This is a genomic window from Pseudobutyrivibrio sp., assembly GCF_015057185.1.
GTDB lineage: Bacteria > Bacillota > Clostridia > Lachnospirales > Lachnospiraceae > Pseudobutyrivibrio.
Genome location: NZ_SVEV01000012.1, coordinates 1 through 88656 on the forward strand (window position 1 = coordinate 1; position 88656 = coordinate 88656).

General features: G+C 38.2%; 71 protein-coding genes and 1 other RNA gene. 10 read left to right on the forward strand and 62 right to left on the reverse strand.

Features of this window, described 5'->3' with window-relative positions; genetic code table 11:
* Positions 1-113: 113 nt before the first annotated feature.
* The 15 genes from ftsZ to E7276_RS06295 form a co-directional block, all read right to left on the reverse strand.
* Positions 114-1334: a cell division protein FtsZ gene (gene ftsZ / locus E7276_RS06225; protein ID WP_294215103.1), complete on the reverse strand. Its 1221-nt coding sequence runs from the start codon at positions 1332-1334 to the stop codon at positions 114-116.
* Positions 1335-1492: 158 nt separating this feature from the next.
* Entirely contained in the window at positions 1493-2260 is a 768-nt protein-coding gene (locus tag E7276_RS06230; protein WP_294215106.1) for a cell division protein FtsQ/DivIB, read from the reverse strand.
* Positions 2247-3404: an FtsW/RodA/SpoVE family cell cycle protein gene (locus E7276_RS06235; protein ID WP_294215108.1), complete on the reverse strand. Its 1158-nt coding sequence runs from the start codon at positions 3402-3404 to the stop codon at positions 2247-2249. Before E7276_RS06235 ends, E7276_RS06230 begins: the two co-directional genes overlap by 14 nt.
* 18 nt (positions 3405-3422) lie before the next feature.
* Positions 3423-4370, reverse strand: a complete 948-nt coding sequence (mraY, locus tag E7276_RS06240; protein WP_294215110.1) for a phospho-N-acetylmuramoyl-pentapeptide-transferase — start codon at positions 4368-4370, stop codon at positions 3423-3425.
* Between the two features lie 28 nt (positions 4371-4398).
* Positions 4399-6444 (reverse strand): peptidoglycan D,D-transpeptidase FtsI family protein, encoded by a 2046-nt coding sequence (locus E7276_RS06245; RefSeq protein WP_294215112.1) that lies wholly within the window; start codon positions 6442-6444, stop codon positions 4399-4401.
* 14 nt (positions 6445-6458) lie between these two features.
* Entirely contained in the window at positions 6459-6947 is a 489-nt protein-coding gene (locus E7276_RS06250) for a hypothetical protein (RefSeq protein ID WP_294215114.1), read from the reverse strand.
* 65 nt (positions 6948-7012) lie between these two features.
* Positions 7013-7948, reverse strand: a complete 936-nt coding sequence (gene rsmH, locus E7276_RS06255) for a 16S rRNA (cytosine(1402)-N(4))-methyltransferase RsmH (protein WP_294215116.1) — start codon at positions 7946-7948, stop codon at positions 7013-7015.
* Positions 7948-8379, reverse strand: a complete 432-nt coding sequence (gene mraZ, locus E7276_RS06260) for a division/cell wall cluster transcriptional repressor MraZ (RefSeq protein WP_294215118.1) — start codon at positions 8377-8379, stop codon at positions 7948-7950. Before mraZ ends, rsmH begins: the two co-directional genes overlap by 1 nt.
* 392 nt (positions 8380-8771) lie before the next feature.
* Entirely contained in the window at positions 8772-9620 is an 849-nt protein-coding gene (lgt, locus tag E7276_RS06265; protein WP_294215121.1) for a prolipoprotein diacylglyceryl transferase, read from the reverse strand.
* Positions 9621-9646: 26 nt separating this feature from the next.
* The gene (locus E7276_RS06270) at positions 9647-9994 is read right to left on the reverse strand and encodes a PilZ domain-containing protein (RefSeq protein WP_294215124.1); all 348 of its coding nucleotides are present in this window, start codon (positions 9992-9994) and stop codon (positions 9647-9649) included.
* Between the two features lie 30 nt (positions 9995-10024).
* The gene (pheT, locus tag E7276_RS06275) at positions 10025-12385 is read right to left on the reverse strand and encodes a phenylalanine--tRNA ligase subunit beta (RefSeq protein WP_294215127.1); all 2361 of its coding nucleotides are present in this window, start codon (positions 12383-12385) and stop codon (positions 10025-10027) included.
* A 15-nt stretch (positions 12386-12400) separates the two neighbouring features.
* Positions 12401-13456 (reverse strand): phenylalanine--tRNA ligase subunit alpha, encoded by a 1056-nt coding sequence (gene pheS / locus E7276_RS06280; protein ID WP_294215129.1) that lies wholly within the window; start codon positions 13454-13456, stop codon positions 12401-12403.
* A gap of 49 nt (positions 13457-13505) precedes the next feature.
* The gene (queA, locus tag E7276_RS06285; RefSeq protein WP_294215131.1) at positions 13506-14540 is read right to left on the reverse strand and encodes a tRNA preQ1(34) S-adenosylmethionine ribosyltransferase-isomerase QueA; all 1035 of its coding nucleotides are present in this window, start codon (positions 14538-14540) and stop codon (positions 13506-13508) included.
* Positions 14541-14599: 59 nt separating this feature from the next.
* Positions 14600-15466, reverse strand: coding sequence for a YihY/virulence factor BrkB family protein (locus E7276_RS06290; RefSeq protein WP_294215134.1), 867 nt, complete (start codon positions 15464-15466; stop codon positions 14600-14602).
* A gap of 46 nt (positions 15467-15512) precedes the next feature.
* Positions 15513-16823 carry a saccharopine dehydrogenase NADP-binding domain-containing protein gene (locus E7276_RS06295; RefSeq protein WP_294215139.1) on the reverse strand — a complete coding sequence of 437 codons (1311 nt, stop codon included), beginning with the start codon at positions 16821-16823 and terminating at the stop codon, positions 15513-15515.
* Positions 16824-17005: 182 nt separating this feature from the next.
* On the opposite strand from E7276_RS06295, the gene E7276_RS06300 reads away from it, so the two are divergent.
* Positions 17006-17833 (forward strand): Hint domain-containing protein, encoded by an 828-nt coding sequence (locus tag E7276_RS06300; RefSeq protein WP_294215142.1) that lies wholly within the window; start codon positions 17006-17008, stop codon positions 17831-17833.
* A gap of 46 nt (positions 17834-17879) precedes the next feature.
* Here the strand turns inward: E7276_RS06300 and E7276_RS06305 are convergent, their stop codons facing one another.
* From E7276_RS06305 to E7276_RS06340, 8 genes are all read right to left on the reverse strand, one after another.
* Positions 17880-20462, reverse strand: coding sequence for an NHLP bacteriocin export ABC transporter permease/ATPase subunit (locus E7276_RS06305; protein ID WP_294215145.1), 2583 nt, complete (start codon positions 20460-20462; stop codon positions 17880-17882).
* Positions 20463-20472: 10 nt separating this feature from the next.
* Positions 20473-22626 carry an NHLP family bacteriocin export ABC transporter peptidase/permease/ATPase subunit gene (locus E7276_RS06310; protein ID WP_294215148.1) on the reverse strand — a complete coding sequence of 718 codons (2154 nt, stop codon included), beginning with the start codon at positions 22624-22626 and terminating at the stop codon, positions 20473-20475.
* 5 nt (positions 22627-22631) lie between these two features.
* Complete coding sequence (locus E7276_RS06315) at positions 22632-23450, reverse strand: HlyD family efflux transporter periplasmic adaptor subunit (protein ID WP_294215150.1); 819 nt, start codon at positions 23448-23450, stop codon at positions 22632-22634.
* Between the two features lie 255 nt (positions 23451-23705).
* Positions 23706-23888: non-coding RNA, 6S RNA (gene ssrS / locus E7276_RS06320), on the reverse strand.
* 181 nt (positions 23889-24069) lie between these two features.
* Entirely contained in the window at positions 24070-25683 is a 1614-nt protein-coding gene (gene pckA, locus E7276_RS06325; protein ID WP_294215154.1) for a phosphoenolpyruvate carboxykinase (ATP), read from the reverse strand.
* A gap of 215 nt (positions 25684-25898) precedes the next feature.
* Positions 25899-26735, reverse strand: a complete 837-nt coding sequence (locus E7276_RS06330) for a MetQ/NlpA family ABC transporter substrate-binding protein (RefSeq protein WP_294215157.1) — start codon at positions 26733-26735, stop codon at positions 25899-25901.
* Positions 26732-27397, reverse strand: a complete 666-nt coding sequence (locus tag E7276_RS06335; protein WP_294215160.1) for a methionine ABC transporter permease — start codon at positions 27395-27397, stop codon at positions 26732-26734. Before E7276_RS06335 ends, E7276_RS06330 begins: the two co-directional genes overlap by 4 nt.
* Positions 27398-28411: a methionine ABC transporter ATP-binding protein gene (locus E7276_RS06340; RefSeq protein ID WP_294215161.1), complete on the reverse strand. Its 1014-nt coding sequence runs from the start codon at positions 28409-28411 to the stop codon at positions 27398-27400.
* Between the two features lie 236 nt (positions 28412-28647).
* Between E7276_RS06340 and E7276_RS06345 the strand changes: the two genes are divergently transcribed.
* Positions 28648-30021 (forward strand): citrate/2-methylcitrate synthase, encoded by a 1374-nt coding sequence (locus E7276_RS06345; protein ID WP_294215163.1) that lies wholly within the window; start codon positions 28648-28650, stop codon positions 30019-30021.
* Between the two features lie 46 nt (positions 30022-30067).
* On the opposite strand, the gene E7276_RS06350 is transcribed toward E7276_RS06345, so the two are convergent.
* The 14 genes from E7276_RS06350 to E7276_RS06415 form a co-directional block, all read right to left on the reverse strand.
* Positions 30068-31279: a DUF4179 domain-containing protein gene (locus E7276_RS06350; protein ID WP_294215166.1), complete on the reverse strand. Its 1212-nt coding sequence runs from the start codon at positions 31277-31279 to the stop codon at positions 30068-30070.
* Between the two features lie 16 nt (positions 31280-31295).
* Entirely contained in the window at positions 31296-31805 is a 510-nt protein-coding gene (locus E7276_RS06355) for an RNA polymerase sigma factor (protein ID WP_294215168.1), read from the reverse strand.
* 175 nt (positions 31806-31980) lie between these two features.
* Positions 31981-32430, reverse strand: a complete 450-nt coding sequence (gene dtd / locus E7276_RS06360) for a D-aminoacyl-tRNA deacylase (RefSeq protein ID WP_294215171.1) — start codon at positions 32428-32430, stop codon at positions 31981-31983.
* Positions 32431-32439: 9 nt separating this feature from the next.
* Positions 32440-33498 (reverse strand): SGNH/GDSL hydrolase family protein, encoded by a 1059-nt coding sequence (locus E7276_RS06365; protein WP_294215174.1) that lies wholly within the window; start codon positions 33496-33498, stop codon positions 32440-32442.
* Between the two features lie 9 nt (positions 33499-33507).
* Positions 33508-35100, reverse strand: a complete 1593-nt coding sequence (locus tag E7276_RS06370; RefSeq protein ID WP_294215176.1) for an MBOAT family O-acyltransferase — start codon at positions 35098-35100, stop codon at positions 33508-33510.
* Positions 35101-35103: 3 nt separating this feature from the next.
* Positions 35104-35337 (reverse strand): acyl carrier protein, encoded by a 234-nt coding sequence (locus E7276_RS06375; protein ID WP_294215179.1) that lies wholly within the window; start codon positions 35335-35337, stop codon positions 35104-35106.
* A gap of 206 nt (positions 35338-35543) precedes the next feature.
* Positions 35544-37064, reverse strand: a complete 1521-nt coding sequence (locus E7276_RS06380) for an amino acid adenylation domain-containing protein (RefSeq protein WP_294215182.1) — start codon at positions 37062-37064, stop codon at positions 35544-35546.
* Positions 37065-37074: 10 nt separating this feature from the next.
* Entirely contained in the window at positions 37075-37794 is a 720-nt protein-coding gene (locus E7276_RS06385) for an aspartate/glutamate racemase family protein (RefSeq protein ID WP_294215185.1), read from the reverse strand.
* Entirely contained in the window at positions 37787-39034 is a 1248-nt protein-coding gene (locus E7276_RS06390) for a transglutaminase domain-containing protein (RefSeq protein WP_294215187.1), read from the reverse strand. The genes E7276_RS06385 and E7276_RS06390 overlap by 8 nt, the downstream gene beginning before the upstream one ends.
* 74 nt (positions 39035-39108) lie before the next feature.
* Positions 39109-40641 (reverse strand): helicase HerA-like domain-containing protein, encoded by a 1533-nt coding sequence (locus E7276_RS06395; protein WP_294215189.1) that lies wholly within the window; start codon positions 40639-40641, stop codon positions 39109-39111.
* A 39-nt stretch (positions 40642-40680) separates the two neighbouring features.
* Positions 40681-41553 (reverse strand): L-serine ammonia-lyase, iron-sulfur-dependent, subunit alpha, encoded by an 873-nt coding sequence (gene sdaAA / locus E7276_RS06400; protein ID WP_294215190.1) that lies wholly within the window; start codon positions 41551-41553, stop codon positions 40681-40683.
* 13 nt (positions 41554-41566) lie between these two features.
* Positions 41567-42223, reverse strand: coding sequence for an L-serine ammonia-lyase, iron-sulfur-dependent subunit beta (gene sdaAB, locus E7276_RS06405; protein ID WP_294215192.1), 657 nt, complete (start codon positions 42221-42223; stop codon positions 41567-41569).
* Between the two features lie 66 nt (positions 42224-42289).
* Positions 42290-43840, reverse strand: a complete 1551-nt coding sequence (locus E7276_RS06410; RefSeq protein WP_294215194.1) for a sialate O-acetylesterase — start codon at positions 43838-43840, stop codon at positions 42290-42292.
* Positions 43837-44718, reverse strand: a complete 882-nt coding sequence (locus E7276_RS06415) for an AraC family transcriptional regulator (protein WP_294215199.1) — start codon at positions 44716-44718, stop codon at positions 43837-43839. The genes E7276_RS06410 and E7276_RS06415 overlap by 4 nt, the downstream gene beginning before the upstream one ends.
* Positions 44719-45084: 366 nt before the next feature.
* Between E7276_RS06415 and E7276_RS06420 the strand changes: the two genes are divergently transcribed.
* From E7276_RS06420 to E7276_RS06435, 4 genes are all read left to right on the forward strand, one after another.
* On the forward strand, positions 45085-46386 hold the full coding sequence (locus tag E7276_RS06420) for an ABC transporter substrate-binding protein (RefSeq protein ID WP_294215202.1): 1302 nt from the start codon (positions 45085-45087) through the stop codon (positions 46384-46386).
* Positions 46387-46482: 96 nt separating this feature from the next.
* Positions 46483-47388 (forward strand): carbohydrate ABC transporter permease, encoded by a 906-nt coding sequence (locus E7276_RS06425; RefSeq protein ID WP_294215204.1) that lies wholly within the window; start codon positions 46483-46485, stop codon positions 47386-47388.
* 16 nt (positions 47389-47404) lie between these two features.
* Entirely contained in the window at positions 47405-48232 is an 828-nt protein-coding gene (locus E7276_RS06430) for a carbohydrate ABC transporter permease (RefSeq protein WP_294215207.1), read from the forward strand.
* Positions 48233-48243: 11 nt separating this feature from the next.
* Positions 48244-49218, forward strand: coding sequence for a glycoside hydrolase family 43 protein (locus E7276_RS06435; protein WP_294215208.1), 975 nt, complete (start codon positions 48244-48246; stop codon positions 49216-49218).
* A gap of 101 nt (positions 49219-49319) precedes the next feature.
* Here E7276_RS06435 and E7276_RS06440 read toward each other — a convergent pair whose 3' ends face one another.
* Positions 49320-50660, reverse strand: a complete 1341-nt coding sequence (locus E7276_RS06440) for a butyryl-CoA:acetate CoA-transferase (protein WP_294215210.1) — start codon at positions 50658-50660, stop codon at positions 49320-49322.
* An 85-nt stretch (positions 50661-50745) separates the two neighbouring features.
* Positions 50746-52068 carry a zinc ribbon domain-containing protein gene (locus tag E7276_RS06445; protein WP_294215213.1) on the reverse strand — a complete coding sequence of 441 codons (1323 nt, stop codon included), beginning with the start codon at positions 52066-52068 and terminating at the stop codon, positions 50746-50748.
* 1171 nt (positions 52069-53239) lie between these two features.
* Between E7276_RS06445 and E7276_RS06450 the strand changes: the two genes are divergently transcribed.
* The gene (locus E7276_RS06450; protein WP_294215216.1) at positions 53240-53695 is read left to right on the forward strand and encodes an acyl-CoA thioesterase; all 456 of its coding nucleotides are present in this window, start codon (positions 53240-53242) and stop codon (positions 53693-53695) included.
* A 62-nt stretch (positions 53696-53757) separates the two neighbouring features.
* Here E7276_RS06450 and E7276_RS06455 read toward each other — a convergent pair whose 3' ends face one another.
* Entirely contained in the window at positions 53758-54000 is a 243-nt protein-coding gene (locus tag E7276_RS06455) for a hypothetical protein (RefSeq protein ID WP_294215219.1), read from the reverse strand.
* 27 nt (positions 54001-54027) lie between these two features.
* Positions 54028-56367: a hybrid sensor histidine kinase/response regulator gene (locus E7276_RS06460; RefSeq protein ID WP_294215221.1), complete on the reverse strand. Its 2340-nt coding sequence runs from the start codon at positions 56365-56367 to the stop codon at positions 54028-54030.
* 167 nt (positions 56368-56534) lie between these two features.
* On the opposite strand from E7276_RS06460, the gene E7276_RS06465 reads away from it, so the two are divergent.
* On the forward strand, positions 56535-57482 hold the full coding sequence (locus E7276_RS06465; RefSeq protein WP_294215224.1) for a tetratricopeptide repeat protein: 948 nt from the start codon (positions 56535-56537) through the stop codon (positions 57480-57482).
* Between the two features lie 9 nt (positions 57483-57491).
* Positions 57492-58676, forward strand: a complete 1185-nt coding sequence (locus E7276_RS06470) for a hypothetical protein (protein ID WP_294215226.1) — start codon at positions 57492-57494, stop codon at positions 58674-58676.
* Here the strand turns inward: E7276_RS06470 and E7276_RS06475 are convergent.
* From E7276_RS06475 to E7276_RS06495, 5 genes are all read right to left on the reverse strand, one after another.
* Positions 58673-59116, reverse strand: a complete 444-nt coding sequence (locus E7276_RS06475) for a MarR family winged helix-turn-helix transcriptional regulator (RefSeq protein ID WP_294215229.1) — start codon at positions 59114-59116, stop codon at positions 58673-58675. The two genes, E7276_RS06470 and E7276_RS06475, sit on opposite strands and share 4 nt — an antisense overlap.
* Before the next feature lie 23 nt (positions 59117-59139).
* Complete coding sequence (gene trxA / locus E7276_RS06480) at positions 59140-59451, reverse strand: thioredoxin (RefSeq protein ID WP_294215232.1); 312 nt, start codon at positions 59449-59451, stop codon at positions 59140-59142.
* A gap of 54 nt (positions 59452-59505) precedes the next feature.
* On the reverse strand, positions 59506-60372 hold the full coding sequence (locus E7276_RS06485; protein ID WP_294215238.1) for an NAD(P)/FAD-dependent oxidoreductase: 867 nt from the start codon (positions 60370-60372) through the stop codon (positions 59506-59508).
* 105 nt (positions 60373-60477) lie between these two features.
* Complete coding sequence (locus tag E7276_RS06490; RefSeq protein WP_294215240.1) at positions 60478-62193, reverse strand: methyl-accepting chemotaxis protein; 1716 nt, start codon at positions 62191-62193, stop codon at positions 60478-60480.
* A gap of 161 nt (positions 62194-62354) precedes the next feature.
* On the reverse strand, positions 62355-63167 hold the full coding sequence (locus tag E7276_RS06495; protein ID WP_294215243.1) for a flagellin: 813 nt from the start codon (positions 63165-63167) through the stop codon (positions 62355-62357).
* 195 nt (positions 63168-63362) lie between these two features.
* Between E7276_RS06495 and E7276_RS06500 the strand changes: the two genes are divergently transcribed.
* Positions 63363-64445 carry a PTS transporter subunit IIC gene (locus E7276_RS06500; RefSeq protein ID WP_294215245.1) on the forward strand — a complete coding sequence of 361 codons (1083 nt, stop codon included), beginning with the start codon at positions 63363-63365 and terminating at the stop codon, positions 64443-64445.
* A gap of 60 nt (positions 64446-64505) precedes the next feature.
* On the opposite strand, the gene E7276_RS06505 is transcribed toward E7276_RS06500, so the two are convergent.
* The 16 genes from E7276_RS06505 to E7276_RS06580 form a co-directional block, all read right to left on the reverse strand.
* The gene (locus E7276_RS06505) at positions 64506-65453 is read right to left on the reverse strand and encodes an L-lactate dehydrogenase (protein WP_294215248.1); all 948 of its coding nucleotides are present in this window, start codon (positions 65451-65453) and stop codon (positions 64506-64508) included.
* 113 nt (positions 65454-65566) lie between these two features.
* Entirely contained in the window at positions 65567-66778 is a 1212-nt protein-coding gene (locus E7276_RS06510) for a class I SAM-dependent rRNA methyltransferase (protein WP_294215251.1), read from the reverse strand.
* A 90-nt stretch (positions 66779-66868) separates the two neighbouring features.
* A complete protein-coding gene (locus E7276_RS06515) occupies positions 66869-67699 on the reverse strand; it encodes a Cof-type HAD-IIB family hydrolase (protein WP_294215253.1) in 831 nt (276 codons plus the stop codon).
* On the reverse strand, positions 67699-69135 hold the full coding sequence (locus E7276_RS06520) for a glycoside hydrolase family 1 protein (protein ID WP_294215255.1): 1437 nt from the start codon (positions 69133-69135) through the stop codon (positions 67699-67701). Before E7276_RS06520 ends, E7276_RS06515 begins: the two co-directional genes overlap by 1 nt.
* A 38-nt stretch (positions 69136-69173) precedes the next feature.
* Positions 69174-71048, reverse strand: coding sequence for a beta-glucoside-specific PTS transporter subunit IIABC (locus E7276_RS06525; protein WP_294215257.1), 1875 nt, complete (start codon positions 71046-71048; stop codon positions 69174-69176).
* 151 nt (positions 71049-71199) lie between these two features.
* On the reverse strand, positions 71200-72042 hold the full coding sequence (licT, locus tag E7276_RS06530; RefSeq protein WP_294215262.1) for a BglG family transcription antiterminator LicT: 843 nt from the start codon (positions 72040-72042) through the stop codon (positions 71200-71202).
* A 301-nt stretch (positions 72043-72343) separates the two neighbouring features.
* On the reverse strand, positions 72344-74392 hold the full coding sequence (locus E7276_RS06535) for a methyl-accepting chemotaxis protein (protein ID WP_294215265.1): 2049 nt from the start codon (positions 74390-74392) through the stop codon (positions 72344-72346).
* Positions 74393-74603: 211 nt separating this feature from the next.
* Positions 74604-75830, reverse strand: coding sequence for an L-lactate MFS transporter (locus tag E7276_RS06540; RefSeq protein WP_294215267.1), 1227 nt, complete (start codon positions 75828-75830; stop codon positions 74604-74606).
* Positions 75831-76298: 468 nt separating this feature from the next.
* Entirely contained in the window at positions 76299-78242 is a 1944-nt protein-coding gene (locus tag E7276_RS06545) for an oxidoreductase (RefSeq protein ID WP_294215269.1), read from the reverse strand.
* A gap of 147 nt (positions 78243-78389) precedes the next feature.
* Positions 78390-79256 (reverse strand): LysR family transcriptional regulator, encoded by an 867-nt coding sequence (locus E7276_RS06550; protein ID WP_294215272.1) that lies wholly within the window; start codon positions 79254-79256, stop codon positions 78390-78392.
* Positions 79257-79263: 7 nt separating this feature from the next.
* Positions 79264-80145: a Uma2 family endonuclease gene (locus E7276_RS06555; RefSeq protein ID WP_294215277.1), complete on the reverse strand. Its 882-nt coding sequence runs from the start codon at positions 80143-80145 to the stop codon at positions 79264-79266.
* 86 nt (positions 80146-80231) lie between these two features.
* On the reverse strand, positions 80232-82673 hold the full coding sequence (locus E7276_RS06560; protein ID WP_294215279.1) for an adenosine deaminase: 2442 nt from the start codon (positions 82671-82673) through the stop codon (positions 80232-80234).
* 18 nt (positions 82674-82691) lie between these two features.
* Positions 82692-83504: a TrmH family RNA methyltransferase gene (locus E7276_RS06565; protein WP_294215282.1), complete on the reverse strand. Its 813-nt coding sequence runs from the start codon at positions 83502-83504 to the stop codon at positions 82692-82694.
* 172 nt (positions 83505-83676) lie between these two features.
* Complete coding sequence (locus E7276_RS06570) at positions 83677-85044, reverse strand: sodium-dependent transporter (protein ID WP_294215312.1); 1368 nt, start codon at positions 85042-85044, stop codon at positions 83677-83679.
* Positions 85045-85183: 139 nt separating this feature from the next.
* Positions 85184-86482 carry an ATP-binding protein gene (locus E7276_RS06575; RefSeq protein ID WP_294215314.1) on the reverse strand — a complete coding sequence of 433 codons (1299 nt, stop codon included), beginning with the start codon at positions 86480-86482 and terminating at the stop codon, positions 85184-85186.
* A gap of 25 nt (positions 86483-86507) precedes the next feature.
* A complete protein-coding gene (locus E7276_RS06580) occupies positions 86508-88523 on the reverse strand; it encodes a diguanylate cyclase (RefSeq protein ID WP_294215316.1) in 2016 nt (671 codons plus the stop codon).
* Positions 88524-88656 lie beyond the last annotated feature (133 nt).

Sequence of the window (88656 nt, forward strand, 5' to 3'; positions counted from 1 at the left end):
TTTTCAAAGTATCTATTTTATCTAAAATATAAAAACTAAGACTTTGAAAAATAGGGCCTTGCCCTAACAATAAAAAAGGGCACCGAAAAATCGGTGCCCTAGTAAATACAAAATTATTTCTTCATTGAGCTCATGAAATCTGGCATTTTGATATTAAGCTCGCGAACTGTGCTCTCTGTAGGAGCAGAAACTGAATCAGGTCTGTGTACTGGATTTGGAGTAACAGGTCTGTTAACAACAGGTGTTGGATTAGTAACGCCTGCCTGGCTTGCTGGAGCAGATGTGCCACGCATACCTGCAAGTAAGTCAGCACCTGACTGTCTAGGCTGTGAGTTGTATACCATTCCAGTTGTGCTGCGGAATGCGCCTGCTGGTGTAGCAGCTGGCTCCCCAAGACCTGTTGCAATAACTGTAACAGATACTTCGTCGTCCATATTCTCATCAACTGTAATACCAAGAATGATATTAGCATCAGCGCCAGTCATATCCTGAACGTATGATGTAGCCTCATTAGCATCGTTAAGTCCAACATCACCACAGATGTTAACGATAACATCAGTAGCACCCTGGATGCTTGTCTCAAGAAGTGGAGAAGCAACAGCAGCCTTAACAGCCTCAAGAGCCTTCTCATCACCCTTAGCAGATCCGATACCTACATGAGCTAATCCCTTGTCCTTCATAACAGTAGTAACATCTGCGAAGTCAAGGTTAATAAGTGAATTCTTTGTAATAAGATCAGTGATTCCCTGAACTGCCTGGTGAAGAACACCATCAGCCATACGGAAGCTCTCTCCGATTCCCATAGACTTGTTGCAGATTTCAACAAGCTTTTGATTAGGGATAACAATAAGAGTATCAACGCTCTCCTTGAGACGTTCGATACCACTTAACGCATTGTTCATACGTGGCTTTCCTTCGAATTGGAAAGGCTTTGTAACAATACCTACAGTAAGAATACCTTGTTCCTTTGCAATACGAGCTACAACTGGAGCAGCACCAGTACCAGTACCACCACCCATTCCACATGTGATGAATACCATATCTGCGCCCTTAATAGCTGCAGAAATGTCCTCTGCGCTCTCCTCGGCTGATTTCATACCAACCTCAGGGTTCGCACCTGCGCCCTTTCCACCTGTAGTTTTCTCACCTATAGCTAAAAGAGTAGGCGCCTTGCATAAATCAAGTGCCTGCTTATCAGTGTTGATTCCAATAAACTCAACTCCCCCAATACCCTCTTCAACCATACGCTTTACTGCATTGTTGCCTGCTCCGCCGACGCCTACAACAATGATTCTGACAGGAGCCCCTGCCTCCTCAGTCGTAATGTTAATCAAAACTATATCCTCCTTTTTATTAAACCTCTAAGGGAGGTCGAAAAATCTCTAATACCAAATGTAATATACAAAAACCCAATTCAAGTCTTCATAAATACTACTATAATATTATAGTTTTTCCACCTATTTATCAACCGTTTTTTATCAAAAAAAGTATTTTATTCTTCTTGTTCAGCATCTTTCTCAAATACAATATCTGTATTTTGGTTTGAGTAATTTTCAAGATGTAGTGTACCCCACATTCCGTCAATATCGGGAAGTATCAGTACTATCCTATCTATTTTCTCCTCTAAATATGCTCTATTACCTAGAGATATTTTATAAGTATCGTAAGCAAGTGTAATGTGTCCATTTTCATCATATGATATAACATTTGGCATAAGAGAATTTTTGTTTAATAGCTTGATCAATGATGTAAGATAATTAATTTGGTCGCTGCCAATGGACAACACATCTCCTACTTTAGGGTCTTCACACGTAACCCCTTCAACCTTCATATAGCCTCTATCAACATATGTTTGACTGATTTCAACTATTTTTCCATCGTAATTAAAATAAATATAGTCGTCTTCCTCTGCTATGTAACCTAATATTTTCTTTTCTTTACAAACAATATTTACAGAATGCATTCCTGTAATTTGCACTGTAAAATGATCTATAAACTCAGCATCTCCCTTTGGAAACAGTTTATTTTTGACGAATACATAAATTGTGTTGGTTGAGTATTCATCATCAAGGATATAGTTTTGTATTTCCTCAGATGTGTATAAATCTGTACCTTCAACTGTTACAGTTTGCAGTGGACATAAGAAGTAGGCTCCAGCACCTAGAATGAGTACCAAAATGACGATAGCAAGCAAGAGTTCTATTATAACGAGGACAAAGCCACGTTTTTTTTGACCTTTATTCTTTTTAGACTTCCTCATTATCAAACTCCATATTTTTAGATACGCTCAACGCTAAACCAAGTTCTGTAAGCAAAATCAATACCGAGGTACCACCATAACTAATAAGTGGAAGTGTAACACCTGTATTAGGAATAGAATTAGTAACAACGGCAATATTGAGAATTACCTGCAATGCAATGTGGGCCATTATTCCGATGCAAATATATGAACCGAACATATCCTTCGCATGGTTAGCAATGTATAAGAGTCTGTATAGTAAAAGAATATAAAGCAAAATAATACACACAACTCCAAATACTCCAAGCTCCTCGCAAATGATTGAGAAAATCATATCGTTTTGAGCTTCAGGAACTATGTATTTTTGCATACTATCTCCCAAGCCTTTGCCAAATAAGCCACCACTACCTATGGCATATAGCCCCTGCAACACTTGGAAACCATTGCCATCCACATAATCTTCAGGATGAAGCCATGCATTAATTCTTCCCGCACGGTAGCTAGCAAGTGCAATATAAAGCACTACCAAGCACAAACCAGCCAGCCCCAAGCCAATGAATTTGGTCCATTGTGGAGAGGCAATAAACAGCATAATAACTGCAATTCCTAAAATAATAATAGCTGTCGATAAGTTACTGATAGCAACTATTGCAAATGCAGGCAAAACTAAGGCAAGTGTCATACATGTTCCAGAAAAGAAAAATCTCTGTGCCTTTGGCGCCCTATCAATAATACTTGCCAAAAGTAAAATAACTGCAATTTTAATCAGCTCAGAAGGCTGGAACTGTATTGGTCCTATGGTAAGCCATCTGGTAGACTCATTAATTGTTGTTCCAACGAAAATAACCGCGATACATAATATCATAGCTCCTAAATACATTGGAAAAACCATAGCAGACCAACGTCTATAATCAACCTTTGTTGTAAAAGCCATACCAATAAATCCAAGCCCTGCTGCGGTAGCTTGTTTTTTCAAGTAAAAAGTAGAATTCCCCATTTTAAGTGATGCTGCATAAGCTGATGTACTATACAGCATAACAAGTCCAAAAGCTAAGATGAATACAACTATGAGCAATAAAGTATAATCAAAATTCAAAAGCCTCTTTATTTTTTTTCGCTGTTTGGCCTCTCGCCGTGAAACAGCAAGCTCTTTATCCTTTGCCATTAACTCATCCCCGCTCTTTTAGACTAAATAATACGCAAAAACGCATAAGAAAATAGTAACAGTTGTAAACACAGCAACAACTTTTACCTCTGACCATCCACCAAGCTCATAATGATGGTGGATAGGTGCCATTCTAAAAATTCTTTTTCCCCCAGTAAGTTTAAAATATCCAACCTGTAGGATAACTGATAGTACCTCTACAAGGTAAATTAAAGCAACAATAATAATAAAGATTGGCATCTGAAGCATATATGCTGTACTAACTACAAAAGCACCTAATGCCAAAGAGCCTGTATCACCCATAAAAATCTTTGCTGGGTGCACATTAAACATTAAAAATCCAAACAACGCGCCTATCATTCCTGCGATTGCAGGTACAATATCTGAGCCAAGGGCTATAGCAACTACACCCCAAAATCCTGCGATTGCAAGTGTAACTGATGTAGCAAGTCCATCTAATCCATCAGTAAAATTAGCTCCATTAACTGTTCCAAGAACAGCCAAGAATAATACAACTACAGAAAACCAATTCATATCAACAAGAGCTCTTGTGTAAGGAATTCTAAGCTCAAGCGAAACGTCAGAAAAAGTTGTCATATAAACAGCAAAGCCAATTGTAAGGGCAATCTGTCCAAGCATTTTCTGCCATGCTTTAAGACCATCTGAACTTTTTTTGATAGCCTTAAGAAAATCATCAACAAATCCAAGTACACCAAATCCAAGTGTCATGTAAAGGATAGGGTAAATATGTGGACATGAGCGTCCAAAATAAAATCCAACTACAGCAAATGCAATAAGAATCATAATACCACCCATAGAAGGTGTTCCATTCTTTAATTTATGTTCTTTGATGTATTCTCTTTCTGTATTTCCCATTTTTAATCTTCTAAGAACAGGAATACAAATTGGTCCCAAAACTAAAACGATAAAAAATGCTACTAGCATTGGAAAAAATACTTCTAACATACAAATAACTCCATTCTCAACTAATTCTCTATTGATTCTCTTCCTCTTCGACCTCTGGTGTCTCAGTAGGATCTGCTGATGACTCCTCTCCTTCTGGAGTATCAGTTGTACCCTCTTCTACATTTGTGCCCTGTGCCTGTTCTGTTAGCTCAGCGGCAGCCGCAGCTTCTTCTTCCTCAGAAAGTGATGATTCTATTCCTAAATAAGGAAGCGTCTGTGCAAAAATATTATGAGCAATTTCCTGAGCGAAGCTACTGTGAGCCTGATTGTTTCCAACAGCACCTACGCCAGGCTCATCAACTACTACGTATACAACGACCTGTGGATCATCAACTGGAGCGAAGCCAATAAATGAAACTAAATACTTGTGGTTTCCACGAGGAAGCTTCTCGGCAGTACCTGTTTTACCACCTATCTCATATCCATCCACTCCAGCAGTCTTTCCTGTACCATCAGAAACAACATAATGTAAATATTCCTTCATCATATCACTAACTTCTGATGATATTGTAGTTTTTAATAAAGTAGGTTCAATTTCCTCTACTGTGTTGCCATTGCTATCTGTAATCTTTGTAACCAAATGAGGCTCATATAAATATCCGCCATTCACAATAGAACTAAAACCAGTACCTAATTGAATCATAGTTGTATTAAAGTTCTGTCCGAATGAGTTAGTAGCAAGATTGACTGTATGCTCTAAATCTTCTTCTGTGTAAATAAGCGATGCTGTACTAGCCTCACCTGTTAAATCTATTCCTGTTTTTTGACCAAAGCCAAATACAGATTGGTAATTTGCAAAGGTCTCTGCCCCGATTACATAGGACATCTGCATCAAAGCATCGTTGCATGAATTTGACAACGCTTCAGCGATTGTTTCTTGACCATGACCATTTCTATTAACACAGTGAATAACCTGTGGGTATCCAGGAACAAGCTCGCCTCCATCACAGAAATATGTCTCATCTCCTGACAACACACCTGTCTCTAGTCCCATTGCAACAGTAAATGGCTTGAAAGTTGAACCAGGCTCGTATGTATATGTAATACAAAAATTTTGCCAAATCTGATTTAACTTATCCATTTTTTCTTCGGATGTCATTGCATCTAAATCTTCTTGGGTATAGAAAGCGGATAAATCTCGTGGATTATTTAGATCAAATCCTGGGTACTGGGCCATTGCAAGAATCTCACCAGTGTTAGGATTCATAACCAATGCTGCTGTATGAAGGGACCCAAAGTCCTCTGGCTCATCAGGATGTTCAGCATTCCAGGTTTCCTTTGTTTGATTATTCCAATCAAGTATAGCGTTTTCTACTATGGTTTGAATATTTACATCCAAAGATAAAACTATGTTATTTCCGTTTGTAGCATCGATAGTAGTCTGCTCCAAGTTGCTATCAGAATTCAAATATCCATAAGTACGGCCATTAACGCCATTTAATACGCTGGAGTATTTATTCTCCAAACCAATAACTCCCACGTTACCACTGCTGGCGTAGCCTATTGTTGCTGCTGCCAGGCTTCCATATGGATACTCTCTAATATATTCCTTTTCAAACCAGATTCCATATATCTTGCCTTTGTTTTCTTCTGATTCTTTTTTTTCAAGGAATGAAGACATTTCCTCATAGGAAACCTTTTTAGCTAAAATATAGTACTGAGAATTTGGTTTGTCAGAAATCTGAGTACGCATTGTATCTTCATCGATTTCTTCAAAACAGTCAGCCACAAGATTAACAGTTGATACCACACAGCCTGCTGACTTTTCCTCGTTAGCATTAAGAACCTTGCAATCCAATATTACATTGTAAACATCAACAGATGTAGCAAGCACTGTGCCTCTGGCATCAATAATATCCCCACGCTGAAAGGGAATGATTGTGCTATCGTAATCCTGCTGTGAAAGGATTATTTTCTCGTATTTGTCTCCGCTGGTGTACTGAATGTACATCACTCGACCTATTAGAATAACAAAAAGAATACAAACAACTCCAAATACAAACCAGAGCTTTCGTTGCATTCTTTTTAAAATTTTATTATTCGGTTTTAACCTACGTCTTTTACTGTCAGCCATTTTATAACTCTATTCTATGGAATGTCATGGTACTGTGACATGTAGTCAGAACCATCTACACTATAATACACTATTTGGTTGCTAGTTGCATACACCATTCCAAGGTCATTTATGGCTTTATCCTTAATTTCTGAAAGATTTGTTGTAGTTGCAATTCTGCTCTCTGCAGCCTTGTTATCAGCATTGACCTTTGAAAGCTCATTTTCAAGTTCTGCAACATGATTCATTCTAGTAGAAACATTAGTCTGTAATGCAACATATCCAACTAGCATTGTACATGTAAGAATAACTGCAACAATCATATATCCTGTTAATAATCTATTTTTTCTAAGAGCAGCCACTCTTCTTCTATCAGTAATACGCTGCTTTCTGATAGCCTCTTCGCGCTTTTCACGCTCGCGCTGCTGGCGGGTTGGCAGACTTCTTACAGGGTGGGCAGAATACACCTCTGTCTTTCTAACTGCGTTTCCCTGATTGTAATAATAAGTCTGTAATTCCTGCATTTGTATAACTCCTTAAATCTCTAATGTATATTAAAACTAGTATTTCTCTAACCGGTACCCGTCTCTCAACTTCGGGCAAATACTCTCAATTTTGCGCTCTTTGAACGCGAATTAACCTCTAGCTCTTCTTCACTAGGTAAGATTGGCTTTCTCGTAACCACCTTACCCTTTGATTTCTTTCCACATACGCAAACTGGAAAATCCTTTGGGCATGTACAAGGGTCTTCATTTCTTTTGAATGCCACCTTTGTGATTCGATCCTCTAAGGAATGGAAGGTAATGATACAAAGTCTTCCCTCTGGATTAAGCAAATCAACCATGTCATCAATGTGGTCTTCTAAGACTGTTAGCTCCCTATTAAGCTCTATTCTAAGAGCTTGATAGGTTCTCTTTGAAGGGTGGCCCTGTCCAACCTGAGCTTTCTTTGGAATGCTCTCGGCAATGATTTTGTTTAACTGTCCTGCTGTAAGTATTGGAGCCTTTTCCCTTTCTTTGATAATGTTTCTAACAATCTGCTTAGAGAATTTTTCTTCTCCGTATGCATAAAGGACTCTGGTCAAATCCTCTGCTGAATAGTTGTTTACAATGTCAGCAGCCGTCATAGGATTATCCTTGTCCATTCTCATGTCTAAAGGTGCATCATCTACTCTGTAAGTAAATCCTCGCTCGGCCTCGTCAAGCTGGAAACTAGAAACGCCAAGGTCAAGCACAATGCCATCTACCTTTGTAACTGAAAACTCAGCAAGTCGTTCCTTCATAAATTCATAATTGCTATGAATAAATGTTACTTTGTCGCCAAAGCCTGCCAATCTTTCCCCAGCTGCCTTTAATGCATCTGTATCCTGATCAAAGCAATAGAGATGACCAGTTGTAAGCTTGCTTGCGATTTCAAAGGAATGACCTCCACCGCCTGTGGTACCGTCAACATAGATACCATCTGGTTTAATATTCAAATTATCAATTGTCTCATGTAAGAGAACTGAATAATGATTAAATTCCATTAGATTCCCAATCCTAACTCTGCCATGTGCTCAGCAATTTCATCCATATCGTCGTAGGTGCCTTCCTCTGCCCAACGTTCCTTAGACCAAATTTCAATTCGATTTAAAACACCAACAGAAACAACCTCTTTATCAATTCCTGCGTACTCCTTTAGGTTTCCAGGAATAAGTACTCTTCCCTGCTTATCAATATCGCATTCAGCTGCGCCAGCGAAGAAGAATCTGGAGAACTTTCTAGCATCCTTTGTTGTAAGTGGAATCTCTCTGAACTTTTCTTCGATAGTCTGCCATTCGCTCATTGGATAAACAAAAAGGCAACCATCAAGTCCCTTTGTAGCCACGAAGTGTTCACCAAGCTGTTCACGAAACTTTGCAGGCATAATAAGACGGTTCTTTGCGTCTATATTGTGACTGTATTCGCCCATGAACATGAGACACTTCCTCCTTTCCAAATAAGTGGAAGTTCTTCATATCCACCACTTTGTGACACAAATCATCCACTTCTCTCCACTTTTAACTATATTTTATACCATAATCCTTGCCATGGCAACCCGAAAACCGTGAAAAATCAATGTTTTTCGCATGTGGTGAATTGTGGAGGGGAAAGCACAAAATATAGTGTTTTGTCCCCCAAAAACTAAAAAATGGCACAAAAAAAGACATTGGAATGTCCAATGTCTTTCAAAAAATACAATATGTAACTATTCAGAGCCAAGTAAATTTTAATTTAGAAAAAGAATGCTAGCATTCTCTTTTCTATTAAAATTTATTTGGCGAGAAACATACATGAGCAAAAGCAATTTTGCGAATGTATGCTGAATAGTTATTTCTTTCTATAATTATATACAAACAGACCTGTACCAATCACAACCAGAATGCCCGCCAAAAGCTGGGACACTGGAAGACTTGTACCCCACAATTTGAGCTGATCTGTTCTAATACCTTCAATCCAGAAGCGCCCTGCGCCGTAGCCAATCAAATAGGTTAAGAATACCTGACCGTCAAACTTCTTTTTCTTTCTAGTACATAACATAAGAATCAAAAGCGCAAGGTTCCACATAGATTCATATAAAAAAGTAGGATGAACCGAAATGAAATCAACGCCGTTTATACTTTGTAAATGTGTCAGCATTTCCGTAGTAACATCCTCAGTAGAGCGAATAGCACTAAGAGGAAGAAGCATAGCAAATGGTCCATCTGTATACTGACCAAAAACCTCTCGATTAAAGAAATTTCCCCATCGTCCAAAAATTTGGCCGATGACTACGCCAAAAATACCAACATCTGTAAATGCCAAAAACTTTATTTTCTTGCGTTTACAAAGGATAAATACACTGAGGATTCCAGCAAGAATACCGCCGTAAATCGCCAGCCCACCTTGTCGAATATTAAAAATGCCAAGGATATTATCCTTATAATATTGCCAAGCAAATATTACATAGTACAATCTAGCGCCGACAACACCAGCCACTATGGTAATGATGCAAATATCAAGAACTCCATCCTCATCAAAGCCAACTCTTTTGGCTTCTTTTAAAATGAATGTCACCCCCACCAACATACCAATTGCGATAATTACGCCGTAATAAGCAACGAAAAAGGATCCAATATTGAATCCTTTTCCGACATTATGCAATGTGATATGAAGATGTGGAAAAATAATAGTATCCAAATCAGTACTCTCCCACAAAATCAAAATTATTGTACGTCATTAAAGAGCTGGTAGATTTCGATTTTTAATGCGTCCGTATCAGTCATTCCTACAAATATACATCCATATTCATAGAGATTATTTTCAAGCTTGTTTACACGAACAACCTTGAACACGGAATCGATGGTCTCCTTTGTCCAAATCTGAATCTTTGCATCAAAGCATGCACCTACTTCAAATTCGATATCAGGAACTCTAAAGGCTAAACCAGTCTTGGAAATATTAGTAACTTCTACCTCCATGTACTTGACTGTAGTGATGTTTTCCTCATCAAGTCGCTCGATTTCAACCTTAACATCAATATCCAGACGCTTATTCTTTCTTTTTTCCTCCATACTCTTAACCTCCCAATACTTATGTGTTAGTTACGCCTTAAGATTAATTCCCCTGCTCTTAAGCTTTTCAACTACATCATCAACTACCTTCTGAACTTCCTCATGAGTAAGTGTACGCTCATCATCTCCAAAGAGAAGTCTTACTGTAATTGATTTGTTGCTTCCATCATTATATACATCGGCAACAGAGACCTTTTTCAAAATAGAACCGGCCTTTTCTTTTATTGTATCATTTATTTCTGAAAATTTCTCGGCTACAAATGATAAATCTACTTCAATTGATGGATATTTTGATGGTTCTACATATGAAATATTGTTTTGAGCAATATCAGCAAGCTTTTCAACATCAATTTCCGCAAATACGATAGCAGCCTTCTTATCAATCTTCTTTGAAACAAGTGGATGAGCAACACCAATTTCGCCTATTTCTTCCCCATCTAAAACAAGCGCATTTAAATTCTTTGGATGCTCATATGAATGAGTTGCCTCAAGCTTCTTGTATGAAAGAGCCTTATGTCTAACATCCTCGATAGTCTCAGCAATCATATCACGAAGTTCAAAGTAAAGTGTCTCAAGAGACTTTGTCTTTGAGAATAATGTGATGCAAAGCTTTTTCTTCTCATCGCAAAGACCATCTGCCTTAAGACCTTCAACTACACGTCCAATCTCGAAGATACCGAAATCTGTATCATAGCCAGTATTGTAATTTACCTGGCAAAGCTGTGTAGGAATAATTGATCGACGAAGTGTCTCAATGTTAGGGTTTGTAGAGTTAGCAAGCTTAATATTCTCCTCTACTTCCATTCCAAGCTTCTTGTACTCATCAGCATACTGCCATACATAAGAATGTACTTCGTGAAGTCTAAATCTCTTAACAAGAATATCTTTGATTCTATCTTCAACATTCTTTGTCTCATCCATACGAACTGGATAAAGAGGCGCATTTGTTGTAGAAAGCTCAAAGTTATCATATCCGTAAATACGAGTAATTTCCTCAATAATATCTGCCTTAAGGCTGATATCCTTAGTAGCACGATATGATGGAACATCAACATGGAAGTTATCCCCGTTTTGAGTAACACCAAAGCCAAGAGCTGTTAATGTATCCACAATATGCTCGTTTGTAATCTCAATTCCTGTGTACTTATCCACAAAGTTCTTATCGAAATCAAGAGCAATGTGTGGATAATGGAATGCATATTCATCTGTGAGTGCTGATACTACCTTTACACCTGGGTCAATTTCAAGAAGAAGCTTCATGAAACGTGCAATTGCAACTGTAGTCATTTCAGGATCAAGGCTCTTCTCATAACGAGCAGATGCATCTGTTCTGTGAGCAAGACGTACTGCACTCTTTCTAATTGATGCTGCATTAAATGTAGCAGACTCTAACGTAAGTGTAGTTGTGTCCTCAACGATTTCTGAATCAAGACCACCCATAATACCTGCGATAGCAACTGGTGTGTTGTCGTTGCAAATCATAAGAGTGTTCTCATCGATATTGCGCTCTACACCATCAAGTGTTGTAAATGTAAATGGCTTGTCAAATCTCTTAACACGAATTTTCTCTGCTTTACGAGAATCGAATGCGTGCATAGGCTGACCCATTTCAAGCATGATGTAGTTTGTAAGATCAGCAAGGAGGTTGATACCTCTCATGCCACAGTAGTAAAGACGAATGCGCATGTTCATAGGAGCAACATTCTTCTCAATATTCTCAACCTTGAGAGATGAATATCTCTGGCAGAGCTCATCTTCGATTTTCAAATCAACCTTTTCAAGGTTATCGTACTTGCTTAAGTCGATTGTTGGAAGCTCCTTAAGAGGACGCTTTGCAATTGTAGCGAACTCTCTAGCGATTCCATAGTGACCCCAAAGGTCAGGTCTATTTGTAAGAGATTTGTTATCTACCTCAAAGATAATATCATCGATCTCATATAAATCCTTGATATCTGTACCATTAGGAACATCCTCAGTAATATCCATAATTCCATCATGGTTATCAGAAATACCAATTTCCTTCTCAGAGCAGCACATACCGCATGATTCATAACCAGCAAGTGGTCTTGGTGCAATTGTGATATCACCAAGCTGTGCTCCTACTTTTGCAAATGCAGTCTTCATGCCAACGCGAACATTTGGTGCTCCACATACTACATCTGTAAGCTTTCCGTCTCCAGCATCTACCTTTAAAAGATGAAGCTTTTTAGACTCTGGATGCTCTTCTACTGATTTAATCTCAGCAACAACAACTCCAGACAAATCCTCACCTTTATGGAAAATATCATTTTCTACCTCTGCAGTTGCAAGAGAGAACTTTGCGATAAGATCCATCTTATCAAGACCCTCAAGGTCAACAAAATCAGAGATCCAATTCATTGAAATAAACATGGTTATAGTCCTCCCTTACTGCTCATCATCTGTGAACTGAGCAAGGCTACTAAGGTTGCCACTGTTCAAATCACGAATGTCTTTAATACCGTATTTCATCATTGCAAGTCTTGTAAGACCAAGGCCAAACGCAAATCCTGTATATTTCTCTGGGTCAATGCCACCTTCTTCTAATACCTTAGGATGAACCATACCACATGGGCAAAGCTCAAGCCATCCTGAATGCTTGCAAGAAGGGCATCCCTTACCGCCACAGTTAAGGCAGTTAATATCAAGCTCAAAACCTGGCTCCACAAATGGGAAGAAGCCTGGACGTAAACGAACCTTAATATCGCGTCTAAATACTTCTGAAAGCATAGTCTTCATGAAGTAGATAAGGTTTGAAATAGAAATATCCTTACCTACCATAACACCTTCCATCTGGAAGAATGTATTCTCATGACATGCATCTGTAGCTTCATTTCTAAAGCAACGTCCTGGGAAAATAGCCTTGATAGGTGTACCATCTTCGATAAGCTGCTTGCGATATTTTTTATAAATAGCATTCTGAGCAGCTGTTGTCTGAGACTTAAGAAGCTGACCATTCTCAAGATAATATGTATCCTGCATATCTCTTGCTGGATGATATTTAGGAATATTTACAGACTCAAAACACTCGTAGTCTGTTACCACCTCACTATAGTCCTCTACTGTAAATCCCATAGATTTAAATATAGTCTCACACTGACGCTGCACAAGAGTAATAGGATGATAGCTTCCCTGATCAAAATGCTCAGGAAGAGAAATATCAAACTCAGGAACCATGTCTATTTCCCTCTGAAGCTCTAATGCTGCAATCTCATCCTTCTTTGCTGCAATCTTGTCTGCAACAGTGTTTTTAAGCATGTTAACCTTTTGACCAAACTCTTTTTTCTCTTCCGCTGAGAGCTTGCCCATTTCTTTCATTGCAGCTGTAACGCTGCCCTTTTTGCCAAGATAAGCTACACGAATGTTCTCAAGCTCCTCAGAGTTCTTGATATTCTGAAGCTCTGCTTCGAACTTGGCACTTAATTCAGAAATAATATCTACCATAGGTGGCCTCCCTAAAAATAAAATCAAAATAAAAATCTGATTTTCATAATTATGAAAGATCAGTAATCATCATAGCATCACCAAACGAGAAAAATCTGTATCTTTCCTCAACAGCCTTTTTGTATGCCGCTAGAACATGTTCTCTTCCAGCCAACGCTGAAACCAGCATAATAAGTGTAGACTGTGGAAGGTGGAAATTAGTAATCAATCCATCAATTACTTTGAACTCATATCCTGGATAAATAAATATCTGAGTCCATCCACTCTTTGGTGCAAGTGGTTTGCCAGGCTCTGCTGCCGACTCCAAGGTACGGGTACTTGTAGTTCCAACAGAAATAACTCTGCCCCCATTTGCTTTTGTCTCATTTATAATGTCGCAAGCCTCCTGAGTAATTTCATAATACTCAGAATGCATATGATGCTCTAACACCTCTTCTTCTTTGACTGGTCTAAATGTACCTAATCCAACATGAAGAGTAACCTCAGCAATTCTCACTCCCATAGCCTTAACTTCCTCGAGAAGCTCAGGTGTAAAATGAAGTCCTGCAGTAGGAGCTGCAGCTGAACCATCGTATTTAGCATATACTGTCTGATATCTATCTCTATCCTTAAGTTTGTGGGTAATATATGGCGGAAGTGGCATCTCTCCAAGCTTATCAAGTATCTCTTCAAAAATACCATCATAGCTAAATTCAATAATGCGGTTTCCTTCTTCCACTATATCAACTATCTTTCCAATTAAAAGACCATCACCAAAGGAAATCTCCATACCAGGTCTTGCTTTTTTACCTGGTTTTACAAGGCATTCCCATTGATTGTCACTTATTCTTTTAAGTAGAAGTATCTCTACCTTGCCACCAGAACCAACTCTGGCTCCATATAATCTTGCTGGAATAACTCGAGTATTGTTGATAACCAAGCAATCTCCTGGTTTAAGATATTCCTTAATATCATAGAAATGACGATGTGCTATCTCGCCTGTTTTTTTATCCAAGACCATAAGTCTTGAGTTACTTCTTTTTTCTAATGGATCCTGAGCAATAAGCTCCTCAGGAAGATCGTAATCAAAATCTTTTACTAACATAACTTTTCTTTCTAATATATAAAACTAAAACTTTGTTTAGTTTATCACACAACAATTTTCTAGTCCACTTTTCCCTTATGTTTTCTAGAAAAAACGCCCCTAAATTTGTTCCATGCGCTCACAAAACCATCCTGAAAAAACACATTAGCCTCCGCAGCCATAAGCATGAAATACATACAAAAATACAGCCAGAACATAAAAATCATCAATGTAGCCAATGCACCATACATAGAATAGGTATTAAATATCCTAACATAAAAGGCCAAGAACAAACTGAATAAATACCAGCTGATAGCGCAGATAAAACCGCCCGGCAACTGGCTATAAAATTTAAGATGCTTATTTGGCAAAACCGTAAACAAAAACGTAAATACGATAACCAAAAAGATAAACACAAAAAAACCTCTAAACAAAGGTCTAACGCCTACCATATAAGCAAGCAAGCCATAGTAATTGTCTGCATAATACTTAAACTGCTGAGTAAATACCAGCATAAGCATAATAACAACAATAACAGATAAAATTATCAAAGTATAAAAAATAGCTCGAATTCTTCTAGCTAGCCATCCTCTAGTCTCTTCGATTTTGTTTACCTGATTAAGACCAACCATCAAATTCTGGAAAGCCTTGCCAGAAGCCCACACCGCCATAATAGCCGACAAAGAAATAGCTCCAATAGGCGCATCCATTATCATAGCAAGAATCTTATTTACCATCGGTGCAAAGCTATCAGGAATAACTTCGTAAATCAGCTCATTAATATACTCATTAATGGAAGGCACATAACTTGCAATCCAAAAAAGCAACATCAAAAAAGGAATCGAAGACATAATCATAAAATATGCCGTCTGAGCAGCATACGCGCCAATATTATCTCTTCCACATTTATCTAAATATGTTTTTCCATAACCTAAAAACGTCCACATTATTATTGTCTCCAGAACTTTTAATTAAAGAATAAAATCGATATTTTTAATACTCATTAGAAATAATTGGAAGATATGGTGATACATAAGATAAGATTTCCTCCAATGGCAAATACTCTGGGAAAAGCACTCCCTCAAGGGGGTGCTTAATGATATACTTTATCGCGGCATACACTGATACGGATACCAAAAAAACTGAAGGAGTTTCAAAGCGACTTTCATCTAAATAGAGGGCGGTTCCAACATATCTGTTGGTAAAAGCATCACCTTCCACACAAATACCAACCGCTTCTCCACCGGAAAGCATCCTTTCCTTTGTGATGAGCTGATACTTATCATTCGAACCATGAAGCACTGAATTAATAGCTAAGTCACAAGGGCGATAAACAAATAACACCGACGGAGCATACTCTATTTCTCCCTCATCCTCCCTGTTTGAATAATAGTCATAAAGCGAAAAAACTTCTTCATGGGCATCCAAGGATCCTTCGAATTCATTTTCTCCCGAATTACTCTTTGTCTTAATTTCCTTACCTGACAAGTCGAATACCAGTGTCCCATCCCCTTTATTGTAATAATAAACATTATCTATAGATATCCCTACTTTTTCTAAAATTTCTGTCAGAGAATCAATCGTACCTACCTTTACAATTGAACGATCATTAGACTCTCCATCGAAATCCGGAACATTCCATGTAGAATAAACTGTGTCATTCTTTTCAATGATATCAGACTCAGTTGTATCAAAATCAGACTCCACAAAAGCCCTCACTTTTAATTCCTTTGCCAATCTAGGATAGTCCTCAGCCGCTATTAGCTCAGCAAATTGTTTTCTTTTAGCTGAAACAAAATTCCCCTTGTCATTATCCACAATATCTTTAAGAGCCTTCTTAGAGAAAACACTTACAAGTCCGGGATTAACGCCAAACTGAAGCACACTGGTAGCGCCATTTTCAGAATTTTTCATAAGTGCCTTATAATCTTTAAAATGATTGCGATATCTGAAAGGCTCATTATCCTCCACATCATCAAAGGTATCATCGGAAGCAGAAACAAAATGAATTCCTCGTTTATAACACTCTTGTGCAAGGATTAAACTATCATTTCCATCTGCCATACAAAGTAGAAAATCCCCTTTAGACATTTTATCAAATATCATTAAATAATTACTGCTATCAACTTCAAAGCTTAAACAATTGTCTCTTCTTCCACCTTTTGAAAGATAAAATTCAAAGGCCTTCTCATCTAAATCTAGTACATAAAAATCCTCAATAGAAAAAACATTATTCTCAAGCAATAAACACATCAGAGACTGTCCTACTACCCCCAACCCCAAAAACATTACTTTACAATTCATAGAACGTTCACTCCTAAAAATAATCCGTGTGATACTATTGTGATATAAAACTTATTATAATTCAAGTGCGAGCTAAATCATTATCACCTTAGTTTTTCATTGATATGAGGAGGTACAATATTATGATTAATTCAGAACAGAAAAAAGCGCTCAGGCGAGCAATGTACCAGGATGTTGATATAATGTACGACTTTTTCGCAGGGAATAAAGACTGGGAAGATGACGGATTCGAAGAAGCTTTGGAAACCGTTCCCGGAATAACTCGTGACGAATACGATCAGTATTGTTTTGAGGATAGAGAGTTCTTTGCAGGAATTCTTAAAATAGCAGTAAAATCATCTACTGACGAAGATTTCCTTAATGCCATTCTTAATCCCGATCTCAACAAAGCCTATAAAACTGCCTCAGAAGTTTCCGGAAGTGTCGTATCCTTAGAGGATTTCAAGGAGTTAATGGAATATGGCGGAAAAGAATTTTTTAAAACTTTTGAAAGCAATAACATGATTGAAGCCGATGATGAAATGGATGAGGACGAACTAGCAGATGTTGTTGGTGGTATAAGTGACGACGAACTTATGAAAATACTTAAGTTCATATTAAAAACAATTAAACATGGATGCTTCGTAGGGGCTTCACTTGTTGATACTCCAACAGGGGCAAAACCAATTTCAGAGATTAAAGCCGGAGATATTATTTTCAGCCTGGATGAAAATAACAACCGTGTAGAATCAAAGGTTACCGACACTATTAGTGCGGAAGAAAAAATAATTGAAGTTATTTTCGAGAATGGAAAGAAATGGGAAACCACATCTTCTCAGTGGTTCTATGATGGAAACAAGTTCTATGACATTTGGCAGCACAATGAGCATGATATCTTCTCTCTTGAAGGTAGTTCAAAGGTTAAAAGCATTACTGAAACAGGACGTAAAGACAAGGTTTACGATATCGTTGTTGACGGTATGAACATTATGTTTATAAACGGTATGGCTGCAGAAGGCTACGGCTTGTAATATTATAAAAAATCCCCGGCAGAAAATTCCTTTCTGTCGGAGATTTTTATGCCATCTGTCTAGAAGCCATCTCGTAAAATCTTCCTTTTCTTACCATCAGTTCTTCATAGGTACCTTCTTCAACTATTTTCCCCGAATCCATAACAATAATCCTGTCGCAATTTATAACCGTTGATAATCTGTGGGCTATAACAATTTTTGTAGCATCCAACTTCTCTAAAGTGTCAAGCACAATTCTTTGAGTTTTATTATCTAGTGCACTTGTGGCCTCGTCCATAAGTAAAATCTTCGGATTATCCAACAGAGCTCGGGCTATAAGAATTCTTTGCACTTGACCACCTGATAACGTGCCCGCTTCTTCATTTATCATTGTAAAAAGTCCCATTGGCATTTCTTTAATATCATTTTCTAAACCCACTTTTCTTATAACCTCGGTCACACGACTCATATCACAATTTGGGTGTGTTATAGTGATGTTATCATATATATTTCCATTGACTAAGCCACCACTTTGCAAAACCACTCCAAATTTCCTTCGCAATTCCCTCTTGTCTAATTCCTCCATATCTTGCCCATCATAATAAATACGACCAAGCTGCGGCTTTTCAAAACCTAACAAAATCTTAATGAGCGTGGATTTACCACTCCCAGAACTTCCAACTATGGCAACATATTCACCACTATTGATATGAAGAGTAACCCCCTGCAAAACAGGTACTTCATTATCGTCATAGCTAAAAGTTATATTGTTAATCTCTATTTCCCCTAAAAGTTCCTCTGGCATCTCTGCATCACAAGTATTCTCGGGTAAAGTTTCAAGAATTTGTTTTGCCATTTCGTACGTTGGATAAACCTGATTAAGTACAAGTATTCCTTCCACAAACTCAAATAACGCTGCTTGAAATGCACCATAAGCTGCTATAAATCCCATAAAGCTTCCAATTGATAAATCAAGATTCTGAGTTCCCATCATACAATAAAAGCCTATCAGACTAAGTACCTGTACTGTATCTAAAAATATTTCTGTAACAACAGTCAACTTCTCTTTTTTTATATTTAGTTTTCTGGACTCTGTAAATCCATATAAATATTGGTAAATCGCTCGGCCTTCTGATGCACTTGAACGCAGCTTTTCTATCCCTTTAATATACTGAAACAAGTCAGAATTCGTCTTTTGATCAATTTCAACCTTTAGTCTTTCATAATGTATTTGCTTAATACCAATTACAAAAAAAGTCGCCAAAGATAGTATCAAAAGAAAAATAGCCCATGGTAATAGCTCCGATGAATAGCTAATCATAGCAAACAGGTAAGCTATGGATAACACTGCTGAAATAGCGCCCTTAAAAAAGACTTCAGATACAATATTAAAAACACGAGTAATATTCAAGGTACGAATACCCAAATCTGCAGTCTCGTATTTTCTGAAAAAACTTTCCGGCAAATTAAAAACCCTATCAATAACCGCGCTTTGAACTGCATATTCCATTGAATTCATAGCTCGAAAAACTGATAGATTTTTTACTGTTGTAAATCCTATATTTCCAATGGCAAATGAAAGTATCATGGCGCCAAACTGTATAAGTGATTCCATGTCGCTAAAAGGAATATAGATGTCATACATCAATTCATTCAGGTATGGAATAAATAGACCTATAATAACTCCTAAGATTGATAGTACGACAAAGCGAACCCAATCTGAGATATATGCCTTATGCAATCCAAAAGCTATAAGCTTGCGTAGAGTAATCTTTTCATCTGGAAAAGGTCTGTAAAACATAACAGCTTGGGAAGATAAACGACTAGCAAATTCAGCATCTACTTTATTAATTTCATTTTTCTGGCCATCATAATAACGATATTTCCTATATCCACAAGCCTCAACAAAGACTGGTTCTTGAGTTTCCTTTTCAAATCCAATAAAATTTCCACAATCTAATTTATACCATTTTTCTGGTAGCTGAATTTCTCTGACAGTAAAATGAGATAGTCTGGCAATGTCATTAATAGTAAATCTTTTTCCTGCACATTTTGTAATTTTTATAAGGGGTGCAATATTTATTTTTTCTTTTGAACATAATAAAGCAGTGCAATCATAAAGCGCATTTCCTGACACCCCAATAGCTGCCTGTATATTATGTCTTCTTGTAAAAAAGACATTCCGTATAAGATTTAGCGATTGTTCAGTAGTTCTGCCTTGTTCTCTGGTTGACTTATAAATATTTGCCTCTTCTCTGACATAAAAAAGATTATAATGTTCTATGAATTCCGTCTCAAAGCTATTTAAATCGCCTAGCTCTACACCTGCTCTTATTGCAAAATCCCTCCTGACCTTAAGAAGAAGATTTTTATCAATATCTTCAATAGATTCAAGCCAAACATTTCCCACTGCAACAAAGCCAAATCTCCATCGTCCCAAAGTATTACTATCATATGCCAACCCAGGAATAAGTTCGCCTTTTATTGCTTCCAAAAGAAAAAACCTATTGCGCATGCCTTGTTCTGGAATAGGCAAAATATACACTAAAACCCTTCCCTCTCGAACCCTGTATACACAATCTGAACTCTCAACCATATATATACCAGATCCGGAAATATGAATTGCATCTTTATTTACATTACTCATCATATTACCTCGTTTACGCCTGTACTTGAATCAAATCACTATACAATCCAATCTGCTTCATAAGACTATCATGATTTCCACGCTGCACAATTTTACCATGTTCCATCACAATTATTTCATCACAATCCTTGATTGTTGAGAGTCTGTGAGCTGAGATAATGCATGTACATCCTCTTTTTTTTATATTTTTCATTATTTCTTCTTCAACCAAAGGATCTAGAGCACTGGTAGCCTCATCCAATATCAAAATGCTTGGATTAGTAGCAAGGGCTCTAGCTATCTCAAGTCTTTGTTTCTGACCTCCAGAAAAATTAGCCCCATTTTCCAGCACGATGGAATCGTATGCCCCTCGTCTTCCCATGATAACATCATGAATACACGCATCCTTTGCTGCTTTAAGCATATCTACCTCTGTTATATTGTTGTTCCACATTGTTAAATTATCTCTTACTGTGCCGGAAAACAAAACGGTCTCCTGATTGACTATTGACACACTACAAGACAAAACCTCAGGTGGAATCTTGTATATTTGATGGCCATCCAATAAAACCTTGCCTTCCCATGGCTGATATAAACCACAGCATAGTTTTGCCACTGTCGTCTTTCCACTTCCGGAAGGTCCAACAAAAGCAATAGACTGACCACTGTTGATATTAAAACCAAAATCATGGACTAAGGGACTTTCTAAAATACTATATCCAAAGGACACCTTTTCAAGTATTACATTTCCATTTAATTTTGTTCCTATATCATCCAACTGTTCCCTGTTTTTTATATGATAGTCCTCCTCGTAACGCAATATATCTTCGACGCGTCGCGAATCTGCTCTGGCAGTTTGAATCTTTGTCACAAAACTTGACAATTCACTTAAAGGTTCAATGAAAGAGACCAAAAGGCTGTTAAATGCCACAAGTGTACCTTCCGTCATTTTCCCCTTAATTATCAGACAACCCCCAATTATCAGTACAACAATCGTGGTTATCTGTTCTGTAATATCTTGCAGGGCATCTAAAATCTCCTGCTTTTTTCCTAGCTTTTGTTCTGTTTCAATTGTTTTTGCATAATAGCCTTGAATTCTTCCTGCAAATTCATTTTCTATCCCCGATGCTTTAATAGAATCCGACGCTGATATACCTGCCAAAAGACTACCAAGCATTTTTCCTTGATCCTGCTGATATTTTAAAGTTGTATCTCCCATTGAAGCTGAACCGATTTTCATAATCACAATACTAAAAAGCGCAATACTAACGCCCACGGCAGTAAGAATAGGACTATAGATTAATAATAATATTAAATAAAAAATAGTCACAAACAAATTAAGTACATTTTCAGAAACATCACCAGTCAAAAATATACTAAGATTATTGTTATTCTCAACGCGATTTGATAGGTCTCCGGCATATCTCTGAGCAAAAAAATTAATAGGGAGGTTAAAGAAATGAATCAAGTATTTGTAGGAAGATATGAGAATAAGCTTGTTTTGCATTCTTTGTAGCAAAATACCCCTATAGAAACTAATTGCACCTTTTAAAAGCATTGCAAAAAACATCGCAGTAATCAAACCGAAAAAATAATTATCATTTCTTCTGATTAGTATTTCATCAATGAATACTTTTGAAAAAACAGGAATCAACAATCCAGGGATTACCAAAAACAGTCCCATAACAACAAGAGCTGAAACAGCCTCTCGCTGGCTATTTAGCATATCAAGTATAACAACATGAAAATCATTTTTTCTTTTTTCACGAATAAAGTTTTCTGTCTTAGAAAATGTTAAGACTACACCGGTAAACCCTTCATCAAGCTCTTTATAAGTTAACCTACGTCTCCCCGCCGCAGGATCATTTATAATATAATGTTTCCCCTTTCTGCCTTCGTATACAACAAAATGATTAAAATTCCAATGAATTATAGATGGAACTTTAATTTCCATTAAGCCACTTATATCCTTTCGATATCCATGAGCCTCGAGCCCATATTTTTTAGCGGCTCTCAGTATATTCTTTGCATTACTACCATCTCTGGAAACGCCACATTCAAGACGCATTTTCTCCAAAGGAATAAATCTTCCAAAATAACCAAGTACCATCGCTAAAGCAGCAGCACCGCACTCAGTTGCTTCCATTTGATAAACTGTAGGAGTTTTTACATACTTATAATTTTTCATAATTTTCACTGTACAATCAAGGATAGTGGACTTTCTTCCTCTATTACTATATCCGCCGAAACCATTGTTCCATTAACCATTTCTATCTTTTTGCCTTTCTCGCCAGACCACCAATATCCACTGGTAGTACTTTCATCTTTTTTTAGCTTTAACCTTACTTCAACTACAGGTCCATCCTTAAGAAAAGCATCTACTAAAGAGTTGACTCCCACCTGATTTGAAATTTCATCTCTCGAGGTGACATAATTATCTACATATTCCACCTCGCCTTTCATATACCCATACTCACGTTTGTTGATATTACTAGGATAAATAGAAGCCTCCATTCCAACCTGAATTCTTCTAGCATCCTCTACCGGAACATAACACACAACAATACTATCATTTTGATTTCCAAGCGCTACACGGGCAACAAGGTCACCTATAGTCAGTAGCCTCCCCTCAACTACAGAAAGTTCTGTCACCTCTCCCTCTAAGGTCGAGTAAATATACTGTTCTAGTGTTTTTCCATTATCCCTAATGTAAAGTTTGGCTATAACATCCCCTCTTTTCACATAATCACCTTTGTCAATATTAATAGTATCAACAGTTCCAGACACATCTGAATAAACCGAATGAATTCCCTCTCGGTTCATAAATATTCCATTAGTGGATACAATTTGATGCATTGTCCCAAACAGTGCCCAGACAAAAACAGCTGCTATAATAACTACTAATGCAACCATAACAAGCCAAAATGATGGTGATACTATCACAATAGCCTTATCCAGCTGATCCGCAGATGAAAGGTTGTCAGTTTTTGATTTTTTATATATTTCATGCATATAGCACCCCTGTGGCTAAAGTAACACAATACACTTATTACATATAGTATCACCTCTTTGTGTATTTTTTATAACATAGGTGTGTCCATTATTAGTTAGCCGGCATATAAAAGGGGTGGATGGATTTTAGACAAATAAAAAAGAGCCTTGTAGCTATCAAGCTCTTAGTATTACTCAAGCGAAGCATTCCAAGCTGAGCGGAGTAATATCTAAGGCTTGAGAGCGTAACAAGGCTCTCTCAAAACCTAAAAACAAACCTAACCCGGAGGTGCCGGGCCTATCAATTGACTCCTAGCTCTAGCTAGGTGGATCGCCGCAACTAATCTTTTGTCTTCCACTGCGAACGGAGGCCTGACAGCCGATTAGAAATATAAGCATTCCATTTAAAGTAAATGTAGGTTCAAAAAGGATAAGTTAAATCGTACATCCCAGGTTAGGAAACATTCGGTATTTACTACCTGCAATTATAGTACACCAAATTTGTGTCAAAATAAAGAACTGTTTTTTCACAGAGTTACATATAAGTCCTATATTACAAAATAAAACCCATCTCGTAACATTAGTCACAAGATGGGTTAGAATTACATATATTTATATCGTAGGCCAATGGGTCTTTTGATTAGAGCTGTGGACCTGCAGAAACAAGTGCCTTACCAGCCTCGTTAGTTGTGTACTTAACGAAGTTCTTGTTGAATCTAGCAGCAAGATCCTTTGCCTTCTCTTCCCACTCAGAAGCGTTAGCATATGTATCTCTAGGATCAAGGATACCAGAATCTACGCCTGGAAGCTCTGTAGGAACTTCGAAGTTGAACATTGGGATAGTCTTTGTAGGAGCCTTCTTGATATCACCAGAAAGGATAGCATCGATGATACCTCTTGTATCCTTAATTGTGATTCTCTTTCCTGTTCCATTCCAACCTGTATTAACAAGGTAAGCCTTTGCTCCAGACTTCTCCATCTTCTTAACAAGCTCCTCAGCATACTTTGTTGGGTGAAGCTCAAGGAATGCCTGACCGAAGCAAGCTGAGAATGTAGGTGTAGGCTCTGTGATACCTCTCTCTGTACCAGCAAGCTTAGCTGTAAATCCTGAAAGGAAGTAGTACTTTGTCTGCTCTGGTGTAAGGATAGATACTGGTGGAAGTACTCCGAATGCATCAGCTGAAAGGAAGATTACGTTTTCAGCGTCAGGACCAGCAGAAACCTTATTTACTTCAGCTGCAATATTGTTGATGTGCTCTATTGGGTAAGATACACGAGTGTTCTCTGTAACGCTCTTGTCATCGAAATCAATCTTTCCATCAGCAGCTACTGTTACGTTCTCAAGAAGAGCATCTCTTCTGATTGCGTTGTAGATGTCTGGCTCAGATTCCTTATCAAGACCGATAACCTTTGCGTAGCAACCGCCCTCAAAGTTGAATACACCATTGTCATCCCAGCCGTGCTCATCATCACCGATAAGGCGACGCTTAGGATCTGTAGAAAGTGTAGTCTTACCTGTTCCAGAAAGACCGAAGAAGATAGCTGTGTGCTTTCCATCCATATCGCAGTTAGCTGAGCAGTGCATTGAAGCCATGCCCTTAAGTGGAAGGAAGTAGTTCATCATACTAAACATACCCTTCTTCATCTCTCCGCCGTACCATGTGTTGATGATAACCTGCTCACGAGATGTAATATTGAAAGCAACACAAGTCTCAGAGTTAAGACCGAGTTCCTTATAGTTTTCAACCTTAGCCTTTGAAGCATTGTAAACTACGAAATCTGGCTCAAAGTTTGCAAGTTCTTCTGCTGTTGGCTTAATAAACATATTCTCAACAAAGTGAGCCTGCCATGCAACCTCAACGATGAAACGAACTGCCATACGGCTATCCTTATTAGCTCCACAGAAAGCATCTACTACATAAAGGTCCTTATTTGAAAGTTCCTTCTTTGCAAGATCCTTTACCTTAGCCCAAACTTCTTCAGACATAGGATGGTTATCATTCTTATAATCATCTGATGTCCACCATACAGTGTCCTTTGAATTCTCATCCATGACAATGTACTTATCTTTAGGTGAACGACCAGTGTAGATACCTGTCATAACGTTAACAGCGCCAAGCTCTGTTTCCTTACCTACTTCATATCCTTCGTTCTTTGAATCGAGCTCTGCCTTGTAGAGTTCCTCGTAAGAAGGATTGTGAACGATACTAGTTGTTCCTGTGATGCCATACTTTGTTAAATCAACATTAGCCATCTTGTCTTACCTCACTTTTCTAATTAATTTTCTTATTAGTTAACCCTTGAATTCAAGGGCTATAAACTAATTTTCGCTAAATATCATTTTAGCCATTCAACCGGATATTGTCAATTAATTCACAAAAAAATTGTATGCCGAATTATACAATTTTAATCCTTTATTTTAAGCAAAATGCCGAGTATTTCTACTCGGCATTAAAAGTTGATTTTCAATTAAAATACAGGAACTACTGCTCCCTGATATTGATCATTGATGTAATCTCTTACTTCATCAGAAAGAATTGCATTTACCAAAGCCTTAGTCTTCTCTGTCTCTTCATTGCCTTCCTTTACGCAAACAATGTTAGCGTATGTTTCAGCAGCAAGAGAATCTGAAGCCTCATATGCAAGAGCGCCAGTTACACCTGCTGAAAGTGCATAATTTCCATTGATTACTGCAAAATCAACATCCTCAATTGATCTAGGAATCTGAGCAGCTTCAAGCTCTTCGATTTCTAAGTTGTAAGGATTCTCTTCGATATCAAGAACTGTAGCTGTTACACCAGCATCTTCGTTAAGAGTGATAAGTCCATTTGCCTCAAGAAGAAGTAAGGCTCTAGCCTCGTTTGTTGTGTCGTTTGGTATAGCAATGCTTGCGCCTTCTTTAATATCATCTAAAGATGATGACTTTCCGGCATAAATTGCCATTGGCTCAAAATGAACTGGTGCAACACCAACAATGTGTGTGCCATTCTGCTCATTGAAATCATTTAAATATGGAGCATGCTGGAAGAAGTTTGCATCTAATTCTCCATCCTCAAGCGCTGTGTTTGGAATAATATAATCATCATAAACAACAATCTCAAGTGTGTATCCCTGCTCCTCTAGATTATCCTTAATCTGCTCAAGAATCTCTGCATGAGGAGATGCGCTTGCACCAATCTTGATAACCTTGTCATCTGAAGAAGCCTCTGTAGAGCTTTCTGCCTTTTCCTTTGATCCGCATCCTGTGAATACTGCTGATGTAGCTAAAACCCCTACTGCAAATAATGTTAGTAATTTCTTTTTCATTTTTTTATCCTCCTGTCCGTTCTATTAACTAGTCTCATTCCTACTTCCTGGAACACCTGCACGATGATCACAAGAAGAACAACGTCAATAACCATAACGTCTGTCTGGTATCTGATATATCCGTATGTGTGGGCCATCTTTCCAAGTCCTCCACCTCCTACGAAGCCAGACATTGCTGAATACCCTAAAATTGTTGCAAAGGCAATTGTCAAACCAATTAAAAGTGATGGTCTAGCCTCTGGCAAAAGTACCTTTGTGATAATCTGCCAATCTGTAGAACCCATTGCTTTTGCAGCCTCAATAACGCCTTCATCAACTTCCTTTAATGAAGATTCTACCATTCGAGCTACAAATGGAGCAGCTGCTACAACAAGAGGAACTATTATGGCTGTAGTTCCAATTGTTGTGCCAACCACGAATCTAGTAAATGGAAGGATTGCAACTAATAAAATTAAAAATGGTATGGATCTCAGAATGTTAATTGCAAGACCTAAAACCAAATTAACAACTCTGTTTTCTTTGATTCCACCCTTGTCTGTAATAAATAAGAGAACACCAAGTGGAATACCAAATACATAAGCTAATATTGTAGCAACTATAACCATATAAAAGGTTTCTCCTGTTGCCTCAATTAAAAGTGGTATTAAAACATCTGCTTTCATTTAAACCTCTCCTTTCTGAAGGTTTTTAACCTCCTCAGCGAAAACGCCTTTTGATGAAAGAAACTCTTTAATCTCTTCAACCTGTGTCCTGTCTTTTGGAGTTTCTATAAGGAGCTGTCCATAAGCACTTCCACCTATATCAGCTGTACTAGCACCTAAAATATTAAGTTCCATTCCTGTGTGTAAAATAAGCTGCGCAATAGCTGGCTCATATGAAGACTGCCCATCAAATACCACTCTGATGTAATCCTTTGTTGGTACTGGCACGCCCCCATCCTCTTCCTCAGGAACGATGAGCTTTCTGGCTGTTTCAGACTTTGGATTCTTAAATATTTCTCTAACATCTCCAAATTCTTCAACAACGCCCTGGCTCATAACTGCTACTCTGTCACATATCTGCTCCACTACTCTCATTTCATGAGTGATAATTACGATAGTAACACCAAGCTTTTTATTAATATCCTTTAATAGCTTTAGGATATTTCTAGTTGTAAGGGGGTCAAGTGCTGAAGTTGCCTCATCGCAAAGTAAAACCTTTGGGTCTGTAGCAAGGGCTCTTGCTATAGCAACTCTTTGCTTTTGTCCACCTGACAGCTGTGCTGGATATGACTTTTCTTTATCAGCCAAATCTACAAGGGCCAAAAGCTCTCTAGCCTTTTCCAATGCCTTTTTTCTTTTTACACCAGAAATCTCAAGTGGATAACATACGTTGTCAATAACATTTCTCTGGGCTAAAAGATTGAATTGCTGGAATATCATTCCTATGCTGCGTCTAGCAGTTCTCAATTCCTTTTCACTGGCATTTGTTAAATCCAAATCTTCAAATATTACTTTGCCAGCTGTAGGCCTCTCTAACATATTTAAACATCTAACAAGTGTAGATTTTCCTGCCCCCGAAAAACCAATTATTCCAAATATTTCGCCATCGCGAATTTCAAAACTAACATTGTGAACGGCGTCGACTTTACCGCTCTTAGTTTTGAACTCTTTGGATACGTTTTCTAGTCGTATCATATTAATTTTTGCCTCCGATCGATCATAAACCTATTAATCAATAGGTTTTTACTTTATTGAGTATATCAAATAATAGAATCTAGGTATAATAAACTAATTTTATTAGTGGGTATAAATTTAATTTATAACTAGCATAAATCTTGTTGCCATGCTATTTTTGTGGTACTATACATATACTGTAATTTAGCGCACTAAAGTGTAAAATGATTACAGACGTTAAAAGGAGGAAAATGTTAATGGTAATTGAAAACTACAGCGAGATTACTCCTGAACTAGAAAAGCTTGCGGAACTTTCAAAAAAATCCTCATACATTGATCCTGAATTATACACTACCTACGATGTAAAAAGAGGTCTTCGTGACCTTAATGGTAAGGGTGTACTTGTTGGTATAACAGAGATTTCAGAGGTCAATTCAAAGAAATTTGTTGATGGAAAAGAGGTTCCTTGCGACGGTCAGTTATTCTATAGAGGATATAACGTTAGAGACCTTGTAAAGAATCTTCCTGCAGAGCAGCACTTCGGTTTCGAGGAATGTGCATATCTTCTATTATTTGGTTCGCTTCCTACAATAGAACAATTAGAAGAATTTAAAAATCTTCTTGCAAGATACCGCTCTCTTCCACCTAACTTTGTAAGAGATATGATTATGAAAAGCCCATCACAGGATATGATGAACTCACTTGCTAGATCAGTACTTGCTCTTTATTCCTATGATGACTACGCTGATGATACTTCTGAGCCTAATGTACTTAGACAGTGCTTACAGCTCATTGCCAATTTTCCATTGTTATCTGTTTACAGCTATGCTGCATACGATTACTACTACAATGGGAAATCACTTATCATTCATCAGCCTAGACCTGACTACTCAACAGCAGAGAATATTCTTCACTGCTTGAGACCAGACAGTAAATTCACTCCACTTGAAGCAAAGCTTCTTGATGTAGCTCTTATCCTTCATATGGAGCATGGTGGTGGTAACAACTCCACCTTCACTACTCACCTGGTTTCTTCATCTGGTACAGATACATACGCTGCTATAGCAGCAGCTCTTGGCTCTCTCAAGGGTCCAAAGCATGGTGGTGCCAATATCAAGGTCGTCAAAATGTTTGATGATATGAAGTCTCACCTGAATAATTGGGAAGACGAGGAAGAAGTTTCTGCTTATCTTAGAGCTTTACTTCACGGAGAGGCATTCGATAAGGCTGGCCTTATTTATGGTATGGGACACGCTATTTATTCTGTGTCAGACCCACGTGCTCTTACCTTCCATTCTTTTGTTGCTGACCTTGCAAAAGAAAAGGGAATGGAAAAAGAATATAATCTTTATGAATTAGTTGCAAAGCTTGCTCCAAAGATTATCGCTGAGGAGAGAAAAATCTACAAAGGTGTTTCTCCTAACGTGGATTTCTATTCAGGCTTCGTATATCAGATGCTTGGCATTCCTGGAGAGCTTTTCACTCCAATATTTGCCATCGCACGTATCGCTGGCTGGAGCGCTCACCGTATGGAAGAGATTTGCCACAAGGGCAAAATCATGAGACCTGCATACATGACAGTATGCCAGCACAAAAAATACATTCCAATCGAAGACAGAACAGTTGACTAAACAACAAAATCCCCGCTGCTTATATGCAACGGGGATTATTTAATATTTAGAATTCTACAACGCCACTCCAAAGTGCTTTCTCATCAAGAATATCTTTTGCTCCATCACCTTCTAACAGAAGGCCCTTGATTTCATCCATGTAATCGTAATAATCACATACATAAAGTGTGATTTCTGAAACATCATGGCCTTCAACTGGAAGCATCGACAAGTCATCCTCTGCCTCCATGTGTTTTCCATCTTTATCAAGTGCGACAACTATATAATTAGCATAAGGATCATCATAATCCAATTCTAATTCAAATGGTGTCTTGCTGACAGTTATATAGCTAATTCCTGACAAACCTTCTACATCAATAGTTTTTGATGTGGTATTTTGTCTATCAACATTTACATCAAAGGTAAAATGCCAAGGACCATCAATCCACCAATTCTCATACTCATTTTTCCAATTAAGGGAATCCTGTTCTTCCATAGTAAGCTCAGAAAATGCCGGATTATCAATATCTGTTACAATATCATCAAGTTCAAAATCAACTGTAAAGGAATCTGGCAAATCATAGTGAGATACTGGTGTATCTGCATCTGTATAATACTCGTTTGATTCTAACACGTCTTTTGAATAGTAATTAAGCACGTAAGCTAAATCTACCTTAACAACTCCCTGGAAGGTATTATCATCAATAAATTCTCCATTTAAATACTCTAAGGAATTATTATTATAACTACTATCTTCTGTCTCAAAGCTATATTTTAGTTTTGAATCAAAGAGATAAAACATGTACATATCCTCATTATCCAAATCAGGATACATTTGGCTAATTGGGAATGGGTCTTTACTCTCAATTATCATACTAATGTACATAGCCTTTTCATCACAATATATGTCCTGAAGTGTGACTGTGTTACCATCAACCGTCTGAGTAAGTGCAACAGCCTCATTTAACGAATCTGATGCTATAGGCTGTGCATATTTTTCATAGTCTCCGCCAAAACCAAGCTTGTGACCTAAGCTAGAAAATACATTTCCTACAACAGGAACCTCCTCTGCAAATGATGGATTTGTAATGCATACTCCTGAGAAAACTACCACACCAAGTGCTGCAGCTGTTGCTACTATTGTTTTAACTATTCTAAAATTTCTCTTTTTCATTGTCCTCTCCTCTTCCTCATAAATCTGAGTAAAGGCAAGGTCTACTTTTTCCTGAACTATAGTAGGAATCTCAGCATCAGATATTATTAACTTCTTCTTATCCATATCACTGTCTTCCTTTCTACTCAACTATCTCGTAATAACGGGCCAATCTTTCACGACCACGTTTTAATCTGGTTTTTACTGTATTTGCCGGGAGTTCTAGCACCTTTGAAATCTCTTCAATAGAATAACCCTGCCAATAAAACATCACTATAATGACTCTGTATTTCTCTTCTAGCTTGTCCAAAGCTTCTTTTAGCTCTAGATTGCAATCGTCCTCATAGGTAGGCTCATCCCATTCATTAAGCTCAGCTTGATTCTGTTTGTTTCTAATAATGTCATAACAATTATTCATAAGAATCTTTGTAAGCCAAGTCTTAAAATATTTGTTGAACCTAAGGGTGTCAATCTTCTCCCAACAATTAAGGATTGTCTCCTGTATGGCATCTGCCACATCCTCATCATTCATAAGAATTGCCAGCGCCACCTTGTACATATCCTGCATATGTCTGTTAATCAGTTCAGTAAAAGCATCCTTATCACGCCTTTTAGCTCTTACTATAAGTTCATTTATGTCTCGTTTCTGCATTGATGCAGCCTCCTGTTGTGCACACAGTATTAAGAATAATCAAAGCGTCCTTCAATTGTTCTTACATACATTAGACGTGTGAGGAATGAAAAAGTTTCACATATTTTAAAATTTATGTAAAAAAATTTTTAGCATACAAAAAAGCCCATAGCAAAACTGCTACAGGCCTGCTTTCTTAACATATATCTTTTGAATCAAGGACAATTGTAAATGGCCCATCGTTTTCTAGTGACACCTTCATGTCCGCGCCGAATTCTCCAGTTTCAACATGAAAGTTTCCTTCACGACATTTCTCAATGATGTATTCATACATATCGTTTGCCATATCAGGTGCCCCTGCATCTGTGAAGGATGGTCGATACCCCTTTTTGCAATTTGCATAAAGAGTAAATTGAGAAACAAGAAGCAACTCACCACCTACATCTGTAAGAGAAAGATTGATTTTATCATTCTCATCATCAAATATTCGAAGTCCCAAAAGCTTCTTTACCATTTTGTCTGCGATTTCCTTTGTATCATCATCGCACACTCCAATAAGAACAAGAAAGCCTTTGCCGATTTGCCCAATTACATTCCCATCAACCTTTACCGATGCATGGTTGACTCTTTGTATTACAAATTTCATGATACTCTCCTATTGTTCATCTGGCTCGTGAACAGAACCATACTTTTCTAGATTAGTTGTCTGTCTCTCAATTTCGTCATTGTATCTTTCGATTACACCATTCCAGTAATCATCAAGCTCAGCCTCACCTCTTCTATCTGGAACGCCAAAATCGTCAACCAATATCTGTCCAAAATAATCGGACATTTTCTCAGCACCTGCAAGGTTAAGGTGGAGTCCACCGTCATATGTGTCAGTACTCCAATCTATTCCCATTTCATCCTGATAATCGAGGAAATTAATATAAGTCAAATCATTTTTCTCTGCATAATCAACAATCTGCTGATCCCACTGTTCATACCAATAAGGGTAAAGAGTAGGTGCTTTAACAAGAACTAACTCGACATCGTTTTCCTTACAAAGCTGTGTAAGCTTGTCTAAGTAATAATATGAGTTCTCTCCAAACTGGTAATCTGCAAGAGGCTTTCCCTCAGGTACATTCTCAGCAGCCTTTACGTCAACACGCATGTAATATCCATTAAAGGATACCTTGTCTTTATGGAATAAATATTCAAAATCATCTGAGTTTAAATCATTCCAGCGGCTGTGATAACGAAGTAACGGAAATACGTATTCAATAAAGCTTTCTTCCTCTGTCATTGATGCATTAATGGAATCAACCTTGCTGCTGCTCCATTTCATACCATCAAGAGTCATTCGATTATAAGCCTCATTTTGTGGCTCGTTATATTTCATGGAAAGCACGTTAAATACAATAACATCTGGGTGCTCTCGCTCAATCGTTTCCTCTGCCAAATAATAGGATTGCCAAATCAACTGTTGGGCGCTTCCTCGCACATAGGAATTGATTCCGTAGTTTTCCCACAAATATACAGGGGAAATATTTTCATAGAGCTCGCAATCACCAATGAATACCACGTTATGGTCTGTTGGATCATCATAGTATTCTGCAATCATTGCTCCCTCTAGAATCCCTGACATATATTTAGGCATAAGTAATTTAGTTGTTATCCATAGTCCTGTTATCGCAATTACGATAGAAAGAACTATTGCTAAAAGTCTTTTCATTTAACACCTCTAGAACTGATTATAGATAAACTGACTTGCGGAATATCCAATTCCGTAAGCTCCAAACACTAAAGTAGCCATCAGCAATCCATACCAAATTATAAATCTAGCAGGCGCAGCCACAGTTGATATTTTTTCTCTTACAGAGCCACTTCGCTGAATCAAGCTCACTGAAACAAGAATTAATAGCCCAACAAAAACAATTAAGTAATCGTAACCTGTGATTCCCATTCCAATAAAGGCCTCTGTATTAATTTGCGCAAGGCTGGAATCTGTAAATATACTTCCAAACATTTTGAAAGTAAGAGGTACATCTCTATAACAGTCAAACATACGAAGTGATGACATAATAAGCACAGTTCTGATGACCTGAAAAAGTCTCCATCCAAATGTGCCTGCGACATGCACCTTGCTGTGGAACCATCTGTAGAATGGCTCAAGCTCCTGAGAAATCATGATAACTACAAAGTTGCCAAGACCCCATACTATAAAATTCCAGCTAGCTCCATGCCATATACCTGTTGTAAACCATACAATAAAGCTTGATAAATAAACAGGCACTCTCTTACCCAAATTATTGCCAAGCTTAGCTCTAGATTTTTTAGAAAGCTTCATCATAAACTGGCTGGCAGAAATTGGATAGAAAATATAGTCTGTAAACCATGTACCCATGGTAATATGCCATCTATTCCAGTACTCCTTGATGTTCTTTGAAAAATATGGGCGAATAAAGTTTTCGGTAACTTTGATTCCCATAGTCTCAGCCACACCAATAGTGATATCTATACCGCCAGTGAAATCGCAGTAAAGCTCTAGAGCATAAAACATCGCCCCTGCGAAGGCATAAAAGCCTGTGTAAGTATCTGTATCAGCAATAATTGCTTTTACAGGAACAAGAATTCTATCTGCAATAACAAGCTTTTTGAAAAATCCCCAAAGAATACGCTCTAATCCAAAGGATACTGTGCGCCAATCAAATCTATGCTCCTCATATAGAGTCTTGCTTAAATCTGCATATCGGCTGATTGGTCCTTGAACAAGCTGTGGAAAGAATGAAACAAAAAGCGCAAACTTCAGCAAATTCTTTTGAGCCTCAAACTTGCCGTTATATACATCAATCAAGTATCCCATTGACTGGAATGTATAGAATGAGATACCCATTGGGATAATCAAATTTACAAATGAAATTCCTTCACCGTCATTAAATGCACCAAGCAGTTGGTTGATATTTGCAATAGTAAAATTAGTGTACTTTGTAACAGCAAGAATACCTAAATTGAAAAGCAAACAGCATAAGAAAATCCTTTTCTCCGTGGCATGCTCCTTAGCCTTTAGGGCTTTTCTCTCATCCTTCTCGTATTCTTTTTTGTGCTCCTTGAACCAAGCATCAAAAGCTAGCTTTTTATCAGAGATAGCTTTCGCTGCCAAGAAAGTACTCACTGTTGTTATGGCAATAAAAATCAAATATCTAGGATCCGCCATAAAATAAAATGCGTAACTAGCAAGAAGCAGGAAGGACCACTGGGCCCTTCCTGGAATGATGTAATACATCAAAAATACTACTAATAAAAATCCTAAGAATTCGTAGCTTGTAAATAACATGTATTAGTCCTCGTCGTCTAATTTAGCCTTAATTAATGCGTAAATTGTCTCAGCTGAATCAAAGTTTTCTGGAGTAAGCTCGGCAGCACCGATTGTAACGTCAAACTCCTCATTAATCTCTGAAATAAGTGACACAATATCAAAGGAATCAAGGATTCCGCCTGTCACAAGGCCCTTCTCAGTAGTAAAGTCCACCTCAGGATGTAAGTCTCCTAAAATTTCTAATAATTCTTCCATAATTTTCCTCCTAAATTTAATCCGCTGGTTACGACTACAAGCCTTGAGTCTCTCCGCTCATCTAACATGATTCGCTAAAGAGACCCAAGAGCTTGATGTCTACCAGCTCATATAAAAGCACTTCATAATGGCGCCCTGCGGGAAAGGTGTGATGCTTTCCGAAGGAAGTATCGCACTAGTAAGCGAAGCTTACATTTAAGCATGTATTACTTGGATGTGCTTTTTATATACATTTTACTCAAGCTTACACGGTCGATTTTGCCGTTGGCTGTGAATGGCATGTTTTCAAGGCGGTTAACCTTGTTTGGTAGCATGTAGCGTGGAAGCTTAGTTTTTAATGCTTTGATTAAATCGCCTTCTGTGATGTCGCCTACGTAATAGAGCACGATTTTGCCCTGTTCCTTGGCATAGATACAGCCTGATAGCTTGATTTCTGGCACAAGGTTTACATTGGCCTCAATTTCTCCAAGCTCAATGCGGTGTCCCATATGCTTGATTTGGAAATCCTTACGAGAATGGAAAACAAGCTCTCCTCTCTCATTGAGATGTCCAATGTCTCCAGTGCGATAAATAATCTCTGGATAATTTTTATTTAAAGGATTCTGTACATAAGACTCGCTGGTCTTCTCTGGGTTATTGTAATAACCAAGTGTTACAGAAGTTCCTCGAATACAGATTTCACCCTGCTCTCCCTGAGCAGCAAGAGTATTATCCTCTTTTAAAAGAAGGATTTCTGTGTTCTTAAATGGAAAGCCAACTGGAATGACTTCATCATCAGCAAATTCTCTTTCAACAGGATAATAGCAGCACATTCCTGTACCCTCTGTTGGTCCATAAAGGTTAAAGAATTTAGCCTCTGGTACTGCTGCTCTCCAAAGTCTGAACTGCTTGATAGGAAACACCTCGCTACCAAATGCAATTGTTTTAAGTGTATGTGGTACTACAGTATCAAAGGTAGCAAATGCGCTAATCATGGTAAGCGCTGATACAACCCAGCATACTGTATTAATTTTGTGCTCATTGATATATTCCACAAGCTTAATCGGGAACATGAAATATGAATGTGGAATCAAGTATGTGGTAGCTCCAAATTTAAGCGTTGGATAAAGCTCTTTTAGGCAGGCATCAAAATAAAGTGGTGTCTGATTTCCAAAAATTGTATCCTCGTTAAATCCAAGTGTTTCAGAGAGCTGTTCAATATAATCAATGACAGAACGATGGCAAGCACATACTCCCTTTGGCACTCCTGTAGAGCCTGATGTAAACACTATATAGATTGGATCTGTATCAATAGCCTTCTTTCTAACAAGGGCAAGGGCCTCAGTATCAGGATTCGTATTTGCGATATCTGAGAACAATACTAAATCAGCTTCATAATCAAAGCCCTTTGCAATCTCTATTGTAGAGTCGTCGCAGATAATAACCTTTGGTTTACAATTATCAAGAATAAGATTAATTCTTGTGGCTGGCATTTCACTATCTATTGGAACATAGTAGCAGCCTGCATTTATTACTCCAAAAAATGTAGCAATAGTATTTGGACTCTTTTTCATAAATACTATTACTGGTTCTCTTTTACATCCTCTGTTTATCAATCCAGTACCAACTGAATCCATAATTCTTTTAACATCAGAAAATGTAAGTTCAACTTCGTCATCCGCATATGCGATTTTATTTGGAACTCTATTTAAACTATTATCCAAATAATCTAGTACATTATTTTGCATTATAATACCTCTATTCTGTAATTAGGCTGTCGCATTCTGGCCTAGCCTTGGCACATTTATTAACACAATCTGCCGCCAAAACATCTATGATATCAAGGACCTTTGGTCCTACATCATTATCTCGTTTTACAATGGAAAGCTCAGTACATCCTAGGATGATAACCTCTGCTCCCTTTCCAAGAAGCTGTAGCTTAACAAGCTCAAACTCCTCCATGTTTACCTTGCGCCCAGCCTTTACATCATCATAAATGATGCTCATAACAAGCTTTTGGGCCTGTTCATCAGGATAAACGCATTTAATATCATAATCCTTAAATACCGAATCAAATAAATGCATCTGTGCCGTACCATCTGTGGCCATTATTCCAACTGTCTCAATTCCTCTGTCAGATAAATATTGAGCAGTTTCTTTGATACCATTGCTTACTGGCACAAAAACGCTATCTGCCAACTGGTCATGAAAATAATGAGCAGTTATACATGGCATAGCTATATAATCAACATTCTGTTTTTCTAAATTCTGAGCAAGCTCTAAAATTTTAGGCAATGGGCTAAGCTCACTTTTGCCTAAAATATACCCCGTCCTATCTGGAATGGATGGGCAGTTATAAACAATCATTTCTATATTTTCCTGGTCGGTCCTAGCATCTGTCAATTCGATAATGCGCTGCATAAAATATGCAGTAGCAAGGGGCCCTAGACCACCGATTATACCTAGCTTTTTATTCATTGAAGTATGTGTATACCTCCCTGTCATAATTGTGAGAACGATAATGCTGATTAGAATACTCCATCAGCTCCTCATCTGTAATATAAAAGCCCTTAAAACTCTTGTCTGTACGTGGGGTTGTATCAAAATGACGCCATCCCTCGCCACAGTCTATCACATTCCAATAATGATGACGAGTGGCAGTTGGGATAATCTCGATATCACCATTTTTGATGCCGGCTCTTGTTAACAAAGCCTTGCTTACAGCAAAGTAGTTGTAGCAATCTCCATGTCTATTTTTCAGACCATCATAAGCTCCCTTGAGCCAGTCTCCACTGTCATCGCTTTCGCTGTAGCCAATATTGCCCTGCACCCATACATATATTGCATGGGCCTTGTCGTAATCAGACATATCTTCGGTAATGATGTCCGCCAAAACTTCATCTGCCAAGGCATATACCTCATCCTCGGTATAGGTTTGTTCAATGACAGTAACAACACCCTCGGCCAAATCCATATTACCCATGGAATCCACAGCCGTATATACGATATTGTATTCACCAGGTGTATTTAAATCCACCTGACTGCTGTCTACCTGAAGCTCTATATCAGTGTCAACGTTGTCAGTAACAGATATACCATTTTTAAAGCTAACACCGTCTCCCACATATACTGTTTTATTAAGCTGGCCTTCTATGACAGGCGGCTCAATATCATATTCTTCAACTAGATTAAGTACTGCGTTGGCCTGAGTCTTATTACCAGAAGGATCCTCGGCAACGATAGTAACGTCTATTTTGCCATAATTGTCAAAGCTGATTGCTTCCCCGAAATATACCGTCACATCACCGGACAAATCACTAACTGACTCTACAAAATCTGCAGCTGTTGGTATCTCCTCCTTGGTACGAGTTAAATCCTTTACCTGAAGCTCTGGAGCCACAGTATCATCCACCTCTAGAGTACATTCATATGTGTAAAAACCAGATTGGATGCCAACCTTATAAACACCAGCTTTTTCTGTGGAAATCACAGTGTCAGCAGTAAACTCTGCAGTGTTTGATTCTTTCTTAAGGAAGTCAGTAGCAGAAACGCTTCCCCCTAGCTCTACGACACATTTGTCATAAACCCTGCTGGAATAATCATAATAAAAATAGGCTCCCACAGAGGCAACCGCTATAAAAATAGCCACTACACCTATCCGTAAAAGCCTATTCCTTCTTTTTCTATTATGTTTACGTCTTTTGACATTTCCGCTCATTTCACCATCTCCCAAGCGTATATACGCTCGTAGACAATTTTAGCAATCATGAAGCATGACGTCAAATATTCTCATTAACCTTTAAATAAAGTATTAAGCAATCCTCTAAATAACTGAGCCCCTGTATTTCCACCGAGAGTTTTGCCGAACTTTCCAAAGTTTTTACCGATGTTTTTACCAACCTCTCTTCCTACAGTTCCAGCCACAGTAGTTCCAACAGATTTGGCCGCTCTCTTCATTCTAGAATTGTCTTTTTCTTTTTGCTTTGCTGATGCTGCTGCATCTTTCTCAGCCTGTTCAGCCTCAGCCTTTTCTATTCCAAGTCTTTGTAATAGTTCATATGCCGACTCTGGGTCTACCGCATTTGCGTATTTCGAATAAAGCAAGCTTCCTTTGATTCCAGCATCTCTAGTAGCTGCATCAATGCCACCCATAAGAGATTTTGGTGGTAATACAAATGCCTTCTCAACTATGCTAGGAGTTCCATCTTCCTGTAAAAGGGAAATAATAGCCTCACCAGTACCTAACGCCTCTAGCACTTCGATAGTTTTAAATTCAGGATTTTCTCTAAATGAATCTGCCGCAGCCTTAAGTGCCTTCTGGTCTGATGGCGTATAAGCATGAAGAGCATGCTGTATTTTATTTCCCAGCTGTGCCAGTACTCCATCAGGAATATCTCTAGGGTTTTGAGTTACAAAGTATACTCCTACCCCTTTTGAACGAATCAGCTTAACAACCTGCTCTATTTTTTCTAATAAAGCCTTTGGTGTGTCCTTAAATAAAAGGTGAGCTTCGTCGAAGAAGAAAACCATCTTAGGCTTGTCCAAATCCCCAACCTCTGGCAATGTTTCAAACAGCTCAGACAGCATCCATAGCAAAAACATAGAATACAAGGTGCCATTATTAATAAGACTCTGGCTATCGAGAATATGAATCATTCCTCTTCCATTTTCTCCAGTTGAAAACCAATCCCTAATATCTAGTGCTGGCTCTCCAAAGAAGGTCTCGCCCCCAGCAAGCTCCAAAGCAACCACTGCTCGTTGGATAGCGCTAATACTAACCTTGCTAAGATTTCCATATTCTGCTGCAAACTCGGTATTATTCTCAGATACATAATTGAGCATTGCCTTTAAGTCCTTGGTGTCAATAAGGGCAAGGTTATTATCGTCAGCGATTTTGAAAACAATAGTTAATATATCGCTTTGAAGGTCGTTTAGATCAAGAATACGAGCCAACAATGTTGGGCCCATTTCTGTTATGGTAGTTCTAAGCTGTATTCCGTTTTGACCGAATACATCCCATAGAGTAGTTGGGTACTTGCTATATTCGAATCCTGCTGCATCCAGCCCGAATCTTTTAATTCGCTGCTGCATGTCATCATTATCCACACCGGTAGAAAGCATACCAGCCAAGTCGCCCTTTACATCTGCAAGAAATACAGGAACTCCCATTTCTGAAAATGCTTCAGCCAGCACCTTTAGCGTAATTGTCTTGCCTGAGCCGGTAGCTCCAGCAATCAAGCCATGTCTGTTTGCCATTTTAGGCAATAAATACAGTGGCTGATTGTCCTGTGTATTTGCAACCCAAATCTTACCATCCTTAATCATAATCGCCCTCCCAATTATTATTCAAAGACTAAAAATTATTTATGCTCTATCTTCCATTTTTTCTTTAATTGTAACTCCTGTAGGTGTAGCAGCAAGTCCGCCTAAGCCTGTCTCCTTGATAGTTGGACTCATGCTCTTTCCAATAAGGTTCATAGCATCGAACACCTCATCAGAAGGAATCCTGCTTTCTATTCCTGCCATAGTAAGCTCAGCAGAAGTAACAGCATTTACTGCACCACATACATTTCTTTTGACGCATGGTACCTCAACCAAGCCTGCCACAGGATCACAAGCCAATCCCAATAAATTCTTTAATGCTAGGGCTGCACCGTTGCCAATCTGTCTTCCATTGCCCCCAAGTAGATATACCATACCAGCAGCCGCCATTGATGAAGCCGCACCTATCTCTGCCTGACATCCGCCTTCTGCTCCCGCCAAGGAAGCACGGCAAGCTATAACACCTCCTACTCCAGCGGCAACATACAAGGCCTCTACCATTTTCTCGTCTGAATATCCGTATTTTTCCTGTAAAGATAAGAAAACAGCTGGTACCACTCCGCAGGAACCTGCTGTAGGAGCAGCTACAATTCTTTTCATACATGCATTGTTCTCAGCAATTTTAAGAGCCTTTTCCATAACAAGTCCTACGAAATCACCTACAGTAGACTTGCCACTGGCTATATATTCATGTAGCTTTGCTGCTTCTCCACCAACTAAGCCACTATTGCTCTTTTGCTTTTTATCATAGCCTGCATCGGAATCCTTCATAGCCGAATACATGCTAAGCATTTCCTTAAAAGCGTCATCCTCAGATACCGCTCTCTCATTGCAGTCATCCTTCTGTACAAGCTTCCAAAAAGGAATTCCTAACTGCTCTTCTTTTAAACAAATTTCTTCTATTGAATCGTACATTAATCGTCAACCTCTACTTACCAAAATATACCAGTGATAATATGCCATCCTGATTTTTCAGCCATGACAATGTATCCTCAGGAACACAGTCATCACACTCTAGCACCATTACAGCATCTCCACCTCTGCTTTTACGGTTGAGCTGCATAGTGGCAATATTAACTCCTCGTTCTCCAAGTAATCCAGTAACCTCATTAACAAGTCCTGGCCTATCCTGATTGTGGACAATTAACGTAGCGTATTCCCCAGAAAATCTAACATTTGCGCCGTCTATCTCACAAACTTCAATTCGACCTCCACCTAAAGAGGATGCTATTAATTCTAGCTCCTTGCCAGTACAGCTTTTGAGAATAAGCTTAGCTGAATTAGGATGTACCTCACCTAAATCCATTCCCTCAATGGTAAAATCTAATCCTCGCTCCTTTGCAATTTCAAAGCTATTTGGAATGTTGATATCATCAACCTCAAGTCCTAGCAAACCTCCCACAATAGCCCTATCAGTTCCATGGCCTTTCCCCGTCTTCAAAAAAGATCCATGCAAATATATTTTTGCGCTGGAAACATCTTCTCCTAATAACTTGCGTCCCACTAAGCCGATTTTAACAGCACCAGCTGTATGGGAGCTAGAAGGTCCAACCATTACAGGGCCTATTATGTCGAATAAATTCATATTGTCTCCTTATGGAATTTAATAATTTTGACTTTTTGATTTTCTGAAGAAAACCAAAAACCTTTGCTATATAGCAACTGTGAATGGAGCAATTGGTAATCCCTGCTCATTCTTAATATTTATAATAGCATAATCATCCCATCCCATGGAAACATTTATTGAATTTGCATTTAATATGTCATCACTCATTTTGATAACAACTTTATTAGCTGTTACATTTACAGACTCAGGGACAATAGTCTTTCCATCAACATTTACTGATAAAGTAGTATCTCCTGAAATAGATAGATTGTCAGCATTATCCATTTCAATGACAATTTCTTTTTCATTTTTAGCAGTGGTTTTAACCCTTGGATTATCCGCATTTACGTTACCAGCAGCATCATATACATGCTTTAGAGCAAGAAGAGACATTCTTCTGCCTACTTCTACTTTTTCCTTTGGATGAATATCATAGTAGTTTCCTATATCCATAATAGAGGTTAGATAAACATCCTTTACTGTATCTGCAACCTTTTGCTGCTGCTCACGTACGAGACAATATCCGTCATTTGTGCAGGCAAGCCACTCCTTAAATGGAGCCAGCTGCGCCACGATAAATGGGAAATCATCATTCCATGCACTTCTCCATGAATCAATAAGTCCTTTTAAAAGCAAATCGTAGTACTTTGCCCTATCCCCTGCGTCTGATTCGCCTTGGTACCAAAGGGCACCCTTTATCGAATAAGGAATAACCTTTTCAAGCATTGTCCCATAGAGTCCACATGGTCTATTCTCATTATATGGGCCCATAGGAACTTCCGCTGGTGCCCCTTCCTGGCTCATCATATATTCCAACTGGGTCTTTCTATCTTCCCCATATATAAAACGCTCAAACTTCTTGTAGCCTTCTGGTGCATCAATTTCTTCCCATGCCTTGAGGCTCTTTGCTTTAAGCTCCTGCTTGTCAATGGAATTAACAGCCTCATCATATTCCTTTAAATACTGATTTAGTGGAACTGGCTCCAATACGCTTTTAGGCACCCAAGCACTAGCTGTTGTACCGCCCCAATTACATCCAATAATGCCTACTGGAACATTGAGCTTTTCTTGGATTTTTCTTGCAAATATATATCCTATTGCTGAAAAATTCTCATATCCCTTTTCGTGATCACTGAGCCATTTACCATAGCCATCCCTTCCAGGTCCGTTATGATTTACATGGCCCTCAAAGGCTCTCTGTGGAACATTGTAAAAATGAATCTTTTCATTTACAGGAAGCTTTTTTGTTTTATCCCAGTCCTGATCATACTTATTAAAGAACTCCATATTGGACTGACCACCAGCCAGCCATACCTCACCTACGCTTACCTTTTCAATAACGATAGTCTCTAGACTGCTAGTATTTTCTACTACAATTTTGTTATCAATAGATGCTTCCATAGCCTCAAGAGTAGCCTTCCAGCATTCATCGGCTTGCGCTACAGTAAATATTTCATCCTTAAGAACGCCATGATAATTGTAAATACTTACACTTATCCTATCTCCCTTTTCGGCTTTGCCATATATCACAATTGGCTTTTGGCGCTGAAGCACCATTCCTTTACTAAAAATCTCTGCTACTGACAATTTAGTCATTTTTGTTCTCCTCTCCTTATTTCCCAGTACATATTTTTAAAATCAGTAGGCGTACAACCTTTCTGTAATTTAAACATTCTTATAAAAGAAGAAATAGAAGTAAAGCCACAGCTTAAAGCAACATCGGTTACTGAATTTCCAGGTTCAATAAGAAGCTCCTGGGCTTTTGCTATTCTCTTTTGATTTACATATTTATAAAAGCTAGTTCCAGTAAACTGTTTAAACAATCTTTCAAAGTAGAATTTACTGAAGCCACTCATGTCTGCCACTTCTGAAAGCTTTAAGTCCTCTGAGCAGTGTTCACTAATATAATTACAGATATCCAAAAGAACAGACGCATATTCTTCCTTTGCTGCGAAGTTTTCATCCTTATCTGCCAAATTTTTATCTGAAAGCTTTTTGCCTAAAAGCACAAAAATTTCAAAAACCTTGCTATAGATGCTTACCTCTGAAAATGGTTGGCCATCTAAATATTCTTCTCTAATGGAAATTAGTAATTCTTTTAATCTATCATAAATATCAGGATATTTTTCCGGTGTTACTATAGTATAGGGTGACATCAATGTAAGAAGCAATTCGATATCATTCATATTTCTAAGGAAGTTTGTGTTAGGTTGAAAAATAATTCGCCTTCCTGTCTCTGGCGCAACAATTGCATGAATACAGCCAGGGCAAACAAAGCATATATCCCCTTCTTCCAATAGAACATCTGCATTGCCAAAATTCAGAGTATAATAATTGTCAGTTGGCATTATTATCTCAATTGCAGGATGCCAATGCATTGGATAATCTTCATATTCTACATTGTCATATAGCTTTAATGTAGTTCGCTTCTTGTAATTTACGGTTTCAAAAATTCCGTCTAGATTTTCGATCATAACTCCGTATCCCCCTTCACCTTCACTTTCGAAAAATTGTAAAAAGCAATAATTAGAAGTATTAATCGTTCATAATTTTTGCTCTTATTGTCCTAAAAATCAAGTACTTTTCCACAAATTTAGCCACCATTTTAGCCTATTTTGTAGATATTGCACATATTACACACATCCAAACTATAAATCATAACCAATACACTAAATGTTGGGGCCTAAATCACAGCAAGAATTGATAATCAAGAAACAACAATTGTAAAGATTGTGTCCATTCTGTGTGCTACATTAGTTTTATCAAAACAACCGGCTAAGGTTCACAGGGCGTTTTTACAATATGAACCAAAGCTTAAGTTAAAAATGGAGGAGAAGGTAATGAAAAGAAAGATTCTAGCAACACTCTTATCCGCTTTCATGGCCGCATCGTTATTCACTGGCTGTGGCTCATCTAGCAGCGGAACAACTTCAGCTGATGGAGTTGAAGAAATCACATTTATGTTCTGGGATGACCTGAACGCAACAGAGGATTTAATCTCTCTCGGTTACAAAGACACTATCGACAGATTCAACAAGGATTACGAAGGCAAGTATCACGTAAATGTTGTTACAACAAACCTTGAAGAGTACTACACAAAGCTTAATGCTGAAATCCAAGGTGGCAAAGCTCCAGACGTATTTATCTGTAGCCCAGGACCTCAGCTTTCAGATTATGTAATCCCTGGCGGATGTGCTCCTGCAGATGGTCTTTGCATGAACTTAGATGAGTACCTTGCACAGGACGGATGGAAAGACACATTCACAAGTGATGCAGTATTCTCACAGCAGACATATGACGGAAGCGTATATGCAATTCCACTTAATACTGCTGCTGCTTGCTGCTTCTACAACACAGAGATGTTCGAAGCTGCTGGTGCAAAGGTTCCTACAAACTGGGATGAAATGCTTGATGCATGTGAAAAGCTTGAAGCTGCTGGTTACACACCTGTAACAGTTTCTGGTGGTACAGCATGGTGTCTCTCAATGATCGCTGGTTACCTTTGCGAGTCAGAAGGTGTTGACCTTGCTGCTCTTGCTGATGGCACAGCTTCTTGGGAAGATGGCAAACTTGAATCAGCTTGCAACAAGCTCCTTGAGCTTTCTAAATACTTCCAGCCAACAGCTGTTGGTGATACAAACGACGTAGCTACAGCAAACTTCTACAACGAAGAAGCAGCTATCCTTATTCAGGGTTCATGGGCAATTGGCCAGATCAACGGTTCTGCTCCTGAATTCGAGTCTAAGTGTGGCGTATTCCAGTTCCCAGGTGTAGATAGAATCATTGCTAAGTCTGATTCACTTTGCGTAAGCAAAGATACAGCTAGCCCTGAGGCTTGTGTAGCACTTCTTAAGTACTTCACAGATGACACAGCTCAGAAGTACACAGCAGAAGTTGGTGGAAAGATTCCTGTAACAAATGTTGAGTATGATGCTTCAAAGGCTCCTGCACAGTTGTCATATGTAATGGATGTATTCTCAAATGCTAAGGGAACATTCGGATTCTACAACGAGTCAATGCCTACTACAGAGACAGGTGCATACTTTGATGATGAAATGGTAGCAGTATTCCTTGGAGACAAGACTCCAGCAGAAGCAGCCGCAGATATGGAAGCTTACTACAACGAAAATTGCAGACAGTAGAGAATTCTTCTCTCTCATTTCTTTTTCATATTCGGGGCGCAAAGAGCCTGCGCCCCGATTTTTTTAACCATTATTAGATGAAGGAAACAGTGTATTATGGATAAATTACTTCGAAATAAAAAAGCCATTATCATTTTTATGGCACCAGGAATCATATTATTCACAGTTATTTTGTTTATTCCCATTGTTCAATCAGTTATCTATTCATTATGTGAATATGAAGCAACATCTTTAACTGGTCCAAAATTTGTTGGATTAAAAAACTACGCAGCTTTATTAAAAGACGATACATTTTTAATTGCTCTTAAGAACTCACTGTTCTTTTTAATTTTCTCATGTGTAACTCAGCTAGTTATGGGCTTATTCTTTGCAGGCCTTTTAACAAACATAGATAAAGGAAGAAACCTATTTAAGAATATCATTTACTTACCTTGTGTTCTTTCTTCAGCTGCCTTGGGTCTTTTGTGGATGTTCATCTTCAGCCCTAAGTTTGGTATCAACAAACTTATTGAGACCCTTGGAGTAACAGATTTCGTTAAAAATGGTCCACTTTGGTTAATGGATACAAAAGGCTTCATCGTTCTTCCAATGTGGGTTATCGGATTTGTTTCTTTATGGCAGTACGTTGGACAATCAATGATGCTTTACATGGCACAGATATCTGGTATCAGCAAATCCCTTTACGAAGCCAGCTATATCGATGGTTGTAGCAAAGCAAAGAGTTTTAGATACATTACTCTTCCACTTATCAGACCTATGGTTGCTACAGCAATGTCATTAAACGCTATTGGTTCTCTTAAATTCTTCGATTTGGTATTTAACATGACGGAAGGTGGTCCAAACCACAGAACTGAAGTCCTTGCAACACATCTCTATACTCAAGGCTTTAAATACAACCACTTTGGATACTCAAGTGCAATTGGTGTAGTTTTATTAATTCTCTGCCTAATCACAACTGGTTTTATCAACAAGGTTGTTAAGACAGAACAATATGAGATGTAAAAGGAGATTTTAAGACATGAAAAAAATACGTCCAATTAGAATAGTAATTTATATATTTCTAGTTTTAGTGGCAATCTTATATTTAGCACCACTGCTTTGGGTATTATTAGTTTCATTCAAAGAAAATGCTGAAATATATGACAACCCATTTGGTTTACCTGCTGCCCCAACCTTTGACAACTTTACTTTTGCATGGACAGCCGGAAAACTTGGTATAGCAACACTTAACTCATTTATAGTTTGTGTATCATCACTTATTTTAAGTATGATTATTGGCTCAATGGCTGCATTTGGAATCGCTAGACTTCGTTGGAAGTTCTCAAAGCTTTCGCTTACATACTTCCTTCTTGGAATGATGATTCCAGTACACTGTGTATTAATCCCACTATACTCTCGCTTTTCAAAAATGGGACTTTCAGATAGTCTCGTGGGACTGATAATACCTTATGTAACATTTGCACTGCCGGTAACAATATTTATCATGGTTGGCTTCTTTGAAAGCTTGCCAAATGAATTAATTGAGAGTGCTTGTATCGATGGAGCTACAATTTACCAGATTTTCTTCAAAGTGTGCCTTCCTCTTGGAAAAACAGGTCTCTTTGTAACTGGTCTTATGACATTTGTAGGCAACTGGAACGAACTCTTACTTGCAATGGTATTCATATCCGACGATATGAAGAAAACATTACCTGTTTCCCTTTCAAAATTTGTCGGACCATATAACACTAACTACACTCAAATGTTTGCAGCTATCATCATCGCAATCATTCCAACAATCATTGTTTATTGTGCTTTCTCTAACCAGATTGTTGATGGCTTGACAGCTGGAGCAGTCAAGGGTTAAGGGGAGAAATCATGAAAAAACAAAACACACCACTAGTTACTCACATTTTTACTGCAGATCCATCTGCACACGTTTTTAACGACAAAATTTACATTTATCCATCACACGATATTCCACATAATGGCGAAGATAATGACAATGGTGATGAATATCAGATGGCAGATTATCACATTCTTTCAATGGATGAAAATAGCGACGAAGTAATAGATCATGGTGAAGCTTTACATCAGGACCAAGTTCCTTGGGTAAGCGAACAAATGTGGGCTCCTGATGTAGTTTTCACAAACGATACCTATTATCTCGTCTTTCCTGCTAGAGACAAGGAAGGAAACTTTAGAATTGGTATAGCAGAAAGTAAAAATCCTGAGGGGCCTTTCACTCCTAGAGACAACTATATTGAAGGAAGCTTTAGTATTGATCCTTGTTCCTTCAAGGATGACGATGGAAAGGTCTACATCTACTTTGGCGGTCTTTGGGGCGGTCAGCTTGAAAAATACAGAACCGGTTCATTCGATAAAAACGGAACAGAACCTCCTAAAAATGAACCAGCCGTGTTCCCTAAATGCGGCATTATGAAATCAGATATGAGCGGTTTTGAAGGCTCGCCTCTAGACATAAAAATCCTCGACGAAAACGGTTCCCCTCTATTAGCCGGTGACGAGGATAGACGATATTTCGAAGGTCCATGGATGCATAAGTATAACGGGAAATACTATTTCTCCTATTCTACCGGTACAACCCATAAAATAGCTTATGCAACCAGCGACAACCCTCTCGGTCCATTTACCTATCAAGGAATTATCCTTGAGCCGGTAATTGGATGGACCACACATCACTCAATAGTTGAATATCATGGTAAATGGTATCTGTTCTATCACGATAGTGAATATTCAGGTGGAATCAACCACCGTCGATGTGTTAAATACTGTGAGTTGAAATACAACGACGACGGCAGCATTCAAACAATAACACCTGAATATAAATAATGAAAATAATACACTTATTCATCTATTAGGTATCAAAAAACGCCCCATATATTAGAAGCAAATCTAATATATGGGGCGTATTATTTTTGAATTAATATCAATTATTTATTAGAGCGTCTCCAAATGTGCATCTTCTCAGCCTCAGCGATTAACTCATCACGGAAATCAGGATGAGCGATTGAGATAATTTTCTCTGCTCTCTCCCAAGCTGAAAGTCCCTTGAGGCAAACCTTACCATACTCAGTAACAAGATAATGTGTGTTTGCACGAGTATCAGTTACGATAGAACCCTCTGCAAGTGTAGGACGAATACGGCTCTTTACAGTACCATCCTTTGTTGTGAATGTAGAAGAAAGACATACAAAGCTCTTTCCGCCATTTGAAAGGTAAGCACCAAGTACGAAATCAAGCTGTCCGCCTGCTCCTGAAATATGCTTTGTTCCAGCAGACTCTGCATTAATCTGACCAAATAAATCTACATCAACAGCATTGTTAATAGAAATGAAATTATCAAGTGCTGAAATCTGACGAATATCATTTGTATAATCAACTGGTGCACTCATAAGCTCTGGATTCTCATCCATGTAGTCGTACATCTTCTTTGTACCAGCACCGAAAGCATATGTCTGACGGAATCTATCGATATTTTTCTTTGCGCCAGTAATCTTACCTGCCTTTGCAATATCAACAAATGCATCAACATACATCTCTGTATGAACGCCAAGATCCTTAAGATCTGACTCTGCAATCATAGCACCTACAGTATTTGGCATACCACCTATACCAAGCTGTAAGCATGCACCATTTGGAATCTCCTCAACGATAAGCTTTGCAACAGCCTTATCAACATCTGTAGGAGCTCCGCCTGCGCCCATCTCTGCAATAGCTGGATTATCACCTTCAACGATTGCATCAACCTTTGAAATGTGGATACCTTCCTCAAAACCACCAAGGCAACGAGGCATATTCTCATTTACCTCTACAATAATATGCTTTGACTTCTCAACAGCAGCCATAAGATGTGATGCATTAGGTCCAAAGTTGAAATAGCCATGATTATCCATTGTAGTAGTCTGAATCATAAGAACATCGTTTGGCTCGATATGATCACGGTAGTATCTAGGAAGCTCAGAGTATCTGATAGGTGCATAGAATGAACAGCCCTTTGCAACAAGCTTTCTCTCTAAACCACCCATGTGCCATGAATTCCATGTGAAGTGCTCTGCTGCATCTTCTCTCTCAAAGATAGCTGGCATCTTCATAAGGATACCACCACGAACCTTTACATCCTTGAGCTCATCTGTACGTGCAGCTAATGCTTTGTCCAAAGCATCTGGTGTGCCAGTGCACCAACCGTAATCAACCCAATCACCGCTTTTTACTACTTTGACAGCCTCTGCTGCAGTAGTAAGCTTTTTCTTGTATTCTGCTTGAAAATCCATATTAACCTCCGCTCGTTAAAAAATTATCAATTATGTAAATTTTACCACTTATTATTCCCCGCTTCAATTGTTTTATGTCATTCTCCTAATAATCCTCGCCCTGAGAATTATCTTGTATCTGGTCCTCTGTTTGTTCTTGTTCTTCTGCTTGTGTTTCGTCCTCTAGCGGTGTCTCGTCTTCTGATTCTGTTTCGTCCTCTGATTGCGCTTGACCTTCCGATTCTGTTTCATCCTCTGATTGAGCTTGACCTTCCGATTCTGTTTCATCCTCTGGTTGCGCTTGTTCTTCTGTTTGATTTACATCTTCTTGCCCTTGCTCCTCAAACATATCTTCATATACCGTAAATCCAGACGGTGGCTGTCCGTTAAGAAGAGACTTTAATTTGTCATCCAGTTCATCTTCTGGATGATAATTCTCAAGTCCTTTTTCTACTACTTCCCATCGTTTATGAGCCTGTTCATAGGAATGATACTCTCTATCCTTTTCTGCGAAATATGCTAGAATCGCCATAACAATAATTAGCACAAATTTAATTATCCTAACAGTCTTTTCCCCCTCGGACATTCCGTAAAATAAGCCATTCCACTTATCTGATATTTTTGTTTTTAATTTGCTAATAGAACTTGGAGGGTCAGCGGCAGCCTGCTCTTGCTCAATTCTATTTTTCTCCAGTCTTTCTCGTTTTATATTTTCTAATGCTTGTCGTTTCTCTTCTTCTCTTCTCTTAGCTTGTCTTTCTTGCTGTTCACGCCACCTTTGTTGTGAAGCTTGTCTCCCTTGTTCTTCACGCCACCTTTGTTGTGAAGCTTCCCTTTTTGCTCTCCATTGTTTTAGTTCTTCTTGAAGTTGTCTTTCACGCTCTTCATGAAGTAGTTTTTCATGTTCTTCTCGTAGTTTTCCTTCAAGATCTTCTTGACTTAGCTGATGTCCTAGCATACTAAATAGCTGATGCTGCAAATCTACTTCGGGCGGAATTTCAGCTACTCTCTCCACCTTGCTTGCGACTATTCCTTCACCATTGTTTCTAGCTTTTACCGCAGCCTGTATTTCAGCTATTTTCTTTTCACGAATCAGATTTAAAACAGTAGCAAGCTTTTGTACTGCTTCTATTTGTGCTGCATCATTCTGTGTTACATCATTCTGTGCGGCGGTCTTTTTTATGACATTCACTTTTGTGGTATCAACATCTATTTTTACAGAGTCTATCTGAGTTTTTACAATGGTATCTTGCCTAGGCTCTACAACTGGGATTTTTGGGACTTCCACCTGACTTGCAATACTTTGATTAGCCTCGTTCCCCCAGTTAATTCCAGAAAAACTCATGGATGAAATATCTACAAGTGCCCCACAGCTAGGACACATCAAATGCCCATCTTCTATTTCTTTCCCGCAGTTTTTACATATCATCTCTATTAATCATTCTCCACTATAATCCATATTTATTTGTCGAAGCTCTATCCCATATTATATCAGTCCAAAGAACCACTTTCGAGCCCAATATAACCTTCTAAGGTCTCCGCGTGTCTTGCTGACCTCCGGTTGACACGAAATTTCTACTTTACTTCTTTTTTACGTGTCTCTTTGGTCATCCGTTGACACGAAACTTCTAATCACCTTCATTTTTTCGTGTCTCTCCGGTCATCCGTTGACACGAAATTTCTACTTTACTTTATTTTTACGTGCCTCTTTGATCATCCGTTGACACGTAATTTCTAATTTCCTTCATTTTTTCGTGTCCCGCTGGTCATCCGTTGACACGAATTTTCTAATCACCTTCATTTTTTCGTGTCTCTCCGGTCATCCGTTGACACGAAATTTCTACTTTACTTTATTTTTACGTGCCTCTTTGATCATCCGTTGACACGTAATTTCTAATTCCCTTCATTTTTTCGTGTCCCGCTGGTCATCCGTTGACACGAAATTTCCACCTTACTTCTTTTTTCGTGTCCCGCCGGACTTAGGCTGACACGAAATTCATAATCCCCTTCATTTTTTCGTGTCCCGCCGGACTTAGGCTGACACGAATTTTCTAATCCCCTTCATTTTTTCGTGTCTCGCTGGTCATCCGTTGACACGAAATATCTATTCACTTCAGATTTTATAGACTTTACAATCGAATTTTTTTTCAGTACTACGTGGATAATCCACTATCCAACTGCTATACACGTAAATAATTTATAATTCAAGCTCTGTGTGTATTATCTCTGTTATTTTATTATACATTATTTATATTTTGAGTGTGATTATCTATAATATATCCCTCTTTAGATCACAAAAATGAAAAATAATCCAAATCACTACGTGGATACATCTTCATCATATTATTATCCACGTAGGATTGTTTTTCGGCTTTCTAGTTATGCCACACAAGCCTGAGAGAATCCCTATTTTGATTAAATCTAGTAGTCATCATAGTATTTTATATGATTCCCCCAAAAACGAGAGGCACTTCTAAGTGCCACTCGCTCGTATTATATTCTTAGAATCATTTGTGACATCTAATATTTCCAACGCATAAAATACAAATATCAAATTTAGTGGTATAATAATTTTAGATTATTCATCAGGAGGTAAGACTATGGCAAAACAAGAAATAGAAATTGCTGGTGCTAAGAGGCAGCTTAATATTACCCCTTTTGAGCATCACACAAAATATCATGAAACAGATCAACAGGGTATAATTCATCCTAATAATTATTTGAACTGGCTCGAGGATGCCCGTATGGATTTAATGGATCAGATGGGGCTTGGATTCAAGCAGATGCTTGATATGGAAATCAGTTCTCCTGTCATCTCACAATCCATCGAATACCGTAGCAGTATTAAATTCGACGAGACTGTTATTATCGACACAAAACTGTTGTCATACGATGGTCATAATATGGAAATAGCATATCGTATATACGATAAAGTCACTGGTGAAGACCGAGCTATAGCACGAACTACCCATTGCTTTGTTAATAAATCAGGCACACCTATCTCTATGAAACGTGCCTATCCAGAACTAGACACTAAATTCTTTGAGTTTAAATAACCAATACATATTAAAATGAGCCCTTGGATTTCTCCAAGGGCTCTTAATCAATTCTTTAGTTATTATTGTCCTTTTGCACCAATCTCAAGAAGTAGATTTATAAACTCTACATCTGATTCCTGTACACGAAGGTTTGTCTCGATTTTCTCTCCATTTGGATCTGTGATAGCGATTTCTATAACAGAACCAGGAGTCATTGCCTTATCCTTTGTTGCTGCAAAAAACGGAAGCAGCTTTGGATGATTTGCATTAAATTTTGTAGCTGCTGACTTTACTCTAAATAAATCTGCTGGATTAAATCCCATGATATTATCTCCTTATCAATCTGTTGTTTATATCATATACTTACGCAATAGTTTTCGCAACTCCTCTTCCTTGATAGGCTTTGCTATGTAATCTACAAATCCAAGCTTTTCGTACTCCTCTTTTGCACCTACTACAGCATTAGCTGTTTGCATAATAAGTGGAGTGTCCTTATTAGGATTGTTCTCTAAGCTATCGATGATTGTTTTCAATTCTACACCATCCATACCAGGCATTAGGTGGTCAATGAAAATCAAATCGTATTTGTTTCGCTTAATCTTTTCTATTGCTTCGCTACCACTGATAGCTGTATCCACAACCACGTCTGTGTTGCTAAGAAGCATGGTAAATACTCTAAGGTTGATGGCCACATCATCCACAACAAGTATCTTACCAATAATGTCAAATACTTCCTGTCTATCTGCCACACGTCTGTCACCATTTGGTCCCATAGAGAATATGCCACATGGCTCAACCGTTCTAATTTCCTGTGGAATAACAACAGTAAAGGTAGTGCCCTTTCCAAGCTCTGATTCTACTGAAATGGTACCATCCATCAGTTCAATTAGCTGCTTTGTAATAGTGAGCCCCAAGCCTGTTCCTTCGATTTTGCTGTTATGGAATTCGCCAACACGCTTGAAGGAGTCAAACAAATATGGAATATTTTCTTCTGCAATACCAATTCCTGTATCAGAAACCGCTATACATAGCATCAGCTTTCCACCCATAATATTGCCGTTTATGGAAAGTGTAATTCGACCCTCTGGAGTGTACTTTACTGCATTTGTAAGCAAATTGGTTGTCACCTGAATTATACGCTCTTTGTCACCACGAAGCCTTGCTGGGAGAACGTCGCTCATGTCTACCTCGAATGAAAGCCTGTTAGCCTTGGCTCTTGGTCGAACAAGAGAATAGCACTCTCTTACCATGTCAATCAAATCGTAGTCATCCACAACGATTTCTATCTTGCCAGCGTTTACCTTGGCCAGATCTAAGACCTCGTTAACTATTCCTAGTAGATAGTTTCCAGCGCTGTTAACATCTCGAGCATAATCAAGAATTTTTACTTCTCGGCTTTCTCGAAGAATCATTTTGTTCATGCCCAAAATTGCATTGATAGGAGTTCGCATTTCATGGGACATTCTAGTTAAAAATGCTGTGCTGGCATCTTGGGCTTGAACTGCTGCAAATATATCTCTTTCCATCTGTCTAATTTCCCTAAGGGCCCTAAAATAAGACATGGAAATCATAAATATCAAACCTATTATCAAGATAATTCCGTTCATGGACATAGGCTTGTATACCTTATAAACATACATTTGCAATACACCTGCCGCCATAGCACCAAGTATGCCTACAAATTCCATGAAATATTTTCTAACTCGTCCTTGAATGAAATCTGGAATAACAGTAATGAAATAAAAAGCCATTATCAATCCAAGTGCAATAAAAGCAAATGGTAAAATGCCGCTTAAGTCAGTTTCGTTTGCGAATTGTAATATCAAACCAGCAACAGCTACGAAAATAGATAGCACCGCTAATATCAAATAAGGGATTCGATATCTTCCCTCTTGAAGCCGATCAAAATACAAAGCAACAGCAAAAGCCAGCATGATTAGGCTCAAATATGTCATATATGAAATCAAAGAAATATTCGGCACAAAAAACTGTCTACAAGCGGATTCAGCTAAGGACCATATGCCTGCACAAATAACCGACCAGCCGGCAAAGAAAAGAGGTATTAGCTTTTTGTAGGCAATTCTCACCGAAATACCAATAATAAATGCTATAAGACCTAGTACAATCAAAAACAGTGTAAGCAGCAGCGTATACCGCTCTTTGTCATATATTGTTCTAATGATTCCCGTCTGTGTACCTATAGCAATTTCATCTAGAACACCAGAGTAATTATTTGATCCAGAAAATCTTATTGAGATAGTTTTCCCATTATCCTCTTGGTACAAAGGTATAAACAAGGCAATACCTGGGCTGTTGCTACCAAAGAGTCTAGTTTCTGCTGTGGAATAACCATATCTCCAGCTTCCATCCACAAAAACTTCAACATCCTGCTTGGCAGAATTGAAGGTCATGTATAAATCATTGCCCTCAGGCATTTGAATTGTATTTTCTATTACAAAATCAGCACCCGTCTCAGGTGTGTAGCTTCCTGGAATTTCTATTTGTTCCCGGGTTCCATCCTGGTATACTCTAGTCCACCCTTCGCAGTAGGTACTGTAATCTAGCGGTACATAGTTACGTTCATCTGGTAAAAGCTGTTCTCCAATCAATAGGAGCACTATTACAAAAATAAATAGCATTACCCCTATGGACACAACCATTTCATAAACAAAGCTACTAGTTTTTTTCATATCTCACTCCCCAAATCGTTAGTTTCTATCCAGTAATACTCCCCTGTGTTTAGCACAATACTAATATTATTATAAATTTATGCTGGTGCTAAAACAACAAATTACGAAAATAGTCACAATTTTTTCCTATAATAAGCCTAGTTAGTGGATTTTATGGAGGACACATTATGGCAAGTTCTGAACAAATCGCAAAGGAATATTATGATAAGGGAAATAGTTTGCTTCAGGCCAATGATATTGAAGCAGCTATAGACAACTATAATATGGCCAAATCAATTTATGAAGAATTGCAGGAACATCACCAATACATAATGACACTACGCGGTCTTGCAATTTCCTATGGCATTATGGCCTTTGACTCAAAAATGCTATATAAGTGCCTTGATGCATTGAACTACATAGATAAATATAAAATCAAAGGGGCAAAGCATTATTTTTACACCATAATCTGTAATCGTTACATGGTATTAGGTGATTATGATAGCGCTGTCAATTATGGCAAAATGGCATTACAGGATTTGGAAGACCATGGCACTGAATTTGATAACCAACCAAAGCCTTATCTAGTTGCTTGCCTTAATTTAGCCTATGCCTATCTACATATAAATAGGTACAACGAGGCTGAGCTCTATTTGAAACGAGCCATGGAAATTGCCCAGAAAAACGATTTGCACAATCATGATTTGAGCATCTCTGTACTTAATGCAAGTCTCCATCATAAAATCGGTGATAACCAATATGTATATGACAATATTGACCAGCTAGTATCAACGATTCAAAGCTATGGAATTAATATCAATGATTATCTAGCAGATTTAAAATTGTTGGTTGAGACCTTCTGTAGCATGAAGGAATTCTCCCGAGCTGAGGCTGTGGCTGCCAACTTGAAATCCTACGGAACTATTGCAGGAAACTACTATCTGATACTAGAAGCTACGAAGCTTTACATGATGGTATACAAGGCCAGCGGCGAGGAAGAAAAATACCATCAGGTCTGCGTTGATTATGCAGAAAACTCTATTTCACTGCGCAATACAGAAGCAAATAAACATCTATTAGAGATGGACACTGCAATCGCTTTGTCTATTGCAGATACTCCAATCGAATTACTATAATTGTTTATTATGAAGAAAAAAAGACAAATCCTAATAATAATCATATTTGCATTAGTTCTTTTTACTAAAGCAGAACTGGACTCAAATCCTTCCATCAGAGTTTTGGCTTCTATCATCGACTTCTCTGAGTCTACGCTTACTAGCCCAGACTATCTGGCTTATGGAATTGACTTGAAGGACTTATTCAGAAATTATACCAACTCTGATATTAGTTATTCAGGTACTGCATACATTAAAAGGGTTAAGGGTTTTCCTTATTCTGTTAGCGGAAGCATCCAGGGTGAGCGTTCCGTTTCGCAGGAAAAATTTTCATGCCAATCTGACCTTACTGTGTTAGTTTTAAATGTTGGAGAATTGGATGTTTATGCTGATGACGATACCATCTACTTGGTTGCACCAATGTTAGGTGATATTTCCTATGGTTTTGACACAGGTGAGAATTTGTTCCAGCAAGCACCAAACCTTAATAACGACATTACCCAGGAATGGTTCCACAACAATAAAAAGAACATCTGGAACTTCGTACAAAAAATCGACATTAAAAAAACTGATCAAATATATGTTGATGAAGATGGAACAGAGAGCAATGAATACAGCATTGTTGTTCCTGAAGGCGAAGGTGATTTCATATGGGATTTGCTAGGTGCAGAACCACCTGATCATGACATAAAGCTCTCTCTTTTCCTTGATAAATACAATCACACTAGAAAGGTTGTATTTGATTTATCATACAAAACAGAGGGTGCCTATATTGCTTTCTACGGAAACAACTGTAGCACTATGGAGATTTACTCTCCTCTTCCTGACGATGAATCTGTTACTGTCACTATAAAAAGAAACGGCGAGAATAATTATACTAACGCTTACACGAATAATATTACTTATACCATGGCAGATGGTCAGACCTACTCCATGGATTGTAATGGTTATTTAAATACAAATGACGAATATATCAAACTCGAGGTTTCAGATATTACAATCTGTCACGACAAAGAGGTTTTAGCTGAAGGTCTTATTAAATGTAGAATCAATTCAGAAGATACTATGGATGACGTTTTTGAGAGTGCAGGCGTTGACCTTTCTGGTGTAGAAGTCATTGATTGGGCTACAATAAAAAATGACACCGCCTCTTTCGTAGACGATGTCATATTACAAGCTCGTAAAAATGTAGATATACTTGATATTTTGAATTAGTCTTCGGATTCAAATTTACCTAATATCTTGTAGAGAATAGCATAAAGTTGTTTTGATTCTTCGGCAGTAAGACAAACACATTTGCCCATCTTAGCAGGTATCGCTGATGCCTGCTTTTTTAATGCTTCTCCTTCTGATGTCAATGTAATAATGAGATTTCTCTCATCATCCTTAGATCTGATTCGCTTAACAAATCCCTTTTGCTCAAGTTTTTTAAGAACAGGTGTTAATGTACCTGAATCAAGGAATAGCTTTTCTCCAAGGGCCTTTACTGTAATTTCCTTTTCTTCCCAAACAACCATCATAGTAATGTACTGGGTGTATGTAAGATCAAGTGGATCCAAGTATGGCTTATATCTCTTTACTATTTCTTTTGAACACGCGTAAAGCGGAAAACAAAGCTGATTTGAAATTTTTAAGCAATCAAATTTATCGCCCATTATATACTCACCTCTTAATTTAATTATAAGTTTTTAGACACGAAATCGACGATAGCTTCCTTTGGTACGAATCCAACATTCATGTCTACTTTCTCTCCATCCTTCAAGACAACGAGAGCAGGAATGTTCATTATCCCATATTCTCTAGCAAGATCTGGATTCTCATCTGTATCAACACTGTAGAAATTAGCCTTACCTGCTAACTCCTCAGATACAGTCTCAAGTACAGGTGCAAGCATCTTGCATGGTCCACACCAAGTAGCGTTGAAATCTAAAACTGAAACTCCTGATTTATCCATTGAATTGAATTCTTCTGTTGTAATTTTCTTTACCATAATAATATATATCTCCTTTCAAATTTTATCAAATTAAATTGTAATATTAGTTTATTATTTATTATTTAGGCTTGCAAGATAAGATACTGCTGAAAGTGCAGCTACATTTCCTTCACCTGCAGCTTTAATATACTGATAAGGTGTACCTGTGATATCACCACAAGCGTATAATCCCTTGATATTGGTAGCCATAGATCTGTCTACCTGAACATGATTACCATCCATTGTAAGTCCTGGAACAAGCTGCGATGGAGCAACCTGCTCTCTTAATATGAATACACCATCAGCTGTATATGTATCACCATCAGTCTCCAGTGCATATCCAGTTTCCTGTCGAACAATAGCAGCTGGTTTAACGTCAAGCTCAACTTTGATATTACCGCCAAGCTTTCCTACATATTCATACTGTGGTAAATATGTAACACTCTCTGCTCTCTCTGCAAGGAACTTTGCCTCTTCTTCATCAGCTTCAGAATAAGCAATGATGATTGCTGTCTTTCCTTTGTATAATGCAGCATCGCATGTAGCGCAGTAGCTAACACCTCTACCTAAATTTTCCATTTCTCCTGGAAAAGGCTTCATAGCGCTCATTCCAGCAGCTACGATAACTGATTTGGCCTCGTAATCACCACCGTGGCACTGTAATGCAAAATAATCACCCATTGAATATACTGCATTAACCTTGTCATCAGTAATCTCTACGCCCATTGACTTAGCATGATCTAAAAATGTTTTAGCCATGTCAGCTCCAGGAATGTTTGGTAATCCCAAATAATTCTGTATTGTATGAGCCTTAGCAACCTTGTCTGATGTGTTGCTGCTGCCAAGTAAAAGAACTGTTTTATTTCTTACTTTTGCTGTAATAGCTGCCTCTAAACCAGCAGGACCTGTTCCAATAATTGCAATATCAAATCTTTCCATCTTAATAACCTCCACTATGACAGATAAAAGATTGTGTACAACCCTTTCTTATGATTTGATTGTACACAATCTAATTGTGTTTGTCAATAGTGGATTTTTTATTTTTTAAATAGTAAATGAATCCTTGATTTCTCTAAGCTCATCAGAGTTTGCTTCAGTCTCTCCTACTACTTTCACTACTCCATCTGAAAGGTTTGCAACATCAGTTGCCTTCTCAGCTACAGTTGTTACGGCTGCAGCAGCCTCACCTACAGTTCTTGATATTTCTTCAACAGACTGTGAAATCTCAGTAGTTGATTCCTGTAATTCATCAATCTTCTCTGAAATATTATCCATTGTTTCTGAGAAATGCTCAGCATCAAGCCTATAATCGTCTGCCATTTTTAGGAATGACTCATAATCAGAGGCAACATCGTTTTCGATGTAGTCCATTGTTCTTTTGAGACACTGATTCATAGATGAAACTGAATCCTGTACCTCGGCCACAATTTCCATAATACCGGCAACTGTGTCGCTTGACTGTGTAGCCAATCCACCAATTTCTGTAGCAACTACAGCAAATCCCCTGCCTGCCTCACCAGCGCGAGCTGCTTCTATAGAGGCATTAAGAGCAAGCAAGTTGGTCTGGCTTGCAATATCCTGAATAGCAACTGCCAAATCATTAATCTTCTCAACAGCCTTTGATTTCTCCAAAGCCACCTGACTCTGGCTATTGATTTCATCGTAAATACGCTCGTTCTTCTGTTTAGCTACAACCGTATCATCGTATACGCCATTAGCCTTCTGTTTGATTTCCTTAGCATTTTCAGCACCATTTTTTGCCTCTTCAGCAATAACTTCTGCATTTTCTTTTATGGATGTAGTTCTCTCGCTGATAACATCTGTTGTAGCTGATGTCTCCTGCATGCTAGCTGCAAGCTCTTCAGATGTGGCAGAATTGTCCGCATTAGCAGAATCTATATCCATAGTGATATCTTTTAATCTAAGTGCATGTCCCTCTAAATCAACAGATGTGCTGGCAATTCTTTCAACAATATCTCTAAGACTCTGTTCCATGCGATCAACTGCACGAGCCATGACGCCTGTCTCATCCTTCTTGTGCACAAGGTGTTCAATGGAATCATTAGCCGAAAAGTCTAAGTGCCCAACATTTTCAATTACAGATGTAACAATTCGAATTGGATTTGTAATACCCTTGGCTGAAATTACACCAATAACAAGAACTACAACACCAACTATGATAGAGAATAAAAACCCTAAGGTTTTAATTTGGTTAATCTCTGCCATTATTTCTTTGTCATCAGCAACACAAACGCATACCCATCCGTTAGATTCTATTACTTTATAAGCACTGTATTTCTTAACTCCGTTCTCATCAACGTAGCTTGAAATACCTGCAGGCTCATAGCTAGAACCAGCCTGAATTTTCGAAATTAACTCGTTGATTGCAGCATTTGTAACCTTAGTACCTATCTTGTCTTCCTTTTTATGATATAAAAAGGTTCCTTCATTATTAATTACGTATATGTAGCTTGAATCAATGCCATTAAGTCCTTTCCCGTCAAAGATAGGCTTTAGGTTTTCATATGTTGCAGCTGCTTCGCCTTTATCAGCAACATCAAGCTCAACAATTTCAGCACTAAGTGTAGCTAAATCCTGCATATTATGCTCATTAACTGTCTGAATGGTCTTCTTAGCCTGTGGCACAATATAAAACATATTTAGCAATATAAAGGCAACAACACTGATAATAACAAGAGCTAAAATCTTAACTAGAATTGAGTGAATATTGAATTCGGTTCTATTTGTTTTCTCTTCCATATATTGACTCCTTTAAAAAATAAACACACTAAGCGATTCTATTGTAAACACCATGTATGTCATTTCCGTGAAAAAATCAACACATTTCTTTGAATAAATTAAATCCTAATCGCCTAAAAAAACTCCTAGGCACAAGACCTAGGAGTTAAACATTGAATTCACTACTGTAAAAGCTTCTGAACTAAGTTCTCTTCACTATTCATTTGATTTTTTAAAGCCATGTTCTGAGCAGCTCCAACGATACCGCTTGACTTCATTTTAGTCACTGACTTATAGAAATCAGCATCCTCCTTAGCTGCCTGTGCAGAGGTAATATTCTCCTCTGTATTGTTATTAACAGAATATGCAGCCTCAAGACCGTTGGTCTGGGCACCAATCTGGCTACGCATTGAATTAATAGCATCAGATGTGCTATCAATAGCGCTAGTAGAGATAGTATCAGGATTTCCAGATACGTCAAAATTCTCTAACTGATTAGCAACAGCCCTAGCATCAGTTTCTGTGATAGACATGCTGGCTGTACCAGTGTAAATGCTAATATCTCCAGATGAACCATCCAAAAGATTCTTGCCATTATACTGAGCCTGGTTGATAGTCTGATTGATTGTGGCTACGCTCTGCTCATTTGCCTCCTGAAGGATAGCTCTATCACTGTCTGAATACAAACCATTCATGGCACGAACTGTGTTTTGCTCAATATCTCCTAAAGAATCAGAAATATTAGATAAAGCACCATCAGCGATATTAGTGGCATCTATACCATATGAAATATTCTTGCTGCCTGTGGATAATGACTGAGCTTCCTTTAAAAGCTTCTGTGATATTGAAAGAGCCACTGCATCGTCAGCAGCTGTATTGACCTTTTTACCAGTAGAAAGCTCTTTGCTAGCCTTTTTCTGCTGATGCTCTGTGGTCTTCATGTTATTAATCGAATTCTGATATTTTGCAGTATTAATATTAGATTGAACTACCATATTACCTCACTCCAATCCTCTTCGTTGAATAATCGTTATATGTTGCAATATCATCTCATTTTCTGTCTAAATTATAACACCTAGTTTATATTATGTCACGTGATTGTTTTGTGAAGTTCAATTGCACAGTATCTAGGAATCGTTTAAAATACTACTTGTGTGCATCAGCACTGATAAAAATAGAGGAGAAAATGTATGAAAGAATTTTTAAAAAGAAAAAACATCGAAATATCTGTTAAACGATATTTAATAGATGCCCTTGGTGCAATGGCACAGGGTCTATTCTGTTCTCTGCTCATTGGTACAATCATCAATACAGTAGGAACACAATTCAATATAGGATTTCTAACTACACCTGTTGCTGTTGTAGCCGGTGTTGAATATACAGTAGGTGGTCTTGCTGTTGCAATGAGTGGTCCTGCTATGGCAGTTGCCATTGGATATGCTCTTCAGGCACCTCCACTTGTATTATTCTCATTAATTTCAGTTGGTTTTGCATCTAATGCTCTTGGTGGTGCTGGCGGACCACTTGCAGTTTTATTCATTGCAATTATTGCTGCAGAAATAGGTAAAGCAGTTTCAAAGGAGACCAAAATAGATATTTTAGTTACACCACTTGTTACTATTGCTGTAGGTATTGCACTTGCCGCATGGTGGGCACCTGCCCTTGGCAAAGCTGCCAGCTCAGTAGGTACACTTATTATGTGGGCTACTACAAAGCAGCCATTTATCATGGGTGTCCTTGTTTCTGTAATCGTTGGTATTGCACTTACACTTCCTATTTCATCTGCTGCAATTTGTGCTGCACTTTCCCTCACTGGTTTGGCCGGTGGTGCTGCTGTTGCAGGATGTTGCGCTCAGATGGTTGGATTTGCTGTAATGAGTTTCAAGGAAAACAAAGTTGGTGGACTCATTTCACAAGGCATCGGAACTTCTATGCTTCAAATGCCAAACATCATCAAGAACCCACGCATTTGGATTTCGCCAATTCTTTGTTCTGCCATCACAGGTCCTATTGCAACATGTCTATTTAAAATGGAAATGAATGGCGCTGCCGTTTCATCTGGTATGGGAACCTGCGGCCTTGTTGGACAGATTGGTGTCTACACTGGTTGGGTTAACGATGTTGCTGCCGGCACAAAGGCTGCAATCACAGGCTTCGACTGGGCAGGACTCATTCTCATATGCTTCGTCCTTCCAGCTGTTTTATGTCCACTCTTTAATATGGTGGCTATGAAGCTTGGTTGGGTACATGAAGGTGATATGAAATTAGATTAATATTATAGATATAGGAAAGGCTTTCCCACTCTTATCAGGGAAAGCCTTTTTACTTTAATATTACAATGCCTCATCAATTACTTTCTTTAAAGTATTTGCTGATTCCTGCAATGCTTTAATTTCATCATCGCTGAGGTTGATTGGAACTGAACCAAGCACGCCCTCTCTACCAACAATAGCAGGCATACTAAGTGCTACTCCATCAATGCCAAAATCTCCATGCTGAATGCTAGAGATAGGAAGGATTGATTTCTCATCTCTGATAATAGCCTCGCAAATTCTACGAACACTCATTGCGATGCCGTAATATGTGGCACCCTTTTTCTCGATGATTCCATAGGCACTGTTTTTAACATCATCAGCAATTCTCTTCATAGAATTTTCGTGGTCAAAATGTCCTCTCATCTCACAGAAATCATTTAGTGGGATACCTGAAACATTAGCACTAGACCATGCAGCTATCTCACTGTCCCCGTGCTCACCAATAATAAATGCATGAACTGAACGGCTATCGATTTCTAGATGCTCACCAAGCAAATATTTAAGTCTTGCTGTATCAAGAACTGTTCCTGAGCCAAACACTCTATTCTCTGGGAAACCGCTAAGCTTTGCAGCTGCGTATGTAAGAATATCAACCGGATTAGCAACGATAAGTAAAATACCATCCTTATTGTACTTGGCAATCTCAGGAATAATTGATTTGAAAATTCCTACATTCTTTTTAACTAAATCAAGTCTAGTCTCCCCTGGCTTTTGTCCAGCACCTGCTGTTACAACCACAACTGCTGCATCAGCAGCATCCTTATAATCCCCTGCATAAATCTGCATAGGCTTTGCAAAAGGAAGACCATGGCTGATATCTAATGCTTCACCCTCAGCCTTTTCCTGATTCACATCAATTAGTACCATCTCCGAGAACAATCCGCTCTCCATCAAAGCAAAGGCTGAAGCTGATCCAACAAAACCACAACCTACAACAGCAACTTTTCTTTCATTTAAAGTACCCATTCTAAGTCCTCCTTTATGATTCTCTTTCTTAATTACAAGTATATCCTACCATGTAAATTCTATGTTGTGTGTGGTTCTAACAACATTTTGACTGAGAATATTTATCATTATCTCTATTTCTCATCCACAACCTGGAAGGTCAAGAACTTAAGATAGTAGCTCTCATCTGCTGCCCAGAGGATTGGATGGTCTGGAGCCTGTGTACGGAACTCTACCTGACGAAGACGCTTGTGAGCTGCTTTTGCTGCCTGCCCAATTACCTTGATAAATAAATCCTGTGTCATGAAGTGTGAGCATGAGCAGGTAGCAAGGTATCCTCCGTCCTTTACGAGCTTAAGTCCCTTCATGTTAATCTCACGGTATCCCTTCATGGCATTTTTAGTTGCCTCACGAGATTTGGTAAATGCAGGTGGATCAAGAATAACTACGTCATATTTCTCACCAGCCTCTGCAAGCTTTGGTAGCTCATCTAAAACATTTGCCTGCTTGAACTTTACAGTAGAATCAAGTCCATTTAGCTTCGCATTTGCGGTAGCCTGTGATACTGCAAACTCGGAGATATCTAGACCTGTGACCTCTGCTGCACCGCCAAGACCTGCATTGAGAGCAAATGTACCCATATGTGTAAAGCAGTCAAGCACCCTCTTACCCTTGCACAATCTCTGGATAGAAAGTCTATTGTATTTCTGATCAAGGAAGAATCCTGTTTTTTGTCCATTAACAACGTCAACCATGTAGTGAACACCATTCTCAACGATTTCTACATTGGTATCAAACTCATCCCCGATAAATCCCTTGTATGGAGCCAAGCCTTCTTTTTTGCGAACTGCTGCATCGCTGCGCTCATACACGCCACGAACGCTAAATCCGTCAGCTATCAACATTTCCTTAAGGAAATCTACAATCTTTAATTTGAATCTATCGATACCAAGTGCAAGAGACTCTACAACAAGAACATCATCATATTTATCAATAACAAGCCCTGGCAAGAAATCTGCCTCTCCAAAAATCACTCTACAGCAATTCAAATCCTGCTCAAGTAATACGGATTTACGATATTCCCATGCATTCTTAACACGCATACGAATAAAATCATCATCTATTAACTGTTCCTTGTCACGGGTCATCATACGAACTCTGATTTTAGAATTAGTGTTGATAAAACCACGCCCCATCATATACCCATCAAAGTCATGGACAACAACAATATCTCCATTTTCAAAAGTCCCCATCACACTATCAATCTCATTATCAAAAATCCAAGCGCCTCCTGCCTTGATAGTACGACCTTCTCCCTTTTTCAATGTAATAATTGCTTCTGCCATTTATAACTCCTTTAATCTCACAATAAAAATCTAGTACTATCATATCAAAAAAGGCCCTAAAGAGAAACAAGTCTCTTTAGAGCCGTATTATTAAATTAACCCTAAGTGAACAAAAGCATTGTAAAGACCATCCTCAGAAACAGCATCAGTAATATAATCTGCTGCATCTTTTGCTTCTATTCGACCATTTCCCATGCAAACGCTGTAATTGCAATATTCAAACATTGGAATGTCTATCTGAGCATCGCCAAAAGCTATTGTATCCTTAATGTCAGCACCTAAATAATTGAGTAGTACATCGATAGCATGAGCTTTTGTAATATCTTTAACACCCATATCTCCGAAGAGAACCGACTCTCCTGCACCACCCCAGGTACCATTTTGTAAATCAGGAAACTCTTTGCAAGCATCAAGATAATCCTGATATGAATTTAATGCATAGCTTACTTTGTTAACATCGTCTCTGTAAAGCTGTCCGCCATATATCAGCCCTGGAAAAAGCTCCCTAACTGTTGCATTAGGTTGTTCCTTTCCTTTTATAGCAACATACTTTCTGACTGCTTCAAGTGCTCCTGTCTCAAAATTCTCGCTGGCGAACAATCCATTATTGCTCTCCAGATAGAATTCTAATCCCCTTGAGTGGAGCCAATCTACAATGTGTTTACACTGCTCTAGTGTAATCAGCTGATGCATTATCACCCTATCATCAGACTCTACGAAGCTGCCATTTCCACCTATCATGCCATCTAAGCCAATGTCCCAGATATTGTCATATACCTCTGCCTTACTACGACCAGTTGTAATGTAAACTCTGTGACCATTTGCTCTAGCTTTTCTGATGGCATCTACTGCGGAGGCAGGTAGACTATTGTCATAGTCCACCAATGTGCCATCCACATCTAAAAATATTATTTTTGACATTATAATGTCTCACCGTTAGAAGCGATAACCTGCTTGTACCAGTCGAATGACTTCTTCTTTCTACGAGCAAGTGTACCTGTTCCGTCATCATACTTCTCTACATAGATGAAACCGTATCTCTTTGCCATCTCACCTGTTGAAGCACTAACAAGGTCGATGCATCCCCATGGTGTATAACCCATTAAATCTACACCGTCTTCAACAGCCTTTTTCATCTCTGAAATGTGCTTTCTAAGATAATCAATTCTATAATCATCATTGATTGAACCATCAGCCTCAATCTCATCACGAGCGCCAAGACCATTCTCAACAACCATGAGAGGTATACGATATCTATCGTAGATTTCGTTGAGAGAATATCTAAGTCCCTGTGGGTCAATCTGCCATCCCCAATCAGAAGCCTCAAGGTATGGGTTCTTTCCACCTGCAATAAGGTTACCCTCACCCTTATTAGCCTCTGGATCACCACTGATGACATTTGACATGTAGTAGCTGAATGTATAGAAATCAACAGTACCCTGCTTTAAGATTTCTTCGTCGCCTGGCTCCATCTTGATTGTTACTCCAAGTCTGTCCCAAATGCTCTGTGAGTATGCTGGATACTCACCACGAACCATAACATCTGAACAGTACCAGTTAACTTCTCTCATGTGCTCCTGATTTGCAATAAGATCAGCTGGATTACATGTTGCTGGGTATGATGTAACGAAGCAAATCATGTTACCCATCTTGTACTCAGGATAATTGTCATGAGCATACTTTACAGCCATAGCTGATGCTACAAACTGATGATGAAGTGCCTGGAATCTAGCCTGTGGATTGTCTGGTACTTCTGTAATAGGACCAGAATAACCCTTTATTGTTCCTGTTGAAAGAACAGCGCCCATAGGCATTGTTCCAGCATTGATTTCGTTAAATGTAAGCCAATATTTTACCTTGCCCTTGTATCTAGCAAAGATAGCCTTGCAGTAGTTCATGAAATACTCAATAAGCTCTCTGCCTTCCCAACCGTTGTACTTTTCTACAAGAGCATAAGGAAGCTCATAATGAGAAATTGTTACGAGTGGTTCGATGCCATGCTTCTTGCAGCAATCAAATACCTTGTCATAGAATGCAAGTCCAGCCTCATTTGGCTCTGACTCCATTCCTGTAGGGAAAATTCTTGTCCAGTTAATAGATGTACGGAATACCTTGAATCCCATCTCTGCGAAGAGGGCAATGTCCTCTTCGTAATGATGATAGAAATCAATTGCCTCGTGTGAAGGATAAAGTGTTCCTTCCTCGATAGTAGTTGTCACTCTCTTTGGATTAGTGTGACTACCACTTGTACACATATCTGAAACAGATGCACCCTTACCATCTACATTCCATGCTCCCTCAAATTGATTGGCTGCAACAGCGCCTCCCCATAAGAAATCCTCTCTAAATGTTCTCATTATGTGCCTCTCTTTCCTTTTAATAAATTGAATCTAAATTATAACAATGTAATTAAATCATTGCCAATTTCTACTGAACTAGCGTCTGTAGGAATAACGTCTGCATAAGCAGTTGTGTTTGTAATAACAACTGGTGTTACTACTGAGTATCCCTCACCCTTGATAAAGTCCATATCGAACTCAAGTAAAAGATCACCCTTCTTAACTGTATCGCCCTGCTTAACCTTTGGAGTGAAGCCCTTGCCGTTAAGCTGAACTGTATCCATACCTACATGGATAATAACCTGTGCACCCTTAGTTGTTGTAATACCGATTGCATGACCTGTAGCAAAGAATGCTGTAATCTCGCCATCAGCCGGAGCGTATACCTTGCCTTCTGAAGGAACAATAGCAATACCCTTACCCATTGCCTCTGAAGCAAATACCTGATCCTCTACATCTGTAAGAGCCTTAACCTCACCCTTGATAGGTGCAGCAATTGTCTCGCCGTTAACTGTTGCGTCTGACTTAATTTCCTTCTTAGCAGCTGGAGCATCATCCTTGTAGAATACTAACTCTACGATGAAAGCAGCTACCATACAAACCATTGTTGTAATAATTGCAAGCACCATTGCTGATGTGTCTTTTGTTTCTGAATTTACATATGCAGGATATGAGAAAATTCCCATACCAGCCATCTGGTAAGCCTTTACGCCCATTGAGCAAAGGAATGCACCAGCAACACCTGAAATAACGCATGTGCGGAAGAATGGAGCCTTCTTTGGAAGTGTAAGACCATAAATAGCAGGCTCTGTTACACCAGCTAAACCTGAAACTACTGCAGCTGGAGCGAGTGACTTAATCTTCTTGTCCTTAGTCTTGAGCCAGATACCAGCAACAGCACCTGTCTGAGCAAATGTTGTACCAACCATAGCTACAAGAATGATATCCTGACCTACTGTTGAAAGGTTTGATAATGCGATTGGTACAAGTGACCAATGAAGACCAAACATAACAAGTATCTGCCAGAAGAAACCAACTACAGCACCCATAAGGATTGGGCTGATTTCGTTAATTGTGTTGAAGAATAATGCAAGGATATTTGCAAGCCAGCTTGATACAGGTCCGATGATGAAAAGTGTCAAGCAGTATGTTACGAACATTGTAATAAGTGGTACTGCAAATAACTTAATTGTATCTGGAACAATCTTCTTTACAATCTTGTTCTCAAACCATCCAGCAAATGCTACTGCTGCGATGATTGGAATAACTGAAGATGTATAGTTTCCTGAAGGTGGCATTGACACTGGAATACCGAAGAGTGATGTGATTGCGTGAGCACCATCTGTAAGGTATGGATAAACAAGTGCAAGTCCAAGTAATAAGCCTTCCATCTCAGGAATCTTGAACTTCTTAGCTGCTGAAACACCAAGGATTGGTGGTAAGAAATAGAATGCTGCGTCGCCAAGTGAGTACAAGAATGTATATGTAGAACCTGCGTCTGACATAAGTCCTGTAGCTGTAAGGAGTGCTAATACACCCTTTAAAATACCACATGCACAGAGCACACCAAGGAATGGAGTGAATACGCTAGTGATGATGCTGATGAATGCATTAAAAGGATTCTGTTTAACCTTCTCTCCTTCTTCATCTCCGCCACCAGCTAATGCTGATTTGCTCTCAAGATGACCAACGCTTACTACTGCATCGAATACCTGTGGAACATGGTTTCCAATAACTACCATGTACTGTCCACCTGACTGGATAACAGTAACGATTCCGTCTGTTGACTTAAGGATATCTGTGTTTGCAATGCTCTCGTCCTTAAGCTTGAATCTAAGTCTAGTAATACAGTGTGTAATACTAATAATGTTGTCTTTTCCACCCACATTTTGGATGATTATGCGAGCTAATCCATCGTATTTGCTTGCCATTTTTTTTACCTCTCTTTGTTTTAATTAATAGTTTATCTTTTTCAGACCCTGCGCACAGATCTGCAAAATTCAAATAAAAAAACCCGCACAAAACTATAGAGAATCTCCCTCTATATATTCTGTACAGGTTTAGCCGACTCAAACGCCGTAACTATCCTTTAGTTACATTTCTTCTATCTGTAATTCGAGAAATATGCATTGTCAAATAAAGCATTTCCTCGTCGGTAATTTCGTTTGGAAATTTTGATTCCATGTAGCTTTTGATGCGGCTGGCACATTTATAAGCCTCTGGAAACTTTTTAATCATCATGTTGAACATCTCAACATTGTCCGCTGGATAAAACTCCTTTTTCTCAGCACGCTGTAGAAAGTATTTCAGATGAGTAATGAATCTCTCATATGAAAGTGTATTTTCATCCAACTCTGTATTGAAAGTATATTTTACAATACTAACAATATCGCTAATTACTTCTGATGTTTCAAGTGTGTGATGCATATTGCCATCAAGCTCTGCATTAACAATATGAAGGGCAAAGAACCCTGCCTCATCATCTGGAAGTGTAACTCCAAGTTTTTCCTTTATCATGCCAAGTGCATGACATCCAATGCTGTATTCTATCTTGTAGAAATTCTTGATTTCCCAAAGGAGTTTGTTTCTAAGTACAGTACCTTCTTTTGCTCTCTCAATGGCATATCCAAGGTGATCTGTAAGGGTAATATAAATATTGTTGCTAAGGCGCTTATTTAAAACATTGCCAGCATATTTAATAATTTCATCCGCTACCTGAATCTGTTCGTAAGGCATCTCGGAAACCAGCTGTTTAAACTGTTCGTTTGGCTTTTCCATGACGAACGTTTTTTCAATTTTGCTCTCATCAAGCTCATCACCTGTTTTCTTCTGAAAACAAATACCGCGCCCGGTATAAACGATTTCATTCCCCTTGTCATCGATGGCCAAGGCTGCATTATTATTCAAAATCTTTATAATTTTCATTCTAGCATTTCTCTTTAAAATTATTTTCCCTTAAAATAAAAAACGACCAAATCGTTCCTATATATAATAACACATCCACCCTGGATGAATAAAGGACGATTCAGTCTTGCCTGCCATACAGTAACAACCCGAACTTGTTTTGTTTACATGTTTACTTTACATAGATTTGCCCCAAATGTAAAGCCCCCAAGGCCATTTTTTACGTTATAGCAAATAATATGATACACATTTTGTTTACATTTCACAAAAATCCATTAAAAACCACCACTCCAAAAATTGGAGTGGTGGTCGTTTCATTCATTTACTCTTGAATATCTGACTCAATTTTAAATCTTGCAAGTTCATCATTAATTGCAAGAGCGGAATCAGAAACAGAGTTAGCAACAGTTTCTACACCTTGACTTTCTGTCGCAATCTGATTTGCGCTCTCCGTTAATGTATAAATAGTTGCTGTGATTTCTTCTGAACTAGCTGACTGTTCCTCAGATATAGCCGCAACAGATGATGCAATATCATTTACCTCACCCATCATACTAATCATATTCTTCATAGTATCTGCGGCGCTATTCAGGTCATCGTAAATCTTATTAAAGCTTGTACCAGCCTTTTCTACCGCTTCTCCACTCTCATTAATAGAGTCGGTATTATGCTGTGACTTCTCTGCCAAATCAGAAATAAGGCCTGTAATCTGTCTAATGATGTCTCCGATTTCTTTAGCTGCATCCTGAGAATTTTGGGCAAGCTTTCCAATTTCGTCTGCAACTACCGCAAAGCCCTTACCTGCCTCACCAGCACGAGCTGCCTCAATAGAAGCATTAAGTGAAAGAAGGTTTGTCTGTTCAGCAATAGAATCAATCATCTGAACAATGTCTGTAATCTGCTTTGCAGAATCACCAACAGTTACAACTACATCATTCATCTCACCCATTGATTCTGTAATTCTAGCCATATTCTTCTGTACCTCAGTCATATCTTCCTGACCAATTTTTGCCTGATCTACTAGAGCAAGCATAACATCATTAGTAGAATTACCGTTATCAGTCAAATCAGATACAGCATGTGCTAAATGTGTTGCATTTTCAGCAAGCTCTCCAACTGCATTGGAAATATCGTCCATAGTCTCCTGAATCTGTCCCATAGATACAGATTGGTCACCTGCCTCTGTGCTCATCTTGCCTGAAGCATTCTTAGAGGTCTCAGAATCCTCTTGGAGCTGCTCAGCCTTACCTTGAATAGAGCTAATAGCACCATTCATAATCTGGACGAAACGATCCATTTCTTTACTGATAAGTCCAATCTCGTCACCCTTGTCCTTTGGCATCTTTGTTGTGAAATCACCATCAGAAATACGTAAAATACTATTAGACAAACCTTTGACTGGTTTTGTAATAACTTTGTTAATTGTAACAAGGATAACAGCCACAATAACAATTATTAATAAAATCATTACAGTAAGAGAAATCAGCATAAAATGATTAGCATCTGCCATAACATCATCTACTGCAACAGAAGAAATCAGTGTCCATGTTGTACCAGGAATATTGGCTGCACTAACGTAATAATCTGTATTTGTTGAATCCTGATTAATGACAATAACTTCATCAGAACCACTTTCCACAAATGACTTTACTTCTTCAAGATATTTACTACCTGACTCTGATACTAAAGTACCGTTAAGGTTAGCATCAAAATAAGAAATAATACTATCCCCATCAAGTACCATAGAACCACCTGTCTTCATAGGTGTTAGTGTGCTAACATCCTCCTGAAGTTCTGTTAAGAATACATCAATAGCTGCAACACCAAATTCTCCATTATAGAAATTTATATTTCTTACAAAAGTAACGCAAATCTGACCGTTATTGGCATCTATATATGGTTCAGTGCAAACGAAGGTTTCCTGATCCATTCCTTGCGCGTACCAGCCTCGCTCAGTAGGTCTCCAATCATCTGGCTGAATCTGATGATTTGCAAAGAAATAAGAATCATCTGAAAATCCAATATAGATTCCTGTGTTTTCAATAGCATCATAATCTGCAGAAGGCTCTATATACTTAAGCATAGCATCGTGATCTTCAAAATACACATTTTCCAAAGTATCACAATACTGACCTGCCTTTGCAGTTAATTGTTGAATCTCAGCACCTAGAGTTTTAGCGTTTGATTCTCCTTCAGCTTTCAAATCCATAAGAGAAATCTCTGTAATAACAGCTCTAGCATTATAGGAAATAAAAACTATAATACCTGCAATACCAATCACAACAATTGGTAGCAAGGTTAATAACAAGGTTTTACCTATACCCCTTTTAACCTTTACTGTAGAATCTTGCTGCTTCTTTTCCCTTGCCATCTAACGCACCTCCAAGATTTATGATAATTTCATTTAAATTACTACACGGTCATTAAATGTATCATACACCCTTGCACAATTTGTATGCACAATTTCACAAATTATTCTTCCATTTCACACTTTTTTAATATTGTGATGTGGCATAATTCACACTTTATAATGCAAAAAAGGATGTAGGATAAATCCTACACCCTTTGAATGCTTGAAATAATTAGTTTGCCTTTTTAGCAAAGATTCTGTAGAGGAATGTGAATACAACACCAACTACAGAGATGCAAGCTGCGATTAAGAATGCCTGCTGGTATGTGCCATTTGCTGCTACTGTCTTTGCCATAATCTGTGGTCCAAAGTAACCAGCAAGAGCAAAACCAATAAACATAATACCATAGTTTACTGAGTTGTTCTTTGGTCCGAACTGATCAGCTGTAAATCCAGGATATACACCCATGAATGAACCAAAGCTAACACCAACAACTGAAAGTCCCACGAAGAACTGAGCTGTAGCGCCCTCTCCTGTAAGGTAGAGGCATCCAAGTCCTAAAGCGCCAAGAACACATGCAAGTGCAAGTGTGTTGATACGACCAATTTTATCAGAAAGTGTACCTGCTACGATTCTACCGAAAGCGTTGAAAAGAGCAAGAACTGAAACTGCAAGTGCAGCTGAAGCCTCACCAATCATAAGTGTTGCAACTGGCTTAGCCTGTGAAATAACCATCATTCCTGAGAATGCACCACATGTAAGAAGAAGAAGCATTACATAGAATACTGGTGTAGAAAGCATCCCCTTCCAATCAAGGTTCTTAGGAGCTGCTCCGCTAGCCTGTGCTGCTGGCTCCCAGCCTGCTGGCTTGTATCCTTCTGGACACTGTTCAAGGAAAAGGCAAGAAACTGCAATAAGTACAAGGAATGTAATACCTACAGCCTTGAATGCAAATGTAACATCAGAGCTTCTCATGATAGCTGTAACGATTGGTGGAAGGATTACAGAACTAAGTCCATAAACTGCAGTTGTGATACCGCCAATAAGTCCTCTCTTGTCTGGGAAGAACTTAACACATGTAGAAATTGTGCTACCGTAAGCCATTCCAAGACCAAGACCGCCAATAATACCATAAGTAAAAATTAAGAATGAAACGCTTGTAGCGAAGCCTGAAAGGAACATACCAAGTCCCCACATAATACCACCTACAAGGATAACCTTCTTAGGTCCGATTTTATCATTGAACCAACCACCTGAAATCATCGTGATAGGTCCTACAGAGTTTGCAATCGTATATACGATAGCAAGATCACCAGGAGTAAGTGTCTTTCCTGTCAATGCACTTAAGTGGCCTGCCATCTCTGGCGAGAACACTGACCATGCATAAATTGATCCCAAGCAGATGTTAATGAAACATGCTGCAATTAAAATAATCCATCTCTTCTTGTCTAAATTCATAATTTCTCTCCTGAATATCGGTCCGCTGGGTTTCTATGAACAATCCATATATCTCCATTCGCCACGCTTTCGCTCTTATTCGCTCATTGCCCTACATAAGATGCTACCTTTGGTACCATCTAAGTAGGGATGGCTCATCAAGGGCTCATTATAGATATATGTATTATTCTAAAAACCCAGCTCACCTAAATTTTATAATATGTATGTTAATCCAAGTGAATCGCAAATCATTTCTGTATATTGCGCAGTCCTTGCATTTTATTGCAAATTACGCTGCCTCGTAGAAAACAAGCTCTGAGTGTTACTTGCGCGACGCGTTTATAGCGGAGCGAAGTGACACTCAGGCTTGTATGCGTGACGAGGCATTCACAGCCTAAGTCTGTAGGCTACAAGCTCTTAGGTGTCTCAAGCGAGACATGTTAGTCGAGCTGAGATACCTAAGGCTTGTAGTCGTAACAGACGTAGTATTTAAATGTCAAGGGCTGCGTGATATCCCCAGTATACTGCGTTGGTGATTGTAGAAACCTTTGCGGCATCTCCGATTACACGTACAAATGGTGCTGCGTTGAGAAGTTCATTTACTACGTCTGTACGTGAACGCTGTCCAAGTGCACAGATTACGCTTGAGCCCTCAACCATAACTTCTTTGCCATCTTTATCTTCGCAAAGAACACCATCAGCTGTGACCTTAACAGCCTTAAGGCCAGTATTTACATTAACATATTTATCAATTTGCTGTAAGAGTAAAGGACGATGTCTTACATTTGCATCAGGAGCAAGAGCATCTCTCATCTCGATGATAGATACTTTCTTTCCTTCCTGTCCAAGGTGAACTGCACACTCGCAACCAGCAAGTCCGCCACCCATAACTACTACGTTGTCGCCAACCTTTTCCTTTTCTTTGTAGTAATTGTTTACGATAACTACATTGTCGCCATCAAGGCCTGGAATTGGTGGAACAAGTGGTGTAGAACCAACAGCAATAATGATTGCGTCAGCATTTTCCTTCTCAGCGTACTCCTTAGTAACCTCTGTGTTAAGACGAATCTCCACTCCCGCATCACGAGCTAATTTCTCATATGTGCCTGTAAGCTGATACATTTCATATTTGAATGAAATAGCCTGCTCACTCTTAAGAATTCCGCCAAGCTCAGACTCCTTCTCGCAAAGAATAACCTCATGTCCACGACGAGCAGCTGTATATGCAGCATAAAGTCCACCAGGACCACCACCTGCAACAAGAACCTTTTTCTTAACTGGAGCTGGCTTAACCTCATCACCTTCGATTTCACGACCGATAAGTGGGTTAACTGTACAACGACGTGTAGATGTAGCTGCACGCTCTGCCATACATGTAAAGCATCTTAAGCAACGAACGATTTCATCATCACGGTTCTCTGTAACCTTCTGTGGAAGGTATGGATCTGCAAGAAGTGCACGGCCCATATATACGATATCAGCCTTACCTGAAGCGATAATTTCTTCCATCTGTGCTGGATCATTAAGACCACCAATTGTAGCTACAGGTACCTTCACGTGCTTCTTAATCTCTGCTGCAAGAAATACGTTACGTCCGTGCTCCTCAAACATAGAAGGATGAGTGATACCAAATGTCTTCTGGTAAGTACCAGCTGAAACATGGAGAATATCAACATAATCTTCAAGCTGCTTTGCAATCTCGATACCCTCTTCGATACCGTAACCACCTTCACAGAACTCAGAGCCTGACATTCTAAATTCGATTGGGAAACGTGGACCTACTGCCTCACGGATAGATGTAAGAATTTCCTTTGCAAGTCTGCAACGGTTCTCTAATGATCCGCCGTACTCATCAGTTCTCTGGTTGAAAAGTGGTGAAAGGAACTGGTTGATTAACCAACCATGACCACCATGAACCATAATCATCTCGAATCCAGCACGCTTTGCCATAGCAGCAACGTCACCGTAAGACTTTACGATTTCATCGATCATCTCTTTTGTCATTCCCTGAACTTCTATGCCGTCAGGTCTAACTGTGTCCATAGGGCCCCACTGCTTGAGGCTCTTCTGCTTTGACTTATCAGTCATGTATGTGCCAGCAAACATTCCTGAATGTGAAAGCTCAAGTGAAGGCATTCCGCCGTGACGTCTGATTGCATCTGCTGTATATGTAGCACATGCAAGTGAATTTAAAATAGCTGGATTTAATCTATAAGCGTGGCTTCCGTCTGATTCATGTACCATGCACTCTGATACTGTAACAGCGGCAGCGCCACCCTTTGAGCGAAGCTCATAGAAGGCTGTAGACTTTGGTCCGATACAACCATCATTTGTAATATCTGTTCCACCCATAGGAGCTGAGAACATTCTGTTTCTAAATGTAACACCGGCAACTGTAATAGGGCTTGTAAGATTTGGATATTTTCTCTCCATATTCCTAATTTCCTCCTTTGATTGTTAAATTCTTAACACTTAACTTGATAATATTTTAACATGCCTCTATTTTCCGTTCTATCAACAAAAAAATAGCAGGTACAAACAATTTGTTTACACCTGCTGTTTCTTTATATGTATTTCAGTCTATTTTATTAGTATTTCACTAAACTGCTGCAAGTTTTTATCGTGCTCTTTTTCTTTTGGATATGCAACATATACATTCCATGGTATCCCATCAACAATTGGAATGAGTTTTATATCCTTTGCAATCATATCCTTGTTATGTATATCTACGTCTATACCTATGCCATACCCTTCCTGAACAAATTCATAAATCATGGCTGCTTCCATTGTTTTTATACGAATATCAGGATAAAAGCCCTCTCTCTCACAAGAGTTTATAAGATTTGCATATGACTGATATTTCTCATTGAGACTTATCAAATGCTCTCCCCTTAAATCCATTATCTTTAGACTTTCTAGTCCAAAGAACTTATGCCCCTTTGGTACTACAGCACACATAGACTTACTGTCTATTTCCTTTTCAATAAACCCTGTGGCCGCAACACGACCAATAACCAGTGCCACCTCCAACTGTCCATCTACTAACTTTTGCTTTATATCTGGATTAGACCCTTCCTCTAATACAAGTTCTGTCTTTCCGATTGCGCCCTGAAACTGCTCTATTTTTTTCATGGGAAGCATACGAATTAAGCCGCAGGAATATCCCACATTAAAAATATCATTTTTCTTTCTGAGAGACTCTAGGCCTTGCTCAAGCTCTTGATTCTCTGCTAAAAGTTTCAAACCTTTTTCATAGAAGAAAACACCTGCTTCTGTTGGAACCAATCCCTGCTTAGTTCTATCAAATAATTTTATTTGAAGCTCATGTTCCAATCTGTCAAGAATCTTTCCCAATCCCTGAGGGGTAATGAAAAGGGCTTTTGCTGCTTTATTTATGCTTCTTGCCTCATAGCACTCCATAAATGAGCGAATATCTTTTATATCCAATATAATCTCATCTCCTTAAAACGTCATTAATGCATATACTAAGATTGCCATCATAGATATACACCGGAATCTCATCATCAAAACTATAAACGTAAGCCATCATAGGCTCTCCCTCTATGTAGGTTGTGACTCTCTCCTTCTCAGGGTCTACAATCCAGTATTCCCTGACTCCAGTTCCCATGTATTTGTGCATCTTTTCATTATAGTCTACCCTTCTGGTACTCCTTGAAACCACTTCGATAATCCAGTCTGGTGGTCCTATAATCCCTGACTCGGAAAGCTTTATATCGTCACATAACACAACAACATCAGGAATTAATAATGAATTATCATCTTCATCAAAATATAAGTTTACACCTACATTAAACATTCGACATTTGCCATTGTTAAATCTAATAAAATCATCAATAATTCTGCCCACATTTTGAACTATCATCTGATGCTTTAGATTAGGAGCCTCGTTATAAATTAGATGTCCGTTAATAAGCTCAATTTGCTTGTCCTCATCTATCTCATGTAAAAACTCAACATTTAATCTCTCTTTATCAATTGCAAGATTACCATTTGTCAATTCACCAGAATCCTTTGAAAATGAAACATCATTTTCTCGTCTAAATTTTTTCTCAAACTCTATCTGATCAACAGTCTCATCAGGGTGCTTATCAAGGTATTCTCTCAATAATTTGAAATAGGCATATACTCTACGACACATTTCTTCATGTGCAAGCACTCTGTCAATTGTTTCTATTGTGACATAGGATGGATTCTTAGTCTCTCCAGTCATTATTTTGCTGACAGTAGATACAGGTAAATCCGCCCTATCGGCTAACTCTGCCGTAGTCATTTTCAATTCTTTTTTGCGATTTTTTAATTCAGCTAAATAATCCATAAAAATAGCCCTCCGCATCTTCATTATATGCGGAGGGTTTCTTTTAGTCAACACTATTTACCCGTATTTGGGTAAATCTATGTTATTTATAAAACTTCTGAAATTGAATCCACTAAGCTATTATCCCCACCAAAGGAATGAACATATCCCTGAAGAGACTTAGCCTTTTGCATCAGATTCTTAGAACCTGACCATACGAAAATAGACGATTGTCCCTTTCCATTTTTAGCTTCCTGGATAAGATTAGTAGCTGCACTGTTTCCATCAAAAGCAATAACCATGGAAGGACGTCTCTCGAAAATCTCGTAATTAAAACTCTTATAAATTCCCATTCCTTGAGACTCAGGGGAAACACGTACCTTGACACCAGCTTCCTTTATCTTTTTAGCCTCTTGTTTTGTAATTACAGCTGGCACAAAAGAATAAATTCTAAAGCCTTTATCATTGTGTTCAAGTAGATACTTCTCATATCCTGCTAGCTTATGACCAATTACGAAGCAAACCTCTTCGGGATTAAGATACTCTAATAACTCATCAATTTGCTTTGTAGCATTTGCACTAGGCTTTGTAGATCTATTCTCAGTATTGAAACTTCCTCCCAGTAATACAACTGGTAATCTATCCCATGTAATCTCTAAAATTTGCTCTTTTAGCTCTGTATTGGCATCAAGCCCCTCTACAGCCTTTGACTTTCCTTTAGATATCTTTACAGTCTGCATCTTTTCAAGAAGCACATCCTCTATTTCCCTGTCACCAAGCATTTTCTCAAAGGCTGCCTTCTTCTGAGAATAGGCCTTCTGGCTGTCTTCGATAATCTGCCTCTCCGCATCACGCATAAGCTTGAGCTCTGAATCGGAAAGTCCAATCATTTTCTCTAATGACAACTGCTCATCTATGGCATTGGTTCCATAGAGGGCTGCACCATCAGTACCCTGAACACAGGCAATTCCCTGCTTCAAATATGTCTTCAATGGATGCTTTTCCAGAGTATTCAAATTGTTTAGACGCACGTTACTTGTAATTTGGAATTCAAGTACAACATTATTATCCTTAAGCTGCTTTAAAGCCTCGCGCCCCTTTTTACTAGTTGGACTGTAGGTATAAAGTCCATGACCCAATCGCATCTTTGGCATAGGCTGACCTGGTGCCAAGGAGTCTCTTACACACTCTATAGAATGAGCTATATTATCCTTTTGACTATCATTCTCTCCGGCATGCACGCGTATAACAAAGCTTGGGTCAGCTGCTGCTATCTTGCAAATTTCCTTGAAGGCAGGCTTCAGTGTGATTATGTCGTTAATCTCCTCACCTACAAAATCGCAACCTGCAACATAAGGATCAAGGGCTGTAGCTTTAAGCACCTCAAGATTCTGCTCCAAATAATTTTCTGGTGTAACCGCATCCTTGATAATTGTAAGAGGAATACGTCGCATAGCTGCGAGGAAACGGATCATAACTCCTGTTTCCTTATAAATGCTTGGCATAACAGCGTGAGTTTGACGAAGCATTTCAAGAGATTCGTATTTTTTTACAAGAGTTGTATCACTTATCTCCGCATAATATATACCTTGCTTTTTATAGCTTCTAGCAATCCAAAGAAGCTTATCCTGGAAAATTGTATTATTACAGTAGGCAGGATTTTCCTTATCTCGAATCATCTGACGAAGTGAATTTTTCACATCCTCATCTGGAATCATATCAACCTTTGAAAGGTCAATTTTATACTCACTTTCAGCACCCTTGCAGAAAACATAACGATAAAGATATACCTTTTCCAAATTCGTAAATACGGCCTGTCCATCTTTGATTACAGCAAGAGAACCCCTTATTTTGACTATATTCTCCTCTGCATTGTCCATGTTATTAAGAATTAAATCTGCGAAATTGATGAAGGTATTATCGTTAATTCTTCTGTCTAGATACTTGCCCTGAAGTCCAGAGGATACGAACTGTTTTGCAACCTTTTCGCGCTGCTCATTGAGGCGCTGCCACTGAAGCTCTGTAAGCTTCAAATCAAGCTTTTTTACATAATAAAGCGGATATCTGATTTGATGAGAAATACCTAACGCAATAAGCACATCACCAGACAAATTACCATTCATATGAGTGTGTAAATCTGCTCTGAATTTGAGTTCTCTACGTATATACGTTTTAAAAATAGTTTTATCCACAGGTAGGACAAAATCCTTTGTCTGACTCATAAGAGTCTTTGCGATGGCTGGTATGGTAGCCTTTACCTCAACTGTGCCATCAGGATAAATGCTTGCAACCTCAGTATCTCGCAACATGAAAACATAGCTTTCTCTGTTGCTGCCATCTATAAAGCATGGAACCTCCCCCTCAATGATGAGCATTTTATCCTCATCCTCTGTAAGAGGCAAATTGCAAATCTTGGCAATATTTCTAATAAGATTGCCTGTGCCATGATTTGGTGTCTTTAGCACAAAAAACATCTTATCCAAATCCTTATATAGATTTACAATAATATCCTTTTCATTATCTAAAAAAAAGCATGTAAAATATGTCATTCAAATAACCTCAGCATTTTATTTTCCACATAACTCCCAAAAAGTCACTGCAGAAGCCGCTGCAACATTGAGGGAATCCACATCATGATGCATAGGAATAATAGTGACAAAATCGCTTTTCTCTAATGTTTCATCCTTTATTCCCGTACTTTCAGTTCCAAATATAATAGCTATTTTTTCAGGTTTCTTCAACTCCTCTGAAGAAAGTGGTATGGCATTTTCTTTTAATGCCATTGAAACAATAGAATATCCAGCCTCATGCAATTTGTCTGGATAGCAAATTCCCTTCTCAAAATAGGTCCATGGTACCTGAAATGAAGTACCCATAGCTACACGTGCTGCTCTCCTATAAAATGGATCTGCACAGTCATGAGTAAGAAAGATTGCATCAACTCCAAGTGCAGCTGCAGATCTAAAAATAGCGCCAACATTAGTTGGATTCATTACATCCTCAAGAATAGCTATTTTGGTTGATGCTTCAAGCAATTCTCTTACTTCTGGAAGCTGTGGTCTTCTAAAGGCGGCCAGCACTCCCCTTGTTAAATTAAATCCAGTAATTTTATTAATTACATTAAGAGGCGCTACAAAAAAATCTATATCAGCATCAACAGTAGCCAAAAGGCTCTGTACCACCTCTGTTTCATATGCCTTTTCTTCTATGAGAAAGGCAAGTGGCTCGCATCCTCTATTAATGGCTCTTTCAATAACATTTGGTGTCTCAGCTATAAACACCCCACCATTCGGCTCGAAATAATGATAAAGCTGAGCCTCATTGTACTTTGTAAAAACATCTACTCGTTCATCATTTATATCATTAATTATTATTTTCATTCATCAAAATCCTGTTAAATCTATACTCCTGAATAATTTCTTTCATTATACCAAAATAATAGAAAACTTTGCTAAAGAAGTTAGATTACCTAGCAAGAAAACAAAAAGGGCTCTATGTTAAATAATTGCCCCTATTTAAAAAAAGAGCCTGCCTTGCGGCAAGCTCAATGCTTTACATTTGAATAATTCCCAATACGTTAAGTATTGCACTGACAAGAATTATGACAACAAACAATGGGCAAAGGAATTTAATCATAAATGAAAAAATAGCCTTTCGTTTAAATGGATGATTTTCCTGCTCAACCTCTGCCTCGAGCTTCTCCACAGTCATGAACTTTGTAACAAGAATACATGTGGCAATGGCTGCAATTGGCATCATAATTGAGTTTGTAAGGAAATCAAAAAAATCCAAAAACTGCATTCCAATAATTTTAACACCTGAAAGTGGTCCATTTCCTAATGAAGATAGACTTCCAAGGACTATCATAATTGCAGCCATAATATTAACGCCTCTTTTTCTATCCCACTGGAACTCATCTGAGAATGTAGATACAGCACTCTCAGTCAAAGCAATAGCACTTGTTACTGCTGCGAACAATACCAATGCAAAAAAAACAATACCGATTACTCTACCAAATCCCATGCTAGCAAAAATCTTTGGCATAGTGATAAACATAAGTGAAGGTCCGGCCTTAAGTGTAGTCTCATCACCACCTGTAAATGCAAAAACAGCTGGAATAATCATAAGGCTGGCCATGATAGCGATAGCTGTATCAAAAATCTCTACTTGCTTTGTGGACTCCTCAATACTTACTTCCTTTTTAACATAGGAACCAAAGGTAATGAGAATACCCATAGCAATAGAAAGCGAATAAAACATCTGCCCCATGGCTGTAACAACAGTCATAATTGAAAAGTTCTCAAATTCAGGAATGAAAAGATATTTTACACCTGCAAAAGCACCTGGTCTTGTAACAGAATATACGCAGATTACTACTGCAAGTAATACAAGTAATGGCATAACAAATTTAGAAACACGCTCAATACCATTTTCTACTCCCATGTAAATAACTATCAATACTAAAATCGAAAATACGATAAACCATATTTCAGACTCAGCACCGTTTGTTATGAAATCTGTAAAGAAAGTATCAGTCGCCATTACAGATGCATCATTTCTGATATATTCAAATAGATATTTGCATACCCATCCACCAATTACAGAATAATAAGGAACGATTAATATTGGGATAATAGCATTAATCCATCCACCCAAAGTCATTAGCTTGTTATTACTTAATGTATTAAATGCTCCTACAGGACTTTTATTTGTATAACGGCCAATAGCTGTCTCAGCCACAATCATCGTATATCCAAATGTTAATGCCAAAACTACATATACAATTAAGAAAATACCTCCACCGTATTTTGCGCAAAGATATGGAAATCTCCAAATATTTCCCAAACCAACTGATGCTCCTGCGGCTGAGAGCACGAATCCAATTTTTCCTGAAAAACTACCGCGATTACCTTGTTTCAATTTATTCTCCCTCCGAGTATTACTTTAGCAATTTAATGCTTTATGACTTTAGGCTGCTAAATTGCACTCACTTAGTATAGCAAAAAAAATAGCTCTAAGAAAGTATCTTAGAGCTAAAAGTTTAATTTTGTATTAATTTTTATCCAAGCAAGTGATTAATAAATTGTTGGGCCGTTCTACCTGAAAGACCACCTTGCTCCATTTCCCATACCTTTGCTTTTGCTATTATTTCCTCATCTGGCATGTCAATTCCTGCTCGTTTTGCAAGACCTAGAACAATCTCGATATACTCTTTTTGCATTGGCTTAGAGTAGCTAATGGTAACTCCAAAACGATGTACCAATGAAAGCTTCTCTTCAACTGTATCAGAATGATGTCTGTCATCAGTATTAGTCTGATCATTTCTATCATTCCACGTTTCTTTTATGAGATGACGTCTATTAGAGGTAGCATAAATCAAAATATTATCAGGTTTTGTCTCTACACCACCTTCTATTACAGCCTTCAAAAATTTGTACTCAATTTCATGTTCCTCAAAAGATAAGTCATCCATGTAGATTATGTACTTATAATTTCTATTCTTAATGCTGGCTATAATTTTTGATAGATATCTAAACTGGTGCTTATAGATTTCTATCATTCTAAGTCCTCTATCATAGTACTGGTTAACAATAGCCTTGATGCTAGTAGATTTACCTGTACCACTGTCGCCAAACAACAATACATTATTGGCTTTTTTACCGTTAACAAAGCTCTCGGTATTAGCAATTAATTGCTGCTTTTGATATTCATATCCAATCAAATCATCTAGAACAACTTCGTCCATATTGTTAATTGGGACAAATACAATATCATTATTTCCCGTTTCTTCGATTCTAAATGCCTTGTTAAGGCCAAACATTCCTACACCATATGCCTTGTAGAAATCCGTAATTACGGTAAAGAAATCTTTTTCATCCTTGGCATCCTCAAGGGACTTAGAAAGTGTACGAACCTTTTCACTTACACTTCGATTGTACATTTGTTGATTCTTTTTAACGGCACTGTAATTTGTAAAAACAGAAAAAGAGCCAATCTCCAATTCCTTTTCTATAGTTGAAAAATCGTAATCAAAAATCTCTTTTAATATCTTAAAATCGTTTTCAACTAGATAGTTAACTGAACCAGGCTTTACCTCTGTTTTTTCAGTAACAAGCGAAAAAGGATTTTCGTTTGTGATAATGTAATAGGCTATGTAGTTATGCCATAAATTGTCATCAAATCCATAATCTGTAGCAAGCATGAGAAGCTGCTTAGAAATAGCATTGATTTCTCTGGTTATCTCTCGTTTATTGAACTCGCCTGCTTCTACCTTATCAATTGCCCGCCCCAACTGATAAAGAATACTCTCTTCTGTCAAATCACCATACATTAGTAGTCTTGAAATTTTTTCGTACATATTCTCGCCTCTTCTTATCTGTTAACTATTTCACTTCTTCTTTTAAATACTTTTTGTTCTTGTACATTTCGCCATCAGCACGTTCAAAAATCTGAGAAACCAGAGTATCTCTTTCAGGCTCGTATTCCGCCATTCCACAAGCCAACACAGGTCCATTACCACTTTTTTGATTCTCTATAACCTGACTGCGAAGTTTATTTAACAACTCATGTCTCGCTTTAAAATCATTACCACGTATGAATACCACAAATTCATCGCCGCCAATTCTAAATACCGGGCTATGAACATATGTATCGCATAATAGCTTGGCAGATGCTTTAATATATTCATCACCTGCCGCATGGCCTAAAGTGTCATTTATCTTTTTCAAATTATTAGCATCGCTGACAACAAGTCCAAATGGCAAGTAATCCATACCGCTATCCAGATTTGCCTGTACTGATTCTTCCAACTCTTTATAGGCTTTCTTGTTCTTGATGCCAGTTAATTCATCACGCCTTGCCTGCTCCTTTTCATTATTTAATTCCTTTTGGTGAAGTTTTTCTCGCTTAACTTCATCATCAATATTCTCTATTGCAATAATGAAATGAGTTCCGTCGCTAGTCTTGCGCACTTTCATGCGTGTATAGTGTGGCTTATTGTTTTCCAACGTTCTATAATCTATTGTATCTCCTTTACTAATTTCAAGAGCAGAAATCATATTATCTCTATTAATAAATTCTAAAAGCATATCCCTGTCTTGTTTATGAATAACCTTTGGGATATTCTCGTAGCATTCTTCAAAGAAATTATCACCTGACTCGCTCAATTCTAATTGACCAAAAACATTGTCTACTCCATAACTTACATACGAAGAATCTTCAATGTTCACATAATAAATAACATCATAATTAGATGCAAGACTCTCTGCAATCTGTGTAAAAGTAACAGTCTTTTGTTGGTTTTCCCTGTTCAATTTTTCAGCCTGAAGCTCATCTTCTATATCTTTTATGAAAATAATGAAATACTGTCCATCGCCAGTACGCATTGCTGTGAATAAGAAATATCTAGGCTCACCATCTATTACAAGTCGATACTTAAATGAAAATGAACGTTTACCCTCAAGTGCTTCTAGCAGTGTTTCTTTATTGTAAAAGCTTCTTGCATACTCTTTGTCATCTTCATAGACATAATCATCCAGATTATGCATAGTCTCCTTAAAAAAGTCCTTGCCACGAGTAGGCACATTCATAGACATATATTTTTGACTCTTGGCAAATTCCAGGTACTCTCCTGTTTCTATAAAAATGTAATATATGACTTCATAGTCCTCAGCCATTGTGGCTGCAATATTATCATGAACTGCTCTCTCTCTTTTTACGCCAGCATCACCAAAAGAGTGTACAACGCATATTCCTATCATAAGTCCTATGGCATATAATGGAAAAATTACAAGCAAAGTCTGCAACACTAGAAATACACCCATAATAATGCTAGTTGTTGCCACTGCCATATATCGAACTTTTTTTTGACCTATTGATTTATATGCAATATGAAACATATACATAGATGTTACAAAATAGAAAATCGACTGCAAAATATATGTGATATATCTACCAGATTCAGCAATATACTCATGATTGCGAGTGAAGTCGAAAATAAATCGGTGATAGTGGTTTATCATCAGATATATAAGCCCTAATATAAACATAATCCAGACACTATAAATCAACAACTTGCTTAGTCGTCCACTTCTGTCCAAATATGCCACTATGTACCTTACCCATGTAAGCATAGTCATTAGCATAAAAATAAAATAAAAAACTGTATCTGAATATAAAATAGGAAAAAGTGCTGGGACTTCATGATATTGGTATAATATTCCCCATAAAATATCCACAACAAAATATCCATTAACTGCCATCAAAAATTGACCATATCTAATGGATACGATTTCCTTTTTACCTTTATTTTTTTCACTTAGTTTGGCTTCCTTAAAGAATTCCCAATTTAAAATCAAATTAACTATTAGTGCAAACGCACTGACCACTGAATAAATCATCTAAATGTATATGTCTCCCCATAGATTTCAACATTTTTACATTACTATTATAGTCTTTGATTAACAAAATTAGTGAATTTTCACTTTCTTTTTACAACTTTTATCTCTATTTGAGTAAAAATACACTCAAAAA

Coding starts and splice junctions, on each gene's coding strand:
- E7276_RS06555 (WP_294215277.1), bottom strand. CDS start 80,145: ATGGATTATTTAGCTGAATTAAAAAATCGCAAAAAAGAATTGAAAATG.
- E7276_RS06230 (WP_294215106.1), bottom strand. CDS start 2,260: ATGAGGAAGTCTAAAAAGAATAAAGGTCAAAAAAAACGTGGCTTTGTC.
- E7276_RS06545 (WP_294215269.1), bottom strand. CDS start 78,242: ATGGAGAGAAAATATCCAAATCTTACAAGCCCTATTACAGTTGCCGGT.
- E7276_RS06380 (WP_294215182.1), bottom strand. CDS start 37,064: ATGCAAAATAATGTACTAGATTATTTGGATAATAGTTTAAATAGAGTT.
- E7276_RS06420 (WP_294215202.1), top strand. CDS start 45,085: ATGAAAAGAAAGATTCTAGCAACACTCTTATCCGCTTTCATGGCCGCA.
- E7276_RS06250 (WP_294215114.1), bottom strand. CDS start 6,947: ATGCAGGAATTACAGACTTATTATTACAATCAGGGAAACGCAGTTAGA.
- E7276_RS06350 (WP_294215166.1), bottom strand. CDS start 31,279: ATGGATAAGAAGAAGTTAATAATATCTGATGCTGAGATTCCTACTATA.
- E7276_RS06505 (WP_294215248.1), bottom strand. CDS start 65,453: ATGGGTACTTTAAATGAAAGAAAAGTTGCTGTTGTAGGTTGTGGTTTT.
- E7276_RS06465 (WP_294215224.1), top strand. CDS start 56,535: ATGGCAAGTTCTGAACAAATCGCAAAGGAATATTATGATAAGGGAAAT.
- E7276_RS06455 (WP_294215219.1), bottom strand. CDS start 54,000: ATGGGATTTAATCCAGCAGATTTATTTAGAGTAAAGTCAGCAGCTACA.
- mraZ (WP_294215118.1), bottom strand. CDS start 8,379: ATGTTCATGGGCGAATACAGTCACAATATAGACGCAAAGAACCGTCTT.
- E7276_RS06560 (WP_294215279.1), bottom strand. CDS start 82,673: ATGACATATTTTACATGCTTTTTTTTAGATAATGAAAAGGATATTATT.
- E7276_RS06310 (WP_294215148.1), bottom strand. CDS start 22,626: ATGAAAAATTATAAGTATGTAAAAACTCCTACAGTTTATCAAATGGAA.
- E7276_RS06515 (WP_294215253.1), bottom strand. CDS start 67,699: ATGTCAAAAATAATATTTTTAGATGTGGATGGCACATTGGTGGACTAT.
- E7276_RS06525 (WP_294215257.1), bottom strand. CDS start 71,048: ATGGCAAGCAAATACGATGGATTAGCTCGCATAATCATCCAAAATGTG.
- E7276_RS06415 (WP_294215199.1), bottom strand. CDS start 44,718: ATGATCGAAAATCTAGACGGAATTTTTGAAACCGTAAATTACAAGAAG.
- E7276_RS06520 (WP_294215255.1), bottom strand. CDS start 69,135: ATGAGAACATTTAGAGAGGATTTCTTATGGGGAGGCGCTGTTGCAGCC.
- E7276_RS06390 (WP_294215187.1), bottom strand. CDS start 39,034: ATGAGCGGAAATGTCAAAAGACGTAAACATAATAGAAAAAGAAGGAAT.
- E7276_RS06565 (WP_294215282.1), bottom strand. CDS start 83,504: ATGAAAATAATAATTAATGATATAAATGATGAACGAGTAGATGTTTTT.
- E7276_RS06235 (WP_294215108.1), bottom strand. CDS start 3,404: ATGGCAAAGGATAAAGAGCTTGCTGTTTCACGGCGAGAGGCCAAACAG.
- E7276_RS06450 (WP_294215216.1), top strand. CDS start 53,240: ATGGCAAAACAAGAAATAGAAATTGCTGGTGCTAAGAGGCAGCTTAAT.
- E7276_RS06410 (WP_294215194.1), bottom strand. CDS start 43,840: ATGACTAAATTGTCAGTAGCAGAGATTTTTAGTAAAGGAATGGTGCTT.
- trxA (WP_294215232.1), bottom strand. CDS start 59,451: ATGGTAAAGAAAATTACAACAGAAGAATTCAATTCAATGGATAAATCA.
- E7276_RS06330 (WP_294215157.1), bottom strand. CDS start 26,735: ATGAAAAAGAAATTACTAACATTATTTGCAGTAGGGGTTTTAGCTACA.
- pheT (WP_294215127.1), bottom strand. CDS start 12,385: ATGTTTATTTCAATGAATTGGATCTCTGATTTTGTTGACCTTGAGGGT.
- E7276_RS06470 (WP_294215226.1), top strand. CDS start 57,492: ATGAAGAAAAAAAGACAAATCCTAATAATAATCATATTTGCATTAGTT.
- E7276_RS06355 (WP_294215168.1), bottom strand. CDS start 31,805: ATGCAGAAACGAGACATAAATGAACTTATAGTAAGAGCTAAAAGGCGT.
- E7276_RS06290 (WP_294215134.1), bottom strand. CDS start 15,466: ATGTGGACGTTTTTAGGTTATGGAAAAACATATTTAGATAAATGTGGA.
- dtd (WP_294215171.1), bottom strand. CDS start 32,430: ATGAAATTTGTAATACAAAGAGTCAACCATGCATCGGTAAAGGTTGAT.
- E7276_RS06370 (WP_294215176.1), bottom strand. CDS start 35,100: ATGTTATTTACAAGCTACGAATTCTTAGGATTTTTATTAGTAGTATTT.
- mraY (WP_294215110.1), bottom strand. CDS start 4,370: ATGTTAGAAGTATTTTTTCCAATGCTAGTAGCATTTTTTATCGTTTTA.
- E7276_RS06345 (WP_294215163.1), top strand. CDS start 28,648: ATGGTAATTGAAAACTACAGCGAGATTACTCCTGAACTAGAAAAGCTT.
- pckA (WP_294215154.1), bottom strand. CDS start 25,683: ATGGCTAATGTTGATTTAACAAAGTATGGCATCACAGGAACAACTAGT.
- E7276_RS06540 (WP_294215267.1), bottom strand. CDS start 75,830: ATGAATTTAGACAAGAAGAGATGGATTATTTTAATTGCAGCATGTTTC.
- E7276_RS06245 (WP_294215112.1), bottom strand. CDS start 6,444: ATGGCTGACAGTAAAAGACGTAGGTTAAAACCGAATAATAAAATTTTA.
- E7276_RS06385 (WP_294215185.1), bottom strand. CDS start 37,794: ATGAATAAAAAGCTAGGTATAATCGGTGGTCTAGGGCCCCTTGCTACT.
- E7276_RS06375 (WP_294215179.1), bottom strand. CDS start 35,337: ATGGAAGAATTATTAGAAATTTTAGGAGACTTACATCCTGAGGTGGAC.
- E7276_RS06445 (WP_294215213.1), bottom strand. CDS start 52,068: ATGATATGTAAAAACTGCGGGAAAGAAATAGAAGATGGGCATTTGATG.
- E7276_RS06485 (WP_294215238.1), bottom strand. CDS start 60,372: ATGGAAAGATTTGATATTGCAATTATTGGAACAGGTCCTGCTGGTTTA.
- E7276_RS06425 (WP_294215204.1), top strand. CDS start 46,483: ATGGATAAATTACTTCGAAATAAAAAAGCCATTATCATTTTTATGGCA.
- licT (WP_294215262.1), bottom strand. CDS start 72,042: ATGAAAATTATAAAGATTTTGAATAATAATGCAGCCTTGGCCATCGAT.
- E7276_RS06430 (WP_294215207.1), top strand. CDS start 47,405: ATGAAAAAAATACGTCCAATTAGAATAGTAATTTATATATTTCTAGTT.
- E7276_RS06435 (WP_294215208.1), top strand. CDS start 48,244: ATGAAAAAACAAAACACACCACTAGTTACTCACATTTTTACTGCAGAT.
- E7276_RS06510 (WP_294215251.1), bottom strand. CDS start 66,778: ATGGCAGAAGCAATTATTACATTGAAAAAGGGAGAAGGTCGTACTATC.
- E7276_RS06300 (WP_294215142.1), top strand. CDS start 17,006: ATGTACGACTTTTTCGCAGGGAATAAAGACTGGGAAGATGACGGATTC.
- pheS (WP_294215129.1), bottom strand. CDS start 13,456: ATGGTAGATATTATTTCTGAATTAAGTGCCAAGTTCGAAGCAGAGCTT.
- E7276_RS06500 (WP_294215245.1), top strand. CDS start 63,363: ATGAAAGAATTTTTAAAAAGAAAAAACATCGAAATATCTGTTAAACGA.
- E7276_RS06315 (WP_294215150.1), bottom strand. CDS start 23,450: ATGCATGAAATATATAAAAAATCAAAAACTGACAACCTTTCATCTGCG.
- E7276_RS06535 (WP_294215265.1), bottom strand. CDS start 74,392: ATGGCAAGGGAAAAGAAGCAGCAAGATTCTACAGTAAAGGTTAAAAGG.
- sdaAA (WP_294215190.1), bottom strand. CDS start 41,553: ATGTACGATTCAATAGAAGAAATTTGTTTAAAAGAAGAGCAGTTAGGA.
- queA (WP_294215131.1), bottom strand. CDS start 14,540: ATGTTAGTAAAAGATTTTGATTACGATCTTCCTGAGGAGCTTATTGCT.
- E7276_RS06460 (WP_294215221.1), bottom strand. CDS start 56,367: ATGAAAAAAACTAGTAGCTTTGTTTATGAAATGGTTGTGTCCATAGGG.
- E7276_RS06270 (WP_294215124.1), bottom strand. CDS start 9,994: ATGGAGGAAAAAAGAAAGAATAAGCGTCTGGATATTGATGTTAAGGTT.
- E7276_RS06490 (WP_294215240.1), bottom strand. CDS start 62,193: ATGGAAGAGAAAACAAATAGAACCGAATTCAATATTCACTCAATTCTA.
- E7276_RS06295 (WP_294215139.1), bottom strand. CDS start 16,823: ATGAATTGTAAAGTAATGTTTTTGGGGTTGGGGGTAGTAGGACAGTCT.
- E7276_RS06340 (WP_294215161.1), bottom strand. CDS start 28,411: ATGATACGACTAGAAAACGTATCCAAAGAGTTCAAAACTAAGAGCGGT.
- sdaAB (WP_294215192.1), bottom strand. CDS start 42,223: ATGAATTTATTCGACATAATAGGCCCTGTAATGGTTGGACCTTCTAGC.
- E7276_RS06365 (WP_294215174.1), bottom strand. CDS start 33,498: ATGAAAAGACTTTTAGCAATAGTTCTTTCTATCGTAATTGCGATAACA.
- E7276_RS06580 (WP_294215316.1), bottom strand. CDS start 88,523: ATGATTTATTCAGTGGTCAGTGCGTTTGCACTAATAGTTAATTTGATT.
- E7276_RS06395 (WP_294215189.1), bottom strand. CDS start 40,641: ATGATTAAGGATGGTAAGATTTGGGTTGCAAATACACAGGACAATCAG.
- E7276_RS06475 (WP_294215229.1), bottom strand. CDS start 59,116: ATGGGCGATAAATTTGATTGCTTAAAAATTTCAAATCAGCTTTGTTTT.
- E7276_RS06575 (WP_294215314.1), bottom strand. CDS start 86,482: ATGTACGAAAAAATTTCAAGACTACTAATGTATGGTGATTTGACAGAA.
- E7276_RS06335 (WP_294215160.1), bottom strand. CDS start 27,397: ATGAAAGCAGATGTTTTAATACCACTTTTAATTGAGGCAACAGGAGAA.
- rsmH (WP_294215116.1), bottom strand. CDS start 7,948: ATGGAATTTAATCATTATTCAGTTCTCTTACATGAGACAATTGATAAT.
- E7276_RS06305 (WP_294215145.1), bottom strand. CDS start 20,462: ATGATGAGTAATGTAAATAAAGATGCAATTCATATTTCCGGATCTGGT.
- E7276_RS06440 (WP_294215210.1), bottom strand. CDS start 50,660: ATGGATTTTCAAGCAGAATACAAGAAAAAGCTTACTACTGCAGCAGAG.
- E7276_RS06495 (WP_294215243.1), bottom strand. CDS start 63,167: ATGGTAGTTCAATCTAATATTAATACTGCAAAATATCAGAATTCGATT.